Below are 114,082 nucleotides of genomic sequence, written 5' to 3' on the forward strand. Positions count from 1 at the left end.
TAGACATAGTCGGTACCTTCGAGCACGAACCGCTTCACGCCTTCATTCTTCATCAGGTAATCGACGGCCGGGATCGCCTGCTGGTTCGGGGCAGCACCCGTGTAGAAGATATTGCGCGACGATTCTTCACCCTCGTACTGAACCGGGTAGAAGAGCAGCGAATTCAGCTCTTCGAAAACCGGCAGAACCGACTTGCGCGACGACGAGGTCCAGCAACCGAAAACCGCCGCAACCTTGTCCTTTTCGATCAGCTCGCGTGCCTTTTCCGCAAAGAGCGGCCAGTCGGACGCCGGGTCGACGACGACGGCTTCGAGCTTCTTGCCGAGGAGACCGCCCTTCTTGTTCTGCTCGTCGATGAGCATCAGCATGGCGTCTTTCAGCGTCGTTTCGGAAATCGCCATCGTGCCCGAAAGCGAATGCAGAACGCCGACCTTGATCGTGTCGTCGGCGGCAAGCGCTCCGTGGAAGGCGGCCGATGCGGCCATGACGGCACCAAGCGCAGCGCCCGTGATAGTGGATCTGAGATTCATCTGGTTGAACTCCCCTCTTCTTGTTCCGCAACAGGCCGGAAACGGAAATTAACTGTTGCCGAGGGGACTATCGGGTGCTGCAGCGCGAAAACACATACGCAAAATGACGTAGGCGGCAGGGGCAAACGCGCATGTAGGGACGAGGAAGGGCACCCCGCAGACGGGATGCCCGTCGGTTCGATATTATCCGTCGATCGTCATGGTGACGGATGTCGGGCCATATGAAAGGGTCGCCCTGTGGCCGGAGATGGTGAACCTGTCGAAGATGCCGGTGATGGCTTCCGCCTTCAGTATCTCGATCTGCGTTCCAGGCGCCGGGGCGTAGCCCGGGGCAAGTGTGACGTCGAGGTCGCCGGAGAGCGCCGCCTTACCCGCAATGACGAGCGTGCCCGCGCCGTCAGCACCGAGCGTCGGCTTTACCGCGGTATTGGCGAGCTGCTGGTAATCACCGCCAACGGTCAGGGGCTTATCGGCCGCCAGGACGAGAGAACCGCCGTTCACGGACAGTCCGCCGGTGCCGAAGGCCGAGGGTGAGCCTGCCACCAGCACGCCTTCTTCCAGCACCGTGCCGCCGGCAAAGCTGTTGGCGCCGGAAAGCCCGAGGATGCCGTTGCCGCGCTTCACCAGCCTGCCCTTGCCGCCGATGTCGTTACGCCAAGTGTCGATCGCATTGAAGCCGCCCTTTGCGGCATCCATCGTCACGGTCACGTCCTGATCGAAGGCGCCATAGCCGTCTGCGGCGGCAAACAGGTTGAGACGACCGTAGCCTTCAGCATCATCGAGCAGCGGATAGCCCGAGGCGATCTCCGTCGTGCCAAGCACGTCGCGGCGCTGCTCACCATCGAGATAGGGCAGACGCGTTTCGAGAAGCGCTTCGGCGCCCAGCGGTACGCGCGCCGGCTGGTCGGTCGCATGGATCGTCGGCAGGCCGTAGCTCAGGCGCTGCAGCACGTAGGCGCGGTTGGCGTCATGATCGGCGAAACGGTCTGCGGCGAGCGGCGCTGCATGGGCCGCAATTTCGAGCGCGCCGGCATCCGCAACACCTGATTTGGCAATGAGCCATGACTGCGCTTGGGCGTAAGCATCGCTCTTCAGCGCGGCGTTATCGGCTTTGTTCAGATTGTAGACGACCGTGGCCGTGCCGAGCATGCGGCCGCCCATCACGTCGAGCGGGGAATGCATGCCGGCGAGGATGCGGTCCTCGCCCATTTCACTGACGCGCGCGACCATTTCCTGGAAGCGCTGCGGCACGAGATAGGCCATGGCCAGCGCATCCCGCCAGGCTTCGGCGGTATGACCGCTCGGGAAACCGCCGTCTTCGACAGGCTTGCCGCTCTTGGCAGGCTCCAGCGTCGGGACGACCGATACGTCCTTGCTCCAGCGGTAGGGACGGGCATATTTGAAATAGCGTTTGGCGGGTTCGGTCGAGCCGTCGCTGCTCGCGGCGTTGATGAAGTCGATCGCAAGACCCATGTCCGGATTGGTATCGGTCTTGTTTTCCGTGTCCGGCTTGCTGCCGGCGCCGCGATTGTTGCCCTTGTCGTCATATTTGACCGTCGTCGCATCGGCCGCGACTTCGGTGATCGTGGTGGTCTGTTTGGAACCGGCCTTCCAGGCATCGGTCAGCGGACCAAGGCCATCGACGATGCTGGCATTCTTGCCCCGCCGATCGTCGAGATAAGCGGCAACTGCCTGATCGGCCGTCCGTGCTCGCGTCGCTTTGACGACATAGGCAATGTTGGCGTCATGGACGAGCTTGTTGACGACCTGACCGTCGGTCTTGCTCAAGGGAATGCCATCCCAATCCGTCTTGGCGACAGCGGGGCAATTGTCCTTGGCCGGGGCCTCTACGCCAGCATCGACGAACGGCGTGCGCGGCGTCCAGACTTCGAGGAAGCCGGAGAGAAGATGGACGGCGGCATTGGTGTCCGCGGTCGAGAAGCAGGCATCACCACGCTTGTTGGTGTTTCCGGCCTCCACATAAGGCGCTTTTACCGCCGTGGCCTGCTCGGCAGCGGCAAGCGATGGCACGATCGAAAGAAGGCAGAGCGCGGTGCTCAGGCGGCAAAGGCTTGGAACAGACATGGTGATACCCGAATTGGTGGAACGGACGGCGGGAGAGTTAGAGCCCTTATGTGACAGACCGGTTTCAAAAATATTGCCGTTCTGTGAATCCGCCAGCGTTCCGCCTCTTGCCTTTCCCGCTCATCCCGCCAAAAGTGGCTCAAAGACGGTAAGCTGACCGAAACGCCGGAAAGAGGGCATGACAGCGCGCCAACGCATCATTCCGGTGAGACGCGAATATAATCGCTGGGTCGCCAACCAGACGCTCGAAGATTACGCGCTGCGCTTCACCGCAAAGAGCGCCCGCCGCTTCTCCTCCCAGCGCATCTCGCAGACGGCGATCGGCGCCATCTCCTTCTTGGCGCTGGAGGCGATCGGCGGTGCCATCACACTGTCCTACGGCACCACCAATGCCTTCTTCGCCATCATCGTCGCCTCCATCGCGATGCTCGCGATCGGCCTGCCGATCAGCCGCTACGCGATCCGCCATGGCGTCGACATCGACCTGCTGACGCGCGGCGCGAGCTTCGGCTATATCGGCTCGACCATAACCTCGCTGATCTATGCGAGCTTCACCTTCATGCTGTTCGCGATCGAGGCCTCGATCATGTCGGGCGCGTTGGAGCTGACGCTCGGCATTCCACTCTGGATCGGCTACATCATCAGCGCCGTCATGGTGATCCCGCTCGTCACCCACGGCGTGCGGCTGATCAGCAAGTTCCAGCTGATGACCCAGCCCTTCTGGATCATCCTGAACATCCTGCCCTTCATTTTCATCGCCTTTCTGGACTGGGGCAAATTCGATGTCTGGCGCGCCTTCGCCGGCATCCGCCACGCTTCCGGCCCACCCGGCACGGTCGCAGATTTCAACCTCGTCGAGTTTGGCGCAGCCTCCGCCGTCATCCTCGCGCTCATGTCGCAGATTGGCGAACAGGCGGACTTCCTGCGCTTTCTGCCCCCCGATCCGCAGCGCAAATGGCGCCACCGCCTCGCCGTCTTCCTCGCCGGCCCCGGCTGGGTCATCATCGGCGCGCCGAAACTTCTAGCCGGCTCCTTCCTCGTGGTGCTGACCGTCACATCGGGCGTGCCAGCCGATCGTGCCGCCGACCCGGCGCAAATGTATCTAACCGCCTTCGGCTATATGATTCCCTGGCAGAATGCCGCCCTGCTGCTGATGGCCGCCTTCGTCGTGGTCTCGCAGCTAAAGATCAACGTGATGAATGCCTATGCCGGCTCGCTTGCCTGGTCGAACTTCTTCTCGCGTCTGACGCACAGCCATCCCGGCCGCGTCATCTGGCTCGTTTTCAACGTGGCGATTGCGCTGCTCCTGATGGAACTCGGCATCTACCGGCTGCTCGAAGAAACGCTCGGCATCTTCTCGATTATCGCCATGGCCTGGCTCTGTACGATATCGGCCGATCTCTTCATCAACAAGCCGCTCGGCCTTGCCCCTCCGGGCATCGAATTCAAGCGCGCCCATCTCTATGACATCAATCCGGTCGGCCTCGGCGCCATGACCTTGTCTGCAGGCACTGCGCTGATCGCCCATTTCGGCATTTTCGGTTCGGTTGCCGCGTCGCTTGCCCCCTACATCACCCTGGCAATTGCGCTGATCGCCTCGCCTGCCCTTGCCTGGGCAACCAAGGGCAAGTTCTATCTCGCCCGCAAGCCGCGCCATGCCTGGAAGAACCTGACCACCATCACCTGCTCCGTCTGCGAACATCCCTTCGAGCCTGAAGATATGGCCTGGTGCCCGGCCTATGCCGCGCCGATCTGCTCGCTCTGCTGCTCGCTCGACAGCCGCTGCCACGACATGTGCAAGCCCAATGCCCGCTTCAATGCACAGGTCGGCGCCGTCGCAAAGACCCTGTTGCCGGAAACCATCGTCCAGAAGCTGACCACCCGCCTTGGCCGCTACGGTATTGCCGTGGCGCTGGCCCTGACAGCCGTCGGGGCAATCCTTGCCATGATCGCCCATCAGGTGGGTTCCGCCTCGCCGGAGACTGCCGAAGTCGTCAACAGAACCATCCTGATCGTCTTCTTCGTCTTCTCGGTCATCGCCGGCATTGCCTGCTGGTTCTATGTGCTTGCCCATGACAGTCGTGTCGTCGCCGAGGAGGAATCCTCCCGCCAGAACACCCTGCTCCTGAAAGAAATCGCCGCCCACAAGAAGACCGATGCGGCGCTTCAGGCCGCCAAGGAAACCGCTGAGGCCGCCAACCGCGCCAAGAGCCGCTATGTCGTAGGCTTGAGTCACGAACTGCGCACGCCGCTGAATGCCGTTCTCGGTTACGCCCAGATCCTTGAGCGCGACGAGACGATCCCTGCGCCGAGGCAATCTTCCATCAAGGTTATCCGCCGCAGCGCCGAGCATCTCTCCGGCCTGATCGATGGCCTTCTGGACATCTCGAAGATCGAGGCGGGCCGCCTGCAGGTCTATTCGAACGAGATCAATATCCAGGACTTTCTCGACCAGATCGTCGATATGTTCCGACCGCAGGCGCAGGCAAAGGGCCTGTCCTTCATCCATGAGCGTTCGCAGGCGCTGCCGCAATTCGTCCGAACCGACGAAAAGCGGCTGCGACAGATTCTCGTCAACCTGCTCTCCAACGCCATCAAATTCACCGACGAAGGCAGCGTCACCTTCGATGTCGGCTACCGCAGCCAGGTCGCGACGTTCACCGTCTCCGACACCGGACGCGGCATCGCCGAGAAGGATCTGACGCGCATCTACGAGCCCTTCCAGCGCGGTGAAGCGGAGAGTGTGCGCCCCATGCCCGGTCTCGGCCTTGGCCTCACCATCACTCGATTGCTGACCAACACGCTCGGCGGCGAGATCTCCGTTGCGAGTGAAAAGGACAGGGGCTCCACCTTCCGCGTCCGCCTCATGCTGTCGGCCGTTATGCGCCCTGCAGCCCCGCCGCAGGAGAAAAAGATCGTCAGCTATGACGGCCCGCGCCGCACCATCGTCGTTGTCGACGACAACGAGGATCATCGCGAGATGATGCGGGAAATCCTGGTTCCGCTCGATTTCATCGTGCTGACCGCCGCAAGCGGTCCCGACTGCCTGACGCTCGTTGAAGGTATCGAGCCGGACCTTTTCCTCGTCGATATCTCGATGCCCGGCATGAACGGCTGGCAGCTCGTCTCCCGGCTGCGCGAGACCGCACGCACAGCGCCGATCGTGATGCTATCGGCCAATATCGGCGATGCCGCCGCTCATAGCGACAGCGACGACAGCCATAATGATTCGATCGGCAAGCCGGTCGATCTCAAACAACTGCGCGACAAGCTCGCCCTGCATCTCGGCCTGAAATGGCTTTATGCCGACGACCAGACACCGGCGCCGGCAGCAGCCAGCTTGCCGCTCAGGAGCCCCGGTGCTGCGCATGTGCAGGAACTGCTGCGCCTTGGCGAAATAGGCTACATCAGGGGCATAGAAGCCAAGCTCGCAGACCTTGCCAAGGTAGAGGCAAATCAGCCATTCACCGAGGAACTCCGCTCCTATGTCGGCGCTTTCGATCTCGCCGGCTTCCTGGATTTCCTGCACAAGTTCGAAGAAAAGGGTGAAACCGTTGGCTGAGCTTCCGCGCGATATCGTTCTGCTGGTCGACGATTCGCCAGAAGCGCTTGGTTTCCTGACGGATGCGCTGGAGCAGTCTGGCTTTTCCGTCCTGATCGCCACATCGGGCTCGGCCGCTCTCAGTATCGTCGAGCGCATCACGCCCGATCTCATCCTGCTCGATGCAGTCATGCCGGCGATGGATGGTTTCGAGACCTGCCGCAGGCTGAAAGCCAATGCCGCCGTCGCCCAGGTGCCCGTCATATTCATGACCGGCCTGACAGAAACCGAGCATGTGGTACATGCGCTCGAATCCGGTGGCGTCGATTATCTATCGAAACCGATCAATATCGACGAATTGCGCGCCCGCATCCGCGTCCATCTTCGCAACGCCCGCTCCGCCCAGAGCGCCCGCGTGGCGCTTGATGCCGCCGGGCGTCATCTGCTGGCGGTTAAAGGCGACGGCGCGATCCACTGGTCGACGCCGCAGGCGACCCGCCTCGTCAATGCCGCCATGGGCAGCGACGACGGCATGGACGTCGTCTCCCGCGCGATCGGCAACTGGATGAAGGAACGCGCCGCAGCCGCTCGCGACGCCCTCATCTCCATCGCTCATGCTGGGCAGGCCGCCCTGCAACTCGCCTTTCTTGGCGCCATCGGTCCGGATGAATATCTCTTTCGCCTGACTGCCGCCAACCAGCGCAACGATGACACAGTCCTGCGTCAGCACTTTGCCCTGACACAGCGTGAATCCGAAGTGCTGATGTGGATCGCCAAGGGCAAGGCCAACCGCGATATCGGCGAAATTCTCGGCCTCTCCGCCCGCACGGTAAACAAGCACCTGGAACAGATCTATGTGAAGCTCGGCGTCGAGAACAGGGCATCTGCCGCCGTAAAGGCGGCGCATGTACTGCATGAGATGTGAGGGATTAGCACGGTAGCGCCCTCAGACGACCCGGTCCGGCGCCTCGCGGCCTTCGAAAAACGCCGTCACATTCTCCACCACCTTCATTCCCATCGCCGTGCGCGTCTCCTCCGTCGCGCTGCCGAGATGGGGCAGCAGAACGACATTCTCCATCCGTCGCAGCGCTTCCGGCACGTGTGGCTCCGCCTCGTAGACATCGAGCCCGGCGCCGCGGAGCGTGCCACTCTCCAGCGCCGAAATCAGCGCCGCCTCATCGACTACATCGCCGCGCGCCGTGTTGATGAGAAAAGCGCCGGGCTTCATCGTTGCAAGCCGCGCCGCATTCATCAGGTGCCGGTTCTCCGCTCCACCGGGGCAATGCAGCGAGACGAAATCGGCAGCCGCCAGCACGTCCTCGACCGTCGGCAACTGCCGCGCGCCATAGCGCGCGGCTTCCTCGGGATCGACCGGCGAGCGGTTAAAGAACACGATATCCATGCCGAAACCGAAATGGCAGCGCTGCGCAAAGGCCTTGCCAATGCGGCCGAAGCCGATGATGCCGAGTATCTTGCCTGATACCTTGGTGCCGACCATATGCGTCGGGCACCAGCCCTTCCATTCACCGGCGCGCAGCTGCCGTTCGCCCTCGCCGCCGCGCCGGGCAACGGAGAGCAGCAGCAGCATGGCGATGTCGGCGGTGCAGTCGGTCAGTACGCCGGGCGTATTCGTGACCGCAATACCCTTCGCCCTAGCGGCGGCGACATCGATATGATTGTAGCCGACGCCAAAATTGCCGAGGATCTTCGTGACGATCGATGCACCTTCGAAGACAGCCGCTGGCAGCCGGTCGGACACCGTCGGCAGCACTGCATCGTAGATCGAAAGCGCCAGCCTCAGCTCATTTTCGCCGAGCGGAAGATCGGCTCGGTTGAGCGTGACGTCGAAACGTTCGGCCAGAACAGCCTCTACCGCGGCTGGCCAGCGCCGAGTGACGAGAATGCGGGGTTTGGACATGGATAGCTCCGCCCGATGACAATGATGAGGGTTAGATCAGGTGAACAGGAATTGAAACGTCCACATAAGAAAGAAGCCCGGTCGATGACCGGGCTTCGATAATCATGTCCCCGAAAGGGAAGTGAGGCTTACATGCCCTGCGGCACGTAGGTGTACTTGCCGTCCGCGCCCTTCTTCCATTCGTACATGATGTAGCCGGGGATCTTCGGGTCGCCCTTTTCATCGTACGAGATGTCGCCGAGAACCGTCGGGAACGGGCCCTTTTCCTTCATGGCAGCGGCAACGGCTTCTGCGTCTGTTGAACCGGCAGCCTTGGCGGCACCGGCGATCACCTGCATCGCAGCGTAGGAATAGAGCGTGTAGGCTTCCGGGTTGAAACCGGCGGCCTTGAACTTTGCAACGAGGTCCTTGTTGGCCGGGTTCAGCGTCGGATCGGGACCGAAGGTGTTCAGCGTACCGGCGACGGCGTCACCAGCGATCGAGGCCAGTTCGTTGGAAACGATACCGTCACCCGAAACGAGCGTTGCCTTCAGACCCTGGTCAGCGGCCTGGCGGATGATGAGACCAGCTTCGGTGTGCAGACCGCCCCAATAAATGATCGAGACGCCTGCTTCCTTCATCTTGGCGATGAGGGCCGAGAAGTCCTTGTCGCCGACGTTGATGCCTTCATACATGACTTCGGTGAGGCCAGCGGCATTCATAGCCTTCTTGGTTTCGTCGGCAAGGCCCTGACCATACGGGGTCTTGTCGTGAACGACGGCGATCTTGGCGTCCTTGAAGTGATCGGCAAGATACTTGCCGGCGATGGCGCCCTGCTGGTCGTCACGGCCGCAGGTACGGAACGTGTTCCACAGGCCACGCTCAGTGAAAACAGGGTTGGTAGCAGCCGGGGTGATCTCCAGGATGCCGTTTTCGGCGTAAACTTCAGAAGCCGGGATGGAAACGCCCGAGTTGAAGTGGCCGATAACGAACTTCACGCCGTCGGCAACGAACTTGTTGGCAACGGAGATGCCCTGCTTCGGGTCGGAAACGTCATCGCCGAGCTCGATCTTAATCTGCTCGCCGTTGATACCACCAGCAGCATTTATGTCAGCGGCTGCCTGCTCGGCACCCTTCTGCAGCTGTGCGCCGAATGCAGCATTCGGACCTGTCAGCGGACCACCCACGCCGATCAGGATGTCAGCTCGTGCGACGCCGCCGAAAGCGACGATCGCCGTCAGTGCCACCGCTGACAAGAGAGACTTCTTCATATTGTTACTCCCAATTTTTGGGCGGGTTTCATTTGAAGACCCGGCGCACTACCCACCATTGACTGCGCCAGGAAAGCTGTTCCACTCTGAGGCTAATTCATGCCTAGTTTCAACGGGCTGTCAATGTTTCTCCTTCCACGAAAACGCGGAAGTTTTTTCGTACAGCCAGTAATAGTTGTTGACCATTTGATTGGTGCGGCGATAGCGGAACCCGGCTGTCGAGAAGATCAGTAGAGTTACGAAATCGATGATGTAGAAAAAGGCGCTGAGCATTGGGCCGTTGAACAGCGCATGATGCAGAAATTGCATCGCCCAGGCGAGCAGGAAGGTATAGACGACGACCAGCGGATAGGTGTTCCAGCCGTCCGCAACAGCCCTTCCGGCCCGCCACGCCGTCCAGAAACCGATGAGCACCACAAACGCACGGATGACGAGCTTTACGCCGTTGTCGCTTTCGAAGAAAAGGCCCTGCATAGTCAAATTCCCCCTTCTGCCGCGATCAATGCCGCCCGCCTTCGAGATAGGCGGCTCGGACCTCGGGATTGGCAAGCAGTTCCTTGCCACTGCCACTCATCGTCACCTTGCCGTTCACGAGCACATAGCCGCGGTGCGATAGCCTGAGCGCTGCGAATGCGTTCTGCTCCACGAGGAAGACGGTGAGCCCTTCTTTTTCGTTCAGCACTTTGATGGCCTCGAAGATGCCCTTGACGATCAACGGTGCAAGGCCGAGCGAAGGCTCGTCGAGAAGAAGGAGCTTCGGACGCGCCATTAGCGCGCGACCGATCGACAGCATTTGCTGCTCGCCGCCCGAAAGCGTGCCGCCGCGCTGCGACTGGCGCTCTTTCAGACGTGGAAACAACGTGAAGATCTTTTCCACATCCTCATGGAAATATTTGAGGTTGTCGAGGCCGGCGCCCATTTGGAGATTTTCCAGCACGGTCATACGCGGGAAAATGCGACGCCCTTCAGGAGACTGGGCAATACGCAGCCGGGCGATCTCATGGGTCGGCAGCTTGGTGATATCGCGGCCCTCGAAGACGACCGAGCCGGCTCGTGCCTGCGGGCTGCCACAGATCGTCATCATCAGCGTCGACTTGCCGGCACCGTTTGCGCCGATCAGGCTGACGATTTCGCCCTTGTTGACCTCGACATCAATTCCGGCAAGCGCACGGATATTGCCATAATAGGTTTCGACGCCGTGAACCTTCAATAGTGGTTGATCCGCCATCAGTGTGCATTCCCTTCGAGGCTCTCCACGGTGGCGATGACCTCGTCTACTTCTTCGTCCTCGACGCCGAGATAGGCCGCAATGACCTTCGGGTCGTTCTTCACGTGCTCAGGCGTGCCGTCGGAGATCTTCTGGCCGTATTCCAGAACGATGACGTGGTCGGAGATTTCCATGACCACCGACATATCGTGTTCAATAAGCAGGATCGAAGTGCCGGTTTCCGTACGGATACCGCGCAACAGCGCGTTGAGAGCGGCTGACTCACGCGGATTGAGGCCAGCGGCAGGTTCGTCGAGGCAGAGAAGCTCCGGTCCGGTGCACATGGCGCGGGCGATTTCAAGACGACGCTGGGCGCCGTAAGGCAGGTCGCCGGCCGGATCGTCTGCCCGGTCGATGAGGTCGGCCTTCTCCAGCCAGTAACGCGCAAGCTCGATGGCGGCTGCAGCTTCCTTCCTGTAGGGACCAATGCCGAGCAGGCCGAGCACTGTGAAACCCGAAGCCTTCATCAGCTTGTTGTGCTGCGCGACGAGCAGATTCTCCAGAACGGTAAGTCCCGAGAAAAGGCGAATGTTCTGGAAGGTACGAGCGACCCTGGCTTCCTTGGTAATACGAAAGTCCGGCAGACGCTCGAGCAGGTATTGCTTGCCGCTCTTCTGAGTCAGCGTGATCATACCCATCGTCGGCTTGTAGAAGCCGGTAATGCAGTTGAAGACGGTCGTCTTGCCCGCGCCGTTCGGGCCGATCAACGCCGTAATTTCGCCGCGCTTGGCCTCGAAGGAGAAGTCGTTGATAGCCATAAGGCCGCCGAACTTCATCGACAGGTGCTCGACCTTGAGCAAAGTGTCATTCGACATCGTGTTCTCGACAGGGCTCATCAACCATGGCCCTCCTTGGTAAAGCTTCCAGATACCGCCTTGCGTTCCTTAAGGAAGGCGGTTGGTTCACGCGAGCCGACGAAGCCTCGTGGCTTGAACAGCATGACGATGACCATGGCGAGGCCGAAAAGCAGCATGCGATAGAGTTCCGGCGTGAATTCCGGTCCGAAGATGACCTTGAGGAAGCTCATTTCGCGCAGCACTTCCGTGCCCCCGACCATGACGACAGCAGCGATCGCAATACCCGTCAGCGAACCCATACCCCCTAGAACGACTATGGCGAGGATGACGGCCGATTCCAGGAACACGAAGGATTCCGGCGAAACGAAGCCCTGGCGGGCAGCGAAAAAGGAGCCTGCAAAGCCGCCGAACATTGCGCCTGTAGCAAAAGCCGTCAGCTTCGTCGTCACCGTATTGATGCCAAGCGAGCGGCAAGCGATTTCGTCTTCACGAAGCGCTTCCCACGCCCGACCGATCGGCATGCTACGCAACCGGATCGTCACGTAGGCGGTCAGCATGCAGAGCGCCAGAATGACGTAGAACAGGAAAATCTTGTAGTAGGCCGAGGAACTCGCCAGACCGAAGGCCTTTGTGAAATTATTCGCTTTGCCGACATCGAAGCTCCAGATGCCGAAGACCGAAGCCTTGGCGATGCCGGAGATACCGAAGGTGCCTTTGGTCACTTCTGTCCAGTTGATGATAACGAGGCGGATGATTTCGCCAAAGGCAAGCGTGACAATCGCCAGGTAATCGCCTCGCAGGCGCAGTACCGGAAAGCCAAGGATGACGCCCCAAAGTGCAGCGAAGATGCCCGCAAGCGGAAGAAGCACCCAAAAGGACAGGCCGAAATGGGCCGACAGCAGCGCATACGAATAGGCGCCAACCGCATAGAAGGCAACGTAGCCAAGGTCGAGCAGGCCGGCGAGACCGACGACGATGTTCAGACCCCACGCAAGCATCACATAGATCAGGATCTGGATGCCGAAATTGTCGACCCACTTCAGCGCGCCCTGCGGACCGAGGAAATAGGCCGTGGCCAGCGGATAGACCAGAAGGAATATGAGCGCGATTTTCAGGAAATGCGTCCGGAAGAAGCCCTTGTCGGTCGAAATATCGAGTTCGCCGTGACGCGCCTTCGAAAGCTTGCGCTGATCGAGATGTGGCTTGACGAAAACGACCATGACGAAACGGCCGAGAGCGGCGATCAGAACGAAGATTGCAAGCAGCCCCCAGCGCTGAACGACAATCAACTCGTTATTGATGTTCTGCTGCGTGCCGAGACCGACATAGAGAACGAACAGGCCAAGTGAGATAAGGCCGGCGAAAAAGGCTTCCCTAAGCCCCTTCTGGACAAGCCCGGCGTCGGACTTGCCAGCGGAAGTGTCGATGTTTGCCATGATTTATACCTTCTCGACTTCCGGCCGCCCGAGAATACCCGTCGGCTTGAAGATCAGCACGAATGCAAGGATGGCGAAGGTAGCGACATCCTTATAGGCAATCGTGAAATAGGCCGACCAAAGGGATTCTATAAGGCCGATCATCAGTCCGCCAAGAACGGCGCCCGGCAGAGAGCCGATGCCGCCGAGAACGGCTGCGGTGAAGGCCTTGACGCCCGGGACAAAACCGTCCGCGAAGGACGCGACACCGTAATACATAAGGTACATCGTGCCGGCGACGGCTGCGAGTGCAGCACCCATTATGAAGGTAATGGAGATCGTCTGATCAACATTGACTCCGAGGAGAGCCGCCATTTTGCGGTCCTGTTCGGTGGCGCGCTGGGCGCGTCCGAGTGCCGTTCTGTTGACGATGTACCAGAAAGCGGCGAGCAGGACCACCGTGATGACGACGATGATGATCTGCTTCAACGAGATAGACAGGCCGCCGATATTATAAACCGTGCCGACAAGCGGCGGGATCGGCTTGTTGCGCGGGCCCTGCGTGACCTGGATGAAGTTCGACAGCGTGATCGACATGCCGATCGCAGTAATCAGCGGTGCCAGGCGGAAAGAACCGCGCAGCGGGCGGTAGGCGACACGCTCGATCGTCCAATTCCACAAGCTCGTCATCAGCATCGCAATCACAAGCATCGCCAGCAGCAGAACGGCTACCGGAAGACCTGCGAAGATGGATGTGAGAACGAGAAAGACGATAAGAGCAGCGAAACCACCAAGCATGAAAATATCGCCATGGGCGAAGTTGATCATGCCGATAATGCCGTAAACCATCGTATAGCCAATAGCCACAAGGCCATAGATGGATCCGAGAGTCAGCCCGTTGAAGAGCTGCTGGACGAAATACTCCATATGTCATTTCCCCTGGATGCGAACCAAATTTAAGTTGCATCTCTTATTGATTTTATCGCTCCTGCTTTCACAGGAGCCTCTAACTCGCATTGCATAGCGGTTTCGTTGGAAATGTGAAGACAAAAAGGATTTATTACGTCAGAATCTTGGGCAAACAGGCTTAAATGGCGTAATTCAAACCAAAATCCACACAAAAGCGGCATCGGTTGGCAAATTTTTAGCCAGAGCAGCTTCCGGCGCTTCATCTCTCGTCCTCAAATCAGGCCGGCGGCGTTCGCTTTGTGCGTAAATCGTTCCACAAATAGGGAACTTGAAGAAATTCCAAACTAGCAGATGCTATAAATTGCAAATGTCATTTCTGGGTAAATGCTGGTCACGCGCTTTATGCGAACCCGCGAACCCGTGCTATGTTGGGCATTCCAGCAAGGGTGCGGCAACATCCTATTACTCACTATATATAGGGTGGTGTCTCAAGACGAAGTTATGGGCGAATGGCAGGAATATGCTGAAGACATTTGAACGCGCAGCCCTCGAAGCCGGCAAGGCCATTATAGAAGTCTTCTGCAACGGCTGCCCGGTAGAAATGAAGGCCGATGAAAGTCCGGTGACATCCGCCGACCGGGAGGCTGAGCGAATCATACTGACGCATCTGGAGCGCGATTTCCCTAAAATCCCTGTCATCGCCGAAGAATCGGTAGCTGCTGGCAAGGTGCCCGATATTGCCGGAAAGTCATTCTTCCTCGTCGATCCCTTAGATGGAACCCGCGAATTCCTGGATAAGCGCCAGGAGTTCACCGTCAATATCGCCTATGTGGAAAATGGCATCCCGGTCGTTGGCATCGTCTATGCCCCGGCCCTCGGCGTCGCTTTTTCCGGCGAGCGCGGAAATGCAGAGAAGCTGGTGATCGACGACGAATTTGCGATAACTCAGAGAATGCCGATCAACGTGCGCAAACAGCCGGCAGAGGGCATGGCGCTCGCGAGCTTTCGGCATGACAGCCCTGAAACCGGCCTCTTTCTCGCCAGGCATGCGATCTCCAAATGCACCAATATCGGTTCGTCTCTCAAATTCTGCCTGCTGGCAGAAGGCAAGGCCGATGTCTACCCACGCTTCACCCGCACCATGGAATGGGATACCGCGGCCGGCGATGCAGTGTTGCGCGCAGCCGGCGGATCGACTGTCACGATGGACGGCCAACCGCTCATCTACGGTAAAACCGGCGCGGCTGCCGATTTCGACTTCGCAAATCCCCATTTCGTGTCCTGGGGCGGCGAGAAGCCTGCGTTCGAACAGGCTTAGCGATCGCCGAAAATTGGCTGAGCTGAGCAACATCAGGACCAGACTGGCCTCTGGTCGGGAGATCCCCCACTAATCGTTCAGGCTTCACTTTTGATTCGCAGCCGCGCCCGATTCCTTTTCCCGCGCATCCTCTTCGACTGTCGCCGCCGACGTCGTGTGACTTCGGTAACATCGCGCCTACGACAGACACAATTATGGTATTCAAGCCATAATTTCAGATGACCGGTTCCCGCAGCATCCGCCCAGTCTCATTGCGGCACAATAGCCGCCAGATTCGAGCCCGGCCGGACCGGGATTGCTGTGGATCTGCCGGGAATGGAGCGTTTTGGCGCGGTGTAAGCCGTGGCGATCACACCTTCCCGTCTGCCGTCCCAAATCGGCCAAGCACATAAGATTGCTAATAAAAACCCCGGTTGAAAATTAAAACTCCTGATTTTGCATAAACTTAACGCAACTGCGAAGTTTGCTGCGATGCGAAATTTCTCTGGACTCGGTTAAACAAATGTCGCAAATTTAGGATGTAGTAGGGTTAAACGTCGCCTAACACCGTAGCGCCTTAATCTGGCGCTAACCAAGCCAGCGAATGACACCGCCGAAAGCTTCAACGTCCCAAGCTTCGAAATCCAAAGCTTCAAAATACAAAGGGTAGATCCTTGAGCGTCATGGACCTTAACAAGAGTATTTCTGAAGAGAGCTTTCGCGTTGCCCCTGTTCGTCAGGTCAACGCGAGGTTCCCTGTTGCCGCACTCGACAGCATCGCCACCCCGCCCGCCTCCGTGCAGTTCGCGCTGAAGCGGGCCTTCGATATTGTCGCCGCGGTCAGCGCCCTCATCGTGCTGGCGCCGCTTCTTCTCGTCGTCGCCGCCCTGATCAAGATGGACAGTCCCGGTCCGGTGCTCTTCAAGCAGACCCGCTGGGGCAAGAACTGCCGGGCCATCAAGGTCTACAAGTTCCGCTCGATGCGCACGGACATGCAAGATGTCACCGGCGTTGCCCAGACCGTGAAGAACGATCCGCGCGTCACCCGTGTCGGCGCTTTCCTGCGCCGCTCCAACATCGACGAGCTGCCGCAGCTTCTCAACGTGCTGAAGGGCGACATGTCGGTCGTCGGACCGCGCTGCCATGCAATCGGCATGCGTGCCGGCGGCATGCTCTACGAAGAGCTGGTTCCGGAATATCATCACCGCCACGCCATGCGGCCCGGCATCACCGGTCTGGCGCAGATGCGCGGCCTGCGCGGCCCGACCGACCGCCCGGCCAAGGCACGCGCCCGCATCGCCAGCGACCTCCACTATGTCGAGAACTTCTCGCTGCTGATGGATATCCGCATCATCATCGGAACGCTGATTTCCGAACTGAACGGCGGCAAAGGCTTCTGATTGGAAAGAAGACGGTATCGGCTGTTACAGCAGCCGATACCGGAATGCCCGGGCGACCGCCTGCATGCGGTTGACCGAATCCAGCTTGCGCATCGCGCTCTTCAGATATCCCACCACCGTATGCGACGACAGATCGAGAATGATCGCAATCTCGTCGCTGCTCTTGCCCGCAGCCGACCAGCGCAAGCATTCGATCTCCCGCCGGGTGAGGCTTTCCGAGGGCCGGTCTTGCGGCTTCTCGTCGCTCGCCAGCCTGTCCAGAAGCTCCATGCACCCATAAACCAGCGCCATCGCTGCATCCCGGCAAGGCATGCCACCCGATCCCGAAAACGCGAAGATGTATTGTTTCAGGTCAGCGTCGTGAAGCGCGAACGCGAACGTTTGCTTCAGGCCGTGCATCTGAAACATTGCGTTCAGACGGCGGTTTTCCTGATTCGCTGCAGTGCCGCCAAAAGGCCCCTCTTCGCAGAAAACAGGCATGATCGTGCGCTTCATGGCGGCGACCAGCTTGCTACAATAGAAGAGGTCCGCCTCCTCGTAAAAGTTGACGAGACTCTGCGGCCAGTTGCTGATCACTTTGTTTTCGAGAAAGGCCGTCCGGTCCCCGCGCGGGAATACGGAAAACAGGTGGAATTCGAATCCGGCGGCTTTCGTCAGCTCATCCAGGCGGCTTGCACCGTCGACAGTAGAAATGCCCGCAGAACAGGGCCTGAACACTGAAAATGCGGTATCATCGGCGCAGTCGCGGACTGCGCGTTCACGTCTCTTCATTCTCTCGTTCCTTCACGGGCCTGGCTTCGGCTCGGCCTCGCAACCAGCCGCGGATCGGACGCGCCGGACGATCAGGAAAGACGCTATGTGCCTCGCATCCGAAGGATACGAACCATTCAAATGGCGAGCTTTATGATACTGCGAGAAGAACGAAGACGAAGTCTTTGCGCTCATACTTATGTTGCAGCGCTTATAAGATTGTCCGGGGGAAACATCTAACATTTATTCCGCATGGCTCCCATGCAGCCGTATCAAATTGACGTAGCGGCAGGAGTCCGCAAATCAGGCCCTAGCGCAGCGTCTAAAGTTGTTATCAAAGTCTTACGATGCGTTTAGGCAATTTTTAAATGTGGCAAGTTAGAGTGGCGCCCGTGGTCTTGCGTTGTGTAGAGAGTCCAATGACCGAAATGATACGTCCCCGAGTGAAATATGTCATCGGCCCCGATGGCAGCCCCCTGACGATTGCGGATCTTCCGCCGCCGAATACGCGGCGCTGGGTCATCCGCCGGAAGGCAGAGGTTGTCGCGGCTGTTCGCGGTGGCCTGTTGAGCTTGGAAGAAGCTTGTGAGCGTTACACGCTCACTGTCGAAGAATTCCTTTCCTGGCAGTCGTCTATCAACAGCCACGGTCTTGCCGGCCTGCGCACCACGCGCATCCAGCAGTACCGCCACTGATCCCACTCCATTCGAGTTGATTATTTCGGGCCGGACGCATTTCCCTTGAGGGAATGAAGAAGGCCCGAAATCATTGCCGAGGTCGCGCACGGGTCTGCATAAACCTGTTCGCAGGTCCCGGCGATCGATGCCGCAATCACCATCACGGCGGCGGTACGACGGTGCGATAAAACAGGCTGCCGCCGGCAGCCATGGATTAAGCGGCGATTCCGGTCACTTTCAAAACCGCCAATACGATTGCGTAACCAGTGCCGCCCCGCCCACTCACCCATTCCGGAGTGACGACACGATTTCTGGCGGTGACGCCGTCTCATCGAAGAACCAGAACCTCTCGAAGCGAGATGAGCGGCAGCGCGAGGCCAAGCGCCAGAAGGCGCCGCGCGAGCGGGACCAGCGAGAGCCCGTTCAATCCTCTCCGTTTGAACACACTGTCTCCTGCCGCCGCGGTTGGCATGCCGACGCCGCCATGTCACGTTCCCGATCACATATTCGAATTCGTCAGGAGATAGAGATGGATATCAGAATTGAGGAAACCACTTCCGGCGGCCGCTATGTTGCGGCGCTGGAAGGCCATGAAGCGGAAATGACCTATTCCCGCACATCGCCGAAACTCATCATCATCGATCACACAGGGGTACCGGATGCTTTACGCGGCAAGGGCGTCGGCCAGGCGCTCGCCCTTCATGCGATCGAGACGGCTCGCGAGGGCGGCTGGAAGATCATCCCGCTGTGCCCCTTCTTCAAATCACAAGCGCAACGCCATCCGGAATGGAATGACGTGGTAAATTGAGGGCAGCCGTCATAGATGGAAACTCCAAAAGCCATGCATGACGGACACCGCGCCCGTCATGCATGGCTTCTGTGGTTTATACCCAAGGCGCCGGGACCGGCGCCTGCAATGTTCGTCAGGCCCGGACGCGAACTGCGCCGTCGCGCTCTTCGAGCGCCGTTGCCCTGGCATATTCCGCCTGCATTTCCTCGAGCGCCAGTTCCAGCGCCTCCTCCTGGACCTTCAGTTCCTTGATCGAAACCTGAAGATTGTCGGCGCGCTGACGTGCAGCCTTCGCGAAGGTCGGATATGCAAAGTGATTCGGATCGGAAATACCGGACTTCTTTTCCTCGACGACGATCTGGCTCTCCAGATCCTTCGTCATCCGTTCAAATTCGGACATCATCATCTGCAACTGCTGCAACTGACGACGTTTTTCGTTAACCTGAAACTCTTTCAGGCGAACGAGGCTCTCACGCGACTTCATACGCATTACTCCCGTGATGCGAGACCCCGGCTCAACTAGAAACCGCCCTTGCGCGCCGCTTTGACACGGTTTGCCGAAAAATTTCCTGCGATATTAACAAAAACCTACCGCTGGTAACCTTTCGTTTACGGGCATCGTTAATGATAGGCCCGATGATTTAAGGCTCGGTAAATGCCAGGACAGGAACCCGAACCTTTTCATTAGCGAGTCGGATGAATCACTTAGCTTGATTTCTTAATGTCAAAGTTGAGAAGCAGGTTCAGAGATTCTCATTGGAAAACAGAGAAATGGAAAAATTATTTAATAAATTCGATATTCCTTGCCAGAGTGAATTAGAATTTGTTAACCATTTCGTGGCAGCTTCCAAATCACGTAGCTTATTCGGTATCGCGTAGGGGGCCATGCCACCTTTCGGCGGCGGTAAAGGGGATAATTATGCGGGTACTACTCATCGAGGATGACAGCGCTACGGCGCAGAGCATCGAACTGATGCTCAAATCTGAGAGTTTTAATGTGTATACGACAGATCTCGGCGAAGAAGGCGTGGATCTGGGCAAGTTGTATGACTACGATATCATCCTTCTCGATCTGAACCTTCCCGACATGTCCGGATACGAAGTGCTGCGCACTCTCCGCCTGTCGAAGGTCAAGACGCCGATCCTCATCCTCTCGGGCATGGCCGGCATCGAAGACAAGGTTCGTGGCCTCGGCTTCGGCGCCGACGACTACATGACCAAGCCGTTCCACAAGGACGAACTCGTCGCCCGTATCCACGCGATTGTTCGCCGGTCCAAGGGCCATGCCCAGTCGGTCATCATCACGGGCGAGCTCATCGTCAACCTCGACGCCAAGACCGTCGAAGTCGGCGGCCAGCGCGTTCACCTGACGGGCAAAGAATATCAGATGCTGGAGCTTCTCTCGCTCCGCAAGGGCACCACGCTCACCAAGGAAATGTTCCTGAACCACCTCTATGGCGGTATGGACGAGCCGGAGCTGAAGATCATCGACGTCTTCATCTGCAAGCTGCGCAAGAAGCTCGCAAATGCTGCCGGCGGCGCCAACTATATCGAAACCGTCTGGGGACGTGGCTATGTGCTGCGCGAGCCCGACGGCGCCGAATACGCCGAAACCGCCTGATCCGCCGAAATCCCCTTATCCTTAAAATCCCGCCTGCGTGGCGGGATTTTTGTTTTGGCGCCGCCATCTCCAAAATAAAAAGCCGCCCAGGAGGACGGCTCACGTTGACGATTTGCGCGACTGCTCAGGCGGCGATTGCGCGATTTCCGAACACGGCGGTGAGTATCTTGCGATCGAAGGGCTTCAACAGGAAGTCGGTGGCCCCCGCCCGCTTGCCGGCCATCAGTTTCTTCAGGTCGGCCTCGATGACGCAATAATAGATCTTCACCTCTTTGCCGCCGTCCATGGCGCGAATGGCGGCGATGAGATCGAGCGCTCCTTCCATACCTGAATCGACGATCAGATATTCGGGAAGCTCGGCCTGGCAGCGTTGCAGCGCCTCCTCGGCGTTCGAAGCTTCGCTGACCAGAAAATCGAGTTCGGAAAGGATTCGCTTGCCGACCTTGCGAACGATGTCCGAACTGTCGGTGATCATGAATCTCTGCATGGCGCTCCTGACCCCTCGCTGTCTCCGTCGAGGGCCTTCTCTAACCTTCGAGCATAGGTTGATCAGGCTAAAGAATCGTTACCACCGCGATCAGCAATCGGAGAATTACGCGGCAGCGATCTTGGCGGTGAAGACGATCTCTTCGGCGCTAACCGCGTGATCCAGAACCATGCCGCATTCTTCGGCCAGCAGTACGGTATAGTAAGGCTGGATCGAATGCGCATCGATTGCCTCTTCGACGGTGCCGGTGGCGATTTCGACGTATTTCGGCGGCACGCGCATCAGCTTGCCCTTGGCGACGAGCTTGAAGCTCGCATCGAATTCCGGATTTTCCAGGGTGATTTCCAGATTGCCGCCACGCGGAATGGAAGAATATGCGACCAGGAAGAGGTTCAGGAGCAGCTTGACCCTGTTCTTGGCGACGATCGCGCGCGGACCGTTCCAGGTTACCTCGGTCTTCTTTTCGGCCATCGCGAAGTCCTTGGCTGCACGTTCGGCCTCGCCGGTATCGATCGAGGCGCCGACGGAACCGGATGCGCCAAAGGCAAGGCGTGCGAATTTGAGACGGACCGAAGCATTGAGGGCGCTCGTGCGGATAAGATCCATCGCGTCCGAATCTGCTCCGCCCTCGTCGAGAAGCTCCAGGCCGTTGTTGATCGCGCCGACGGGCGAGATCACATCATGACACACACGACTGCAAAGAAGTGCTGCCAGGTCCGGGCCGGACAGGGTGAGATTCGGATTCTTGGACATCATCGTCTCCTGAGGGCGGCAGTGTCATTCCGCCCGGTAGTGTGCCTGATCAAAATTGCGCGAAGTTTGCGACCGTACTCGCCGCCATAATGACACCATATTTGGTAAACCGATTGTTAAGACGATCGGCGCAAAATGCATCAAATGCCAATGCCCCCGACAATGACGAATGGATGACATCATGCGCCTCCAATTTCTGGGAAGATTTATCGGCTTCTGCAGGTTGCTGACCGCTATCATGGTATCGTCGGTAATCGTTACCGGACAGGCCGCAGCCCAGCAGAACAACGGCCAGTACACGATGCAGGAAATCGTCGATGCCGGTCATTCCTTCTTCGGCGAAACCAGTGGCGGCCTTGCCAAAGTCGTTGAAAGCGCCTTCCAGAAATACGGCCTGCCGAACGGCTATATTCTCGGTCAGGAAGGCGGAGGCGCGTTCATTGCCGGCCTCACCTATGGCGAAGGCCAGCTCAATACCAAGAATGCTGGCGAACATCCGCTTTACTGGCAGGGTCCATCTCTCGGCATCGACTATGGTGGCCAGGGCTCCCGCGTCATGATGCTGGTCTACGACCTTCCGTCCATCGACTCCATCTATGCACGTTTCGGCGGCGTCAGCGGCTCGGCCTATGTCATTGCCGGCTTCGGCATGACGCTTCTGAAGAACAACAATGTTCTCGTCGTTCCGATCCGCACCGGTATCGGCGCCCGCCTCGGCATCAATGTCGGCTATCTGAAGGTCACCCCGAACCCGACCTGGAACCCCTTTTGAAAAGCTGAAATCAGCGCTACTATCCCTGGGAATATGGTCTTACCGGTGCCCGCAGCCTTGTCGATGTGCCCCCTGCGTGCTTAATCAACCGGACTGACCCGTATCAACCTTTGAATCGATGGCCGTGCCGTGATCGAATATGCTCTTTTGTTCGGATTGGGCTTCCTGACCGCGGCCTTTCTCGTCTTTCTGGTTTCGCCCGCCGTCCATCGCCGCATCGTCTGGTATACGGAAAACCGCCTCAAGGCGACGATGCCGCTGAGCCCGCAGGAAGTGCGGGCGCAGAAGGACATGGCACGCGCCCTCTACGCCGCCGAAAACGCCCGCACCGCGCAGGACCTGCACCGCGAACGCGAGAAGTCGCTCTCCCTGCAGCTTCGCCACGACGCACTCGCCGTCGATGCCGGCAGGCTTGCCTCTGAACTCAATGAGGCGCGCGCACAGATCGGCGAAATGCAGGTAGAGGCCGCCGAGCAGCGCTCCCATCTGCGCAAGGACGAGAACTATATCAGCCAGTTGAAGACGAGCCTGCATATTGCCGAACAGGCCGGCTCCAACAAGGATAGTGAGCTGGAAACGCTGCGGGCGCGGCTTTCCAAGATCACGGAACAGGCCAACAACCTGAAGATCGACCTTGCCGCGCGTGAGACCGAGGCGGAGAACCTGAAGTTCCGCGCCAATGCCCTGCGCGACGAACGCGATACGATGCGCCAGGACGTCACCGTACTGCAGAAGCGCGCCAAGGACGCCGAACAGAAGCTCAGCCAGCAGCAGCACATGGTCATTCGCCTGGAAGACAGAGCCGCCCGTGAGGCCGCCTCTGCCGCGGACAAGGAAGCCCTGCTCGGCCGCCGTCAGCAGGAAATCGCCAAACTGAAGGATCAGCTGAAGGCTGCAAATGCCGAACTTCGCAAGGCCGCCAAGGTCCTGCGTGATGCCGGCCTCTCGAAAGCTATTGTCGATCTGGGCGCCGACACAACCAACGAAGCAGAAACCTCTGAACTTGATCTCGCTGCTATCACAGAGCAGATGAGCGATAATGCGCGCCGGCGCAGTGCGGCACTTGCCGACCACCTGCAGAAGGCAAGAAACAACACCGGTCGTGATGGCGCCCTTCGCGAGGAAATCACCTCGATCGCCGCCAGCGTCGTGGCGCTCACTGCGCTCAAGGAAGGCTCATCTTCTCCGATCCGGTCCCTTCTGCCTGAAGGCGGGGAGAAGAAAGCACCGAACGACCGCGTGAACCTCGCTGACCGCGCAGCTGCGATCATCGCCGATCCGCAGCGCTGATCCTCGTCAGATCCGTGCCATCGCCGAAGATATGGCAAAGAGCGCAATGCCCGTCGCCGTCGCCACGTTGAGACTGTCCAGCCCATCAGATTGCGGAATGCGCGCACTGCGGAAACGGGAAAGCACCGCCTCCGGCAGCCCCTCGCCCTCAGTGCCGACGACGAGCGCCATGCGATTGGAGGCCGGTATCTGCCGGATATCGGCTTCGCCGCGGGGCGAAAGCGTCCAGATTGCAAAGCCGCGCTCGGCAAGACCAGAGAGAAGAGCGAGCGCATCGCCGCCGCGATGGTAGGGCATGCTCAGGACCGAGCCGACCGAAACGCGCAGTGCCTTGCGGTAGAGCGGGTCGCAGCAGGTCTCATCAAGAAGGATCGCATCCGCCTTGAAGGCAGCGGCGTTGCGGAACATCGACCCGGCATTGTCGTGATTGGAAATGCCGCAGCCGACGAGAACCAGCGCCTCCTCGGGTAGCGCATCGAGAAGCATGGTTTCCGTCGTCTGCACGCGGCGACCGAGTGCAAGCACGCCGCGATGCATGTTGAAGCCGACGATACCATCGAGAACATCGGCGTCGGCCACATAAACGGGTACGTCTTTCGGAAAACGCTTGAGAATCTCCGCCACGCCGTCGAGCCGATTGCGGAGCAGCAAGATTTTCTCGGCTGAAAATCCTCTACCAGCCACATGCGCATCGGCGAGCATGCGCAGCACGACTGTACCCTCGGCGATGAAGCGGCTCTGCCGGCCCGTCAGGTCGCGCTCGCGAATATCACGAAACTCCGCGATCCGCAGATCGTCCGGGGTTTCGATCGTGAGGGGCTGTCCGGCCATACCGGCTCAATTGCCCGTCAGGGTAATGTCAGCCACGATGCGACTTGTTTTGATATCGAAGACCAAGGCCTTGCGCTTGCCATCGACCGCTGTGCCGTAAAACAGGATCTGTCCGCCCGAAAGCGATGTCTGCTCGATCTTGAAGCCGAGCGGCAGCGAGGCCGTCGAACTCACCGGCGCGTCGGAGGGAACACCGGAAGAGCCTGCGGACGTTGCAGTCTGCGAAGGTTCGGTACGCGTCACCTTGTAGACAACAGCGCCGAAGACCGCCATAAGGCTCACGAACATGATGGCGCCCGAGACGATCTGCAGGCGAACCATCTTGCGCCGGACACTTTCCATAGCCGGATCAAGAGGCTTTTCTTCCTGCTCATCGTCGGCTGGCTCGAATTTCGTCATCTATGGCGTCCCGTTCTAAAAATACGTCGGAGAAGAAGCGTCTTGAGCGACCCCTTTAAACAAGCAGATGACAATAGAAAAGTCCTGACCGCCGATGAGACAGCCGAAGGCCGCCTCGACGCCTGGCTGACCGCGCAGGTCGGCGAGGAATTTTCCCGCAGCCGCATCAAAGCGCTGATCAAAGATGGTCAGGTCTTTTTGAAGGGTGCGCCGATTACCGATCCTCAAAAGAAGGTGCGAGCCGGCGACAGCTACGAGATCATCCTGCCTGAACCGGAAGACCCGGCGCCAAAGGGCGAGGACATCCCACTCGATATCCTCTACGAGGATGATGACGTCATCGTCATCTCCAAGCCCGCTGGTCTCGTCGTCCATCCCGGTCCCGGCAACTGGACCGGTACGCTCGTTAACGCGCTGATCTACCATTGCGGCGACACCCTCTCCGGCATCGGCGGCGTGCGCCGCCCCGGCATCGTTCACCGCCTCGACAAGGATACGACCGGTGTCATGGTCGTCGCCAAGAACGATATGGCACATCGCCATCTCTCGCTGCAGTTCGCCGACCACGGCCGCACCATGCCGCTGGAACGCGCCTATCAGGCGATCGTCTGGGGTCGTCCGCGCTCGCTCTCGGGCACGATCGACGCACCGCTCGGCCGCGCCACCGGCGACCGCACCCGCCGTGCCGTCAAGCGCCCCGAAAACGAGAGTGCCGACGAGGCGATCACCCATTACGAAGTGCTCGAGCGCTTCCACGAAAGCCCGGATGCCAGTGCGCTTGCCTCGCTCGTCGAATGCCACCTGGAAACCGGCCGCACGCATCAGATCCGTGTCCATATGGCCCATATCGGCCATCCGCTGCTCGGTGATACCGTGTATGGCGCCGGCTTCAAGACCAAGGCCAATCTTCTGCCCGACGAGGCCGGCAAGATCGTCAAGGCTTTCGACCGACAGGCGCTGCACGCCTTCATGCTGCAGTTCGAGCATCCGCGCACCGGCGAAGTGATGCATTTCGAAGTGCCGCTGCCGGTCGATATGGTGGAGCTTGCCGAGGCGCTGCGAAGCTGAGATCAGGCTTCGCTATTTCTTGGCGCCGGCGCCCAGGACCCGATGAGTGGCATTGTCGAGAGCATGGCTCGTGTCGCGCCCGTCCTGCGCCAGCCCCCTCGCGGTATTTCCGCAGGACGAAAGAGCGGCCGAAATTGAAAGCAGCAGGATGGCGGCAAAGGCTGGTCTGATCATCTGGTCCCCCTCGTGAAAGCGGCTGGGCAAGAGTACCGCCGCCACTGGAAAAATGCGGCAGCCGCCAATAAAATCAATGCCTCTGGTTGGCTCTGGCAAAAGCCGGATAACGCTCTCGTGAACGCCGAAGCGGCCTTGAATCCCTGTTTCGCCATACTTATCTGTAAATAGACTTATTGCGGGCTTGGAGAGAGCCGCATGTCCCGGTTTGCCTTTAACGCGAGGGCGCGTTCCATCGGGAACCGGAATCCATATAAGGAGGGTGCATCATGGCCCGAAATAACTTGCCGTCCATTACCGCCGGCGAAGCCGGTCTCAATCGTTATCTCGACGAAATCCGCAAATTCCCGATGCTGGAGCCGCAGGAAGAGTATATGCTCGCCAAGCGTTACTCCGAGCACGGCGATCGCGACGCCGCACACAGGCTCGTCACCAGCCACCTTCGCCTCGTCGCGAAGATTGCCATGGGCTATCGCGGCTACGGCCTGCCGATCGGTGAAGTCGTTTCCGAAGGTAACGTCGGCCTCATGCAGGCCGTCAAGAAGTTCGATCCGGAACGCGGTTTCCGCCTTGCCACATACGCCATGTGGTGGATCAAGGCCTCGATCCAGGAATATATCCTGCGTTCGTGGTCCCTGGTAAAGATGGGCACGACCGCCAACCAGAAGCGCCTGTTTTTCAACCTGCGCCGCCTGAAGGGCCGTATCCAGGCCATCGACGAAGGCGACCTGAAGCCGGAGCATGTGACCGAGATCGCGACAAAGCTGAACGTCTCCGAGGAAGAGGTGGTTTCGATGAACCGCCGCCTTTCCGGCGACGCATCGCTGAACGCCCCCATCAAGGCCTCCGAAGGCGACAGCGGCCAATGGCAGGATTGGCTCGTGGACGACCACGACAGCCAGGAAGACGTGCTGATCGAGCAGGACGAGCTCGACACCCGTCGCCGTATGCTGTCGAAGGCCATGAGCGTGCTGAACGACCGCGAACGCCGCATCTTCGAGGCACGCCGCCTCGCCGAAGATCCGGTGACGCTGGAAGACCTTTCGGCTGAGTTCGACATCAGCCGCGAGCGTGTCCGCCAGATTGAAGTCCGCGCCTTTGAAAAGGTGCAGGATGCGGTTCGCAAGGAAGCGCTGGAGCGTGCCAAAGCCGTGCGTGTGGTCGAAGCCACAGCATAAGCCGTTGTCCGTATGATATGAAAAAGGCGGGTCCTTGCGGCCCGCCTTTTGTTATGCATGATTTCTCGGGGCTCCGGACTTGACCTCACTGGCTGGTCGAGAGATCTCCGAGCGCCGTCCATTCCTTGATCGCCGTACCGAAGGCATTCCCCCCAGTGGCACCCTTCTGCATGGTCAGCAGCGCCCGGCGGCCGTTGCGATAAGTGATCGGAACATCAATCCAGTCGCGGGTGGCGAGCAGGTCCAGGTTGGCCTTGCGCGCGTCCGGATAGTCGTTGAGCGCGATCATGTGGAAATCGTCGGTAATCTTGGCCGGCACCGCAATCAACGGATCGCCGCGGTCCTGTTCCGTGCGCTTCATCGAAATGCGCTGAACGCTGTCGATGCTGCCGCCTTCGAAATTCGGCGGAACCGAGAAGACGATTTCCACGAGATGGCTTGCCGGCAGCGACGGGTCGGAATTGCGCTTGAAGGTCAGGAGTGCCGAAAGATTGCGCTCTGGCACGGTGACGTTGCCCTGCACCGTAGCTTCCTGGCGGCCGCCCTGCCCGGCTTCATGCTGCACGGTCCAGACAACTGATCCTTCGATTGCCGTTGGCGAGCTTTCACCAATCCGCTCTTCATAGAGGAACATCTTTTCTGTAGCACCGACAGGCGTGTTCTGCGCCGCGGGTGCCGCAACCGGGCCATTCGGCGTCAGGTTTTCCGCAGGCGCGGCATCGGACTGGACGCTCGGCGTGCTGGTATCGGCTGCAGCAACGTTCTGCTCGGCAACCGACTTGCCTTCCGCTGTCGGCGTTCCCGGCACTGCTGCCGGGCCGTTATCGACCTCGGTGCCATCGGCAAGCAGCCGCTGGGTGAACTTGGCATTGGCAGCCGATCCGTCCAGCGAGGCAACTTCCTGGTTGGGTCGCGCCGGCGGCCTGGCGGCACTCTGATCTGTTGGCTGGCTCGCGGCCGGCGTGCTGTTCTGCTGCGCGGGAGACGTCGCAGGATCGTCGCGCACGGCCTGCGACGGTGCGGAGCTGACGAGACCGTCGACCATTTCCATGACAGCTTCGCGGTTCATCCAGCCGGCATAAGCGCCACCGCCAAGAACGCCCAGCGTCACGAGGATCGCCAGAATCGTGCCGATGCCGAAGCGGCGGCGTTTCGGCTCCATGCGAAAGTTCTTGCCCTGCAGCTTGGAAGCGACGATCTGGTCGAGATCCATCGGCGGATTGCTGTCGTCGTCATCGGTGACAGCGTTCGGCCGGTCATAGCCACGCAGCGCACGCGCCTCACGCCAGCCCTCACCGGGAGCTGTCGGTTGGGGTGTCGCAGAACCATTGCCGGCATGTACTTCCGCAAAGATATCGACATCGTCGAAATGCGCGGCAGCTGGTGTCTTCTTGCCCGTGCCGGCCTCGATCGGCGGCAGATCGTCGAAAGCGGCCGCCTCCCAGGAAAAGTTTTCCTTGGCGGCCGGCATGACTACCGGCGAAGCACTGTTTGCGAGCGTCGAAACCTCATCGAAAGCGCGTGCCGAAGCATCGGCGGGAACGGCGGGCGCGGCCTCGGCAAAGGAATGGAGTTCTTCCCGCGCCCATTCAGTCTCGGCTTCCTGCGGTAGAGGAGCTGGCGTCTCGGCAACCGGTTCGGACCACATGCGATCGAAATGCGCCGCCGCATCCATTGCGACCGGCTCTTCGCGCGTATGCTCGATGAAGTCGCTGGTTTGCGGCTGCGATTGCGGTTCGAAATCGGCCATCGGCTCGACCAGCCGATTGGACGCACGGTCAATGCCGCGTGGAATCGGCTGATGGTCCTCTTCGCGCTGAAGCTCTTCCTCCACCTCATGGGCGGATTCGGCTACCGGCTCGGCTGCGACTTCGTCCGGCCGTGGTTCTTCCGGATAATATTCCTCCCCCGGCTCATGAGCGCGCTCGGGCTCGGCATGAACTTCTGCCTGCTCCGGGGCGCGCCATTCTTCTGCAGGCGTTTCTTCCTCATGAGGCGGATGCCATTCAGCATGCTCGGGCACCGCCTCTTCGGCGGGAACGGCCTCTTGAACGACCTCTTCGGCCTCAGCAGGCTGCTCATAGACGGGATGCTCCGCATCCTCTTGTTCGTGACTTTCGTGGTCAGGTGCCTCAGCAACAGGGGCCGTCTCTGCTGCAGGCTCATGCTCCAGCGCAGGCTCCTCGTGGACTTCAGGTTCGGGAGCGACTGCGATCGGCTCCTCGACAGGCACCGCTTCCGAGTGTTCGCCCTCGACTTCGCGGATTGCGGCCTCAAGCTTGTCGAGCTGGCGTTGCAGCATTGCTTCCGGCGGACGCGGCTTCATGTTCTCGAGCTGCCGCTGCACCGCGCCGCGCGCACGCTCGTAGACCTTCACCCGCATCTCGGGCGTATTTTCAGACAGGCCGTCGACTGCCCGCCGAATAACTGCAATAAAATCCGCCATCAGTACTTTCTCAAGAAGTCCGGCATGCTCCCGAACGGTCGCCTTAGGTGACCCGCGACATTAATCCTCAAACGGATCGGTCACAAGTATGGTGTCGTCACGCTCGGGGCTGGTGGAAAGAAGCGCGACAGGCGCGCCGATCAGCTCTTCGACCTGGCGAACATATTTGATCGCCTGCGCCGGCAGATCCGCCCAACTGCGGGCACCGACCGTTGATCCCTTCCAGCCTTCCAGCGTGATGTAGATCGGCTCGACACGAGCCTGAGCCGCCTGGCTTGCCGGAAGATGGTCGATCTGGTCGCCATCGAGCATGTAACCGACGCAGATCTTCAATTCATCAAGGCCATCGAGCACATCGAGCTTGGTGAGCGCGATGCCGCTGATGCCGTTGGTGGCGACCGACTGGCGCACGAGTGCGGCGTCGAACCAGCCGCAACGGCGCTTGCGGCCCGTCACCGTGCCGAACTCATGGCCCTTCTCACCGAGGAACTGACCGATCTCGTCCGTCAACTCGGTCGGGAACGGACCTTCGCCGACTCGCGTCGTATAGGCCTTGGTGATGCCGAGGATATAGCCGAGCGAACCCGGACCCATGCCCGAACCGGCAGCGGCCTGGCCGGCCACCGTGTTGGACGAGGTCACGAAGGGATAGGTGCCATGATCGATATCGAGCAGGCTGCCCTGCGCACCTTCGAAAAGGATGCGGGCCCCCTTGCGGCGCTCTCTGTCGAGGAAAAGCCAGACCGTATCGCGGAAGGGCAGCACGCGGTCCGCGATCGAGGTCAGCTCGTCCATGATCGTCTGGTGGCTGACTTCGGCAACGCCGAGACCGCGGCGGAGTGCGTTGTGGTGTGTCAAAATGCGGTCGACCTTGCCTGGCAGGGCTTCGAGGTCCGCAAGGTCCATGACGCGGATGGCGCGGCGGCCGACCTTGTCTTCATAGGCCGGGCCGATGCCGCGGCGGGTCGTGCCAATCTTGGTGCCGCTGTTGGAAGCTGCATCTTCGCGATAGGCATCGAGCTCGCGGTGCAAAGAAAGGATGAGGGTCGCGTTGTCGGCGATGCGCAGGTTCTCAGGCGTCACCTTCACGCCCTGTGCTTCCAGCCGGCCGATCTCGGCGATCAACGCATGCGGATCGACCACAACACCGTTGCCGATGACCGCCATCTTGCCGGGGCGTACGACGCCGGAAGGCAGCAGCGAGAGCTTGTAGCTCGTGCCGTCGATGACGAGCGTATGGCCTGCATTGTGTCCGCCCTGATAGCGCACAACAATATCGGCGCGCTCCGAAAGCCAATCGACAATCTTGCCCTTGCCTTCGTCGCCCCACTGCGAACCGACCACGACCACGTTCGTCATCAAACTCTTCCTGTTACCGGCGGAGAACCGCACACCTGCTCAAACCCGCGCATCTATAAAGCTTTGTTTTTGGGAAAGCGACCCTGTTGTCACAGCAGATTCGGCTTTTTACGTGACAAATCAGCCGCCGGCAGGCTAAGCCCGATCACAAAAGCCGCCAGAGACGAAAAAGACGGAAAGAGCACCTTGCAAGCAACAGCCTATATCTGCCTCGTCGTTGCAACTCTCTGCTGGGGCGGCAATGCGGTCGCAGGCAAGCTCGCGCTCGGTCATGTCAGCCCGATGATGCTGACCTTCCTGCGCTGGTTCCTGGCCGTCGTACTGATCGCCGCAATCTCGCTGCCGCAGTTGAGGAAGGACTGGCCGGTGGTGCGCAGGAACCTGCCTCTCCTCTTCTTCTATGGCGTCATCGGCTACACGACTTTCAACGCGATGCTCTATTCGGCTGTCCAATACACGACGGCGATCAATGTCGCGATCGAGCAGGCCGGCATTCCCATGCTGATCTTCCTGCTGAATTTCGTCTTTTTCCGCACCGGCGTCTCGCTGGCCCAGATTATCGGCTTCGGCATGACCCTCGTCGGCGTCGCGCTGACGGCTGCCCATGGCGATCTCGCGACGCTCCTGCAGCTCAACTTGAACCGCGGCGATGGCCTAATGCTGATCGCGGTGGCAGCCTATTCCGTCTATACGATCTTTCTGCGCTGGAAGCCCATCGTCGACTGGCGCACGCTGATGGCGATCCCGGCACTCGGCGCGGCCCTGACTGCCTTGCCGCTGCTTTTTTGGGAAGCCTCCCGCGGCGCGGCTCAATGGCCGGATGGCGAAGGCTGGGCGATTGCCTTCTACACGGCAATCTTCGCCTCCCTGCTGGCGCAAATACTCTACATCAGGGGCGTCGAGGAGATTGGCGCCAATCGCGCCGGCCTGTTCATCAACCTCGTCCCGGTTTTCGGCACGCTGCTGTCCGTCGCCCTGCTCGGCGAAACCCTGCAGCTTTTCCACATGATTGCCTTGGTGCTGACCCTCGGCGGCATCGCCATCGCTGAAAAAGGGCGGCCGAAGTCGGCTGCGCCCACCGTGGCGGCTTCGCCTGTCGACTAACCAAGCTCCAGCGTCGTGACGCCATAGACGTTTTTCAGCGGGATTTCCGGCGCCGGACCGCGATACATGCGCGCGGTTTCCATGACTGGCTCGAGCCCTACGCTTTCTGCAAGTGCAATCGCCTCGGCATTGGCGGCGGGGATATCGATATAGATCGACGCGCCGTGTGCCTGCGGAATGAGGCCCGCCAGAAGGGCCGCAGCGCTATCTGCGTCGCTGGCAAAAAGCGGGCCGATCTTGTAGCCCTCATAACAGCGGCGGATCGTCCCGTAACCGCGGATCTTGCCGCTCCTGCGCACGACGAGCGAGCTGCGCCCCTTGCGGGCCGTGCACCAGGCAGCAAGGAAAGCGGCACGGGGCTGCGGAAAGATACTGCTGTCATAGCGCAGCAGACCTTCGAGCCGCGCATCCGGAACCGGCTGCGCGGCGAGTGACGATTGCGGCACCGATGCCGGCACGCCGCCATAGCGGATCGTGCGATAGGCAAGCTCGAAACCGGCTCTGCGATAGGCTGCCTGCTGGGCCGCAACGCCATCGAGGCCGACCGTACGGTCTCCTGCCGAAGCGATGCCGGCATTCCAGATCGCCTTGCCGAAGCCTTGGCCGCGGAACTCCGGATGCACGATATAAAGACCGAGAAAGGCGAAATTGTCGCCATATTTGACGACGGAGATAGAACCGACCGGCACCTCACCGATGGCACCGACAAAAAATCCGGAAGGATCGGCTTCGTGGAATGCGATCGCATCGTCGAGGCCGGGATTCCAGCCTTCCTGGCGTGCCCATTCCAGCGCGAGCTCCAGTTCGCCGGGCCGCATCGAACGAACGGCAAATTCCGAATTCATGCAACCTTCCCAGATTGAAACCCGCTAGTCCATTCCGCCATGCGCCAAGCAATCGTCGAGTCGATTGCCGCAGCGCTCAGACCGGTCATGATGAACTCACGTTCACGGCTTGAACGATGCGTATCGTCGTTTTGAAATGTAATGCAATGCAAAAGAACTTCGATCCCGCCTTACCATGAAACAATGTAATTGCAATCTCAAGAAAATTACTGCGCCCGCAGGATCCTTCCGGCGAGTGCAAATCGAAAGACTGCAGTATCTAGTATTTAAACCCTAGCGCAGAAATTGACCCAACGCTTCGGCAGTACCGATAGTCTGGGCAGCCTGGCTGAGAACGCTGTCGAAAACGAAGCTGACGACGATGGTCAGCTGCCGCGAATAGGCCTTGAGCTGGGGGAGCCTGCTATCCACCTGTAACGGAGCACGCAGAGCAAAGGGCACGTTCGGGCGAACGAAACCGGCGCTCGTTGTCAACGGCTCCTCAGGCAGATGGCCGATAGCCGAGGTGTATATGAGATCGCGGCCGAAGCCGCCCGGGCCGAAGGCAAAGGCCGGCTGGCTCGCAGCCGATATTGTGATTGCGAGTGCGGCGGCGAGAAGAAGTTTGCTCATCTTAAAGTCCCCGTTTCCGTTCGGTCGGCGATTTCCGCCTGGCCGTAGCGACGGTCGCATCTGTCCATGCCCGGCCGCTTTCATGAGGGTCACTCTACATGCCGGTATTTGCGGGCTTTTTAAGTCGATCCGTACAATTTTATTGAAACGCGATTTTTTAGACTGTCTCTGTTCCGATAGAAAACAATCTTTACCATACGCCTTGACGGTATTTTCGCATCCTTACTTTTAAGGTGCCGCAAAACGAAACAGGGACAAAAACAATGCACGAAGTTCCAGTTAAATCCCGGATTATCCAGAACGTCTATTTCAGCCAGGAAGACGGGCGCTTGCGCATCCGCTTCCGCAACGGCGAAGAGCGCCTGTTCGACGGCGTACCGGCCAGCGACGTCAGCACCATGGTGGCGGCGCCCTCTCCGGGCCAGTATTATATCGACCGGATTAGAACACGGTATCGCCGTATCGCGGCCTGACAGACTTCGATCGCTGCATCGGAGCGGCCTTAATCGATTGTGCCTTGCTCCGGTCGAGATCGATTGCCACATCAACGCGAGCCTTATAAATGATGACTTCCATTGTCCGAGGTCTCGCGAACTGACGATGCCGTCGTCCGATCAGAACATGAAACTGGCGCCGCAGCCGCGAAACGGCCGCGCCGTCATGTGGCTGCTGATTGTTCTGTCCGTTTCAATTGTCGGGGCAACGGTGCTGCTGTCGAATGACATGCGGCATCTGAAGTCACTGGCTCACTCCTTCGGTATAGAGCTTTTCCCGCCCGCGGCACCCCCACCTCCTCCGCCACCTAAGATCTTCCGCCGCACCGAACCCGTCAGCATCAAGATCGCGCCGCGCATGTTCGATCCGCCGCAGCCGGCGCTTGCGGGCGCTTTCCTGCGCACCTGGCGGATTTCCGGCCCTGTCATGTGCGAGGCGCTGCGCTCAGCCGGCGTCGAAACCAGCGAATGGGCGGAAACGGCCTTCAATTCCGATACGTTCGAATGTTCCTACGAACATGTCTACAAGAAGGAGAAGGAGCATGTCGTCAGCTCGCTCTTCCTCGTCGTGCGCGGCAATGGCAGAGGCATGATTACAAGCATGCGCGTGAAACTCGTCGGTCCCGCGACCGACAGTAACGGGCAGCTTGATCCGGCCATATTGCGCATCTTCGAAACCATGCTGACGCAACCGGCGTGGCTGGATTTCCATGATGCGCTGACGGCAATCCGCAATCTCAGGAATGTGAAGGAGGAAGGCTTCGGTGCCCTCATCAACTTCACCCAGGAATATTCGCGGTCGGGCGCCTTCAACTTCACGCTCCTGCTTCAGGAGAGCTCCGCCCAACAGCGCCGCACGAAGGATTACTTTTCCCCGAAGACCTGGCTGCCCGCGCCTGATCCCTCCTGGCAAGTGCCGGAACTCATCTTCTGGCGACGCGCCTGATCAATTCGCTGACAACGAGTTGCGGCCGCGTGCCCCCTCATCCAACCTAATCGCATCGACCAGCGAGGCGATTAGGTTGGAGGCGCTTGCGCCATTGCAGGGCGTGCTCCATTTTCATGGCGATGGCCGATAAGCCGATAATATAGTGCGTCAAACTTCAGACGCATTTAACTCAAAATAGGTGCGGCTCAACTCTTTCGATCCTTGACTCGAATCGGCCAGAGATTAGCTTTGAAGCTGCTTTGAACCGCTCGTCGGATCCAGCAGCCACCTCTCTCGCGCGAAACACATCGGGGAGTCCCGGATGGAAACTAGACTGCAGTCCAAACTCATCGAAGCGATCGATTACGAGCGCGAGACTCGACATCTCACGCTCTATCTGACCAACGGCCAACGCCGTCATTACGAGGATGTCCCCGAAGGCATCGTCGTCGGACTGACCGCAGCAGCATCTCCTGGCGACTTCTACATGAGCCAGATCCGGGGCCGCTTCCGCACTACCTGAGAAATACGGCACGCACCCAAGGCGTGCCGTGTCGGTACCGAGCGTATCGTTCGAACCGAAATCGGCCTCACATTCCATTCATCGACAAAACTTCAGCCCCAATCTCAGCCGCCACACTCGGGGATTTGCCGTCGTGGCCGGTCGATGCGAGAAGGCGAGCCGTATCGGCAGCGCTGGATGGATAGCCAAGCGCAAAACCTTGCAGGCTGTCGCAGCCGAGCCACGACAGCGTCACGGCATGGGCTTCGGTTTCCACCCCTTCGGCAATCACCTCCACATCGAGTGCCTTGGCGATCTCGACGATCGACCCGACGACGCGCCGCTGCTCGGCCGATTCCACCACATCGGTGACGAGTTGGCGATCGATCTTGAGGCGTTTCGGTTTCAGCCGTACAAGGCCGATGAGCGAAGCATGGCCGGAGCCGAAATCGTCGATCTCGATATCAATGCCCATCTGCTTGATGAGGTCGATATTGACGAGGAATTTCTCGTCGCAATCGTCGAGGAAGATCGTTTCTACCAGCTCGAAGACGATGGCACCCGGTGGGATAGCCAATCGGCGCAGCTTATCCAGCAAAGCGGGGTCGGTAAGACGCCCAGGCGAAATGTTCACGGCGATGCGCGGCACGTGGCAACCCATCGCCAGCCATGTGACGCGATCTTCAAGCGCGCGCTGCAGGACAGCGGCATCGATCTCCGCCGAAAGCCCGTATTCATCCGCAAGGCGCAGAAAAAAGCTCGGCGCAAGCACGCCCTTCTCCGAGTGGTTCCAACGTGCCAGCGCTTCCAGCCCGGTGATCTCGCGGGTGCGCGCATCGAGCTGCACCTGATAGTGGGGAATGATCTCGCCCCGTTCTAGGGCTTGGGCGAGATCCTCGGCCAGGCGACGCTTGCCGCGCAAGTCTTCCTGAAGCTGTCGGCTGAAGAATTCGATGCGGTTGCGTCCGAGTTTTTTTGCCTGATAGAGAGCCAGATCGGATTCGGCGAGCAGGTTGCGTGCCCTTTTATCGCTGCTCCAGGATACGCCGATCGACGCACCGGATTGCAGCATCTCCTGTCCGAAGCGGATTTTCTTCCGCAGTCGCCGCTGCACATCCTCGACGATCGCCTTCAGCGCATCGAGGCCGGCGAAATTGATGAGCACGATGACGAAATCGTCGCCGCCAACACGGGCGGCCATACCATCCGAGGGAATGGCTGCGGCAATTCTGAGCGATGCGGTGCGCAACACGGCATCGCCAGCTGCGTGACCGTGGCTGTCGTTGATCTGTTTGAACTGGTCGAGATCGAGATGCAGAACGGCAAGCGTCGACACATTCTTGTCCGCCAGCAGCGCTGCCAGCCGCCTGTCGAGCAGGCGCCGGTTCGGCATGCCGGTCAGATAATCATGATTGGCGACATGCTCGATCCGGGCATTGCTTTCTTCAAGCGCCAGCGCCCTGGCCTCGGCCATCATTTTCTGCTTGCCAAGCTCGGCATTGAGCAGCACATCGGATGTCACGTCCCATTCGGCACCGATGAAGGAGGGAGTGCCCTCCTCATCGACATAGAAATGCGCACGTGACCGCAGATAGCGGATCTCGCCGCTTGGCAGAATGATGCGAAACTGAGAATTATAGGCACCGCGGGCGGCAACCGCTTTTTCGAAATCCCGCTCGGCCTGTTCCCTATCGTCAGGATGTATGGCGTTCGACCAGATACGCGTAGACACCTCTCGATCTGTCTGACCGGTGCCGTAAAGACGGTGCATCTGCGCATCCCAGAGAATAGAATCCTTATTGATGCTGTGCTCCCACACACCAATTTGCGAAGCATCAAGCGCCAGCTCCAGTCGCCGAAGAAGATCCTGGAACTCTCTCTCTGATCGCGTTGGTCTATTCTCGGGCAATTCGTTTCAGCCTTCGAAGCCTGCAAGAATTCATAATATAGTCGCAAGCCTCATTAATGAAGCCTTTTCGTAAGTACCGAACTAGTTACTAGGTGAACCGTTCGTTACGACTGCCTTCTTTTCGATCAGTATTGTTTTAATCAATGATTGTGTCGCAGTGGGTTCCTGGCAATCTGCCGGAAGTCGACCGCGCCGTCGATCACCGCACCATCTGACAGCTGCGTCACCGTCTTGCGGTAGATTCGCTGCCACGGCGTCGCATCATCAGGCACCAGCGGGATCCCATCGCCCTTGCGCCGCTCGATTTCGACCTCATCAACCAGCATATCGCAACGCCCCTGATTGAAATCGATGCGAATGATGTCGCCGGTCCTGAGCCATGCTAGCCCCCCGCCTGCCGCACTTTCCGGCGAGGCATTGAGAATCGACGGACTGTCCGAAGTGCCGGACTGGCGCCCGTCGCCGATCGTCGGCAGGCTCTTGATGCCGCGCTTCAGAATATGATCCGGCGGCTGCATGTTGACCACTTCCGCAGAGCCCGGCCAGCCGAGCGGACCTGCGCCGCGGATGGCGAGGATCGTGTTCTCGTCGATGCCGAGCTCCGGATCATTGATGCGCTTGTGGTAATCCTCCGAACCATCGAAAACGACAGCCTTGCCTTCAAAGACGCCCTCTCGACCCGGCTCCTGCAGGTAACGCTTGCGAAAATCCTCGGATACGACACTCATCTTCATAATGGCGAAATCGAAGAGGTTGCCCTTGAGCACGAGGAAGCCCGCACGCTCCTTGAGAGGTTCACCATAGGGTTTGATGACGTCGCGGTCCCTTGACTCACGCCCTCGCAAATTCTCTGCCATGGTCTTGCCGGTGACCGTGCGACAGTCACCGTCGAGCTTGCCCGCCTGCAGCAATTCCCACATGACGGCAGGGGTGCCGCCCGCACGATGGAACTTCTCGCCGAGATAGACACCCGCCGGCTGCACATTCGCCAGCAGTGGAATGTCGAAACCATGCAACTGCCAATCCTCGGGGTATAGCTCGACTCCTGCATGTTTCGCCATGGCGGCAAGATGCGGCTGGGCGTTCGTCGATCCTCCAATCGCAGAATTGGTCTTGATGGCATTGAGGAAGGCGTTCCGCGTCAGGATATCCGACGGCTTCAGATCCTCGAATACGATCTCGACGGCACGCCGGCCGGTACGATAGGCCATCTGACCGCGCTCGCGATAGGCGGCCGGAATATTGCCGCAGCCCGTCAGCGACAGACCGAGCGCCTCGGCCAGCGCATTCATGGTCGAGGCCGTGCCCATCGTGTTGCAATGGCCGACGGAGGGTGCCGAATCGAGCGCCGTCTGCAGAAATTCTTCTTCATCAATCTCACCTGCCGCGAGCTTCCGGCGCGACTGCCAGATCGCCATACCGGAGCCGGCAAGTCTGCCCTCGTGCCAGCCGTCGAGCATCGGCCCGCCGGAGAGAACGATCGCCGGAATATCGACCGTCGAAGCCGCCATGATCGCCGAAGGCGTGGTCTTGTCGCAGCCGGTCGTCAGCACGACGCCGTCGAGCGGATAGCCGTAGAGGATTTCGACAAGGCCGAGATAGGCGAGATTGCGATCGAGTGCTGCCGTCGGGCGCTTGCAGTTCTCGAAGATCGGGTGCGTCGGAAATTCGATCGGGATGCCGCCAGCATCGCGGATGCCGTCACGCACGCGCTTTGCCAACTCGATATGGACGCGATTGCAGGGCGTCAGATCGCTGCCGCTCTGGGCGATGCCGATAATCGGCTTGCCGGAGCGCAATTCCTCAGGCGTTACCCCGTAATTCATGAAGCGCTCCAGGTAGAGCGCCGTCATGTCGATATGATCGGGGTTATCGAACCAGTCCTGCGAACGCAGGCGGCGCTTGGCGGTCTTGCTATCGGTCATTTCTTTCCTCCCGGTCGGGCATTCCAGCTCTCCCGAAATGTTGCCTGCCCTTGATATCTCCCTCGCCCCAGCATGCAACCGTTTTGATGGACGTAACGCATTTTTGTCGCATCCCCAAAACGAAACGGGCGAGGACCAAGGTCCCCGCCCGATTTACCCGACAAAGGAGAAGTTACTCCGCAGCGACCTTCATATGGTCGTCCTCGTCCTGCGGATGATTGTCGTTGTGCTGGATAAGCGGACGGTTGCCCGTCATCCGACGCAGAAGCACATAGAACACCGGCGTCATGAAGATGCCGAAGAAGGTGACGCCGATCATGCCCGAGAAGACCGCGATACCCATCGCCGCACGCATTTCCGAACCGGCACCGGTCGAGGTGACGAGCGGCACGACACCCATGATGAAGGCCATCGAGGTCATTAGGATCGGGCGCAGACGCAGGCGGCTGGCTTCGACTGCAGCTTCACGCGGCGTCCTGCCTTCGAATTCCAGCTCGCGGGCGAATTCCACGATCAGGATCGCGTTCTTCGCCGATAGGCCGACAAGGACGACAAGGCCGATCTGCGTGAAGATGTTGTTGTCTCCACCGGTGAGCCAGACACCGGTCAAGGCGGCCAGAACGCCCATCGGCACGATCATGATGATCGCAAGCGGCAGTGTCAGGCTTTCATACTGGGCAGCGAGTACCAGGAAGACGAGCAGCAGGGCCAGCGGGAAGACGACGACGCTGGAGTTACCGGCAAGGATCTGCTGGTAGGTCAGGTCCGTCCACTCGAAGTCGATGCCCGAGGGCAGGGTTTCATGCAGGATCTTCTCGATCGCCGCCTGAGCCTGGCCGGACGAGAAGCCCGGCGCCGGACCGCCGTTGATATCGGCAGCGAGGAAGCCGTTGTAACGGTTCGCGCGTTCCGGACCCGTGCTCGCATCCACCTTCAGAAGGGCCGCAAGCGGGATCATCTGGCCCGATGCCGAGCGAACTTTCAACTGGCCGATATCTTCCGGCTGGGCGCGGAACTTGGCATCGGCCTGCACACGGACGCTGTATGTGCGGCCGAAGGCGTTGAAGTCGTTCACATAGAGCGAACCGAGATAGATCTGCAGCGTCTGGAAGACGTCGGTGACGGACACTCCAAGCTGCTCGGCCTTAGCGCGGTCGAGATCGGCATAGAGCTGCGGCACGTTGATCTGGAAGCTGGAGAACAAGCCGGCGAGTTCAGGCGCCTGATAGGCCTTGGCAAGCACGGCCTTGGTCGCCTCGTCGAGCGCCTGATTGCCCAGACCCGCACGATCCTCGATCTGCAGCTTGAAACCGCCGGTCGTGCCGAGGCCGTTGACCGGCGGCGGCGGGAACATGGCGATGAAGGCATCCTGGATGGCGCCGAACTTCTGGTTCAGGGCCATGGCAATCGCCCCACCCGAGAGGTCAGGCGTCTTGCGCTCCTCGAAATCCTTCAGCGTCACGAATACGATGCCGGCATTCGAAGAGTTGGTGAAACCGTTGATCGACAGGCCCGGGAAGGCGATCGCGTTGGCAACGCCCGGCTGCTTCAAGGCGATGTCTGTCATGCGCTTGATAACGTCTTCCGTGCGGTCGAGACTTGCGGCATCCGGCAGCTGAGCAAAGCCAATCAGATACTGCTTGTCCTGCGACGGCACGAAGCCGCCCGGAACCGTATTGAAGATGCTGTAGGTCGCACCGACGAGCGCAAGATAGATCACCATGACGATGCTCTTGCGCGATACGAGACCGCCCACACCCTTGCCGTAGGCATTCGAGCCGGCCCCGAAGGCGCGGTTGAAGCCACGGAAGAACCAGCCGAAGATCGCGTCCATGAACCGCGTCAGCCAGTCCTTCGGCGCATGGTGACCCTTCAGGAGAAGAGCAGCCAGAGCCGGAGACAGCGTCAGCGAATTGAAGGCAGAAATGACGGTCGAGATCGCGATCGTCAGCGCGAACTGGCGATAGAACTGACCCGACAGGCCGGAGATGAAGGCGAGCGGCACGAAGACCGCAACAAGCACCAGCGCGATCGCGATAATCGGGCCGGAGACTTCCTTCATGGCCTTGTAAGTCGCCTGACGCGGACTGAGCCCGGCTTCGATGTTGCGTTCGACGTTTTCAACGACCACGATCGCGTCGTCCACAACGATACCGATCGCTAGCACCAAGCCGAAAAGACTGAGTGCATTGATCGAGAACCCGAACATGTACATGACCGCGAATGTCCCGATGATCGATACCGGAACGGCAATCAGCGGAATGATCGAGGCACGCCATGTTTGCAGGAACAGGATGACGACGAGAACGACGAGCGCGATTGCTTCGAGCAGCGTGTCGATGACCTTCTCGATCGAGGAGCGAACAAACTTGGTCGTATCATAGACGATCTCGTATTTCACGCCTGTCGGCATGGCGAGTTGCAGCTCGTCCATGGTGGCACGAACATTGTCGGCGATCTCGATCGCATTCGAACCAGGTGCCTGGAGAACGGCAACAGCCACAGCAGGCTTGCCGTCGAGCAGCGAACGCAGCGTGTAGTCAGCGGCACCAAGTTCGATGCGGGCAACATCGCGCAGGCGGGTGATCTCGCCATTGGCGCCCGTCTTGACGATGATGCTGCCGAATTCCTCGGGCGTGCGCAGACGACCCTGGGCGTTCACGTTAAGCTGAAGATCGACACCCGGCTGGCTCGGCGAAGCGCCGATGATCCCGGCAGCGGCCTGGACGTTCTGCGAGCTGATTGCATTGCTGATGTCGCTTGCGGCAAGATTATGCTCGGCGGCCTTCTGCGGATCGATCCACACACGCATGGAATAATCACCGGCGCCAAAGACCTGCACCTGGCCGACACCTGCGATGCGGGCGAGCCGGTCCTTGATGTTCAGTGTCGCATAGTTGCGCAAATAGGTGATGTCATGGCTGTCTCCGTCGGAGACAAGGTTGACGACCATGATAAAGTCGGGCGAGCTCTTGACCGTCGTGATGCCGAGCGCGCGAACCTCCGCCGGCAGGCGGGGTTCGGCCTGCGACACGCGGTTCTGCACGAGCTGCTGCGCCTTGTCCGGGTCGGTGCCGAGCTTGAAGGTGACGGTGACGTTCAAGGCGCCGTCAGACGTCGCCTGACTCGCCATGTAAAGCATGCCCTCGACGCCATTGATCTGTTCTTCGAGCGGTGTGGCTACCGTTTCGGCGATAACGGACGGGTTTGCGCCGGGGTAGGTGGCATGCACGACGATCGACGGCGGCACAACCTCGGGATATTCGGAGATCGGCAGCGCCCGGAGGCCGATGAGGCCGGCGACCACGATGAGGACCGAAAGAACACCGGCAAAGACCGGACGGTCGATAAAGAATCTGGATATGTTCATTTCAAAGCCCTCTCCGGGGTGAACATGGATGCAAAGTCCCTCGCCGGCGGCTCCAAGGCGCACCGGCAGGTCATGTTATTTGGCGTAAGGGCCGCCTCCCCGAGGGAAGGAGGCTCAACTCTTACTGAGCGGTCGCGACCTTCTCTTCCATCTGAGGTGCTACGACTGCACCCGGACGAATACGCTGAAGGCCGTTGACGACGATCTTGTCGCCGACTTCGAGGCCCCCTTCGACCACGCGCTGGCCATCGAACAGCGAACCGAGCTTGATCTGCCGGTAGTTGACCTTGTTCTCACCGTCGACGACGAAGACGAATTTCTTGTCCTGGTCGGTTCCGACAGCGCGGTCACTGATGACGATCTTGTTCTCGGCCTTCGGCTGGCCCATGCGCACCCGAACGAACTGGCCGGGGATCAGTTTGCCGCCGGGATTGTCGAAGACTGCTCGCACTGCAATGGTGCCGCTGGCAGCATCGACTTCATTGTCGACGAGCTGAAGCTTGCCCTTGATCGGCGTTCCCTCATCGGCAAGCGTGCCAATTTCAACCGGAATCTGCTCGACGGCCGGCAATGCTGCGTCGGTTGCCGGAAGCTCTGAAAGAGCCTTCGTGACCATCTCTTCGCTTGCATTGAAGCTTGCATAGATCGGATCGACGGAGACCAGCGTCGTCAGCTCAGGTGAAGCCGAACCGGCCGCGACAATGTTGCCGACCGTGACCTCGATCTTGCCGATACGCCCGGAAACCGGAGCACGTACCTGGGTGTAATCAAGATCGAGTTGAGCGGACTGCAGCGCCGCCTGCGCAGAGCGCAAGCTCGCCCTGGCTTCGGCCAGTGTGCTCTGGCGCTGGTCGAGATCGCTCTGCGAGATCGTTCGGTTGTCCGAGAGACGGCGGCCCCGATCGAGTTCGGTCTGCGCCAGGCTGACCTTGGCTTCGGCTGAAGCGACCTGACCCTGTGCCTGCGAGACCGCCGCCTGATAGGGAGCAGGATCGATGGCAAACAACAAGTCGCCCTGCTTCACCAAAGCGCCTTCGCGAAAATGCACGGATTGGATCGCACCCCCGACGCGAGGACGGATCTGCACGCGATCGATGGCCTCCAGACGACCGGAGAAGCTCTCCCAGTTCGTCACGTCGCGGCTGGCGACGACAGCGACGGTCACCGGCACGGCCGGAGGCTGTGCAGGCTCTGAGGCGGCCGTAGCGGTTGCGCTCATCGGCAGTTCGAAAAAGATGGCCGTTGCTGAAACGGACGCAGCGAGGCCCAGGCCAGCGCCCACAAGGGCCCAGCGTTTATTTTTGGACGTCATTGGTACTCTCCTTGCGGCCCAAATGGCCGTAAAAATCAGTTCGTCGTCAATGCAATTGTGGCTGAACGCTCACGTCCTGAAGGAAATCCCCGAAGTGGCGGCTGACGTTGTCCTGCCAGCTCGAAGTCCCCTCAGATTTTCCGCCATAAATGGAAGGCCAGCCTGTCCCGGCGGGAAGAACATGCTGGCGCACGCCAACGCCTGCCTTCTTGAGGCGAGCGGCATAACCGATGGTTTCGTCGTGCAGCGGATCATCCTCTGCCGTAAAAATCAGGGCCGGTGCAACGCCCGATATACGCGAGCACAGGCACGGCGCAGCATAGGGATGGCAGCCGCCGCCGCTCAGGTAATGGCTCCAGCCTTCCGTCCAGCGCTGGCGCATGCCGACCTTGTCCGCCTTGCGGATCGAGGACGTCCCCATGAAAGGATCGAGAAGAGGAGAAAGCAGGATCTGGCCGTCGAGCACATCCGGCATCTGGTCACGCGCTTTCAGCGCGACACCGGCGGCGACGTTACCGCCCGCCTCTTCGCCGGCAACGAAGAGCAGCGACTTACGGTCCCCGAGGCCAGCTTTCTTGAGAGCGAGGTAAGAAAAGATCGAGAAGGAAACTTCGAGCGCCTTTGGAAAGACATTGTCCGAAAGGGTGCTGTAGTCGGCGGAAACGACAATCGCACCTGCCTTTGCCAGGCTCTGTGCAATCGGGCGATCGGCCTTAGGGTCGCTGTCGAGAAACGCCCCGCCGTGCAGATAGAGGACGATCGGCGGACCCTTGCCGAAATCGGCGCCCATATAGACGCGCGCGGAAACGGGGCCAGCAGCCACCTTTTCCAGCATCATGTCTTTGATCTCGGGCACCATAGTCTCTATCTCTTCGCTGCTTGCGATAGGCGGACAACAGCCGCCTCTTGCATTTTGAACCAAAAACATATTGTTATTCAAATCGGGGAATAAGAAGCGATATCGCGATAACACTATTCCAAATCCTGAACAATGTTGCAATGCAAACTGCGGAATTGAACCGATGGATCAGCTCTCGGCTATGCGCGTCTTCATCCGCGTGGTGGAGACCGGCAATTTCACCCGCGCCGCCGACATGCTCGCCATGCCCAAGGCTACGGTGACCAATCTCATTCAGGGGCTGGAAGCGCATCTGCGCACCAAGCTCCTCAATCGCACGACACGCCGCGTCATGGTGACGACGGATGGCGCACTTTATTACGAACGCGCCGCGCAGATCATTTCCGAGCTGGAAGAATTGGACGGTAGCCTTTCCAATTCGCAAAGTCTGCCGACGGGAAGACTACGCGTCGAGATGGCGGGTGCCTTTGCCGATTCCATCCTGGTACCGGCGCTCTGCGATTTCTATCAGCGTTATCCCGATATCCGCATCGACCTCGGCGTCGGCGACCGTACCGTCGATTATCTCGCCGAAAACGTCGACTGCGCGCTGCGAGCTGGCACGCCGGCCGATCAGTCGCTTATTGCAAGGCGCGTCTCGGAGATCGAGATGATCACCTGCGCCGCGCCTCTCTATGTGGAAAAATTCGGCCTGCCGCAGCGGCCGGAAGAGCTTGAAACCGAACATTTTTCCGTCAGTTATTTTCGCGCTCAGAACAATCGTACGGTACCCTTCGAATTCCGCAAGGATAACGAGGTTGTCGAGGTCAATCCGCGCTACATTCTCTCGGTCAACGACAGCCGCACCTACATGACCGCAGCGCTCGCAGGTCTCGGCCTTGCCCAAATCCCCGTGTTCATGGCGCGTGAACCACTTGCGAAAGGCGAGTTGGTTCAGACCCTGACGGAATGGACGCGCGAGTCGCTGCCGCTCTACGTCGTCTACCCGCCGAACCGTCACCTCAGCAACAAGGTTCGCGTCTTCGTCGACTGGCTGGTGAAACTGCTGGCGGACGCGAAACTGAACGCCCGCTGACAAAAGATCATTCGCAAAGGAGAGCGGCCCGTGATGGGAGGGATAACCGTCACGGGCCTGATCTGATGTCTGAAACTTGAAGGCCTGTCGCACCGCAGGAAAGGCGCGGCAGGCCCTGGAGTGGAGGTCGGGAGGCTGACGGCGGATACCGTCCGCCTCCGTCCATTTTGATATAGGTGCGCTGCGCCAGATAATAAGGGGGTGCACCCAACAGACCGTTCACAAGTTTGCTACAGACGGTTATTTCCTGACAACGGCTTCAGCAAATCCTCGAGGCCGATGCGGCGGAAGAGTTCGGCGCGAACGCGGTCGGCAACGCCATTGACGATTTCTGCGCCGTCTTCCGATGGATCGATATGGGTGCGGAACGGCCGTTTGCCGAAAGGCATATTCACCACATCGACGATGGCGGTCGCAACAGTAGCGGCATCCGCATCGGCAGGTTCGAGCGAGGCAAGACCTTTCAGCGCCTGTTCCGGCACATCCCTGTACGGACCTTGGCTATATTCGGCGACGCGGGCCGTATCGGCAGGTGAGCCAGCATGAGCGAAGTGGTTCGTACCTCTGGTGAAAGCGCCGGGAACGATGATTGCGGTTTCGATACCCCACCGGGTCAGTTCACCAGCATAGGAGACGGCAAGCGAATCCATAGCAGCCTTGGCAGCGAAATAGGGAGCAAGGTAGGGAGGCGTGCCGCCTCGAGTACTCGAGGAGGAGACCCAGACGACCAAGCCCTTGCCCTGCTTGCGTAGATGCGGCAACACCGCGCGGTTCACACGCTGGGTCGAGAGCACGTTGATATCGAAAAGTTCGGCATATTGCTCCGGCGTGAAGGCCTCAGCCGGGCCGAAGGACATGTGCCCGGCATTGTGGATGATCGTGTCGATATGGCCTTCGGCAGCGATGACCTTAGCGATACCGGCTTCGACCGAGACATCGGAGGCGACATCCAGTTCCACGACCTTCAGATCGACACCGTTTTGTTTGGAGAAGGCTTCGACGGCCTCGACCTGCGGCCGGTTGCGGCCTTGGGTTTCACGCATCGAGGCATAAACCGTGTGGCCGGCCCTGGCGAGCGCGCGGGCGGTAAGAGCGCCGAAACCGCTGGAGGCGCCGGTGATGACGATGACTTGTCTGCTCATGGTCCTATTCCTTCTGCGAGTGGGTGGTTGAAAGAATGCGAGGGAAGAGCGTGGCGGCACGTCATGCCGCCACGAATTCAATGTCAAACCATGCCGCCGTTGGCGCGCAGTACCTGACCATTGATCCAGGCCCCATCCGGGCCGGCAAGGAAGGCAACGACGGCTGCAATGTCTTCGGGCGTGCCGAGACGTTCGAGCGGGTTTGCCTTGGCAAGACGATCGATCAGCTCATCGGACTTGCCGTTAAGGAAGAGGTCGGTGGCTGTCGGGCCTGGCGCGACCGTGTTGACGGTGATCTGGCGGCCGCGCATTTCCTTGGACAGGATAGCGCCCATCGTCTCGACGGCGGCTTTCGTGGCAGCGTAGACGCTGTAGGTTTCCGGCTTCAAGCCGACGACCGAACTCGAGAAGTTGATGACCCGGCCACCGTCACGCAGACGCTTGGCAGCTTCGCGCAGCGTGTTGAACGTGCCCTTGAGATTGATGCTGATCTGGCGGTCGAACGTCGCGTCGTCGACATCGGCAAGGCGCGAAAGCAACATGATGCCGGCGTTGTTGACGAGAACGTCGATACCGCCGAAGGCTGCTTCTGCAGCATCGAACATGCGGCGCACGGCGTCAGCATCGGCGACGTCAGCTTGTGCCGTCAGTGCCTTGCTGCCAGCTTTTTCGATTTTTTGCGCCAGTTCTTCGGCAAGAGCGGCATTGCCGGCATAGTTGATGACGACGGTGAAGCCGTCCTTTGCTAGTCGTTCGGCAATCGAGGCACCGATGCCACGGGAAGCGCCGGTAACGAGAGCGACCTTGTTTTGATTAGCAGACATGTTCTTCTCCTTTGGTTCGGCGCCGCAGCGCCCTTTTGATGAGAAGAAGATGCCCCTTTTCACTTTGCGGATAATCGGCCATTATTCGGCATTACCATCCGGCGAATACGAATAAATAACATGGACAGATTTGATGCCATGCGGGTCTTTTCCCGCGTCGTGGAGCGCCGCAGCTTCACGCTCGCGGCCGAAGATACCGGCCTGCCGCGCTCGACGGTGACCGACGCGGTCAAACAACTGGAAGCCCGCCTCGGTGTGCGCCTGCTTCAGCGCACCACGCGCCATGTCAGCCCGACACTCGACGGCGAGGCATACTACCAGCGTTGTCTGTCGATCCTCGCCGACATCGAAGACGCGGAGGGTGCCTTTGCCGGTGCCAAACCGAAAGGCCTGCTGCGGGTAGACGTACACGGCACGCTCGCCCGCCATTTCGTGCTGCCGAGCCTGCCGTCCTTTCTGGAAGCCTACCCTGATATCGAGTTCTATATGAGTGAGGGCGACCGACTGGTGGATCTGGTGCGCGAGGGCATCGATTGCGTTCTGCGTGTCGGTACTCCGCAGGACAGCGACATGGTCGCCCGGCGCGTCACCATGCTGGAAGAGATCACCCTCGCCTCGCCGTCCTATGTCGCTGCTTTCGGTCAGCCCGAACATCCCGACAGGCTGGATGCGCATCGCATGGTCGGCTTCCGCGCGACCGGCAGCACCGGCCCCCTGCCCCTGGAATTCATCGTCGATGGAAGCATCCACAACATCACCATTCCCGCAACCGTGACCGTCAACGCAGCCGAAAGCTACATCTCCGCCGCACGTATGGGTCTCGGCATGATCCAGATCCCGCGTTACCACGCCGAACAGGATCTTGCCGCCGGCACCCTCGTCCAAGTTCTTGTTGATTTTCCGCTCACGCCGACGCCGGTCTCGCTGCTCTATCCGCGCAACCGCCAGCTCTCGCCGCGCGTGCGCGTCTTCATAGACTGGCTGGTGAAGGTCTTCGCTCGACAAAACTCCGAAAACACGGTTCACTCATATTAGCATTCTCGGAGGAACGGGTATGGCACTCAGCGACATCATGGTTTACCAGACGGATGAGGGCTTCGTCGTCGAGTTCGGCAACGAGGGTGAAGACAGGATTGCAGTCACGCTGCGCAGCGCCCCCGACCTCACGCACGAAAATGCCGTAGCCAGGGCAAGAGCATTGCTTTCTTCCGCACTCGAACCTGTCCACGGCGACAGCGCCCGCAGCAAGGATGCCGCTCTGCTGGAGGAAGAACTGAACGAAGGCCTCGAAGATTCCTTCCCGGCAAGCGATCCGGTTTCCGTCACCGTATCCTCCATTCCAATGCGCGACCCCAATGCCGGCCACTGAATCCGTGCCAAAATGATACTGACGAGATCATAAGCCATACATTGTTCGGGTGACAGATCCTCGATGGGAATGCTATCGCCACTCTCCATGAGCATAGAGACGATCAATGGCGCGATCGGCGCCGGCCCGCTTGCCGGGGAAAGCCTGCGCCATTTCTTCGAACGTGATGCGGTCGAGGTCGCCCGCGACCTACTCGGTTGCCATCTGACGGTTAACGACGCAGGCGGGCGCATTACCGAAACGGAAGCCTATTACCCCGATGACGAGGCCTCCCACAGTTTCCGCGGCCCGACCAAGCGCAACGGCGCCATGTACGGTCGCCCAGGCAATGTCTATATCTACCGCATCTACGGCATGTACTGGTGCCTGAACTTCGTCTGTACACCGGGCTCGGCAGTGCTGATCCGTGCGCTGGAGCCGGAAATCGGCCTGCCGGCCATGATGGAGCGGCGCGGCACCGATGTGCTGACCCAGCTCTGCAGCGGCCCAGGCAAACTCTGCCAGGCACTCGACATCGATATCTCCGTCAACGATCGGACGCTCGACCGGCCACCCTATGCGATCTCGCCTTCCGCTCCTGTGCCCATCGTCTCAGGCAAGCGGATCGGCATTACGAAAAATGCCGAAGCACCATGGCGCTTCGGCATTCAGGGATCGCGATATCTGAGCAAGCCGTTCCGCTAATGGGAACCTTCAACCTCATTCCATGACGGCGCTATGGTCCATGGCGGGCGCAGCCTTCGGCTTGCGCAGCAACAGGACCAGTGGCATGACGGCAAGCGACATCAGCATCAGCAATTTGAAGTCGTCCATATAGGCAATGATTGTCGACTGCAGCGTGATGACGTCGTTAAGCGCCGCGCGGCCGACCGCCGTCAGCGGGTTGAGGCCTTGTGCCGCCGTGGCATTGAAAGCGTGGTTGAACGGCGTCACATAGGCTGCGATTGACTCGTGATTGCTCTGCGTGTTCTCGACGATCAGCGCCGAGACGATCGAGATGCCGACAGAGGACCCGATATTACGCGACAGGTTGTAGAGGCCGGTCCCGTCGCCGCGCATCTGCGCCGGCAGCGTCGCAAAGGCGATTGTCGTCAACGGTACGAACAGGAAGCCGAGGCCGGCACCCTGGATGAAGCCGACCGAAACGATCGTCCACTGCGAAACGTCAGGCGTCCAGCCAGTCATGTCATACATTGCCCAGGCCGTCAGGCCGAGACCGAGCAGCAGCAGCCAGCGCGTATCCACCTTGCCGATCAGCCGGCCGACGATGAACATGCAGAGCATGGTCCCCAGGCCGCGCGGCCCCATGACGATGCCCGCCGTGATGACCGGATAGCCCATCAGCGTCTGCAGATATGGCGTCATCAGCGCCAGCGAGGCGAGATAGGTGATGCCGATCACGAAGATGAAGATCATGCTGACGGTGAAATTCTGGTCGAGGAACAGCCGCGGATTGACGAAGGATTTCTCCGCCGTCAGCGTATGCACCAGGAGCAGATAAAAGGCTGCGGCACAGACAATCGCTTCGATGACGATTTCGCCGGAGGAAAACCAGTCAAGCTGCTCGCCGCGGTCGAGGAAGAGCTGGAGCGCGGCAATGAACAGGCTCATCATCCCGAAGCCGAACCAGTCGAGCTTGGCGAGCGCATCCCTCTTCGTCTCTGAAACGAAGATGACGATGCCGGCAAAGGCGAGCGCACCGATCGGCACGTTGATGTAAAAGACCCAGCGCCAGCTGATATTGTCGGTCAGCCAGCCGCCGATGACAGGACCCAGAACCGGCCCGACCATGACCGAGACGCCGAATAGGGCCATGGCCGAGCCGCGCTCCTCGACGGAATAAATGTCGAGAAGGATGCCCTGGGAAAGCGGAACTAGCGAGGCGCCGAACAGGCCCTGCAGCAGACGGAAAGCAACAATCTGCGGCAGCGATTGCGCCAGACCGCAAAGCACGGAGGCGACGACGAAGCCCACAATCGCCGTCAACAGCACGCGCTTGCGGCCGAACTTGGCAGCAAGAAAGCCCGACGGCGGCGTCATGATCGCGGCCGCGACGATGTAGGAGGTCAAAACCCAATTGATCTGGTCGGCGGACGCCGAAACGCTGCCTTGAATGTAAGGCAGCGCCACGTTGGCGATCGTCGTATCCAGCGCCTGGATAATGACGGCCAGGATTACGCAGGCCGTGATCGCGCCGCGATTGGCAACCGGGATTGCCGGTGATGACGGAGCATTACTCATAGCCGTTACTCGTGGCTCTTGATGTCGCCCAGAAACTTGCTGACGAAGTCAGGCAGGCCCCGCGCACGGCCGGTATCGACATCGACGACCGTGCTCATGCCGACGCGAAGCGGTGGCTTGCCCTGAGAGTTGTCGATGCTGATGCGCATCGGAATGCGCTGTACGACCTTTACCCAGTTGCCGGTGGTGTTCTGCGCCGGCAGCAGTGAGAAGGAAGAACCCGATGCCGGGCTGATGCTCTCGACCTTGCCCTTCCATAGGACGCCCGGATAGGTGTCGACATAGATATCTACCGCTTGGCCGGGCTTCACGTAAGTAAGTTCCGTCTCCTTCGGACTTGCGGCAATCCACAGATGCGAGGTCGAAACCAGCGAAAAGGCCTGCTGCGAAGCTTGGAGGTAGGAGCCGACCTGCAGCGCATTCACATTGGTGACAATGCCGTCGAAGGGCGCCCTGACCACGCTGTGATCAAGCTCGCGCTGGGCATTGTCGACCTGCGACTTGGCCTGCAGATAGAGCGGGTTTTCTTCGACCGGCTGGTCGGCACTCCCGCCGAGCTGGGCAAGCGTCGTTGCTGCTTCCGCCTTGGCGACGGAAACTTTCTGCTGCGCAGCCTCGAGATTGTGCTTGGCTTCGTCATAGGCCGACTGGGTCGCGCTGCCGTTGTTGACAAGATTCTGCTGCCGGTCGAACTGATCCTGGTAATAGGGCAGATCGGCCTCAGCTTGGGTGATCTCGGCAAGCGATTGCTGATAGCTGGCCTTGAGGTTCATGATCTGATTGCGCTGTGCGCCGAGCTGCGCCTTGGCGCCATCGAGCGCGATCCTGAAGGCGTCCGATTGCAGGCTGAAGAGCACCTGTCCGGCCTTGACCTGCTCGTTCTCATGCACGTTTATCTGCGCGACGATACCGGAAACGTCGGTCGTGATACCCACCATATCGGCCTGTATATAGGCATTGTCGGTCGACATGACCTGACCGCCGTTGACGTAATAGTAGCCGCCGACGACGAGCGCGACGGGCAGCAGGGCAAATAGGACGGGTCGGGTGAAGCTGCGCCGGCGGCGGACCTTGTTGCCGCCAGGCGCAGCCACCGCGGCGGCCGCGGGCGCTGAATTGGATGAAGGCGCCTCAGCCACCGTTTCCGGTTGTTGGGGAATTTCTTTTTCTTCGGCAGGATTCTTGGCATTCGCGTCGGACACGACGCGCAGGGAGGATTGATCAGCCATGTTTCGTCTCATTCTCGGCGACCGGGGACCGGCACGCCTGCACCAGGTTCGTCTTCATTACGGATAGGATATGGAAAAGCTGCTCGCGCTGTTCGGGTGCGATGCTTTCCAGCGCTTCGCCGCGTGTCACGTCACCGATCTTTCGCATTTCGGCGAGAATCGGATGAGCAGCTTCGCGCATGTAAAGCAGCCAGATGCGCCGGTCGGTCGGGTGCTGGCGGCGCTCGATCAGGCCGCGCTCGGCGAGCTTGTCGAGGATGCGGACCAGCGTGATCGGCTCGATTTCGAGGATTTCGGCAAGCCCGCTCTGATGGATGCCCTCATTGTTGGCGAGATAGGCAAGCGTCTGCCACTGAGACCGCGTCAACCCAAGGTCCTTTGCGCGCTGCTCGAACCGCTTGCGCAGCAGACGGGCAACGTCGTGCAGAAGAAAACCGAGTGTTGGATTGTTGGTCATATACCTTCGCCGGCTATTAATAAGCACCCTTATGATATCGGTACATATATTGAGCATGGGCAATGCACAAGGATGCAACCGTAAGATTCCGCACCTGCGGCCAAAATGCCGCAGCGCTCACGGCCAAGCAGAGCCTTCGCTTCGGTCTTTGAAAAGTTCAAGCAGCGGGCAAATTCGTCTCCACAATGTGATGAAGTGGCATATCACCGGAAATGCTGGGAGTTTGCCGAACTCCAAATCCGTGCACTCAATTGGCATTTGCAATTTTTGGATTCTCCCGTTTATAGTCTGCCTTCAGAGGGTTACGGAGAAGCAGAATTTCTCCCTCCGGTTGATTTAGAGATGCTGGTTTTGCATCTGTCATCTTCCCGGCAGCCACGCATGAGTAGAATTCGGACTTAGGACGAGGCTCATGCTTTCGTTCCAGCAGACATGAACAGCTTATCTTAGGCATAGGTTCAGGCGGCTGCATTCGGCCGCCCGCAAGGGGGACCGGAATGGCTTATTCGCTTCGACAGACACTGGCGCTCGGCTGCTTTGCGGCCTTCCTGCCGCTCATTGCTGAGGCGCAGCAGGCGCCTGCTCCCCCGCCCGTCACCGTCGCCAAGCCCGTCGTGCGCGATGTGGTCGACAATGATGAGTTCATCGGCCGCTTCGAGCCTGTCGACGAGGTTTCCGTCCGCTCGCGCGTCGGTGGTTACCTGCAGGAAATCGACTTCACCGACGGTGCCCTGGTGAAGAAGGGCGACCGGCTTTTTGTCATCGATCAGAGGCCGTTCGTAACCGCGCTCAATCAGGCCAATGCTGCGCTCGAGGCGTCGAAATCGGCTCTGGTCTTTGCCGATGCTCAGTATAAGCGGGCCCAGTCACTTGCTTCGAGCGGCAGCCAGTCGGCGCAGACGCTGGACGATCGCCGCCGCGAATTCGATTCGGCACAGGCTAATGTCCGCGGCGCGCAGGCTGCAGCTGATCGCGCGGCTCTCGACATGGAATATACCGAGATCGCCGCGCCCCTCAGCGGCCGCATCGACCGGCGCCTGATCTCCGCCGGCAACCTCGTGCAGACAGATCAGACGGTGCTGACGACGATCGTCTCACTCGACCCGATCGATTTCTATTTCGACGTCGACGAGCGCCGCCTGCTGAATTTCGCCGACACGGCACGCAAGCTCGGCAAGGATCTCCAGCAGGGGGGTGGCGGACTGGATGTGACGGTCACGATCTCGGATCCGAATTCCAAGCCCTTCAAGGGAAAACTCGATTTCGCCGAGAACCGGATCGACAATGAGAGTGGCACCATTCGTCTGCGTGCCCGCTTCCCCAACCCCGATCTCGTCCTTCAGCCCGGCCTCTTCGGCCGCATCCAGGTCGAAGCCTCCAACACCTATCAGGCCATTCTCGTCCCTGACGAGGCAATCGGCTCGGACCAGAATGAGCGCGTCGTTTATGTCGTCGGCGCAGACGGCACGGTCTCGACCAAGCCCGTGAGGCCCGGTCCGCGGCTCTACGGCTATCGCGTGATCCGCGAAGGCCTTGACGGCACCGAGACGATCATCGTCAACGGCCTGATACGCGCCCGGCCCGGCGCAAAGGTAACACCTCAGATGACCGAACTGCCGAAGGAGCGGACAGACGCGCCGCCGGAAGCCGCCGGTGCGGAGAGCGGCCAATGAGATTTGCCCATTTCTTCGTCGACCGGCCGATTTTTGCGGCGGTCATCTCGATCGTTCTGCTCGTCGTCGGCAGCATCGCCTATACGCAATTGCCGGTCTCCCAATATCCGGAGATCGCGCCTCCGACTATCGTCGTGCGCACCTCCTATCCAGGCGCCGATCCGCAGACGATCGCCGACACGGTTTCGACCCCGCTCGAACAGCAGATCAACGGCGTCGAAGACATGCTTTATATGTCTTCCTATTCCAGCGCCGACGGCGCCATGTCGCTGACGATCACCTTCAAGCTCGGTACCGATCTCGATAAGGTTCAGGTTCTTGTGCAGAACCGCGTTTCCATCGCCCTGCCCCGTCTTCCCGAGGAAGTCCAGCGGCTTGGCGTGACCACCGACAAGAGCTCGCCTGACCTGATGATGGTGGTGCACCTTTTGTCGCCGTCGCACCGCTATGACCAGCTCTATGTCTCGAACTACGCTCGTAACCGCATACGCGACGTTCTCGTGCGCCTTGACGGCGTCGGCGATGTGCAGCTCTTCGGCGAGCGCCAGTATTCGATGAGAATCTGGCTGGATCCGGAAAAGCTCTCCGCCTACGGAATGACATCTGACGACGTTGTTGCGGCGTTGAGAGACCAGAACGTCCAGGTGTCAGGCGGCAAGATCGGCGCCCCGCCCGTGACCGGCAAGAATGCTTTTGAATATACGGTGCGCACGGACGGACGCTTCTCGGACGTGCGCCAGTTTCGCTACGTCATTGTGAAATCGACAGCTGGCGGCCGGCTTGTAAACTTGCAGGATGTCGCCCGTATCGAGCTCGGTGCACAGGATTACGTCACCAACAGCTATCTCAACAACGACCCCGCAGTTGCTCTCGGCATCTTCGCCCGGCCGGGAACCAATGCACTGGACACGGCCCATCAGATCCAAAGCATCATGAAGGACCTGTCTCAAAATTTCCCGCAGGGTCTGGAGTACCGTATCATCTATGATACGACCGAATTCATCTCGGATTCCATCAATGAGGTCTACAGGACCATTGCCGAAGCCGCGATCCTCGTGGCGATCGTCGTCCTCGTCTTCCTGCAATCCTGGCGAACCGCCCTCATTCCGATCATCGCCATCCCCGTATCGCTGATCGGTACTTTCGCCGTCCTGCTCGCCTTCGGCTTCTCGCTCAACATGCTCACCTTGTTCGGTCTCGTGCTGGCGATCGGTATCGTCGTCGACGACGCGATCGTGGTGGTGGAAAACGTCGAGCGAAACCTGGCGCGCGGCATGACCCCGAAACAGGCCTCGCACGTCACGATGGACGAAGTCGGAACCGCCGTCGTCGCCATCTCGCTGGTGTTGATCGCAGTATTCGTGCCAACGGCGTTCATTCCCGGCATTTCCGGGCAATTTTATAAGCAGTTCGCGGTGACGATCTCGGTCACGACGGCGATTTCCGCATTGAACTCGCTGACCCTTTCGCCTGCGCTCGCAGGCATATTGCTGAAAGCCCATGATCACGAAGCCAAGCGCAAGAATATCTTCTCTCAGCTGGGAAGCGGACTTGCGAACGGCTTCAACGGCGGGTTCGATCGAATGAGTTCGGGCTATTCCTGGATCGTCCGGCATCTGGTCAGCAGCTGGGTTGGATTGATCTCTTCGCTCGTCGTCTTCGCCTGCTTGCTGGGCGCGACCTGGTACATGGGCCAGAAGGTTCCCTCCGGCTTCATCCCGACCATGGACCAGGGCTACGCGATCGTCGTCATCCAGCTTCCGGACGGCGCCTCGCTGGCGCGTACCGATGCCGTCGTCAAACAGGTGGGCGAAATTGCCCGCACGGTGCCCGGTGTGGGCAATGCCGTGCAATTTGCCGGTTTCAGCGGGGCGACCTTCACCAATGCCTCGAATGCTGGCGTCGTCTTCGTCCCGTTCAAATCCTTTGCCGAGCGTGAGGAAGGTGGCGAAACCGCCAACAAGATCATCGGCGAGCTCTATGGCAAGCTGCAGAGCATACAGGAAGCCTTCATCATTGCCATCCCGCCTCCATCGGTGCGCGGCGTCGGCAATTCCGGCGGCTTCAAGATGCAGATTTCGGATCTTGAAAACGCGGACATGACGCGAGTCCTTGGTCTGGCCCGCCAGATGATGGGCGCCGCGGCCACGACTCCGGGTCTGACAGGCGTCTTCACGACATTCTCGGATGCGAGCCCACAATATTTCCTCGCGATCGACCGCGACAAGGCACGTTTCCTGAACGTGCCGATCCCCAACATCTTCAACGCGCTCTCTATTAACCTCGGTGTGGCCTATGTGAATGATTTCAATGCGTTCGGGCGCGTCTACCAGGTTCGCGCCCAGGCCGATCGGCAATACCGCATGGACAGGGACGATATTCTCGCCCTGAAAGTTCGCTCGGCAACCGGCGCACTGGTTCCGCTTGGCACCCTGATGGACATCCAGGATTCCAGCGGTCCGGCACTTGTCCAGCGCTACAACATGTATGTCTCGGTGCCGCTTCAGGGCAATCCGACGCCCGGCACATCGACCGGCGATGCCATCAAGAAGATGGAAGCGCTGGCGGGGCAGATCCTGCCGCCGGGAACGACCTTCGAGTGGACGGAGCTTGCCTATCAGGAAACCCACACCGGCAATACCGCCGTCTACATCTTCGCCCTGTCTGTCATTTTCGTCTTCCTTGCGCTTGCGGCACAATATGAAAGCTGGGTCCTGCCTCTGGCGATCATCCTTATTGTCCCACTCGCAGTGCTCGCCGCGTTGATCGGCGTGTGGCTCAGAGGAATGGACAACAATGTCCTGACCCAGATCGGCCTGATCGTCCTGATCGGCCTTGCGGCGAAGAACGCTATCCTGATCGTCGAGTTTGCAAGACAGGCGGAGGAAGAAGGAAAAAGCGTCGTTGATGCTGCAATCGAGGCAAGTCATCTGCGCCTGCGCCCGATCCTGATGACGGCCTTCGCCTTCATCTTCGGCGTTCTGCCGCTTGCCATCGCCACCGGCCCAGGTGCCGAAATGCGTCAATCGCTCGGCACGGCCGTGTTCTTCGGTATGCTGGGCGTGACGATCTTCGGCCTGTTCCTGACGCCGGTCTTTTACGTCGTGCTGCGCCGCTGGCGTAAAAAGCCGGCAGAAGCGCCGGCTCGCGTCGATGCGGAGGAGAATGCTGCCTAGAGCAATTCCAGCAAAAGTGCATTGCGACCTTGCGTCTGGAACTGCGTGAAACAAAGAGAGTATTTCGTGTTTCGAAGAAAACTGGAAATACCTTAAGGCTCAGGTGGAGAAGAGGTAAACCTGTCCCTGCCAGAAGCGGGCGACGGAGAGCCTGCCGCTCTTGAAGGCGCGGGTATCGAGGTTCAGCCGCATCGGTTGCACATCCGGCTGGTCGCCGGGCGTGTGGCCATGCACAATGAGCTTCGGCAGCGGCAGCGGGCTTTCCAGGAAGCGCTGGCGGATAAAGGCCAGGTCGTCGTCGGCCTGCTCGTCGAGTGGCACCCGGGGGTCGATGCCCGCATGCACGAAGACGACGTTGGGCGTATCGAGCATGATCGGCAAAGAGCGGATGAAATCGATATGCGTATGCGGCAGCGACTGGCGGATGAAGGCGTCGAGCTGCGCACCCGAGCGGAAGACGAGAGGCAGATGATCGGGATCGAGGCCGTAAGATCGCAGAAGCTCAGCAGCACCCATGGTCATCCAGTCGTCATAGGATGCCCAGCCGTCGATATAGTCGAGCATGACGATCTCATGATTGCCGGCAAGGCAGATGCGTTCGAATCCTTCGGGCGCTGGATCCATGAGATGGTTGATGACATGTGCGGATTGCGGACCACGATCGATATAGTCGCCGAGCATGACGATGAGTTTGGTTCCCGGCAGATGCTCGGCGTCGCGTACGATCGCCTCTTCCGCTTTCTGCAGCAGGTCGAGACGCCCATGCACGTCACCGATGGCATAGGTCGGGATGTCGGCTATATCCATGCTCACGCGCGGACGCGGCTGACGTCCAGCCTTCGAACCCTCGCGGCTTCGTGCAAGAGAATCGCTCATCATTATTCCTGATCGGTTCGCCGTCCCTTAACCATAAGTAGAGCATACGGCAAGGCGATCAAGTTGGTAAGAAAATTCGCCCAGCCGGGCTTTTGTGGAAAAAGCGGCCTTACGCAAGCCAATGCAATCACGCACTTTTTTAGCATTAGGAAAGAGTGGCAGATGGGCACCGTATCGCAACTTCGCGACAATATGCGTTCTCCGGCGCACCGCATCGAGACTGAGGAGGAGGCCGTCTCCGCGGCCCGCGAGCTTGCCACCGCCTTTCGCCAGCAGGCAAGCGAACGGGACATCACCCGCCTCATGCCGAACGCCGAACTCGACATGCTCTCGCAATCCGGCCTTACCGCAATCACCGTTCCCCCCGAATATACCGGGATCGATATCTCAAACACCTTGCTCGCTGAGATCGTCGCCATCATCGCCGAAAGCGACGCCTCGATCGGCAACGTGCTGGCATCTCACTTCCGGGTGCTGGAAGGGCTGCGTAGCCAGCCTTCGGAAGAACTGAAGATCGCCCTTTTCAGCCGCGCGCTGGATGGTGACCGTTTCGCTGCTGCCCGTTTTGCCGATCAGGCAAGCCTCGTTGCCGAGGGCTCCGGCTTTCGCCTGACAGGCCGATCGGAACAGGCAGCTGCCATTCTTTTCGCCGACTGGATTGCCGCAGCAGCGATCGATCCCGACCGCCGCAGAGCAATTCTCTATCTTCAGCACGACAGCGATGAACTGCAGGCGGTGGACGATTGGGACGCCTTCGGCCTGCGCACCAACGGCACGGCGACGCTGGTTGCTGGCAAGCTGCATGTGAATGCCGAGACTGTTGCCGCCGCTTTGTCTGGCGATTGCGCCACGGAAAAATCCTTGGGACTTCTGCTGCAGGCGGCCGTCAGCCTCGGCATCGCCCGCGCCGCCTTTGCCGACCTGCTCGTCATGGCGAAGGCCCCCTCTGGCCTCCTGGGCAAAATCGGCGAGCACGCCATCCGCATTGAAACCGCGACCGGCGCGCTTGAACAGGCAGGCCGCAAGCTCGATATCGCGCAGGTCAGCCCCACCGAAACTGCCATGGCGGAAGCCCATTTCTCGGCCTCATCGGTCTGCCTTGCCGCAACCGAAGTGGCGTTGGATACGGCGAATGCCCTCTTCGAACTGGCAGGCAGCGTGACAGGCAGCCTCGTACTCAACCTCGACCGCCACTGGCGCAACGCCCGCATTCACGACATGGCAATCCCGCGTGCGGCGCTGCTCGATGCGGCAGGTGCCCATATTCAAAAAATCAGGGAAAGCTGAAGGAGTCCCAGCAGCAATATGCTGAGCGGGAGCGTGCGTGAAAACAACAGGAGACGGATCAGCTTGCGGCGGAAACCGGAAGCTTTTCCTCGACCGTCTCGATGCCGCCGCCGGCAACGAACTGTTCGAGCGTCATGTTGTCGAGAATGGCGGCGATCGCGTCCCGGACCTCGGTCATCGAGCGCCGCACCTGACAAGTCTCGGGATCGGCGCAGTCGTCGCAGGCCTCATAAGCCGTCCGGCTGGCACACCGGATCGGCGCAAGCGGCCCATCCAGCGTACGGATGACGTGACCGATGCGGATATCCGACGCAGGCCGCGAAAGTGAGTAGCCGCCGCCCGGCCCCTTCTTCGACCGCAGGATGCCGACATTGCGCAGTTCGAGCAGGATCGTATCGAGGAACTTCTTTGGAATATTGTTGCGCGAGGCGATATCGTTGATGAAGGCGGTTTCACCCGGCGCAAGCCGCGCCAGATCGACCAGCGCCTTCAGTCCGTATTTTCCCTTTTTCGTCAACATCTGGGTCGCCCTGCACTTTGCGGCACTATGCTTCCGTAATAACAGGGAAATAAAGTCAGAGCCATGAAGAAACAACAAAATAACCATTTTTAGTAGGTTATTTCGGTCTTCTATGTTGCCGTAAAACCGCGCCGATAAAGTCTTCCGTCGTCTGACAGCCGGCTCCGCACAGACCCAGGCGTAGGACCACTAAATCGCGTTTAGACCGTCTTCAGCATACCGCCATCGACGAAATAGGTAGAGCCGATGCTATAGCTAGACCGGTCGGAGCAGAGGAAGACGAAGAAATTCGCCAACTCCTCCGGCGTGCCGAAACGCTTGGACGAGGCATGTTCGTCCGCCACGCTCTGCAGATAACCCTCCCAGTCGCCGCCGGTTTCGGCCGTCAGTTGCTTGGCGGTCTTGATCCAGTCAGGCGTCAGGATAAGGCCGGCATTGACGCAATTGACGCGGATCTTGTCCTTGACGAGCTCGGTGGAGAGCGTCTTGGAAAACATCATCAGCGCCGCCTTGGTGACGTTGTAGATCGGCTCGTACCACAGCGGCTGCACGGCGCAGATCGAGGCATTGTGAAGGATCACCCCGCCGCCGCGCTTCTTCATCTGCGGCGCAATTCCGCGCGCAAGGCGCACGGCGGCCATCACATGCAGATCAAAATACGCCTGCCACTTCTCGTCGGGCGCCTCCATGACCGTCTCGTTGGAGCCGGTGCCGGCATTGTTGATGAGAATATCGGCTCCGCCACGTTCGGCTGCCGCCGCGATGATCGCCTCCGTGCCTTCGACGGTCGCCACATCGCTTTCAACCGCAGTGGCGCTGACACCATATTTTGTGGCGATGCGCACAGCTTCAGCATTGAGCCGCTCGCGTCCACGCGCAGATAAAATGAGGTTGGCGCCCTCCGCTGCCAGCCCTTCGGCGATGGCAAGTCCGATACCGACCGAACCACCGGTGATGACGGCGGTCTTTCCCTTCAATCCCAGATCCATGAAATCCTCCCGAATGCGGCCTGCAGCTCCGGCCGATCCGCCAACTCTTCCGGCATTGGTTCTGCCCGTCAAGCCGTGGCGGAAAATCATCCGTGCCGTTAGCTGATCCCTCTTGCCGCAGGTCGCGATCTGTCCCATGCCTGCAGGCATAGTGGAGGAGTTTTCATGCGTCTTTATTCAGCTTGCATTGAATGGCTGTCTGCCGAGGAAGGCGCTCATTTCGCCGATCGCATCCGCCGCGCCGATGCCGCCGGCCTCAAGGCCGTCGAGTTCAGGCGTCTGACGACAAACCTCGTCGCCGAGCCGATGATCGCTGTTCTCGATACCGTTAAGAGCATTATTTCCGCCGTTCTCAATCCCGACCCTCGCGACGGCACATGCTACTCCGACATCGCTTCATCGCTCCAACAAATGCCTGAGGATGTTCCGCCCGCTGCTGTCCGCCCCAAGGGAAGCGGGCCATTGCCGGCAACGAATCCGAGAGGCGCCCCTTGGCCACCGGTCCCCCCTTGCCTAGATTGAGTTCGAAAGCAGGAGGAGCGGCATGAGCGACGATCACAAGCATATCGACTGGCGCGAACATGGCGTGAAGGTCATCCCCGGCAATGCGCTTGATCCGAATACGGCGCAGACCCCGGGCATGAACCGAGCAACCGCCATCGACAACGCGCGTGCCGGCGCCGAAAAGATCTGGGCCGGCACGGTAACGATTAACGCCAACGCCAAGACCGGTGCCCATCACCACGGCGATCTCGAAAGCATCATCTACGTGGTGAAAGGCAAGGCCCGTATGCGCTGGGGCGAAAACCTGGAATTCACCGCCGAAGCCGGCCCCGGCGATTTCATCTACGTGCCGCCCTTCGTGCCGCATCAGGAAATCAACGCCAACCGCGACGAGACGCTGGAATGCGTAGTCATGCGCTCAGGCCAGGAACCGGTTGTCGTGAATCTCGATATCGAACCGATCGAGAAACCCGAAGACGTGCCCTGGATCGACCCGATCCATCGGCATTAAGTGTCAGCTTTCAGGCTGCGGCGAGGATCGCCGCCGCGCCCTTCTCCCCCACCATCATCGTCGCGCATTGATATTACCTGCCGTGATGTTCGGAAAGATCGAGGCATCGACGATCCGCAGCCCACTTATCCCATGCACCTTCGGCGACGCATCGACCACCGACGTCGTGGCATCCGGACCCATCGCAGCCGATCCGCAAAGGTGATAGATCGAACCGGAATTGCCGCGGAAATAGCTGAGCAACTCCTCATCCGTCTGGGCCTATGCTGAAGGCGGCATTCCAGGCCGGTCTGGCCAAAGCGCACATATTCAACAGCAATGTCCTAAAAATGTTTTCCCTCCCAAGACTACGCCGTGGCGAAACTATTGTGACAAATAGGTTTATTCGATGCGGCCATCTCAAAATGAGATGGCGGTTTTATTCCACACGCAGGGAAGCTTCAGAGCTGTTCGTTCAGGAAACCCGACCAGCCGTTCGTATGGCCGGACCAAAACGTAAGTATAGTTATGTCGCAGGACGTTTGGATTTAACCTGTAGTCGTAGCTCGGAACCGACCCGACCATCGATGGTTCCAGGCTGGTGGCATCGCCCCTGCCACCCTCGGGCAGGCGCTCCCCTCCGCCGAAGCCCCGCGGATCCTCCCATCCGCCAGAGACCGTCCCGCCGCCCGGGACGGTCTTTCCTTTTCAAGCGTAGAGACAATTCGCCTAAGCTTCCAACACTTTGGTATAGTTTTGCGCCAATAAACACGCCGTTAAGGTGGCGCACACCAGCCGGTATGGGTAGAAGACCGGAACCAATAGCGAGGGGGTATGGGACCATCTATTGTATCGAAACTCGTCAATCGCCGGGGAACGCTCTCGCATGAGATCACGCTTGGCCTGATCGCACTGGTGCTCGGCGCCGCCGTGCTCTATGTCGATGCCTTCACGGAGATCGAAAGCGCCATCGCCGTTCTCTATGTCATCGTGCTCCTGCTGTCGGCAGAAATGCTGACGAGAATGGGCACCACGCTCCTGGCCGTTGTCTGTGCCGCCCTTACCGTCTTTGCCTATTTCTACTCGCATGGTCTCGATGAGGACATTCCAGCCCAGTTGCGACTGGCGGTTTCTCTCGCCGCCATCACCATCACCTGCGCCCTCATTCTCCGGAACGAGGCGGCGCGCGCGGGGCTGATCGAAGCCAACCTGCATCTGCGCGACAGCGAAACACGCTATCGCTACATCTTCGAGCACAGCCGTATCGCCCTATGGGAACGGGATTATTCTGCGGTGCGCGCCTTCCTGATGTCCTTGAAAGCCGAAGGCGTGGCCGATCTCAAAGAATATTACCGCACCAATCCAGGCATTATCGCCACCTGCACAGGCCTCATTCGAACGATCGCCTCCAACGACGCAGCGCTGGAACTGCTCGGCCACGTAGGTGACGGCCCGCCGGCGCTCACGATGCGGCGCTACATCGCTCCCGATGACGATACCTTTCTGGACCTCATGAATGCCATCTTCTGTGGGGAACGGCATTTCGAGGGTAAGGGCAATCTGGTCGCGGAAAACGGTGAGACCAGGCTCGTCATCATGAGCATGAGTTTTCCGGAAGATCCCACTGCCTTCAACCGCGTGGTTGTCGGCATGGTGGATATCACCCAGCGGGAAATGATGCAGAAAGCCATTCGCGAGGCTCAGGATGAACTGGCCCTGGCCTCACGCGCAGCAACCGTCGGCACACTTTCCGCATCGCTCGCCCATGAGCTCAACCAACCGCTCGGCGCCATCGTCGTCAACGCCCAGACGCTGCTCAGATGGTTGAATCGCGAGCCACCGGACCTTGCTGCCGTGCGGCGTTCGGCCGAGCGCATCATCCGCGACAGCCAGCGGGCAAGCGAAATCATCCACAATACCCGCTCGATGCTGACACAGACAGATCGCACGCCCGAACAGGTCGATCTCGAAACGCTGATAGAGGAAACGGGCGCCCTGATGGAGCACGACTTCCAGCGCGACATGGTCGACTTTGACGTGATCCCGGCCGAAGAGCCGCTCACGGTGAAAGCGATCCGCATCGAACTACAACAGGTGCTCATCAACCTTGTAACCAATGCGGTGCAGGCCATGCGCGAAACGGCTATCGACCGGCGCAAGATTCTGATCTCGCTCGCTAGGAAGGATGATATATTCGTCACCCTCTCCGTCAGGGATTTCGGCCCCGGCATCAGCGAGGAGTCCATGGCGAAGCTTTTCACCCCTTTCTTCACGACCAAGCCCTCCGGAATGGGCATGGGGCTCTCCATCTGCCGCAGCACACTGGAAGCCAGAGGCGGCCAATTGATTGCCGGCAATCATCCTGAAGGGGGCGCCATCTTCGAAATGATCATACCTATCGAGGACGACCATGAAAGACACTAGCGCCGCATCGAAGGCAGCCTCGCAGTCCGCATCACCGATCGTCTATGTCGTCGATGACGACGAATCCATCCGCGAGTCGCTTGTCGATCTTTTCCGGTCGGTCCAGATGGACGCCGCCTCCTTCGCGACCACAACCGCCTTTCTCGATACCGCAGACCTGCGCCGGCCGGGCTGCATCCTCCTCGATGTGCGCCTGCCAGGCCTGAGTGGGTTGGATTTCCAGCTTCATCTCGAGCGGATCGGCAGCAGGATGCCGATCGTCTTCATGACCGGTTTCGGCGATATTCCGATGAGCGTGCGCGCGATGAAGGCCGGCGCTGTCGATTTCCTCACCAAGCCTTTCCGTGACCAGGATATCATCGATGCCGTCGGCGTCGCGATCGAAAAGGACATGACCCGCCGACGGGAAATGGCGGCAAGCGATGCCGTCGCCTCACTTGTCGATACGCTGACACCCCGCGAGCGGGAAGTGATGGCCGCCGTCGTCAAGGGTCTGATGAACAAGCAAATCGCCTATGACCTCGGCATCAGCGAGATTACTGTGAAGCTGCATCGTGGCAACGTGATGCGCAAGATGCAGGTCCGTTCGGTGGCCGATCTGGTGCGCAAGGCGGAAATGCTGGAAGGCAGATAGCGAAACCTAGACCCTTGTATGGTACCGCGACACGGTTCCCAGCCATAATATAAGTCAACGGAATGCAAGAATAAGCAAGGCTACCAATCTCGTGTCACATATATCCACAATCGCGGTCGTCGACGATGACCAAGCCATCCGGGAGGCGCTTGACGATCTGATCCAGTCCTGCGGCTACCAGAGCAAGCTTTTTGCCTCTGCGGAAGAGTTTCTCGCCTTTGACGACAGGGCGGCAATCGACTGCATGCTGGTCGATGTCAAGATGCCTGGACTTAGCGGCATCGAACTGCAGGAGATCCTCAACCGCGAACCTGAAAAGCCGCCGATGATCTTCATGACCTCCTATCGTGATGAGAGGACCCGCATGGCCGCCATTGAAGGCGGTGCGCTGGCCTTTCTGGGCAAGCCGGTCGAATTCGATTCCCTCATCAACTATCTGGAATTGGCTCTAAAGCCATAAGGCTTAATCGTGTCGGCTGAGTATTTCTTTCGCCACCCGATCAATTCGAATTATACACTTATGTATAATTCAGGATGGAAGCATTAAATACTACAGTCAACCTCGAAACATCCAGCACACTGGATAGAAAAGCGAGGTGAGCTATGATAAAGCTCAAGCGCCCGATTTTTATCAGCGTCGGGAAGAACATACTGATGGACGTGATCTTCTCCAACATCGTGGCCGGGGCGAATTACAAGTTTCACTGCGCGCTTCTGCGCCTGGGACCGGAGAATCCGATCTACGAATACCAGCCGGTCCGCGTTGCTGCGCCACGCCGCCCGGACGAAATCGGCCGGAACCATTTCTGATCGTCCCCTCTTCTGGCGCTAACCGGGTTCCCTCCCCGCCGGTCAGCGCATTTGCCGATCCATGGCTCTCAGAAAATACGGCAAACGTCCCTCGCAGGCCGCTGACAAGATTTTCGTACCTGCCGTCGATGCCGGACGGGCCGTCGAAGCGCTGCGGCAGCTTTCGACGGCAAGCCGGATCTGAAATCAGGCCGGCGGCGCGTCGAGCGCGTGCAGAATGCCGCGCAGCTCGGCAAGGCCGCGAAGGCGCCCGATTGCGGGATAGCCGGGCGTGACATTCTTCTGCAGGTCGTCGAGCATGCGGTGGCCATGATCCGAGCGGAAGACGATCGACTGGTCGGCGCTGCGGCGGCGGTCTTCGGCAACCAATTCCTTCAGCACGGCAACCATGTTCACGTCACCTTCGAGATGTGCGCTTTCATGGAAGGTACGTCCGTCGCCTTCGCGGGTCGTGGCGCGGAGGTGCGCGAAGTAGATGCGCGAGGCGAAACGCCGCGCAATCGTCGGCAGATCGTTGTCGGCGCGTACGCCGAGGCTGCCGGTGCAATAGCACATGCCGTTTGCGGCCGCCGGCACGGCATCGAACAGCGCTGCATAATCTTCAGCCGTCGATGCGATGCGCGGCAGGCCGAAAAGCGAGCGCGGCGGATCGTCCGGATGCAACGTCAGCTTTACGCCACGCGCTTCCGCGACAGGCACGACGGCTTCGAGGAATTCGACGAGATGCTGGCGAAGCTTCTTCGCATCGATGCCTTCATATGCGATGAGCTTTTCGCGGAATGCCGGAATGGTCAGCGGCTCGGTCGTGGAGCCTGGTAGAGCCGAAGTGATAATGCGAGTAAGCTCGGCGATTTCCGCTTCCGTCATGCTTTCATAGACGACTTTCGCCCGTGCCCTATCCTCGTCGGAATATTCGGCTGCAGCGCTCGGCCGCTGCAGAACGAACAATTCGAAGGCGGCAAAACGCTCATGATCGAAACGCATTGCCGTGGCGCCGGTCGGCGTTACATAGTCGAGATCGGTGCGGGTCCAGTCGACGACGGGCATGAAATTATAGCAAACGATCGGAATGCCACAGGCGGCGACAGCTTCGAGGCTGGCAATCCAGGCCTCGATTTCGGCTTTCGCTTCCCCGCCCTTGCGCTTAACGGCATCAGGGATCGGGATGCTTTCGACGACGCTCCAGGTCAGTTGCGAACGGCCTGCCGGCGTGGTTTCGATCAGCGACTGACGCTCTCGTACTTCCGCCTTGGTCCAGGCGCGGCCGATCGGCACCTGATGCAGCGACGAAACAATGTTCGTTGCACCTGTCTGGCGCACCTCGTCCAGCGTGACAGGTGCCTCCGGCCCGAACCATCTCCAACCTTGCCGCATTTCGTCTGTCTCCTCTCTCGTTTTCTTAGCAGAAGTAGTCCGGAAACTGCGAGCGCAGCTCCGCCACGTCGGGTATGACGGCGCTTAAGTGATGAACCATGGCTTCGCGCGCTGCGGCGATATCGTGCGCCGCGATAGCGTCGCGTATCACCATGTGTTCGCGCACGACATTGTCCATGCGCCCGAGTACCGGCAGCGTCAGGCGCCGCGCCCGGTCGATCTGAACCTTCACGGCCTTGAGAATGGTCCAGATACCGGGATAACCGGCAATCTGCGCGATCGCTTCGTGAAAGGCTTCATCCTCTTCATGAAAGCCCGAGGCATTGCCGAGGGCTGCATGCGTCTTCTGCCGGGCGATGATCGCATCGAGCCGCGCTATATCGCCCTCCGTGCCAATTTTCGCGGCCGTCTCGACCGTCGTTCCCTCGAGCGCCTTGCGCACAACGACTGCTTCCGGGATGGCCGAAACGGGCACGCGCGAAACCACCGTGCCGGACTGCGGATAGATGTCGACGAGCCCACCTTCGGAGAGTCTCAACAACGCCTCACGCACCGGCGTGCGGCTCACACCGAAATCCTCGGCGATCCGCTTTTCCTGCAACGCCGTGCCCGGCGGGATTTTCAGCGACACAATATCGGCATGCAGCCGCTCGTGGATCGCCGCCGCCGTCGTCACGCGGCGGATCTTTCCGCCGGCATCGCGCGGCGCCGGAAAGGCAAGGATTTCAGAGTCGGAGGCCTGCCGCATGCATGATCTCAAGACGTTGACACTTTCGTGCATACTAGTATATCAATTGAATTCTGTTGCCAAGCCATGCCGCGGAGGAGAACGCCGGCATGGCGCTGCACCCGGAGGAACGCTTCGAGCTGCGAGCATTCGGATGCGCCGGAAAACCGGGGCATCGAGGCATGAGACGTGCATCGCGATGCAAACGAGCGGCGCTCGGGGCAAAGGCCGGCACCGCGCAAAGGAGGAGGAGGACGGAATGAAGATCACACGCAGAACCTTCGTCGGCGGAGCTGCCGGCGTCGCCGCGGCCGGAATGCTGCCGCTTCGCGCTTTCGCTCAGGCAAAAGCGCCGGCAAGCCCGGTAACCATCACCATCGTCGATGTCGCCGGCAACTTGGCGCTGACGCAAGGCATGTTCGAGAACTACGCCAAGGCAAAGCCCGAATTCGTCGCCAGCTTTTCCTTCACCAAGGCGCCTGCTCCGGAACTGCCGGCCAAGATCCAGGCCCAGCAGGCTGCCGGCAAGGTCGATATCGATCTCGTGCTGACCGGCACCGACGCGCTTTCGGCCGGTGTCGACCAGGGTCTCTGGGTCGACCTGTCCAGCAAGAAGTCCGCCCTTCCAAATCTTGAAAGCATCCTGCAGCCACAGGCATTCAAGATGCAGGCACTTGCCAAGGACCAGGGTGTCGTCATCACCTATTACCCGTCCGGCCCGCTGATTGAATATATGCCGGACAAGGTAGCGACCCCGCCGAAGTCGGCGCAGGAACTGCTCGACTGGACGAAGCAGAACAAGAACAAGTTCCTCTATGCCCGCCCTGCAAACTCAGGCCCGGGCCGCACGCTGCTGATGGGCCTGCCCTACCTGCTCGGCGACAGCAATCCGCGCGACCCGGTCAACGGCTGGTCCAAGACCTGGGAATATCTGGCCGCGCTCGGCGAAAACATCGAATACTACCCGACCGGCACCGCCGTGGTCTTCAAGGAACTCGGCGAAGGTACGCGCGACATCGTCGCCACGACGACCGGTTGGGACATCAACCCTCGTGCCCTCGGCATCGTTCCTGAGGAAGCCAAGGTCGGCAAGCTCGAAGGCTTCCACTGGGTCACCGATGCGCATTATGCGGCGATCCCAAAGGGCGTCTCCGATGAGAAGGTCGGCGTTCTGCTGGACGTGCTGAACTTCATCTATCAGCCGCAGCAGCAAGCAATCGCCTATGATGCCGGCTACTTCTACCCAGGTCCGGCGGTAAAGGACGTCGCTCTCGAGATGGCGCCTGCAGAAAGCCAGGAAACCATCAAGGAATTCGGCCGGCCGGAATATGCCGACTGGATCGCCGGCAACCCGTTGGAAGTGCCGCTCGAGCCCAAGCAACTCGTCCAGGCCTTCCGCATCTGGGACGAGAAGATCGGCGCCAAGAAGGGTTGATTGTTGGTGATCGAATTGAACCGGCGCCGGGTATCTCGGCGCCGGATTTCTAACGGCCATGATTGCCGATAAATGGAGATTGCATTGACTTTGCCGGTTCAAAACGCAGCAGCAGCGTCATCGCGGAAAAGTGCGCGCCTTGAGCTTGATGGCATCAAGCGGTCCTTCGGCGCTTATAATGCCCTCGATGGGATCGATCTCACCGTTGAACCTGGCGAATTCATTGCACTTCTCGGCCCTTCCGGCTGCGGCAAGTCCACGGCGCTGAACTGCATCGCCGGCCTGCTTGGCCTGTCCGGCGGCGAAATCCGCCTCGGCGGCAATCGCATCGACCAATTGGAGCCGGAAAAGCGCGGCTTCGGCATGGTCTTCCAGAGCTATGCCCTCTTCCCACACATGAGCGTGCGCAAGAATGTCGGCTTCGGCCTTGCGATGCAGGGCATTCGTGGTGCAGAGGCCGACAAGCGCGTCATCGATGCATTGGCGCTCGTGCGCCTCGAAAGCCAGGCAGACAAACTGCCCGGCCAGCTCTCAGGCGGCCAGCAGCAGCGAGTGGCCATTGCCCGCGCCATTGTCATCCGCCCGCCGATTGTCCTGATGGACGAGCCGCTCTCCAACCTCGACGCCAAGCTGCGCCTGGAAATGCGCGCCGAAATCCGCGGCATCCATGACCAGATCGGCTCGACGACCATCTACGTCACCCACGACCAGGACGAAGCTCTGTCGCTTGCCGACCGCATCGTTGTCATGAGCCAGGGCCATATCCAGCAGATCGGCACACCTCAGGATCTCTACCAGCGCCCGGTCAACCTCAACGTCGCTGATTTCATGGGCTTCCGCACCCGCATTCCCGGCCGCGTCGTCTCCGTTTCCGGCGACGAAGCAGAAATCGAAGCCGCTGGCGCGCGGCTGACCGGCACCATGCGCGATACATTGAGGGTCGGCGATGCCGCAATGCTTTCCGTGCGCCCGGAAGATCTGGTTGCCACCGACGGTAGCGGCATTCCCGTCATTGTCGCGAGCACCGAATATCGCGGCCGTGCCTTCTTCGGCATGGCCCGCTCAGCGGAGGGATCGGAGCTATATTTCCGCTCCGATGATGCGCTGCCACGCGGCTCTGCCACCACTCTGCAGCCGGTCGCAGGCCGCTCGCTTGTCTTCAAAGGGGTGCCCGCATGAACGGCGGTCCCTCACTGAAAACCCGGCTTGCCGTTCAAGGCCTTGATGGCACAACATTGCTTGTGTTGCCTGGGCTGATCTTCATGATCGCCCTCTTCATCTACCCCTTCGTCTACGGCGTTGCGGATTCGCTGATGCCGAAGGATGGCGGCGTCTGGTACGAGAACTACACGAAGTTCTTCTCCGATCAGTTCCAATATGGCACCATCGCCAACACGATGTGGCTTGCCTTGCCGGTGACGATCGTCAACCTGGCCTTCGCAATCCCCGTCGCCTTCCGTGTCCGCCTGATGCGCCGCCAGCGGCTGCTGACGACGATCCTCGTGCTGCCGATCACTCTCGGCACGGTCTTCGTCGCCGATGGCCTTTTGACCTATCTCGGCCCGCGCGGCTGGTTCAATCAGACGCTCATCCTCTTCGGAATTCTGGAATCGCCGATCAAGCTCACCAACAACTACTGGGGCGTTTTCGCCTCCCTGCTGATCACCGGCTTCCCCTTCGCCTTCCTGCTGACGCTCTCCTACATTACTGGCATCGACCCGGCGATCGAACAGGCCGCAGCAACCCTCGGCGCCAATCCGCGGCAGCGCTTCATACGCGTGTTCCTGCCGCTCCTGGTACCCGGCCTTGCCGTGACCTTCTGCTTGTCCTTCGTCCAGGCTTTTGCAGTCTTCCCCTCGGCCGTCCTGCTCGGCGCGCCGGCCGGCCCGACGCGCGTCATCTCAATTGCCGCCTATCAGGCCGCCTTCGAGCAATACGACCATTCCTACGGCACGGCGATCGCCCTGATCATGGGCATGGTCGAGCTCATTGTTGTCGTCGCCGTTCTTGGCGCACGTTCCTTCTTCTACCGCGGCCCGGCCGGCGGCACGAAAGGTTGAGCCATGATCCGTGACCAGGGCCTTACCTCGAAGATCTGGCGCATCGCCGTCTGGGCGCTTGCCACCCTTTTCGTCCTCAATCTGCTGGCGGTCATCGCAGCCGTCATCCTCAATTCCTTTGCGACGCGCTGGCTCGGCACCTGGCTGCCGCGCGGCTGGACCGACCGCTGGTATTTCAGCGCCTGGAGTGAGTTTCAGCTCTCCAACGTTCTAATCGTCACTTTCGAGATGGTCTTCGTCGTCGTCATCATTTCAGGCATCCTCGGCGTGATGACCGCCTACGCACTCGCGCGGCGCGACTTTCCCGGTAAGCGCGCCATCATCCTGCTCTTCCTGCTGCCGTTGCTGATCCCGCCGCTCACCTATGGCATTCCGCTGGCGACCGTGCTGTACCAGCTCGGCCTCGGCGGTACCTTCTGGGGCGTGGTGCTGATCAACCTCGTGCCGTCCTTTCCCTTCGTCGTGCTGGTCATGATCCCCTTCATCGAGCAGATCGACCCGCGCATCGAGGCAGCCGCCCGTGTCTTCGGCGCCGGCACCACCAGCCTCTTTATCCGTATCCTGTTGCCGCTGCTGCTCCCCGGCATGCTGGCAGCACTTCTGCTCGTTCTGGTGCGCACGCTTGCCATGTTCGAGCTGACCTTCCTGATCGCAGGACCGCAGACCCAGACGCTCGTCGTTTCACTCTACTATGCTGTCTTTGCTTCAGGGGTGCGCGCCGGCCAGTCGATCGACGCGATGGCAGTGGTCTATATGGTGACGACACTCTTCTGGCTTGTCATTGCGCTGCAATTCGTCAATCCGACACAGATCGTCGCTCGCGCCAAACAGCAATCGGCCCATTGAGGCCCTCCAACCGGGAAGGCCCCTTGCGGATGCTGCTGCCGGAACCCAGCAGCAGCCTCTTTAATCAATAAACTTCCGGAACATGCATTTCCGGCGGAACCGGGACGCGGTGATAATCGTCGTGACGCACGCGCTCGGGCAGCACGATTGCTTCCTTCGGAACGTCCTCATAAGGAACCTGGGTGAGGAGATGTGCGATGCAGTTGAGGCGTGCCCGCTTCTTGTCCACGGCCTGGACGACCCACCACGGAGCTTCAGGAATATGAGTGCGGTCCAGCATCTCTTCCTTGGCCTTGGTATACTCTTCCCAGTGGACACGGCTCTGAAGGTCCATCGGCGACAGCTTCCACTGCTTCAAGGGATCGTGAATGCGCATGTTGAAGCGGAATTCCTGCTCCTCGTCGGTAATCGAGAACCAGTACTTGATGAGAATGATGCCGGAACGAACCAGCATGCGCTCGAATTCCGGCACGGAGCGAAAGAACTCTTCAAGTTCGTCCTTTGTGCAGAAGCCCATGACGCGCTCGACACCTGCACGATTGTACCAGCTGCGGTCGAAGAGCACCATTTCGCCTGCCGACGGCAGGTGCGGCGTATAGCGTTGGAAATACCACTGATTCCGCTCGCGTTCGGTTGGTGCCGGAAGCGCCACGACGCGGCAGACGCGCGGATTGAGACGTTGAGTCACGCGCTTGATCGCACCGCCCTTGCCGGCGGAGTCGCGGCCCTCGAAAAGCACGACGACCTTGAGCTTCTTGTACTGAACCCAGTCCTGAAGGCGGACGAGCTCATGCTGCAGGCGGAAGAGTTCGCGGAAATAGAGCTTGCGGTCGAGCGTCTGTTCCGCGGGGCCGGACATCCCTTCGGCAACAAGCTCGTCGAGTCGGTCCTCCTCCATCTGCATTTCCAGCTCCTCATCGAAGCTGTCGGCAATCTCGTTCTTGATACGGTCGAGCTGAGTGTTTTCGATCATGGCACGCTCCCTTCAATCTGCTCGATAAAGCACGTTCTCGCCATAGCTATATGACAGAGTTGCGACGATCGAAAATTTGCTTTGGCAAAACGCAAAATCGCAGCGTCTGAAGCCGATAGAACGGCTCAAGCCTCGCGCGGCGGCACGCGGGTGATGCGCGCGCCGAGTGCATTCAGGCGTTCTTCGATCCGCTCATAGCCGCGTTCAATCTGCTGAGCATTGTTGATGGCGCTAGTACCCTCAGCGCACATCGCGGCGATCAGCATCGCCATGCCGGCTCGGATATCGGGGCTCTCCACCTGCGCGGCGCGAAGCTTGGAAGGACCGGCGACGATCGCACGATGCGGGTCGCAGAGCACGATGCGGGCGCCCATCGCGATCAGCTTGTCGACGAAGAACATTCGGCTTTCGAACATCTTCTCGAACATCAGCACCACGCCGTCGCATTGCGAGGCGGTGACGATGGCAATCGACATCGTATCAGCGGGGAATGCGGGCCAGGGTTGATCCTCGATCTTTGGAATATGCCCGCCGAAATCCGGCTGGATCTTCATCTCCTGCCCTGCCGGCACCACGACATCATCGCCTTCGATACGGCAGCGGATGCCGAGACGCTCGAAGGTCATCAGTGTCGAACGCAGATGCTCCACGCCCGCTCGGCGGATAACGATCTCGGAACCGGTGACGGCAGCCAGGCCGATCAACGAACCGACCTCGTTGTGGTCAGGCCCGACACGGTGCGACGTGCTGCCAAATGGCTGGCCACCGTGGATGGTCATCGTATTGGTTCCGATACCCTCGATTTTCGCGCCCATCGCGATGAGGAAATGCGCGAGATCCTGAACATGCGGTTCGGATGCGCAGTTGCGCAGGATCGTCTTGCCTTCGGCAGCGACAGCCGCACAGAGCGCGTTTTCAGTCGCCGTGACTGAGGGTTCGTCGAGGAACACGTCCGCACCACGCAAATACTTTGCGCGAAAGCTGTAGGAGCCGTTGACACTGATCTCGGCGCCAAGCTGCTCCAATGCAAGGAAGTGAGTATCGACGCGGCGGCGGCCGATGACATCACCGCCCGGCGGCGGCAAGGTGATTTCACCACAGCGCGCCAGCATCGGGCCGGCAAGCAGGATGGACGCGCGAATACGTGCGCAGAGGCCGGGATCGAGATCGGCCGGCTTCAGGTCGCTTGCTTCGATCTGAAGTTCGTTGCGGCCGAGCCAGCGTGCCTTGGCGCCGACAGATTGGATCAGCTCGACCAGTGCTTCGACATCGCGGATGCGCGGCACATTTGTCAAATGCACGAGTTTATCGGTCAGCAGCGAGGCGGCGATGATCGGCAGGGCAGCGTTCTTGTTGCCGCTCGGTTGGATCTCGCCGGCAAGACGATGGCCGCCTTCAACAATGTATTGAATCCGCTCATGCGGCTGTGCCTGTGCCACTCTGGTCATCCTTGTTCGATTCGATTTCTTGGGAGGATATCTGCGTTGTCATTGTGACATCGAGGTGTCACCCATTGAGGAGTGCGACTGTTTTAAACGTTGCCCTGTCTGAACTGCCAGATGCAAGTCCACAGAATAAAGCCCGTTAGGCGGCGCTGCCGGTCGCAGTTCGCAGAAGAGTCAATCGGCGGGAGAATCGCTGCTGAAGGGGCTGAACGTCGTCCTGAACGGCACTTTCCCTCATAGGCGATTGCCGCGGTCAGGCGGACCGGACTTCAGGCCACCGGCAACATCGTTGCCACCGTATGCGGATAGAAGCTGGACTGGCATTCTGACAGGGAACCCTTCTATGTCGCGGCGTGCCAGCTCCCTCAGAAAACTGCGCGCGGATCAAGCCGCGCAAGACGGCGCAGGAGATAATCGACCTCAGCCCGCGCTGTGGCGCTGAGCGCGCTTCCGGGCTTGCGCTGCGCATCCGAAGTAATGACGCCCCGGCGCATGAGGACATGCTTGCGGACGGCAAGGCCGACACCCAGCTGCTGCTCGTAGCGGATCAGCGGCAGATGGGCATCGAAGAGATCATGCGCCTCGTCGCGTTTTCCCGCGGCAAACAGATTGATCAGTTCGACCAGCATGTCTGGGAAACCGTAGCCGGTCATAGCGCCGTCAGCACCACGCTCCGGCTCGAAATCGAGGAACATTCCGCCATTGCCGCAGAGGATCGAGAAGGGGCGGAGATCGCCCGCCTTTTGCATTGCCCGCAGCTTCGAGATCTTCTCCAATCCCGGCCAGTCCTCATGCTTGAGCATGAGGCAGGAGGGATGATCGGAAATGATCTTGGCAATCACGCCCGAGGACATCACGACTGTCAGCGTCAGTGGATAATCCTGCAGCACCCACGGAACGTCGGCCCCAACAGCGTCGACAGCCTGTGCGAAATACTGGACGATCTGCTCATCGGTGCGAAGCAGCGGTGTCGGAGCGATCATCACGCCGGCAGCCCCCATGTCCATCGCATCACGGGCGAGCGAACGCATGGCTGCAAAGCCGGGTGCGGAGACACCGACAACGACCGGCACTTTTGAACGGCCAACCACCTGGCGGATGATAGCTCGCGATTCCACAGGCTCCAGTTTCGGTGCCTCGCCCATGATGCCGAGGATTGTCATGCCTGTAACGCCGCTGTCCTGATAAAACTCGGTCAGCCGGTCGATCGACGGCGTATCGAGACTACCATCAGGCAGGAATGGCGTGGTTGCGATAGCGTAGACGCCCTTAGCGTCAGTCCCGAAGCTCATTGTGCATCCTTCCACGCCTGATAGCGTGCCTTCGTTTCAGCATTCATGGGATAGAGACCGGGCAGCGGTACGCCCCGGCCGATTTCACCCATGATCCAACTTCCACGCGTTCCTGTTCCGGTGCTTCGGCAAGCACGGTATCCAAGAGAGCGGCCGGGATGAGCACGGCGCCATCCTTGTCGGCAACAACGATGTCGCCGGGGAAAACCGCAACGCCGCCGCAGGCGATCGGCTGCTGCCAGCCGACGAAAGTCAGCCCGGCAACGGAAGGCGGCGCCGCCATGCCGTCGCACCATATAGGCAGCCCGCTTGCGAGCACGCCCTCGAGATCGCGCACCACACCATCGCTGACCAAGGCCGCGACCTTGCGTTTCATCATCCGGGCACAAAGGATATCGCCGAAGATGCCGGCATCCTGCACGCCCATGGCATCGACCACGGCGATACACCCTTCCGGCATATCCTCGATCGCCGCTCGTGTGGAGATCGGCGAAGCCCAGCTTTCGGGCGTCGCCAGATCCTCGCGCGCCGGCACGAAACGCAGCGTGAAGGCCGGGCCGACAACCCGCTCCTGGCCGCCTTTAGCGGCCTGCTATCACGCATCCAGACGTTCCTGAGCCCCTTCTTCAGAAGCACGGTAGTCAGCGTCGCCGTGGAGACGCTTTTCAGGGTTTCGATGATTGACGGATTGAGAGACATGGATCGTACCTTCATATGCTCTGGATGAGGCCACCGTCGATGCGGATGACGGAGCCAGTGATGTAGGATGCACGCTGGCTCGCCAGAAAAGCTACGGTATCGCCATATTCCTGCGGCCGCCCGTAACGCCCGACAGGAATGGAAGCGGTGCTTTCCGCCGTTACCTCTTCCACCGGCCGGTTTTCGCGCTTGGCCTTCTGCTCATCGAGGAAAGTGATCCGACCGGTCGCAATACGGCCCGGCAGAACGATATTGGCCGTGATCCCGTCGCGGCCGATTTCGCGCGCGAGCGTCTTCGACCAGCCGACAAGCGCCAGGCGCAGGCTGTTGGAGATGCCTAGATTGGGAATCGGCGCCACGACGCCTGACGACGTGGAGGTGATGACCCGACCCCAGCCGCGCTTTTTCATGCCGGGTAACACGGCATCCGTCACCGAAATCACCGAGCGAACCATCATGTCGAAATATTTCGACCAGGTTTCCGCCGTCTGGCCGGACGCCGGCGTTGGCGGCGGGCCACCCGTATTGTTGACGAGAATATCGACAGGTCCGAAGGCTTTCGCGATCGCAGCGAGCCTTGCGTCGATGACGGAGAGATCGGCAATATCCCAGCCGATGGAGATCGCTTGCCCTCCCGCGGAAACGATGCCATCCGCCGTCTTTGCAGCCGCAACGTCATCGATATCCGCAGCGGCGACGCGAACGCCCTCCGAAGCCAGCGAGCGGGCAATAGCGCCGCCCAGTCCACCACCCGCGCCGAATACCAATGCGGTCTTTCCGTCCAATTGCATATCCAAGGCAGATACTCCGGTTTCGCACGCATTATGGCGATCACGGAAAGAAGAAAAATCTCGCTTTTTATGCTTTCAGAAGATAGGAATTCTATTCTTATGGAAACGCGTTTTCTCGATACTTTCCTGCTGGTTACCGAGCTTGGGTCGCTGGCTGAAGCCTCCCGGCGCCTCGGCATTACGCCAGCCGCGGTCGCCCAACGCATGCAGGCACTGGAAGATGATGTCGGTGTGCCGCTCTTAACCCGCGTCGGGCGTCGCGTTCGACCCACCGATACGGGCCATGCCATCATCGAAAAGAGCCGCAGGATACTGGCAGAGGTCCGCGATCTGCGCAGCCTCGCCAATGCCGGCCTTCCCTCCGGCGAACTACGCCTCGGAGCGATCACCACGGCATTGACCGGGCTGTTGCCAGCCGCACTGCACGAGGTCTTTGCCAGCATGCCGCTTGTGGAAGTGTTCCTGTTGCCCGGTGCCTCCACCGATCTTTATCAGCGGCTGGTGGACAGGGACATTGACGCGGCGATCATCGTAAAGCCGCCATTTCCGATACCAAAGACATTGGAATGGGAGCTTCTGCGAACCGAACGTCTTGTCCTCATCGCGCCCGGCGATTGCAGTGACGCGGACCCGCACGATCTCCTGATGACCCGCCCCTTCATCCGCTACGACCGGAACAACTGGGGCGGCCGCCTTGCCGATGAGTATCTTCAGAAACAGGGCCTGAAGCCCGCCGAGCGTCTGGAACTCGACTCTCTGGAAGCAATCTCCGTCATGGTCGCCAACGGGCTCGGCGTCTCGCTTGTGCCGGACTGGGCAAGACCCTGGCCGGAAGGCCTCAATGTCGCTGTCCTGGAACTGCCGCTCCCCTTCCCGCCCCGCGAGGTCGGCATTCTCTGGCCGCGCAGTTCGCCGTCGCGCCGGCTGACCGGCATCGTCCTTGATGCGCTGAAACGCTCGCAGGCAGGCCACCGGTCCTGACAGTCATTCCCCGGAAATCAGGCTCTTGCGCTGATAGACATGGATATAATCGACCAGCAGATAGGAGGGGTTCGGCGTTTCATCGATCGGCCAGCCTGAGCCGAGGGCAAGATTGACCAGCGGGTAAAAGGGCATCTGGAATTCCGGCGGCGTATCGAAGCTCCAGATCGGGCTGCGGTCCCGATAGAAGGTCGATTTCTGCGGGCCGATATCGACGCCAAAAGTGTGGTAGTCGCTGCTGAGCGAGCCTTCGGGCACATTCGTCAGATGGCCATCCGTCGTGTGCTGGTTGCTCGGGCGCCAGACATGGTAGCCCATGCTGAACTCGCCGGGCGCACGACCGTAATATTCGATCACGTCGATTTCCGAGGTGAATTTGGACCGGTCGAGGCCGATCAGCCAGAAAGCTGGCCAGACGCCCTTGCCGGGCGGCAGCTTCATGCGCGCTTCAAAATAACCGAACTTCTGCGAAAAGCCCTCGCCTTTCGGATTGGTGGAGGCGAGCAGACCGGAGCGCCACTTGCCATCCGCATCCTTGCGAGCCTCGATCCGCAAGATGCCATCATTGACCGTAAAAGGGAAACCGTCCATTGGGTCGGTAAACTGGGCGTCGCCGAAATCGCCATTCCACGGTGTATGCGCGATCCAGCGCGATCCCTTTTCACCCCAGGCCGAAACGTCAAGTGTGTTGAAGTCTTCGGCAAAGGTCAGCTGGAAATCATCGAGATTGAGTGGCTCTTCGGCCTCACTGGGCCGGGGGCCTGGCGGGCCGAAAAGACCGATGACGATCAGAAGCGCAAATCTTCCGGCAAATTTAGCGTGACGCATTGTGCTCCCTCCAGGAGATTTTTCGAACCCGTTGCGGGGTTTGCGAGCCGATCATGAAACGACGGCTCCGTTTCGCCAGGGCGTGATCTTCCTCATGACGATGGCTTCCACTCCGTCGGGCCGTCCTACGGCCTGCCACAAGAGCAGCGAGAAAGCCCAGAAGATCGCAAGCGCGGCACCGCTGCAGAAACCCACGCCAGCGACGAGCTCGATGCCGAGCGGCGTGGCAATGAGAACGGGCTGCACCCAGAGCAGGAAACCGATCATCGGCAGGCAGGCCGCAAGCGGCCGGACGAACGCGTAAAGCTGCGCCCCGATTGAGGCACCGATCAGCCGCTGCGTGATGACGAGGCAGACGACATAGGCAACGACTGCGGAGATAACGCGCGCTGCCAGCGCACCGTCAAGCCCGAACATCACCACGCCTAGCACCGTAACCGGCGCCCTCACTGCGAATTCAGCAGACATTCTGAGCGCTACATATCGGGTCTTGTCGAGAACCATGACAAGCGGCGGCATGATGGTCGTCGGCAGCCCGATCAGACTGACGGTGCAGAGCCACTGCAGGATCGGCGCCGCAAATGCCCACTTCTCGCCGACGACGATTCGCAGGATCGGATCGGCCAGGAGAATGATCACGAGCAGGACGGGCGCCGCCACGACCATGATCGCATTTGTGGCCTTCAGATAAGCAGTAATCTGCTTGCCCCGGTCACTGACATTGGAAAAGGCCGCCATCAGCGGACGCATGAGTGGGCCGACGAACGTCTGATAGGGAATGCCAGCAAGATTGTCCGCGACGCTGAAGGCACCATAAGTGGAAAGGCTCGTAAAGCGCGGCAGCAGCAGCCGATCCATCTGCCAGTTGAGCGAGTTGAGAACCTGCGAAACCGTGTTCCAGCCGATCATGTCCTGGAAATGCTTCCATTCAGAAAGGCTGAGCCTTGGCCGCATCGGCGCGAAGATATAGGAAACTATGGTCGCCGTCGTCGGCCCGGCAACGGCGCCAATCGCCAGCCCCCAGTAGCTGTCGGTCGCAAGCGCGATACCGACGCCGAAGATCAGGGTCGATCCCTTGGCGATGATGTCGAGGGCAAATTCGCGCCGGAAGTCGAAGCGCTGCATGAAAAGCACCAAGCGCGGGCTAATCACGCTGCGCATCGCAGGCGCGATCGAAATCACGGCAATCAGCGAAAAGAGCCGCGGATCATTGTAGATGAGAGCCATCGGCCAGGCGACGACGATCATCATCAGGCTGATCGCCGTTCCTCTAATGAGGCTCAATGTAAAGGCCGTAGCAAACATCCGCTCGGATGGCGAAGGAATACGCACCAACGCCTGGGTGAGCGGCAGATCGAGGATCGCCTCGACGATGACGAGGACGGACGTGGCAATGGCGACGATCCCGAAATCGGCCGGGCTCAAAAGTCTTGCAAGAATGAGCAGGCTCACGAAATCGAGCAGCCGCGCCAGGAATTTTCCGCCGATTGTCCAGATGCTTGCTGTCGCCGTTCTATGCGATACGCTTGACACGATCTATTCCTTGGCCATGAGCAACGAACCTCTTCTGGGAAGCGCCGGGTGCTGCCGCTCCGGGGTTTTTGTGCGCGTCAGCTTACTTTCCTCCTGATAGGGCTTGCGCCCTGAAGGCCGTGCTTGGCGAGTTGCTCATCGATGAGCGAGCCGAGGCGGTCGCGGAACACTGCTGCGGAGAATTTCAGAGCGTGGTTATGAATCGACACCGGATCGAGCGTTTCCTCGACCGCTTCGAAGGCTGCCATCGTTTCCATCAGAGCTTCCGCACTCTGCTCGGCAAAGCGGAAACCGACATGGGGTGCGCAGACAGTCTCGCGTGCACCGCCCGCATCGAAAGCCAGAACTGGCCGGCCGGCTGCCATTGCTTCCACCGGCAGAATTCCGAAGTCTTCAATGCCGGGAAACAGCAGAGCGCGGCAGCGCGACAGATGATCACGCAGAGCTGGGAACGGCTGATGGCCGAGGAACTCCACCGTCGGTCCGGCGATGGACCTGAGATAGTCCTCCTGCTCGCCCTCGCCGATCACGACCAGATTGCGGCCCATTTCCGTGCAGGCCTTCACGGCAATATCCGGCCGCTTATAAGCGGTGAGTTGGCCTGCATAGAGATAGAATTCGCCCTTACCTTGCCCGATGGCGAAATCGTCGGTCGCGACCGGGGGATAGATGACGATGGCATCGCGGTCATAGAAGCGGCGGATACGGCCCGCCACATAGCTGGAATTCGCTACGAACATATCGACGCGCGAGGCGGTCGTTACATCCCAGGCACGCAGCATCGGAGCCGTGAGCGACATCATTGCCTTGCCGATCCAGGAAACACCGCGCCGATAGACGTGAAACTGATCCCAGATGTAGCGCATCGGCGAATGGCAGTAGCAAATGTGAAGGGCATCCGCCCGCGTGATGATGCCCTTGGCAGGTCCGGATTCGCTTGAAATGACAAGATCATAGTCCTGAAGGTCGAAGTGCTCGAGCGCAAACGGCATGAGCGGCAGCATCTTCGTATAGTGACGCGTCGAACGCGGGATCTTCTGTAGAAAGGACGTTTGAATCTTGCGGCTGTTCAGGAAATCGCTGGTACGATCGGGATTGTGCACCAGCGTGAAGATATCTGCCTGCGGGAACATACGGCAGAGTTCTTCCACCACCTTTTCGCCTCCGCGCATCGATACCAGCCAGTAGTGGACGATTGCGACGCGAAGCGGCTTCGCATCGGCCCTATTGCCGGCTTCGACGGCCCGGCTTCTTGCCACGACGGGCGCGTCGCTTCGGAATGCCATTGCATCGGGGAGAGAGCTTGCTGCTTTAACAGTCATCTGAACGCTCCTTGTACAATTGCCCCGCCCTTCGGCTCAGGCACCACATGTGTCGGAATCAGACTGCGGTATTGTGCGAGAAGGGCATCACGCCATTCTTCGTGTGTCGTTGCCAGATTGGGCGACAGCTGGAAGGCACGTTCGCTCATCAAACGGACATCCTCGTCAGGCATCTGGCGGAAGGCCGTCAGCGTTGCGGCAAAGACTTCCTCGTCCATCGTGTTGCACGAGATCGCCATTCCGGCCCTCTCCATTTCCTCGGCAAGGAAGGCGCCCTTGCTCATGATGACGGGAAGGCCGCTGCGCGCCGCCTCGATCGCCACAAGGCCGAACGGCTCTGGATAGCGGGACGGCATGACAAGAGCCCTTGCAGTGCGGAGGATCCGGCCGATCTCGGCATGCGACTGCCAACCCATGGCTCGGACATGATCGCCAGCCGCGACGACCTTCGGCATCAGCGGCCCATCGCCGATGACGCAAAGCCTTGCTCCGGCTCTGCGCACAGCGGCAAGCGCGTCTTCGATACCCTTTTCCTCATCCAGCCGCCCGATGAAGACGAACTCGTCATTATCCTCGGCTGCGACACGCTCAGCCGTCAGCGGCGCGATCGGGTTGCGGATGGTGATCAGCCGTTCCGGTCGATAGCCGGAGCTTACAAGGAACTCAGCCATCTTTTCATGGAGCAGGATGATCCTGCCGAAGGCGGGGCGGCTTCTGAGCGCGCGGAAGAGATTGGCGCCACGGGCCGTCCGCCACAGTTTCTGCGCGTAGCTGCGCTTGTCGCAGGAAGTGGCAACACAGCTCGCCCCGAGCGGACGTCGCCGGCAGATATCTTGCGCTCGATAATCGAAAAACGCCCCATTGGGACAGCCGGTGAAAAAGTCGTGGGCGTGAACGACGCATCGATCGGCAACAGGTGTAAGCGCATCAAAGACGGCCGGTGACAGGATCTGATGCCAGCCGTGGACATGATAGGCGGTCCTCGGCGTATCGTTGGCACGCAACCAGGCGGAAATCATGCTAGCGGCTGCAGGATTGTGAATGCCGGTCGCGAAGGCCTTCACCCGGTTGGAACTCAAAAGGTCGCGGCTATTGAGCTTAACGATCGAGACATCGAGAGAAACAAGCTCTTCACTGGCGCCATCGTCTCCGCAGATGTAAGTGACGGCAATGCCGAGTCCGCGGAAGAGCTTCGCCGACAGTACCGCAAGCGCGGTCGCCCCGCCCCTCGCCGTCGAATAGTCATCGATTATGACCACACGGTCGAGTACCGGTCGCGCAGCGATGCCGTCCCTCCAAATTTTGGCGTAGCGTCCGGAAGCCGGCCACCGCAACGTCGAAACGGCGGACCCATTTTCATCGGGACGCAGTTGGCCGGTGTCGTTCATAGAAGCTCTCCAACGACAAACACAATGGACGCTCTTGACGGCTGGAACCCTATGCCGCCCATAAGGGGTGAAGTGATCACAGGCCGGCCGCCCAAGGCGGCCGGATCGTGACGAAGCGCATTATTTCGCCGACGCTGCACCGTCGGCATAGGCTTCCAGCGCCTTACGGTTGAGAATACGGATCCTGCCCTGGGCTCCGTCGATCACCTTGCATTCACGCAGTCGCCGCAAGCACTGGTTGACTTTTTCACGGGAAGCCGGAAGCGTCGCTGCCAGATCGTTTTGGGAAATGACCAGCACATCGCGGTTGGCTGGCGTGTCCTTTCCGTAGACTGATGAGAGTCGCAGAAGCATTGCCGCCAGCCGCGACTGCAGGCTCGATCCGGCGTTCGAAATGATGCGCCGCTCCAGTTCGGAGACGCGCGCAAGCGTTCTCGAAAAGACCTTTTCCTGAAACTGCGGATCGGTTGCGTACCTTTCCCGCAACAGCCGGCCTTCGAAGAAGTATAGCTCGCAATCAGAACTGGCTCTATACTCCAGGTTCAGCATTTGCCTGCGCAATACTTCGAGTTCGCCGATCAACCCTCCTCTCGGAATGATCTCGACAATGAACTCCCTGCCGTCTGGCAGCATTGTACTGGCACTGACTAGCCCGCGCTGCACCCGGGCGAACATGTCTACGAAGACTCCAGCGCCTGCAATAAGTTCACCGCGGCGGAAGTTGCGTATAGTCGCGCGGCAGAACGGGAAGTCGTCATCACTTGAGATGCGGTTGTTCAAAGATGTATCCGGAACAACGCTAATAGCCGCATTGCCCATAGCGACCCTATAGTCTCTCGTTTGTGTAGCTCCGTCCATGCGCATAACTCCCCAACAAAACAAATTGGCCGTAGCTGATGCTGCACTGCATCATTTATATTGTCCTAACTTGAGAGTCAAATAACAATCGAAGATGACAGGAGCATCTCAAATAATAGTGACAATACCACCAGTTATATAGATTATATTTTTTCTAGTATCCGTCGAATTCAGGAGAGGTATTAAGCCAAAGTGCCTATTTTTGGGGCGATCAAATTCAGAATTGTTCAAAAAATGGCTGCAACGCCCGGCTTCATCTATGCAAGCCGTTGCGCTCAGACCCCGCGTAAGTTGAATTATCGAATAGAATTAGGATGTAGAAATCCCCTGCCGCCAAATTCGGACAGAATTTCGAAGCATCACAGTATTAGCATAAAGAATTTGTTAATCATTATGACCGCGGTCACAGACAAGCACATTGCGCTGCACCAAACTTCGTAAGGTTCTAACCGAAAACTTTTGGAGTCGGTCGATGACTTGGGAAGTACAGAGTATCAAAGTTCGTGAATCCTGGCCGAAGGTTGACCAGTTCGGAATGAACAACGATCGTCACGCAGTATTGCGCCCTCACGTAGTCGGCAGGGCATCTAAGCGGGCGGTCGATATTGTGATTGCAACGACTGCTCTGATTCTGCTGTCGCCTCTAATGCTGATCACCGCACTCATCGTAAAGTTGAGCGATCAAGGGCCGGTCTTCTATTCACATACGCGTATTGGATATGGGGGCGTCGCCTTCGGCTGCCTCAAGTTCCGCACCATGAAGACCGATGCAGCCGCCCAGCTTGCCGACTTGCTGCGCACCAATCCGTCAGCGCGGGCCGAATGGGAAGCAACGCGGAAGCTGAAGAACGATCCGCGCATCACCACTGTCGGCGAGATATTGAGGAGGTCCAGTATCGATGAGCTCCCGCAGCTCATCAATATCCTGCGGGGAGAAATGAGCGTTGTAGGTCCGCGGCCGGTGACAGCTGAGGAGCTTGCTCGCTACGGCGAGCATGTCACGAGTTACATGGCCGCCAGACCGGGTCTGACTGGACAGTGGCAAATCAGCGGGCGCAACGATGTCAGCTACGAGCATCGCGTCGCGCTCGATGTCCAATATGTCCGCGACTGGTCGCTCACGCGCGATTTCATCATCGTCGCGAAGACCGTTCCAGCGCTGTTCTCGCAGCGCGGCTGCTACTAGTCCCAAAACGACGTATGACCCGAGCGGGCCATACGCACCTGCAGGATATCAACGAAGAGACACTCTCGCCCCTTGGATCAGGACACTATGAACTCAAATCACGTCTTCAGCAGCGTCACCCCGATATCTTTGCCGGCCGCTGCCAGCGATAGTTCGTCGCTGACGCTGCGGGATATGTCCTTTTTCGTCAGGATGCGTTGGCCATGGATGGTATTTACCACCTTAGTCTTTCTGATACTCGCCGCCGCCTATCTCTTCGTTGCTAAGCCGACTTATGTGGCCAGTACCCAGCTTATGGTTTTTCCGCAAGCGAACGGCTCGGAGGCTCAAAGGGCCTTCGCCGAAGACGCCTTCATCGATGCGCAGCTTGAAATAGCAAAGTCTAGCGATGTTCTCGGCGGCGTGGCCAGCGCGCTGAACCTCGCCAACGATCCGGCCTTCTCCGATCAGACCCTTTCCCTGCAGGACAAGGTGAAAGATTGGCTGACCAGCAACCCAGCCAGCAGCGCCCAGCCCGAGACGGCACAGGGTGACGCGATCTCAGGGAACGCCCAGCCCGCAACGGCGGGCCAGGAAGTACGTCGGACCGATCGGGTCATCGCGCGGCTGCGCAATATTGTGGCGATGCGCCGCATCGGCCAGTCGACGATCCTCGAAATATCCGCATCTGCATCCAACCCGCAGCGCGCGGTCGAGATCGCCGACGCGGTTGCCCAGCAATACATCCACAAGAATGTCCAGATGAAGGCCGTTGCGGCCCAGCAGTATAGTGAATGGCTGGAACAGTTCGTCAATGAGCAGCAGCGCGGGCTTGCCGACGCAGCAAACGCGCTTGCCACCTTCAAGGCAAATCCGCGCGACCAGTTCAAGCTTGCCGAATTGCAGAGCGCGACTGACGCCCGCCGCACCCTCTTCGAAAATACCCTGACTCAATACACGGAGGCCAAGCAGCGCATTTCCTATCCCGTCTCCGACGCCACTATCGTCTCGCGGGCCACTTCGCCGGTCTCCAAGGCGCAGCCGAACAATTCGCTGATCCTCGCCTTCGCGCTGGTTGTCGGCGCCGGTTCCGGCCTCGGCCTCGCCATGATTCGCCATGTCAGCGATCGGCGCATCATGCGCACCCAGCAGCTCTCGCAGGCGGCTGGCCTGTCTTTCGTCACACCTCTCGGACGCGCAAAGAGGGCTGGCCGCGCCGCGGCGCTGTCTACTGCCAACGATAGCGGCACCGTTGCCTACCCGATAATCCCCGGGATGGCCGAACTAGGTGCGACTGTCACCGGCTTTCGCCGCAGACGGCGTGTGGTGATCGGCCTCGTGGCCGTCGACCCGGGCGGCGGCGCATCCACCATCGCTTGCGAGCTTGCCGTGCTCTCGGCGATGTCAGGCTCGCGTACCCTGTTGATCGACGCTGCAGCGACCAAACCTTCTTTGAGCAAATCCATCGCGCCGAACAGTTCGGCCGGCCTAATCGACGTGCTCGACAATATCGAGGCGATGCGCACCGCTACCCTGTCACTGACGCCGACACTGAAATTCCTGCCTCTGGGCAAGGTCCGCGCTGTGACGCCCGCCATCCGCCTGAGTTCACGCCGCACTCAACTCAGCTTCAATGATCTGAAGAAGGAATTCGACGCCATATTCGTCGATATCTCCGCCTTCACCTCGTCGCCGGACGCCAATGCGATCGCGCCGGAGCTGGACGGCGTTCTCCTCGTAACCTCCTACGGCCGCACTTCGATTGACGAAACCGTTCGCGTGATTGACAGCATGCGCAATGTCGGCGCCGAAATCCTTGGCGCGATCGTCAACAACACACCATCGAGTGTTCGGACATGACCGCTCCGACCCCCCAGGCACCGAAGCTGAAGATCGCCCTCGGCATTGCCTCGGCGGGCCGGCCGGCGACGCTTTTGGAGACGGTGACTTATATCGATAGCCTTCAGCCTCATCCGGATCGCATCATCGTCTGCGTCCCCAACTTGGATGACGCTGCCGGGCTCTCCAACCGAGAGGGTGTGGAATTGATGGTCGGCCCCCGCGGGCTGACCTGCCAGCGCAACCGGATCATTGAAGCCGCAGGCGCGGACGCGGACGTGCTGATCTTCCTCGACGACGACTTCATTCCTGCGCCCGGCTTCATTCCGCGCATGGCAGCGGTCTTTGCCGACAATCCGGATGTGGTCATCGCGACCGGCGACGTCCTCGCCGACGGCATTCTCGGCAAGGGGATGACCCAATCTGAAGCCATACACGTCATCGAGACCGCAGGCGAAAGAGGCGAACAGGTCACCGAAGTCTATAATGCCTATGGATGTAACATGGCGGTTCGGTTGGCGCCAATTGCCGGCCACGGGCTCGCCTTCGACGAGGAGCTGCCGCTCTACGGCTGGCTCGAAGATGTCGATTTCAGCCGGGCAATGGCTCGTTACGGACGGTCGGTGCGTATTTCGGGCGCCTGCGGCGTCCATCTCGGCGTCAAGACCGGACGCCAGCCCGGCAAGCGGCTGGGCTATTCGCAAGTCGCAAATCCCGTGCATCTGATGCGCAAGGGCACCATGTCCTTGACCCGTGCGCTGGCGCAGATCGGCCGCAATATTCTGGCGAACGCCCGCGGTACCCTGCTGAATGATCCCGCGGTCGACCGTCGTGGTCGGCTGAACGGCAATTTCCTGGCTTTGTCCGATCTTCTGGTGGGACGTGCATCTCCCATGCGCATTCTCGAGCTCAGCCAGTCCTCAAATCGCGAGATGTCCTCCACATCCATCGCGGCAAAACGGAGGTAACAGACGCCATGAGGCTCATGTCTTTCCCTGATCGCCTTACGCTCGTTGGCCTTGCCGCCGTCTTCACCTGCGCAATGGGATGGAGCGCAGCTCGTGCCGACAGCTACACGCTCGTTCCCGAGGACAAGATAAAGCTGCGGATCGTGGAATGGCGTTCGACTGATTCCAAATATGCCAGCTGGGAAGCTCTCGACGGAACCTACAGCGTCGATGACGCAGGCAATCTCTCAATTCCGATCGCCGGTCAGATCAAGGCCTCCGGTCAGACGACCGAGCAGTTGTCGAACGACATTTCGGACGCACTGGCCGAAAAGGCCGACCTTCCCGGAAGGCCCTTCATCGCCGTCGAAATTGACGAACACGCCCCGATCTTCATCAACGGCAGCATCGAGCGGCCCGGACGCTATCCCTTCGAGGCCAATATGACCGTCATCAAAGCCGTCAGCATCGCAGGCGGCTATATGCGGGCGCGCGACGACAACAGCTACTACGAGCGGAACCGCGTTCAGGCGGCCGGTGACTACCGCACAGCCCTCCTCAATCGCCGCGATCTCCTGATGCGTGCAGCACGCCTGCGCGCCGAGATCGCCGGCCAGTCCGATTTCGACATTCCCTCGGAGATCGCCGGCGCGCCCGATATCGACAAGCTCAAGGCAGAGGAACTGAACCTGATGCGCCTGCGCGCTGTCGAATCCAACAGCCAGATTGAGGCTGCAGACGATCTGAACCGCCTCTACACGCAGGAAATCCAATCGCTCGAAGCCAAGATCATCTCACAGAAGCGGCAGATCGATCTTGCCCAGCAGGAACTGAACAACGTCAACAGCCTCGTCAGCAAGGGCCTCACCAGCAACACCCGCCAATATTCGGTCGACCGCGGCCTGGCCGAAGCCCAGAGCGAACTGCTGGACCTCGAGATCGCGCTGACCAAGTCGCGTCAGGGGCTGAACGAGAGCGAGCGTGAAAAGGCAACCATCATCAACAAGCGCAACGCTGAAAACCAGCAGGAATTGAACACGATCAACCTCGCCATCAACAAGGCGGGGATCGATATGCAGGTGGCGCAGCTTCTCGGCGATCAGGCCGGCTACAGCGCCGAACTCGCCCGCATGGGTGCAGAGTCGGCGCTGCTCGGCGCGACGAAGAAGAACTTCAAGATCGTTCGCCGCAACGAGGACGGTAGTTACAGCAATATCGTAGCGGATGAGAACACGGCCCTGTTGCCGCACGACATCATCGAAATCAGCGTCGAGGCAGCTGCTTCATCGACCGCGTCTCAGGCCCAGCGGCCTCAGCAGCCGGCCAGCCTCGCTCCTAATGTAGCCCGGAGCGAGGCGCCCGGTCCGAACTGGGTATCGCAGACGGGATCGAACTAGGGGACACTGGAGGAATATGCCAGCTAGCGTCGGGGTTGAGTTCATGTCTGCAGTCGCTGTATCATCGTGCCGCAGCGCTGGTCTGCTTGGCGTCATGACAGAAATCTTCGATGCGGGTCGGAGGTTGCGGCATGACAATTGAACCGATTGGCTTCATCGTCCTCCTGCTCGGCCTGGCCCTCGTCTACTATGGATCCCGCTTTGCGATCACGGCGCTTTGCATCTCCACACTGCTCGGTGCAGCCGCAGCCTTCCAGCTTCCTGCGCTCGGCGGCAGCAGCATCCAGCCGAGCCACCTCCTGCTGCTCTTCGTCACGATCGGTGTGCTGCTGCGTCCGCGTCAGAAACAGGCGGCGTTGGTAAGCTTAGCCTATCCCGGTCCCGGATTCTGGTTTGCTGCCTATGTCCTGTTCTCAGCGGTATCGGCCTTCTTCCTACCGCGCATTTTCGCCGGCGCGACCCTGGTTTATTCATCCGCACGCAGCAGTTCCGGCGTGATGTCGATTATGGCATCGCCACTGGCGCCCGGTTCCTCCAATCTCACGCAATCCGTCTACCTGCTCGGCGACCTCGTCTGCTTCGCCGTCGTCTGCGGTCTTGCCCGCCTTGGACAGGGACGCTTCATCGCCCGCCAGCTTATCGTCACGGCGCTCGTCTGCCTGGGTTTCGCCCTTCTCGATATTGCGACCTTCACGATAGGCCAGCCCAACCTGCTCGATTTCATCCGCAACGCCAACTATACAATGCACACAGCCGAGGTCATCGGTGGCTTCAAGCGCATCGTCGGATCCTTCCCGGAGGCAAGTGCTTATGGTGCGGCGGCTCTGGTGTTTTTCAGCTTCACCTTCATCCTCTGGCTTGAACGCTTCCCGAGCCGCTTCACCGGCTTTGCAACGGTATCGATCGGCCTGACCCTAATCCTCTGCACTTCGACGACTGCCTATGTCGCCGGCCTCTTTATAATTGGTGTTGCGATCCTGTTTAGCCTCAAGCGACTCTTAAGCGGCCAGGCCACACGTCCCTATGCGACCTTCCTTCTGATCACTCTACTCATGGTGCCCTGTGTGATCATGGCTGTAGCCCTGATCCCGAGCGCCTGGAATGCCGTCGGCGATTTGGCGAACATCACCCTGGCCAACAAGCTCGAATCGCAATCCGGCGAGGAGCGCACCGCTTGGAACACATTGGCACTGGTCTCTTTCGTGGAGACGGCCACTTTCGGGGCAGGCCTCGGCACCGTGCGCGCATCGAGTTTCGCCGCCGCACTTCTGTCGAACGTCGGCCTCACCGGGACGGTTCTGTTCGTGCTCTTCCTCTGCAGCCTCGTGAAGGCTGCGGCTCGTAGCAAACTAGTGAACCGTGAAAATCGAGCAATTGGGATGGCCGCCGTTTTCGCCTCCATTGCGCAGATCGCCTCGGCGACGATTTCCGGAAGCAGCACCGACCTCGGCCTGCTTTTCAGCATCACGGCGGGGCTTGCAAGCGGTTGCCTGGCCGCGCCCTACCCGCTGCCGAACCGTATGGCCCGTCTGCAGAGGACACCGGCATCTCTGATGAGCACGCCGGTATTTTCGTCGCGATGATGTGCCGGGCGGAAAAAATGTCGACGATGTCAGCTTTGCCGCTGCTTGCTCGGCACGGGCGCTGGGTCGACCATTGCGCTCTCCCTGGATGGCTTGCGGTTGCGGCGCCAAAGCCCGGCCACGAAGACACCCGTCACATAGCAGACCTGCATCAGCACGAGGATACCGAGACCGTAAAGTGCGGCTTCAAGCAGCGACGTGTTTTGATGAGCTACGATTGCGAAACCGAGGGCGACGGCGATCGCGAAAATAGCGAAGGCCCAGGCGCGAATGACCGCACCGGCTGCGAGCGAAATCAGTATCACAATGATCGTGCCGTTCAGCATTGCGATGCCTTATTCCTTTCTATCGTCCCAGATGCGCCCCATGCCGATCTTCACATCACAGGGCTAAATCCACAACACCCAGCTTCCGGTAGCGGAGCGATAGCAATAGCTAATTTTCTCACAATCCGCCGCGAACAAAATGCCGACGCGGCACGGTTGGCTCCCGATCGAATGGGATATACCCGCTTGCAACACGTGCAGGACAGCATCTCGACAAAGACACTTGCCGACGAAGAATTACGAGAAGGATTGTACCATGAGTAATCAGTGCGTGGCCTACGTTACGGATGTCGAATATTCCTTTCCGACTATTCTCTCGGCGCTGCAGGCCCGAAAATTTGCAAGTTCCGAGACGGATGTCTGTGTTCTTATGTCGGAACATTTGGACAATTTCGAGGAGTTGAGGAGCCTGCTGGCATTGAGCGGTGTCAAGCTGATGGATGCGACAGAAGCACTGCACCAATCCCTCGGCAAGCTCGACGGTTCGCATTTCATGGGCCGTATCAGTGTCAGCACCATGGCCAAGCTGGTACTCGCCCAGATCCTGCCCGACAATTATACCCAGATCATCTACCTGGATGGCGACACGCAGATCGTCAGCAGCCTTGCCGATCTCGAAAATGCCTTCGCGCCCCCTGGAAAGTTCTTCGCGGCCCGCGACTACACGTCCATTCACGGCCTGCTGCAAAACGGCAAGGACAGCAGTTACTTCAATGCCGGCGTTCTGAAATTCCATCGCGATGGCTGGATCGGGCCAGAAGCGCTGCAGCTCTTTGCCACGAATCCGGAGGCATGCGACGGCAAGCATGATCAGGGCGCGCTGAACTATGTTTGCGGTTCCTCGCTCATCCTGGTGTCGAACCGCTGGAACTTTCCCAAGCAGTTCCTGCATCTGGTGGAAATGTCCTCGCTCGCTATCGTCCACTACATGGCGCATCCCAAGCCCTGGCACGGCACGTTCTTCCCGTGGAGCGATACCGAAAGCCAGGTCTATATCGATCTGCGCAAGACACATCCGGCCTACAACGCGCTCTACCGAGGCATCAGCTTCGACCGCAAGGTGGTCTATAAATACCGTTCGATGCGCGAGCGCGTGCGACATGCCCTTCAGAATGAGATGCCCAATCCGCGTGTCCAGACCCTGCTCGCCGGCGACTATGTCGTCTGACGAAAATCGGCCCGGCCCTGCAGGCAGAACCGGTCTTTAAGCCGGCGCGAGTGTTCAGGAGCAGAAATGAGTGTTTTGACCAACAGTATTTCGCACTATGCCAAGGCCCGGCTGCGCCGCTCGCTGAAGGCCGGACAGGTCGGCTATGGCGGGCTGCGCGACAGCCTCAAGCAGGCGCGCCATGTGCTGATCTGCGTGATCCGTGACGAGGGACACCGGATGGAGTTCTTCCTGCAATATTATCGCAATCTCGGTGTCGAGCATTTCATCTGCATTGACAACGGTTCGAGCGACGGCACGGCCGAGCTCCTGTCCGGCATGCAGGATGTCTCGCTGCTTTCGGCCACCGGCTCCTACAAGGCAGCGCGCTTCGGCAATGACTGGATCAATGCGGTCATGAACCGTCATTGCCAGGAAAAATGGGTTCTCTATGTCGATGCGGATGAGTTTCTCGTCTATCCGCATTGCGACACGCATTCGATCGGCCAGTTGACCGCCTATATGGAATCGGTTGACGCTCGTTCGCTGCGCTCGGTCATGATCGACATGTACAGCCGCAATCCCGTCAGCGAAAACATCTGCGAGCCCGGCTGCGATCCGCTCAGCGCATGTAACCTCTTCGACCGCTCAGGCTATGAATCGCATTTCGACAAGAGCAGCCGCACCATTTGGATCAAGGGCGGCGTGCGCGGCCGTGTCTATTTCCGTGGCCGCATTTGGGATGGCCCGGCGCTCAATAAGATCCCGCTGATCTACGTATCCGGTGAGCGCCTCTATCTCAAATCCTCGCATCAGGTCTGGCCTCTCGCTCTCAATCTCGGCGAAACGCGTGGCGCCGTCAGCGTCACCAGCGCCCTTCTGCACTTCAAATTCCTGTCGAGCTTTCTTCACAAGGTCGCCGATCCCGTCAACCGTTTAGAGCATACAGCCGAGTACACGATGTACTCTTCCCCCGAAGATGCGCGCAACTTCGTCTCCACGAGCACCGGCACCTATCGAAACTGGAAAGATCTCTCCGACAGCGGTCTCATACAGGGCGAAGGCTGGCAACTCTGGCACAGCGCATCCGACATTGAGGTGCAGCAGAAGAGCTCGGCAGCATCGAAGAACAGGTCCTCCCTGGTCCAGACAGGCGCCGTCATCTCAGGCGAAGCGACGCATGGCGCTCTAACCCTTTGAATCTGCGCATCGGCCTTTCGAAAATCGCTTCCGATCTTCGCGATGCGGCAGTCGCCTTCAAGGTTTGCCTGTGCTGGCTCCGGCCTGCATTCCGCTACCCATCGCAGGCGGCCCGCCTCTCTCCTCCTGGGAAGCTTCACTCCGAATAGGTCGATGATACGATTGCCCTGCCAGTTGCCCATGACACGATACTCTATGCATTGCGCTTGATCGTAAAGCGAATGGCGGCCTTGCGGCCGCCACGACACTATTTCTGCTTTGCTGCTTTTTCTGCAAGCTGCCTACGATATTCAGGCACGGGCAGGCCGCCGACACCCCAGCTTTCCATCTCGACTTCATCGATGACGACAAAGGTGCTGTCATGCGGCTTGCCCATGATGTCGAAGAGCAGATCGCTGACACCCTTGATCAAGGCGGCCTTCTGCTCAGGCGTGGTGCTCGTTGCGCCCGGGGTCGTGCCTTCGCGCGTTACTTTGATATTCACATAAGGCATTGTCGTTCTCCTTGATGACGGTCCATTCCCCTTTTCATGATCACCAGCGACCGGCGTGCTGACCGCCATCGACATGCAGCGCCTCGCCGGTGACGAAGCCGGCACGCTCGAGATAGAGCACGGCGTCTACGACTTCGCTCACCTCACCCAAGCGGCCGACCGGATGCAGACCCTTAAGGAAATCGTGCGTTTCCGGCGCATGCATCGGCGTCCTGATGATACCGGGCGCCACCGCATTTACGCGGATACCGCTCTTGGCATATTCGATGGCAAGCCCGCGGGTGACGGCATCGAGACCGCCCTTGGTCAGCGTCGCAAGGCCCGTAGGGACATCGGCGATGGGCTGATCCACAAGGGCCGTGGTGATCTGAACGATGTGACCATGGCCCTGCTTTAGCATCTGGGCAATGGCAAATTGCGTGACGTGGAAGAAGCCGGCAACGTTGACGTTGACGACGTTGTCGAAGTCTTCGACCGTGTAATCGGTAAACGGCTTGCCGATAAAGATACCGGCATTGTTGATCAGCGTATCGACACGACCGAAACGCTCGACGGCCGTCTTGACGAGCTGTTCGGCCACACGACGCTCGCCGATGCTGCCGGGTACTGCGATAATACCTGCATCTGATGACGGCTGAATGTTGCGGGAGTTGGCAACGACGACATAGCCTTCCTTGCGATAGGCCTCGACGATGCCTGCACCGATACCCTGCGAGGCACCGGTGATGATTGCGACTTTCTGTTCATTGCTCATGGTATGTCTCCTTGGAAGATGGCGCTTTGCCATGTTTGATAGGTGATCAGGCCGTCAGATCGACGGCGAGCGGTTTGCCTCTTTCGAAGAGCTTCAGGCGATCCTCGAGGTTGAAGACGGAGAATGCGTGCGCGAGCTGGTCCTGCGTTTCGCGGAAGTGCACCCAGCCCTCGTTGTGCGCGGATACGAGCAGCGCGTTCGGGAAGGCATGCGCCGCCTCCAGAGCGTCTTCGCTGCCCATCGTCATGTGGAAACGGCCACGGGGCTCGGCAGCACCTGTAAACAGCAGCACCACTTTGGGAGAAAATAGCCTGGCGACCTCTGCCGTGCCGTCGTACCAGACCGTGTCACCGGTCACGTAGAGAAGATCGCCCGGCTTTTCGCGGCCAAGCGCGAAGCCGACGACATCGCCTGATATCGGCTCAATGCCGACGGGGCCGTGGCGGGCGGGTGTTGCTGTTACCAGCAGCTTCTCGCCACCAGCGCCTTCCAGCGTGACGGTCTCGAAAGGAGCAAGGCCCAGCGCATTGCCGCCCAACCGCTCGGCGCCAGCTTTTGTTGTGTATGTGGTGCGGACTGTCGGCAGCATTGCCCGGCCGGCACTGTCGAGATTGTCGAGGTGCTGATCGTGACTGAGTAAGACAGCATCCAGCCGGCCGATCTCTTCGACCGACAGGGCAGGTCCGGAAGTCTTTTCGAAGCGAACGGGCTTTTCCCTGTAGAGGCCCGGCGGGTCGAAGGTAGGATCGGTGAGAAGCCGGAGCGTGCCATATTCGATCAACACGGTTGGCCCGCCGATCAGCGTAAGATTGAGATGGGAAGAGGTCATATCGGCAACCTTTCTGTTTCGAGGTCGCCTCCTATCTAGCCCCGTTCCCTTCTGCGAAAAATTCGCTATTCTTTGCCAATGGCTGATAAAAAACGCACAGAGCCCGATTGGCAGGACATCAGGGTTTTTCTCGCACTCGGACGCCACGGCAGCCTTTCGGCCGCGGCCCGCACATTGCGCGTCAACCACGCAACGATTGCCCGCCGCCTTCATTCGCTCGAGGAAACGCTCGGCGAAAAACTGGTCGAGCGCCGCCCCGATGGCTATGTGCTCACACCCGCCGGAACCCGCGCACTCACCGCAGCAAGCGACATGGAAGCCTCCGTCCAGACACTTGGACGGGGTTGGAAGGACGACACGCCGAAAGGCCTGGTGCGCATCAACGCTTCGCCCGCACTCTCACAGGGCTTCCTCATCCCCCGTCTGGCGGAAATCACCAAACAATATCCGGGCCTCGATATCGACCTTGCGACTGACCTGCGCACCATAAGCCTTGAACGCCACGAGGCCGACATCGCCATACGCTTAGGAAAACCGCAGGACGGCGATCTGATGGCCAAGCAGCTCGCGACGATCGGATACGGATTTTACGGAACGCAGGAGGTTTGCCGGCAAGTCGAAAACGGCGCGGAACCCGTCTTCGTCGGATTTGACGAGGTGAACGGCTACGTGCCGGAGGCGATCTGGCTGGCCCGCCAGTTCCCATATGCTCGTGTGTGTTTCCGCGCCAACAATCAGGTTTCCCAGGCGATGGCTGCCAAGTCAGGCGCAGGTCTGGCACTCCTGCCGCATTACATCGGTCGTCTGGAAAGAAGCCTCTATCCCTGCCCACTCGAACGAGCGCCGCCGCCGCGGGAAGCCTGGCTTCTCACCCGACGGCAGCAACGCAAGGATCTGCCGATCCGGACCGTCGCCGAATACATCACCAAAATATTCGCGACGGAAAGTGCCTTGTTCGAAGACTGAAATCCCCAATTTCCGTTCCAAAACCGGGGTTCATTCAGAAAGACAGGTCGAGCACGCGTCCTTCGAACAGACGATCCCTCGAACCCTCCAGGTGAGCGCGCATCAGGTCGCTGGCATTCTCCGCCCTGCCCTCGGCGATCGCCTTGTAGATTTCGTTGTGCTCCTGATACACCTGCTCCAAGCCCGGCCGTGGACCAAGCAGCGAAAGCCCATGCAGATGCATGCCGACGGCGATATGCGCTTTCAGCGCATCCATGGAGGCGGTGTAATAGTGATTGTTGGCCGCCTCGGTGACGGCACGGTGGAAGAGGAAGTCGGCGTCCACCCGGTGCAGTTGATGGCTCGTCGCCTCGCGCAGATCCGCAAGGGCTGCAGCGATCTTCTGGATCGCCGCATCGTCGCGGCGCTTGGCGGCAAAATAGGCGGCAGCCGGCTCGATCGTCAGGCGGAATTCGTAACAGCGCTGAATATCGGCAATCGTCTTCACCGGCGAATAGGCAAGCTGCGCCGTCGGCGAGCCATGCGCACTGACGAAGGTACCGGCCCCCTGCCTTGCATAGACGATCCCCTGCTCGCGCAGGCGCGCCAGCGCGTCGCGCACGATGGGGCGCGAAACGCCGAGCATCGAGGCAAGTTCGTGTTCGCCCGGAAGGCGTGAATCCGGCGGATAGTTGCCGGCGCGGATACGCTCCATCAGTTGATCGAAGACACGGTCGACCAGCTTCACGGCTCTGCCAGGCCGGGCTGCCGACGCCGCTTCCGGCTTCACCGATCCGCCACTCGCTTCGTCCACTCTCATTCTCCCTGCTGGCATTCTTTACGCCGCCTGATTCCGAACGATCAGTCTTAGCAAACTATCGGAATTGCCGAAGCCCCCCGACTTGACGCCACACCGGAATTGCCGCCCGTTGACGCCGATTACGTCGAGCCACGGAACGCCGGCCTCGATTTCACCCTTCGGCAACAAGACCGAAGCGCCCAGTTCCCGGAATACAGCAAGCGCGGTATCGCCGCCGCCGACCATGATCAGGTCCGGATTCGTATCAGCTATGACTGATTTCACGCCCTTGGCAAAGCGAGCGGCAACGAGTGCAGCATCATCCGTCATTTCGCCCGTGCAACGCATCAGCACCGGCAGTGCCAGCCCCTCACCGCTTTCGACCGCGCCCATCGGCGCATCAACGACAACCCGCAGCGCACCGGAAGCTTCCAGACAATCCATCTGCCCGGCAGTGATCGGATCACGCGAGCCGAAGGCAAAGAGTGTTTTTCGCGTCTTATGAAATTCCGGCACTAGCCGTGCAGTTCCGCCGAGCCGGCGCGCGAGCGCCGAACCCAGACCACGGGCACCGACGGCAAGGGTGGAAAGCCAGTCGTTCTCCGCGACGACAATATCGAGATCGGCATCGTCTTCGGCATCGGCAACCGTCACGTCGCGACCAGATCCGGTAAAAAGGTCGGCTATCGGCAAGGGATGCTCCACACCACGCCCGACCACGCAGCCTCTATATGTGATCCGCTCCTGATCGGGAATGGCCGGCGCCATGAGGATAGTCTTGAGGCCCAGTACATCGGCCAGCGCAATGCTTTCGGCCGCGACATTGCCCTTCAGCCGCGAGTCGATTTTCTTCATGAAGATGGCCGACCCGGCGGCGCGCAGGATCTCGGCAACAGCTCGCACGCGCGCGGCCGCTTCTTCCTCCGGCAGGCTGCGCGAGTCGGTGTTGACCACCACGACTTCGGCACCGGTTTCCAGCGCCTTGCCGGCCGCTTCGACATCGATCGCCACAGCGACTGACAGCCCGGTCTCCACGAAGGGTGTACCCGTATCGAGCGAACCAGTCAGATCGTCGGCAATGATGGCGACTTTAAGCGTCATGAAGTCTGCCCCGGATTGACGGCATGGCAGGCAACCAGATGGCCGGGCTTCGCTTCCTTCCATTCCGGAATGACCTTGCTGCAAACCTCCATGGCGATCGGGCAGCGCGTATGGAAACGGCAGCCTGTCGGCGGGTTCAGCGGACTCGGCACATCGCCCTGCAGGATCTGGCGCTTGCGGGTGCGCTCGAGCTCCGGATCGGTTTCCGGCACGGCCGACAGCAGCGCCTTCGTATAGGGATGCAGCGGATTGTCGAAGAGTTCTTCACGCGTCGCAAGCTCGGCCAGACGGCCGAGATACATGACGCCGACGCGCGTGCTGATGTGGCGCACGACGGCCAGGTCATGGGCGATGAAGAGATAGGTCAGGCCGTATTTTTCCTGCAGGTCGAGCAGCAGGTTGATGATCTGCGCCTGGATCGACACGTCGAGTGCCGAGATCGCCTCGTCGCAGACGATGAATTTCGGCTGGCAGGCAAGCGCACGCGCAATGACGACGCGCTGGCGCTGGCCGCCCGAGAGCTCGTGCGGATAGCGCTGGGCAAAACGCGTCGGCAGGCCGACATCGGTGAGCAGTGCCGCGACCTTATCCTTGAGCTCCGCCTTGGGGGCAAGCTTGTGGAAGAGGATCGGCTCGCCGATCGCTTCGCCCACGGTCATGCGCGGGTTCAGCGTCGAATAGGGATCCTGAAAGACGATCTGCAGGTCGCGGCGGAAGGGCCGCATCTGCTTTTCATCGAGCGTCGCAAGATCCTGGCCCTTGTAGACCACCTTGCCGCTCGTGGCCTTGTAGAGATTGAGAATGGTGAAACCGGTCGTCGACTTGCCGCAGCCGGATTCGCCGACGAGGCTCAGCGTCTCGCCTTCCATGATCTCGAGATTGACATTGTCGAGCGCATAGACGGTCGCCGAGCGTTCTCCGAAAGCACCGAGCTTGACGTGGAAATGCTTGACGAGGTTTTCGACCTTCAGGAGCGGTTGAGCACCCATCACGCAGCCTCCTGCATTTTCTGAACGACGAAACAGGCGGCGCGATGCGCGCTGTTGCCGGCAATCGGCTCCAGCCGCGGCACACGCTCGTGACAGACGGCTTCGGCCAGCGGGCAGCGTGGCGCAAAGGGACAGCCTTTCGGACGGCGGCCTGGCTCCGGCGGCGTACCGCCGATCGACGACAGGCGGCTTGCCGGCGCATCCGAAAGCTTCGGGATCGAGGACAGCAGGCCGCGCGTATAGGGATGGCTGGGACGAGCATAGAGCTCGTCCACCGGCGCATCTTCCACGACCGTGCCGGCATAGAGCACGGCGACGCGATCGACGAGGCCGGCGATCAGCGCGAGGTCATGGGTGATCCAGACGACGGACATGCCGAGCTTGGCGCGCAGATCCTTCACCAGATCGACGATCTGCGCCTGGATCGTCACGTCGAGCGCGGTCGTCGGCTCATCGGCGATCAGAAGCTTCGGATTGCAGGCAAGGCCGATGGCGATCATCACACGCTGGCGCATGCCACCGGAAAGCTCATGCGGATACGCCATCAGCCGCTCTTCGGGACCTGGAATGCCGACGAGGCGCAGAAGTTCGACGGCGCGAGCCTGTGCCTCTTTCTTCGACATCTTGCGATGATAGATCAGCGGCTCGCAGATCTGGTCGCCGATGCGCATGACCGGATTGAGCGAGGTCATCGGATCCTGGAAGACGAAGCCGACATCGCCACCGCGTACCTTGCGCAGGTCGCCGTTCGACATCTTCTGCAGGTCGCGCCCGTCAAATGTCGCCGAACCCTTCGTCACCTTGATCTTGTTCGGCAGGAGCCGCATCAGGCTCAGCATCGTCAGGCTCTTACCGCAGCCGGATTCACCGACGACGCCGAGCGTCTCGCCTTTATTGACGTAGAGGTCGATGCCATCGACGACGACGGCAGGGCCGCGGCGCGTATCGATCTCGATGGTGAGATCCTTCACGTCCAGCAGGCGTTCATTGCTTGTTGCGTTCATCACTTGCTGCCCCGCGGATTGAGTGCGTCGTTGAGGCCGTCGCCGAGGAAGCTGAAGGCAACTGAGGCAAGACCGAGCACGGCCGCCGGAGCGGCAAGGAGATGCGGATAATGCTGCCAGACGCGCAGGCCGTCCGAGATCATATTGCCCCAGCTGGGGGTCGGCGGATTGACGCCGACGCCGAGGAAGCTGAAGGCACTTTCCAGCACCATCGCGGTGCCGAGGCCGGCGCTGACGGAAACGATCAGCGGCCCGAGCGCATTCGGCACGATATAACGCAGGATGACGATCCAGTTGGAAAGGCCGAGCGCCTGTGCCGCCATGACGTATGGGCGGTTGCGGATCGACAGAACCTGCGCGCGGACGAGGCGCGCATAAGGTGGCCAAGAGATGAGTGCCATCGAACCGAAGACCAGAATGAAATCCACCCAGACAGTCTGGCGATAGAAGGGATTGAGGGTCGCCAGATACTGCGCCTCCATCCACCTGGTGATCGGCGTCTTCAGCGATGCATTGATGACCACGACGAGAAGCAGGTTCGGCACCGACATCGTCACATCCGTCAGCCACATGATGGCGCGGTCGAACGGATTGCCGAAGAACCCAGCGATGGCGCCAAGCAGGAGCCCGATCAGCACCGCGATGAACGTGACGATGACGGCAACGAGAAAGGCCGTGCGCGTGCCGAAGACGATACGGCTGAAGACGTCGCGGCCAAGATCGTCAGTGCCGAAGAAATGCGCCAGTGACGGCGGCGCGTTGCGCGAAGCTAGATCCTGGCTGAGATAGTCATAAGGCGTCAGCGCAGGGCCGAAGATTGCCGTGAAGGCGAGAATTACGATCACCATCAGGCCGAAGATCGCAAGCTTATTGCGCTTCAGGCGATGCCAGGCATCGCGCCACAAGTTGACTGGCGGCTCCTCGGTCGTGTCGATCGTCGAAAGAGGAATAGCGGACATGATCAGCGGCTCCTTCTGGAATCATTGGCGCGCGGATCGAGCAGCGGGTAGAGCACGTCGACCAGCAGGTTCGACACCATGACCAGGAAGGATCCGATCAGAGTGATCGCGAGAATGACGGGATAATCGGAATTGGTGAGCGCCTGCACGGTCAACCGGCCGAGGCCCGGCAGACCGAAGACGAGCTCGACGAAGATGGCGCCGTTGACAATGGTGATCATGATGAGGCCGAGCTGCGTGACCACAGGTGTCAGCACCGGGCGCAGGATATGCTTCAGTGCCACCACGATTTCCGGCACGCCCTTGGCGCGCGCCGTGCGGACGAAATCTTCGGACAGCACTTCGATGACGGCCGCGCGAGTCTGGCGAACGATCAGCGCGATCGGCTGGAAGGAGAGCACGATGAGCGGCAGAATGATGCGCACGTCGAAGACGCCGCCCCAGCCATAGGGAACCTTGATCATCGGCATCAGGACGATCAGCGCCACCATCAGGAGCGGGCCTGCGACATAAGCGGGGACTGCCCAAAGGAAAAGCGCCGTGCCGAGGATCGTGTAGTCGACGCGGTTGTTTTGGTTCATAGCGGCGATCATCCCGAGCGGGATCGCGACGACCGTCGTCAGGATGATGGAACAGAGCGCAAGCTGGAAAGAGACGGGAGCAGCAGCCGAAACCATCGCCCAGACAGAGCGGCCGGATGTCAGCGAATTGCCGAACTGCCCGTGCAGGAGGTTCCAGATGTAAAGACCGAACTGCTCGATGAAGGGCTTGTTGAGACCTGCACTTTCGCGGATCGCCTCGATACGCTGCGGGTTGTAAGCGACGTCACCGGGCGCGCGAAGGAAGATCAGCTTGATCGGATCGCCGGCACCATAGAAGGCCATCGCGTAGACAGCCATCATCACGACTAGGACGGACGGAATCCAGATGGCAAACCGCGTAAGCACATAGCGTAACAAGGCCACCTCCCATTCTTGCCCGGCGCGTTCCCGCGGAAGGCCGCAGCCGCCGGTTCTTCTTAAAACGTAGCGCGAAGACCTTTCGGCCTTCGCGCCGCTGCTTTTGCCGCATCATGCGGCCCTGCTATCGGCTTCAGCCGATGGAAACATCCCAAGGAGCCACGACCTGCCAGTCGAGGTTCTTTTCCATGGCCTTGACCTCTTTGGTTGCCCAGCGCGACATCGCCTGAGAGTACCATGGAAGAAAGGCCCAGTCGTCGCGGAAGACCTTCTGGGCTTCCTGCGCCAGCTTCACGCGATCCGGGTCGTCGGCAGCCTTGGTTGCCGCTTCGGCAAGCAGGCTGTCCACCTTGTCGTTCTTGTATCCGCCGAGCTTGTTTTGAGCGTTCGAAGACGAAGATGCGATGGAGCCGGCAAGATAAGAGACGGCATCGGGAACGCGTGTGCCGACGTCATCACGGAAGATCTGGACCGCGTTCTGGTCAGGACCGGCATAGGAGTCCTGCTGTGGCTTCATATCGACAGCGGTGATGCCGAGGTTCTGACGCCACTGCTCGGCGATGAATTGGGCGGCAGCCTGGATGGCCGGGCCCGAAATGCCGACGAACAGCAGCTTGGGAAGACGCTCCGGACCGCCATAGCTTGATTCAGCGAGCAGCTTCTTGGCCGCTGCCGGATCATACGGATAGGGTTCGAAGCCGGAATTATCCGCACCCGGAACCGAGTTCAGGATCTGGTCGGCCTTCTTATGCGGGCCATCCGGATAGGACGCCTTGAACAGGCCGTCGCGATCGACCGCCATGATCAGCGCCTGGCGAACCTTGGGGTCATCCATTGGTGCGCGCGACGTGTTGAACCAGAAATGCTGGCTGGTTGGAATGAGCGGACCGGCAGAAAATTCCGGGCCGAGATCCTGGATGATCGTCGAGGTGACGAGCTCGGTATGAGCATTGTATTCGCCGGACTTGATCAGCGAGGTCGCGGTGACATTGTCTTCGATCGAGCTGATCTCGATGCGGGCAAGCTTCGGCTTCGGTCCGAAGAATTTCTCGTTCGGCTCGAAGGTCAGCGTCCCGGCATCGATATCAAGGGCCGTCAGCTTGAAAGGACCGGAGTAGACGGCGCTACTGTCAGGCTTGTACCAATCGGCCACTTCCTCGCCATCGCTGCCGCGCGACTGGGCGGCCTTGGTGATTGGGACAATGTGGTTGGCAAGGCGCATGAAGAAGATCGCATCGGCTTGCGTCAGTGTGCAGACAACCGTCGATTCATCAGGCGTTGTTACGCCGGTCAGCTCGTTGGCGGAGCCGGCAGAGATTTCCTTGTAGCCCTGCACCTTGCTCAGCACCTGGTCGACGCGCTGGTTCTTGGTATTGGGCATGGAAGCAACTTCCCAGGAGCCCTTGATATCGGCCGCGGTGATCTTGCTGCCATCGGAGAAGACTGCCTTCGGGTCGATCTTGAACGTCCAGACCTTCTTGTCTGGCGAGTCCCAGCTCGTGAAGACGTAGGGCTGGATCTTACCCTCGGCGTCGAAATACATCGGCGATGCCCACCAGAAGGAATTCCAGCGGAAGGTTCTGCCGCCACCGCGCAGCGGCGACCAGTCCTGATCGAAGGCGGGATTGATGGCCTTCAGGACCTGTCCGTCCTGCGCCATGACGATGCGCGCGCTCGCACCGAAGAGCGAGAAGCCGACACCGGCCGCAAGCCCGAGCTTCAGCGCCTCACGACGGGAAATCTGCGAAAAGTTCTCAATTGTCATTTGCTCCTCCCTGGCAAATAGCGCGCCTTTCGAAAGACCTCCCCGAAGCTGCGCGATATGACGTTGACATTTGCGCGATAATGTAAATCTGTCAATGAAAAAGAGCGAGCGAAAGGTAAAAATCGAGAATACCAATTATTTAATAATAAAAATCAATATCTTGAAAATAGGCATGTGAAGTTTTCAAATTTGTAAGATTGACAACTGCGCCGCGTTGGGATGAATACGACTGCGCAGGAACGTGCCGGGAAGGCCCGGTCTGACGAGGAGGATACCTTGAGCAATCACAAGATTACAGGCGTCTTTAGCGCCGCCACTACCCCTCTCAACACCGATGGCAGTCCGGATCTCGGCCTCTTTACCGAACATTGCCAGCGGTTGGTCGAAGAAGGCTGCCACGGTGTGGCACTGCTTGGAACGACGGGCGAAGCCAACTCCTTCTCTTCCGACGAACGCCGCATGATCCTCGAAGCGGCACTGAAGGCTGGCATTCCAGCCGACAAGCTGCTGCCGGGCACCGGCGTCGTCGCCATTCCCGAGACGGTCGAACTGACGAAGCATGCGCTTTCGCTCGGCATTACCAAGGTGGTCATGCTGCCGCCCTTCTACTACAAGGGCGTCTCGGACGAGGGCCTCTTCACGGCCTATGCGCAGATCCTGGAAAAGATCGGCGATACCAGGCTGCAGGTGATCCTTTATCACATCCCGCAGGTCTCAGGCGTTCCGCTCTCCGTTCCGCTAATCAGCCGCCTGGTCGAAGCCTTCCCGGAAACGGTCGTCGGCATTAAGGAATCTGCAGGCGATTTCAACAACATGCAGGCGATCATCTCAGCCTGCCCTGGTTTCTCGGTACTCTGTGGTGCCGACCCGCTGTTGCTGCCGCTCCTGAAGGCCGGCGGCGCCGGCTGCATTACCGCGACCTCGAACCTCGTCGCAAATTCGCTGCGTACGGTTTACGACCATGTTCACGACGAGGCCAGGAGCGCGGAGGTCGAGACTGCGCAGGCGCGCATCAACGCCTTCCGCACCCTGTCGAACTCCTATGTCCAGATCCCGACGATCAAGGCCATGGTCGGCCTGAAGACCGGCAACGCCGGTTGGCGACGCACGCGCCCGCCGCTGGTCCCGCTCAATGATGCCGAATACGCGGCACTCGCTGAAGGCTACGCCAAGCTGCCGTAAAGGAGGAATGCGATGCAAACGACAGGTTTGAAGCCCGAGGAAGTGCCGGCGTTGATGGATGGTATGCTCAGGGCAAATGACGCCCAGATTGGCCGCTTTGATGCCTATCTGCCCTCACCCTGCATCCAGAACCATGCCGCCAATCTCGCTTTTCTGGCCGATGGCACGCTGACCTGTGTCTGGTTTGGCGGCACGATGGAAGGCATGGGCGACATCTCGATTTACATGTCGCGACTGGCGCCCGGCGCGGATCGCTGGTCCGAACCGGAGAAAATGTCTGATGATCCGGCAAAATCCGAGCAGAATCCCCTGATTTTTAATGCGCCAGACGGTCGGGTCTGGCTGCTTTACACCTCACAGACATCTGGCGACCAGGACGGCGCGGTTGTCAAATGCCGGATCTCTGAAGATGGCGGCAAGAATTTTGCTCCGGCCACCATTCTCTGCGACCTTCCCGGCACCTTCGTGCGCCAGCAGATTGTCGTTAATGGCAAAGGCGACTGGCTACTTCCCATCTTCCGCTGCATCAGCCTGCCCGGTCAGCGCTGGAGCGGCGATGCCGACACCGCAGGCGTTCTGATCTCCCGCGATGCCGGAAAGAGTTGGCAGATGAAGGAGATAGAAGGCAGTCTGGGCGCCGTGCACATGAATATCGTACTGCTCGAGGGCGACAGGATGATCGCCTTCTTCCGCGATCGTTATTCGGAGAATATTCGCGCCTCGCTGTCATTAGACCAAGGCGAGACCTGGAGCGCGCCGGAGCCGACCAATCTGCCCAACAATAATTCCTCGATCCAGGCCGTAGGGCTGACGGACCGGAGAATCGCGATAGTTTACAACCACAGCAATGCTGCGTCCTCCGACGCGCGACGCCACTCGCTCTATGACGAAATCGAAAGCGACAAGGAGCCTGTCGCGGAGATTTCGAGAATGTCGGCCAGAAAGGCCATCTGGGGTGTTCCGCGCGCGCCGCTCAGCCTTGCAATCTCTGCCGATGCAGGTGGCTATTTCGAACGCAAGTTCGATCTCGATACCGGCGACGGTTACTGCCTGAGCAACAATTCGAGGGACATGCTCAATCGCGAGTTTTCCTACCCCTCCATCACGCAGGGGGCGGATGGCGCGCTTCATGTGGCCTACACCTACTACCGACGCGCCATCAAATATGTACGCATTCCATTAGAATCAATTACTTAGAAGCCATCGTAGCAGCCGATAACGTATGGCCAGGCCGAATGTTTGAAACAATTCGGCCTGCTTATGCGTGAGGCGATTTTTACAAATGCACGACAACGGTTGACAAGCTGAGTTATTTGGATAGGACACCGGTCGGAATACCAGATATTATCAGATATATCAGTACTTTACGCAAATTTATAAGTTCGCGATGCCCACTGTTCTCGCCAAAAACTCATCAATGGACGATAAAAATCCGCATTCATTATTGCCAAAAACTGTGCTACAGGATAACAAATTTACATCATAGACGGGTAAGCCCGTCGCGCAGCGGGAGGGCCGCCTATGGTCAGTTTGGATTCACCTATTACCGTTGTCAGGCCACACCTGATCGAGTTCGGTGTCGGAACTGCGGGGAAGTTGGGCGCCTGGGCGGCCGGCAAGGGTTATTCCCGAACGCTGGTTATCTCGGATGCTTTCAATGCCGCACGCATCGATGTGTTGCAGCTGAAGGGTGAAGTTTCGGTCTTCTCCGATGTAACGCCCGAACCGGATATTGCCAATCTCGACAAAGTGCTGGCCTCGGCAGAAGCTACACAGGCTGAGCTTATCGTCGGCTTCGGCGGTGGTAGTGCCATGGATCTTGCCAAGCTCGCTGCCGTGCTTGCCGGCTCGCAGCAGACGCTTCGCGAGGTTGTCGGCCCGAACAAAGTGCAAAGGGCGCGCAAGGCAGCGCTAGCTCAAGTGCCGACCACATCGGGCACGGGCAGCGAGGCCGGCATCCGCGCGCTCGTCACCGATCCCGAGACCAAAGCTAAACTCGCAGTCGAGAGCCTTCACATGCTCGCCGATATCGCCGTCATCGACCCGTCACTAACCTTCTCCGTTCCTGCCCGAACCACTGCAGCAACCGGCGTCGATGCCATGGCGCATTGCGTCGAGGCCTTCACCAATCGCAAGGCGCATCCAATGATCGACATGTATGCGATCGAGGGAACGCGGCTTGTCGGCAAGTATCTTGCAAGAGCCGTCCGCGACGGTTCGGATGCTGAAGCCCGTGCCGGGCTTTCGCTGGCCTCGCTCTACGGCGGCTTCTGCCTTGGTCCGGTCAATACCGCCGGCGGCCATGCCCTGGCCTATCCGCTCGGCACACGCTGGCATATCGCCCATGGCGCAGCCAATGCGCTGATCTTCCCGCATGTTCTCGCCTTCAACACGCCGGCCGTGCCGGAAAAGACAAAGGCAATCATGGAAGCGCTTGGTTACGACACATCCGATACCGTCAAATCGGTCTTCGATGCGGCCTATGCCTTCTGCGCCGAACTCGGCATCGAAATGACGCTCTCCGGCCTCGGTGTGCCGGAGAACGATCTCGACGCCATGGCCGACGATGCTTTCGCGATCCGCAGGCTGCTCGATAACAATCCGCGCGACTTGACGCGCACTGACATACGCTCGATCTACGAAGCAGCCTATTGAGGCAGGGCTTTCAAGAGGAATTTGGCTGATGGACAGAAATGCAAAAGTCGCAGTGACCCTCGGCGACCCCGCCGGCGTAGGCCCTGAAGTGATTGTCAAGGCACTGGCTGCACTGCCGGCCGCCGAACGGCGCGATTTCGTCATCGTTGGCAATGCCGAAGCATTGGAACGCGCTACGCGCGCCACTGACGTCAGCCTCAATTTCGGCCCCTCCGCCTCCGAAGACGGAAACACCATCGCCGTCGATGAGGTGCCGCTTGGCGCCCCCCTCCCCGAGATTGGCAAGGTCAGCCCTGTCGCGGGCGATGCGTCCGTTCGCTACATCGCCCGCGCCGTTGGTCTCGCCATGTCAAAGGAGGCCGACGTCATCGTCACTGCGCCGATCAATAAGGAGGCGATGAACCTCGCCGGCCACCATTTCGACGGCCATACCGGCCTGCTGGCGCACCTGACCGGTTCCAAGAGCTCCTTCATGCTGCTTGCCTCCGAGCGACTGAATACCATTCACGTCTCCACCCACGTCTCGCTGAAGGGTGCGATCGAGCGGGCGAAGACCGAACGCGTGCTGGCAACGATCGAAGCCGGCCACAATCACTTCATGCGCCTCGGCAGGAAGGCTCGCATCGCCGTTGCCGGTCTCAACCCGCACTGCGGCGAAAACGGCCTTTTCGGAACCGAAGACACGGAATTTCTTGCACCGGCGGTCGAACTTGCACAGGCCAAGGGTATCGACGTGGTCGGCCCGATTTCCGCCGACACGGTCTTTGCGCGCGCTTATAACGGCGCTTTCGATCTGGTGCTAGCGCAATATCACGACCAGGGTCACATCCCGATCAAGCTCGTCGCTTTTGAGACCGCCGTAAACGTCTCACTCGGCCTGCCGATCGACCGCGTCTCGGTCGACCACGGCACCGCCTTCGACATCGCCGGAACCGGCCGCGCCAATCACGTCAACATGCTGTCAGCCATCGCCTATGCGCGGCTGATGGCGAGATCGCCACGTCGGGCCGCAGCGCCCGCTTGAGCAACGGAAGCCCAATTCAGTCCCTGGCCGGCAAGAGCCGCTTGAGGGCGGGCTTTTCCGTCAATGGCCAGGCACGATTTCGGCTTACGCACGGGACTGCAGCCGTTGTCCTCGACAGGCCAGGATACAGATTTCTATCGCGACCACCGTGCTATGATTTGGTCTGTATTTGCCAGCACCTTGCGGACGGCGTTACGCGCCATGTTCGGTCGTTGCAATCGGACGCTTTTTTCAATATTTTCGTGAAGTTTCATGACATATTGCAAGTCGTCTTCCTCTCGCGTGACATAGGCGAAAAGGTGGTTCAGCGCCGATTCGATCAATACGCCGAGCGGCACCAGCAGATCATTTCCCGAGGCCCGCAGGATCGCGATGTGAAATCGCGCATCGGCTTCTGTCCGCTGCTGGAGTGATGTCGCCTGATCCATATCTCGCAGGGCCTGACTGATCGCCTCCATTTGCGCCTCGCTTCGGCGCTCCGCAGCAAGGGCAGTCGCTTCCGGCTCGATCATGTGCCTGAGTTCTTGCACCGCCCGTAAAAACGATTCACGATCGGGAGATGCCACATACCAGCCCAATACATCCCGATCCAGCAGGTTCCAGCGCTCCTTAGGTTCGACCCAACTGCCGATTTTCGGGCGGGAAGAAAGCAGGCCCTTTGCCATCAACATCTTGATCGCTTCACGCACCGCCGATCGGCTGACGTCAAAGACTTGTGACCATTTTGCTTCGTTTGGCAGGATCGTACCGGGCGGATAGTCACCGCGCACGATCCTGAGACCAATCTCGCCTGCCAAAGACAGATGAACACTCGCTCCGGTCATGCGGGCGGCATTTGGGCGCCTTGTGGTGGCTGAGCGGTCAGCCGTCGCCACCTCGACCAGTGTCGTCGGCTTTCCCGATTTCTTGTCAGGCATTTATTTCTACTGCCTCAGCATTCTTTCGACTGTCTGCACGGACTATCAAAAACAATCGTAATAACGAGGAAGTCGCCTGCGATTGGATCCGGCACAAAGCGCGGAATTCAGGGCGCGTCAAGCCCTGCAGATCTTTCGATCCGTTACGTGAAGACAGTCGGCGCACTCTGACCTGGTGCGCCGAGCCGTAAGCCTACTTTTGAATGCAGGTATCGACCGTGTCCTTCGTGCACTCATCGAGCCCGGTGAAGACCGGATCTTCAACTGCTTTTCCCGCAATGAGATCCATCATCACCGAAGGTGCCTTGTAACCCATCTCGAACGGCCGTTGGCCGACGAGCGCAGTCACCAGACCTTCCCTCGCGATAGCAACCTCGTCGCCGATCGTATCGGCGGCACCGATGACGAAATCGTTGCTGGCAATCTTGTCTGCCATCGGCTTGAACAGGTCACGATAGGGTTGCGGCGCGCCGAATAATGGCCAGCCACCCATAATGCCGAACGCGTCGAGCTTGGGATTGGCCGCAAGGATATCCGTCATTGCCTGGACGCCCTTGGCACCATCATCATTGGTAAAGACCGGGCAGCCGGCGACTTCTGTCCAACCACCCTCGCCTTTCAGCGCGGTAAGGCCTTTCTGGCCAGTGAGCGTGTCACGCATACCCTGCGCGCGACGCAGAATATTATCTGCTCCCGGATTGCCTTCGATCGTGCAGATGCTGCCGCCTTTCGGCTTGGCCTTCTTGATGTATTCGCCGATGCGTGCGCCCATCAGATAGTTGTCGGTGCCGAGATAGGTCTTACGCAAGGCCGCGTCCTCGGCAGCAAGATCGGCATCAAGCGTCATCACCGGAACACTCGGATTGGCAGTCTTCAGGGTCTGGGCGATGAGCTTGGCATTTGATGGCGAAATCGCGATCGCGGCAGTGTCCGGCTTGCCCAGCATATCCTGAACGATCTGCGCTTCGCCGGCTTCATCGGATGTCGATGCCGGACCGGTGTAGAAGCACTCGTATTCCGCTGTCGGGTTCTCCTTGTTCCACTTCTGGCAACCTTGATTGATCGCTTCGAAGAACGGATTGTCGAGGCCCTTGACGACGATGACGAGTTGCTTCTTGGCCAGGGCCTGCCCGGCGGTCAATGCTAAAACTGCGGCTGTCAGTAATAATGCCTTCCTCATAGTTTCCTCCCTTGAAACAGACGGGCACTGCGTGCCCGCCACACGAAATCAACCCGGATACCACACGATACGAGGTTCCTCCTTCGAACGCTCGTATTGCCACGCCGAGTCGATAAGCATTTCGAGATCGTAGTTTGGCCGCCAATTGAGCAGGTATTTCGCCTTGCTGTTGTCCATCCAGTTGGAATGGAAGCGGCTTGGTATCTCGACCGAGGCGAGATTTCGCGTACGCGACAGGTAGGCGGCGACTTCACCATAGTCGACAGGTCGATCCATGCAGATATTGAAGAGTTGCCTCTCCGCCCGCGGGTTGTCGATCGCTGCCAATATTGCCGATACGAGGTCGTCGACATGCACGAAATTGCGTTTCAGCGGGCGGCCGTCAGCATCGAGCAGCAGCGGCACCGTGTCCATGGCCGCATAGCGCCGCGCCGCTTCTTCCGGAACGAGCGTCTTCCAGTCTGGGCCACCAAAGACGTCATCCCCAAAGGACAGCGAATACTTGAAATCGTCCTTTTCCATGATCCAGGGCGCGCGCAGGCAACAGCCGTTAAGGCCGTACTGAATGCCAAACTGCTCCAGCATGACCTCTTCGAGGACCTTGGAGAGCGCGTAGCTTCCGGGATAGGCGCAATGGGGGGCGCTCTCGGTGATCGGACCGGAATGGCGATAGTGGAAATGCCCAATGCCCGCGTCGCCGCCGATCAGGATGAACTGACGTGCCGTGACGCTTCCGCGGAACTCCTCGAGCAGCCAGAAGAGACCTTTGACCGTAACATCCATGACGTGTTCAGGGGTTTCCTTGCAAGTGGCAAGATGCACGACATGGGTAACGTCGTTGAGTGCTGCCGCCACGACATCGCGATCGGCGATCGAGCCGCGGATGACTTCGACACGATCGGTTGCCTCGCACAAACGATTGTGACAAAGCGCGCGAACACGGGCTTTGGAAAATCTCGGATCGTCAAGCAGCCCAGCAATGAAGCGCTGCCCGACCTTGCCCGTGGCACCGGTAACAAGGATCAGCATGCTCTCTCTCCCAGTAATAGCTAATATTCGCGCGCCACTTCCGTCAATTGATATTTGTCTGACAAAACAGATTTTTGTTACAATAGGTCCAGCATCTCGGACAATGAGTTGACGCTGTCGCGGGGTTTTGCGTAAATGCTCATATTCGCTTTTCCTGGGAGGATATTGGAAAGGCGAGTTCGCCTGAGCCTCGCGTCGAAACAGGCCGGCTCGGAGCGAACGGACAGCGACAAGTTTTGGGAGGCCAGAAGGCTGGTGGCGGTTCTCGAACTCACCAATATTTCCAAACATTTCGGTGCCATCCAGGCCGTCAACGACGTTTCGTTTTCGCTCGAAGCGGGGCAAGTCGTCGGCCTCATGGGCGATAACGGCGCGGGCAAGTCCACGCTGGTCAAGATGATCGCCGGCAACTTTCGACCGAGCCACGGAACCATGCGTCTCGATGGTACCGAGATCGTCATGCATCGGCCGAAGGAAGCGCGACTACATGGCATCGAAATCGTTCATCAGGATCTGGCGCTCTGCAATAATCTTACGGCAGCCGCAAATGTGTTCCTCGGACGAGAATTGCGACGCGGCATATGGCCCATTCGCATTCTCGACTACAAAGCCATGTACAAGCGCGCCGGCGAGATTTTCCGCGAGCTCAAATCGGAGACGCGGCCACGCGATCTCGTCAAGCAGATGTCAGGTGGCCAGCGGCAAGCGGTCGCGATTGGCCGTACGATGCTGTCGGAAGCGAAAATCGTGCTGATGGA

At 59.7% G+C, this 114,082-nt stretch carries 104 protein-coding genes and 4 pseudogenes (2 of these 108 only partly in view); 47 read left to right on the top strand and 61 right to left on the bottom strand.

What is annotated here, in order from left to right:
• Positions 1 to 530 carry the 5' end (the start) of an urea ABC transporter substrate-binding protein gene (gene urtA / locus FHT78_RS05935; RefSeq protein ID WP_183741539.1) on the bottom strand. It extends 763 nt beyond the left edge of the window, so only the first 530 of its 1,293 coding nucleotides appear in the window; it begins with the start codon at positions 528 to 530; its stop codon lies beyond the left edge, outside the window.
• A gap of 183 nt (positions 531 to 713) precedes the next feature.
• Positions 714 to 2,615, bottom strand: a complete 1,902-nt coding sequence (locus FHT78_RS05940; RefSeq protein WP_183741541.1) for a phosphatase PAP2 family protein — start codon at positions 2,613 to 2,615, stop codon at positions 714 to 716.
• 178 nt (positions 2,616 to 2,793) lie between these two features.
• Here FHT78_RS05940 and FHT78_RS05945 point away from each other — a divergent pair, with 178 nt between their 5' ends.
• Together FHT78_RS05945 and FHT78_RS05950 are read left to right on the top strand one after the other, a co-directional pair.
• Positions 2,794 to 6,177 carry an ATP-binding protein gene (locus FHT78_RS05945; protein ID WP_183741543.1) on the top strand — a complete coding sequence of 1,128 codons (3,384 nt, stop codon included), beginning with the start codon at positions 2,794 to 2,796 and terminating at the stop codon, positions 6,175 to 6,177.
• Positions 6,170 to 7,081 carry a response regulator transcription factor gene (locus FHT78_RS05950; RefSeq protein ID WP_183741545.1) on the top strand — a complete coding sequence of 304 codons (912 nt, stop codon included), beginning with the start codon at positions 6,170 to 6,172 and terminating at the stop codon, positions 7,079 to 7,081. The genes FHT78_RS05945 and FHT78_RS05950 overlap by 8 nt, the downstream gene beginning before the upstream one ends.
• 21 nt (positions 7,082 to 7,102) lie before the next feature.
• Here the strand turns inward: FHT78_RS05950 and FHT78_RS05955 are convergent, their stop codons facing one another.
• The 7 genes from FHT78_RS05955 to FHT78_RS05985 form a co-directional block, all read right to left on the bottom strand.
• The gene (locus FHT78_RS05955; RefSeq protein WP_183741547.1) at positions 7,103 to 8,074 is read right to left on the bottom strand and encodes a D-glycerate dehydrogenase; all 972 of its coding nucleotides are present in this window, start codon (positions 8,072 to 8,074) and stop codon (positions 7,103 to 7,105) included.
• A 128-nt stretch (positions 8,075 to 8,202) separates the two neighbouring features.
• Positions 8,203 to 9,324, bottom strand: a complete 1,122-nt coding sequence (locus tag FHT78_RS05960; protein WP_183741549.1) for a branched-chain amino acid ABC transporter substrate-binding protein — start codon at positions 9,322 to 9,324, stop codon at positions 8,203 to 8,205.
• Positions 9,325 to 9,444: 120 nt separating this feature from the next.
• Entirely contained in the window at positions 9,445 to 9,798 is a 354-nt protein-coding gene (locus tag FHT78_RS05965; RefSeq protein WP_183741551.1) for a DUF6867 family protein, read from the bottom strand.
• A gap of 25 nt (positions 9,799 to 9,823) precedes the next feature.
• Complete coding sequence (locus FHT78_RS05970; RefSeq protein WP_183741553.1) at positions 9,824 to 10,552, bottom strand: ABC transporter ATP-binding protein; 729 nt, start codon at positions 10,550 to 10,552, stop codon at positions 9,824 to 9,826.
• Complete coding sequence (locus FHT78_RS05975; protein WP_183741555.1) at positions 10,552 to 11,427, bottom strand: ABC transporter ATP-binding protein; 876 nt, start codon at positions 11,425 to 11,427, stop codon at positions 10,552 to 10,554. Before FHT78_RS05975 ends, FHT78_RS05970 begins: the two co-directional genes overlap by 1 nt.
• A complete protein-coding gene (gene livM / locus FHT78_RS05980; protein ID WP_183741557.1) occupies positions 11,427 to 12,824 on the bottom strand; it encodes a high-affinity branched-chain amino acid ABC transporter permease LivM in 1,398 nt (465 codons plus the stop codon). Before livM ends, FHT78_RS05975 begins: the two co-directional genes overlap by 1 nt.
• A 3-nt stretch (positions 12,825 to 12,827) precedes the next feature.
• Positions 12,828 to 13,730 (bottom strand): branched-chain amino acid ABC transporter permease LivH, encoded by a 903-nt coding sequence (locus FHT78_RS05985; protein ID WP_183741559.1) that lies wholly within the window; start codon positions 13,728 to 13,730, stop codon positions 12,828 to 12,830.
• 502 nt (positions 13,731 to 14,232) lie between these two features.
• On the opposite strand from FHT78_RS05985, the gene cysQ reads away from it, so the two are divergent.
• Both cysQ and FHT78_RS05995 read left to right on the top strand, forming a co-directional pair.
• Entirely contained in the window at positions 14,233 to 15,030 is a 798-nt protein-coding gene (gene cysQ, locus FHT78_RS05990) for a 3'(2'),5'-bisphosphate nucleotidase CysQ (RefSeq protein WP_183741561.1), read from the top strand.
• A 653-nt stretch (positions 15,031 to 15,683) separates the two neighbouring features.
• Positions 15,684 to 16,409, top strand: a complete 726-nt coding sequence (locus FHT78_RS05995) for a sugar transferase (protein WP_183741563.1) — start codon at positions 15,684 to 15,686, stop codon at positions 16,407 to 16,409.
• A 24-nt stretch (positions 16,410 to 16,433) separates the two neighbouring features.
• Here the strand turns inward: FHT78_RS05995 and FHT78_RS06000 are convergent, their stop codons facing one another.
• The gene (locus tag FHT78_RS06000; protein ID WP_183741565.1) at positions 16,434 to 17,180 is read right to left on the bottom strand and encodes a LuxR C-terminal-related transcriptional regulator; all 747 of its coding nucleotides are present in this window, start codon (positions 17,178 to 17,180) and stop codon (positions 16,434 to 16,436) included.
• 398 nt (positions 17,181 to 17,578) lie between these two features.
• Here FHT78_RS06000 and FHT78_RS06005 point away from each other — a divergent pair, with 398 nt between their 5' ends.
• A complete protein-coding gene (locus FHT78_RS06005; protein ID WP_007533628.1) occupies positions 17,579 to 17,854 on the top strand; it encodes a DUF1153 domain-containing protein in 276 nt (91 codons plus the stop codon).
• Positions 17,855 to 18,365: 511 nt separating this feature from the next.
• Positions 18,366 to 18,644, top strand: a complete 279-nt coding sequence (locus tag FHT78_RS06015) for a GNAT family N-acetyltransferase (RefSeq protein ID WP_183741566.1) — start codon at positions 18,366 to 18,368, stop codon at positions 18,642 to 18,644.
• Positions 18,645 to 18,759: 115 nt separating this feature from the next.
• On the opposite strand, the gene FHT78_RS06020 is transcribed toward FHT78_RS06015, so the two are convergent.
• Positions 18,760 to 19,110: a hypothetical protein gene (locus FHT78_RS06020; RefSeq protein WP_007815190.1), complete on the bottom strand. Its 351-nt coding sequence runs from the start codon at positions 19,108 to 19,110 to the stop codon at positions 18,760 to 18,762.
• 435 nt (positions 19,111 to 19,545) lie between these two features.
• Between FHT78_RS06020 and ctrA the strand changes: the two genes are divergently transcribed.
• Complete coding sequence (ctrA, locus tag FHT78_RS06025; protein ID WP_007815188.1) at positions 19,546 to 20,247, top strand: cell cycle two-component system response regulator CtrA; 702 nt, start codon at positions 19,546 to 19,548, stop codon at positions 20,245 to 20,247.
• 124 nt (positions 20,248 to 20,371) lie between these two features.
• On the opposite strand, the gene FHT78_RS06030 is transcribed toward ctrA, so the two are convergent.
• Both FHT78_RS06030 and FHT78_RS06035 read right to left on the bottom strand, forming a co-directional pair.
• The gene (locus tag FHT78_RS06030) at positions 20,372 to 20,734 is read right to left on the bottom strand and encodes a response regulator (protein ID WP_112562834.1); all 363 of its coding nucleotides are present in this window, start codon (positions 20,732 to 20,734) and stop codon (positions 20,372 to 20,374) included.
• A gap of 105 nt (positions 20,735 to 20,839) precedes the next feature.
• Positions 20,840 to 21,487 (bottom strand): histidine phosphotransferase family protein, encoded by a 648-nt coding sequence (locus tag FHT78_RS06035; RefSeq protein WP_183741568.1) that lies wholly within the window; start codon positions 21,485 to 21,487, stop codon positions 20,840 to 20,842.
• A gap of 181 nt (positions 21,488 to 21,668) precedes the next feature.
• Here FHT78_RS06035 and FHT78_RS06040 point away from each other — a divergent pair, with 181 nt between their 5' ends.
• Both FHT78_RS06040 and FHT78_RS06045 read left to right on the top strand, forming a co-directional pair.
• On the top strand, positions 21,669 to 22,259 hold the full coding sequence (locus FHT78_RS06040) for an EipA family protein (protein WP_183741570.1): 591 nt from the start codon (positions 21,669 to 21,671) through the stop codon (positions 22,257 to 22,259).
• Between the two features lie 129 nt (positions 22,260 to 22,388).
• The gene (locus tag FHT78_RS06045; protein WP_183741572.1) at positions 22,389 to 23,549 is read left to right on the top strand and encodes a hypothetical protein; all 1,161 of its coding nucleotides are present in this window, start codon (positions 22,389 to 22,391) and stop codon (positions 23,547 to 23,549) included.
• A 6-nt stretch (positions 23,550 to 23,555) separates the two neighbouring features.
• Here FHT78_RS06045 and FHT78_RS06050 read toward each other — a convergent pair whose 3' ends face one another.
• Both FHT78_RS06050 and FHT78_RS06055 read right to left on the bottom strand, forming a co-directional pair.
• A complete protein-coding gene (locus tag FHT78_RS06050; protein ID WP_183741574.1) occupies positions 23,556 to 24,380 on the bottom strand; it encodes an RNA methyltransferase in 825 nt (274 codons plus the stop codon).
• 6 nt (positions 24,381 to 24,386) lie between these two features.
• Entirely contained in the window at positions 24,387 to 24,779 is a 393-nt protein-coding gene (locus tag FHT78_RS06055) for a hypothetical protein (RefSeq protein ID WP_183741576.1), read from the bottom strand.
• A 42-nt stretch (positions 24,780 to 24,821) separates the two neighbouring features.
• On the opposite strand from FHT78_RS06055, the gene FHT78_RS06060 reads away from it, so the two are divergent.
• On the top strand, positions 24,822 to 25,847 hold the full coding sequence (locus tag FHT78_RS06060) for an RluA family pseudouridine synthase (RefSeq protein ID WP_183741578.1): 1,026 nt from the start codon (positions 24,822 to 24,824) through the stop codon (positions 25,845 to 25,847).
• A gap of 12 nt (positions 25,848 to 25,859) precedes the next feature.
• Here FHT78_RS06060 and FHT78_RS06065 read toward each other — a convergent pair whose 3' ends face one another.
• Positions 25,860 to 26,021, bottom strand: coding sequence for an entericidin (locus FHT78_RS06065; RefSeq protein ID WP_183741580.1), 162 nt, complete (start codon positions 26,019 to 26,021; stop codon positions 25,860 to 25,862).
• Between the two features lie 269 nt (positions 26,022 to 26,290).
• Here FHT78_RS06065 and rpoH point away from each other — a divergent pair, with 269 nt between their 5' ends.
• The gene (rpoH, locus tag FHT78_RS06070) at positions 26,291 to 27,199 is read left to right on the top strand and encodes an RNA polymerase sigma factor RpoH (protein ID WP_183741582.1); all 909 of its coding nucleotides are present in this window, start codon (positions 26,291 to 26,293) and stop codon (positions 27,197 to 27,199) included.
• A gap of 85 nt (positions 27,200 to 27,284) precedes the next feature.
• Here the strand turns inward: rpoH and FHT78_RS06075 are convergent, their stop codons facing one another.
• Positions 27,285 to 29,645: a hypothetical protein gene (locus tag FHT78_RS06075; protein WP_183741584.1), complete on the bottom strand. Its 2,361-nt coding sequence runs from the start codon at positions 29,643 to 29,645 to the stop codon at positions 27,285 to 27,287.
• 60 nt (positions 29,646 to 29,705) lie between these two features.
• Positions 29,706 to 31,004: an adenylosuccinate synthase gene (locus FHT78_RS06080; RefSeq protein WP_183741586.1), complete on the bottom strand. Its 1,299-nt coding sequence runs from the start codon at positions 31,002 to 31,004 to the stop codon at positions 29,706 to 29,708.
• 186 nt (positions 31,005 to 31,190) lie between these two features.
• On the opposite strand from FHT78_RS06080, the gene FHT78_RS06085 reads away from it, so the two are divergent.
• Complete coding sequence (locus tag FHT78_RS06085) at positions 31,191 to 32,108, top strand: DMT family transporter (protein WP_183741588.1); 918 nt, start codon at positions 31,191 to 31,193, stop codon at positions 32,106 to 32,108.
• On the opposite strand, the gene FHT78_RS06090 is transcribed toward FHT78_RS06085, so the two are convergent.
• A complete protein-coding gene (locus FHT78_RS06090; RefSeq protein WP_183741590.1) occupies positions 32,105 to 32,953 on the bottom strand; it encodes a GNAT family N-acetyltransferase in 849 nt (282 codons plus the stop codon). The genes FHT78_RS06085 and FHT78_RS06090 overlap by 4 nt on opposite strands.
• Before the next feature lie 273 nt (positions 32,954 to 33,226).
• The gene (locus tag FHT78_RS06095) at positions 33,227 to 33,565 is read right to left on the bottom strand and encodes a hypothetical protein (RefSeq protein ID WP_183741591.1); all 339 of its coding nucleotides are present in this window, start codon (positions 33,563 to 33,565) and stop codon (positions 33,227 to 33,229) included.
• Positions 33,566 to 33,828: 263 nt separating this feature from the next.
• Here FHT78_RS06095 and FHT78_RS06100 point away from each other — a divergent pair, with 263 nt between their 5' ends.
• The 3 genes from FHT78_RS06100 to FHT78_RS06110 all read left to right on the top strand — a co-directional run bounded on the left by FHT78_RS06100 (position 33,829) and on the right by FHT78_RS06110 (position 35,510).
• Positions 33,829 to 34,038, top strand: a complete 210-nt coding sequence (locus tag FHT78_RS06100; RefSeq protein ID WP_183741593.1) for a KTSC domain-containing protein — start codon at positions 33,829 to 33,831, stop codon at positions 34,036 to 34,038.
• Positions 34,039 to 34,165: 127 nt separating this feature from the next.
• Positions 34,166 to 35,005, top strand: coding sequence for a DUF6030 family protein (locus FHT78_RS06105; protein WP_183741595.1), 840 nt, complete (start codon positions 34,166 to 34,168; stop codon positions 35,003 to 35,005).
• A 304-nt stretch (positions 35,006 to 35,309) separates the two neighbouring features.
• Positions 35,310 to 35,510, top strand: coding sequence for a KTSC domain-containing protein (locus FHT78_RS06110; protein WP_112562863.1), 201 nt, complete (start codon positions 35,310 to 35,312; stop codon positions 35,508 to 35,510).
• 67 nt (positions 35,511 to 35,577) lie between these two features.
• Here FHT78_RS06110 and FHT78_RS06115 read toward each other — a convergent pair.
• The 5 genes and pseudogenes from FHT78_RS06115 to FHT78_RS06135 all read right to left on the bottom strand — a co-directional run bounded on the left by FHT78_RS06115 (position 35,578) and on the right by FHT78_RS06135 (position 44,864).
• Positions 35,578 to 37,424: pseudogene (locus FHT78_RS06115) on the bottom strand (EAL domain-containing protein).
• Positions 37,425 to 37,538: 114 nt separating this feature from the next.
• Positions 37,539 to 39,323, bottom strand: coding sequence for an IlvD/Edd family dehydratase (locus FHT78_RS06120; RefSeq protein ID WP_183741597.1), 1,785 nt, complete (start codon positions 39,321 to 39,323; stop codon positions 37,539 to 37,541).
• Between the two features lie 172 nt (positions 39,324 to 39,495).
• Complete coding sequence (locus FHT78_RS06125) at positions 39,496 to 42,693, bottom strand: multidrug efflux RND transporter permease subunit (protein WP_183741599.1); 3,198 nt, start codon at positions 42,691 to 42,693, stop codon at positions 39,496 to 39,498.
• 121 nt (positions 42,694 to 42,814) lie between these two features.
• The gene (locus FHT78_RS06130; protein ID WP_183741601.1) at positions 42,815 to 44,005 is read right to left on the bottom strand and encodes an efflux RND transporter periplasmic adaptor subunit; all 1,191 of its coding nucleotides are present in this window, start codon (positions 44,003 to 44,005) and stop codon (positions 42,815 to 42,817) included.
• 46 nt (positions 44,006 to 44,051) lie between these two features.
• A complete protein-coding gene (locus FHT78_RS06135) occupies positions 44,052 to 44,864 on the bottom strand; it encodes an alpha/beta hydrolase fold domain-containing protein (protein WP_183741603.1) in 813 nt (270 codons plus the stop codon).
• Between the two features lie 163 nt (positions 44,865 to 45,027).
• Here FHT78_RS06135 and FHT78_RS06140 point away from each other — a divergent pair, with 163 nt between their 5' ends.
• Entirely contained in the window at positions 45,028 to 45,939 is a 912-nt protein-coding gene (locus tag FHT78_RS06140; RefSeq protein ID WP_183741605.1) for a LysR family transcriptional regulator, read from the top strand.
• A gap of 230 nt (positions 45,940 to 46,169) precedes the next feature.
• Here FHT78_RS06140 and FHT78_RS06145 read toward each other — a convergent pair whose 3' ends face one another.
• Entirely contained in the window at positions 46,170 to 47,081 is a 912-nt protein-coding gene (locus tag FHT78_RS06145; protein ID WP_183741607.1) for an SDR family oxidoreductase, read from the bottom strand.
• Between the two features lie 83 nt (positions 47,082 to 47,164).
• Complete coding sequence (locus FHT78_RS06150; RefSeq protein ID WP_183741609.1) at positions 47,165 to 47,905, bottom strand: SDR family oxidoreductase; 741 nt, start codon at positions 47,903 to 47,905, stop codon at positions 47,165 to 47,167.
• 120 nt (positions 47,906 to 48,025) lie between these two features.
• On the opposite strand from FHT78_RS06150, the gene FHT78_RS06155 reads away from it, so the two are divergent.
• From FHT78_RS06155 to FHT78_RS06165, 3 genes are all read left to right on the top strand, one after another.
• Complete coding sequence (locus tag FHT78_RS06155) at positions 48,026 to 48,940, top strand: LysR family transcriptional regulator (protein WP_183741610.1); 915 nt, start codon at positions 48,026 to 48,028, stop codon at positions 48,938 to 48,940.
• A gap of 19 nt (positions 48,941 to 48,959) precedes the next feature.
• Entirely contained in the window at positions 48,960 to 49,274 is a 315-nt protein-coding gene (locus tag FHT78_RS06160) for a hypothetical protein (RefSeq protein ID WP_183741612.1), read from the top strand.
• 69 nt (positions 49,275 to 49,343) lie between these two features.
• The gene (locus tag FHT78_RS06165; protein ID WP_183741869.1) at positions 49,344 to 49,958 is read left to right on the top strand and encodes a DNA-3-methyladenine glycosylase; all 615 of its coding nucleotides are present in this window, start codon (positions 49,344 to 49,346) and stop codon (positions 49,956 to 49,958) included.
• A gap of 15 nt (positions 49,959 to 49,973) precedes the next feature.
• On the opposite strand, the gene FHT78_RS06170 is transcribed toward FHT78_RS06165, so the two are convergent.
• Genes FHT78_RS06170 through FHT78_RS06180 form a run of 3 tightly spaced genes read right to left on the bottom strand, consistent with a single transcriptional unit; the run spans position 49,974 to position 53,201 of the window.
• Positions 49,974 to 51,515, bottom strand: a complete 1,542-nt coding sequence (locus tag FHT78_RS06170; RefSeq protein WP_183741614.1) for a DHA2 family efflux MFS transporter permease subunit — start codon at positions 51,513 to 51,515, stop codon at positions 49,974 to 49,976.
• Positions 51,516 to 51,520: 5 nt separating this feature from the next.
• On the bottom strand, positions 51,521 to 52,744 hold the full coding sequence (locus FHT78_RS06175; RefSeq protein ID WP_183741616.1) for an HlyD family secretion protein: 1,224 nt from the start codon (positions 52,742 to 52,744) through the stop codon (positions 51,521 to 51,523).
• On the bottom strand, positions 52,737 to 53,201 hold the full coding sequence (locus FHT78_RS06180) for a MarR family transcriptional regulator (protein ID WP_183741618.1): 465 nt from the start codon (positions 53,199 to 53,201) through the stop codon (positions 52,737 to 52,739). The genes FHT78_RS06175 and FHT78_RS06180 overlap by 8 nt, the downstream gene beginning before the upstream one ends.
• Before the next feature lie 497 nt (positions 53,202 to 53,698).
• Between FHT78_RS06180 and FHT78_RS06185 the strand changes: the two genes are divergently transcribed.
• Positions 53,699 to 54,874 carry an efflux RND transporter periplasmic adaptor subunit gene (locus FHT78_RS06185; protein ID WP_183741620.1) on the top strand — a complete coding sequence of 392 codons (1,176 nt, stop codon included), beginning with the start codon at positions 53,699 to 53,701 and terminating at the stop codon, positions 54,872 to 54,874.
• Positions 54,871 to 58,050, top strand: coding sequence for a multidrug efflux RND transporter permease subunit (locus tag FHT78_RS06190; protein WP_183741622.1), 3,180 nt, complete (start codon positions 54,871 to 54,873; stop codon positions 58,048 to 58,050). The genes FHT78_RS06185 and FHT78_RS06190 overlap by 4 nt, the downstream gene beginning before the upstream one ends.
• Positions 58,051 to 58,149: 99 nt before the next feature.
• On the opposite strand, the gene FHT78_RS06195 is transcribed toward FHT78_RS06190, so the two are convergent.
• Positions 58,150 to 58,926 carry a metallophosphoesterase gene (locus FHT78_RS06195; RefSeq protein ID WP_183741624.1) on the bottom strand — a complete coding sequence of 259 codons (777 nt, stop codon included), beginning with the start codon at positions 58,924 to 58,926 and terminating at the stop codon, positions 58,150 to 58,152.
• 162 nt (positions 58,927 to 59,088) lie between these two features.
• Between FHT78_RS06195 and FHT78_RS06200 the strand changes: the two genes are divergently transcribed.
• The gene (locus FHT78_RS06200) at positions 59,089 to 60,213 is read left to right on the top strand and encodes an acyl-CoA dehydrogenase family protein (RefSeq protein WP_183741626.1); all 1,125 of its coding nucleotides are present in this window, start codon (positions 59,089 to 59,091) and stop codon (positions 60,211 to 60,213) included.
• A gap of 58 nt (positions 60,214 to 60,271) precedes the next feature.
• Here FHT78_RS06200 and FHT78_RS06205 read toward each other — a convergent pair whose 3' ends face one another.
• A complete protein-coding gene (locus FHT78_RS06205) occupies positions 60,272 to 60,733 on the bottom strand; it encodes an Rrf2 family transcriptional regulator (protein WP_183741628.1) in 462 nt (153 codons plus the stop codon).
• A gap of 200 nt (positions 60,734 to 60,933) precedes the next feature.
• A complete protein-coding gene (locus tag FHT78_RS06210) occupies positions 60,934 to 61,722 on the bottom strand; it encodes an SDR family oxidoreductase (RefSeq protein WP_183741630.1) in 789 nt (262 codons plus the stop codon).
• 165 nt (positions 61,723 to 61,887) lie between these two features.
• Here FHT78_RS06210 and FHT78_RS06215 point away from each other — a divergent pair.
• Positions 61,888 to 62,049, top strand: a pseudogene (locus FHT78_RS06215) (hydroxypyruvate isomerase); the annotation flags it as partial.
• Between the two features lie 217 nt (positions 62,050 to 62,266).
• Positions 62,267 to 62,737 (top strand): cupin domain-containing protein, encoded by a 471-nt coding sequence (locus FHT78_RS06220; RefSeq protein ID WP_183741632.1) that lies wholly within the window; start codon positions 62,267 to 62,269, stop codon positions 62,735 to 62,737.
• Between the two features lie 54 nt (positions 62,738 to 62,791).
• Here FHT78_RS06220 and FHT78_RS06225 read toward each other — a convergent pair whose 3' ends face one another.
• Positions 62,792 to 62,980: a GMC oxidoreductase gene (locus FHT78_RS06225; protein ID WP_246715101.1), complete on the bottom strand. Its 189-nt coding sequence runs from the start codon at positions 62,978 to 62,980 to the stop codon at positions 62,792 to 62,794.
• Between the two features lie 570 nt (positions 62,981 to 63,550).
• Here FHT78_RS06225 and FHT78_RS06230 point away from each other — a divergent pair.
• The 5 genes from FHT78_RS06230 (at position 63,551) to FHT78_RS29610 (ending at position 66,768) form a co-directional block, all read left to right on the top strand.
• Positions 63,551 to 65,140 (top strand): ATP-binding protein, encoded by a 1,590-nt coding sequence (locus FHT78_RS06230; RefSeq protein WP_183741634.1) that lies wholly within the window; start codon positions 63,551 to 63,553, stop codon positions 65,138 to 65,140.
• Complete coding sequence (locus FHT78_RS06235) at positions 65,127 to 65,774, top strand: response regulator transcription factor (protein ID WP_183741636.1); 648 nt, start codon at positions 65,127 to 65,129, stop codon at positions 65,772 to 65,774. Before FHT78_RS06230 ends, FHT78_RS06235 begins: the two co-directional genes overlap by 14 nt.
• Before the next feature lie 91 nt (positions 65,775 to 65,865).
• The gene (locus FHT78_RS06240; RefSeq protein WP_183741638.1) at positions 65,866 to 66,234 is read left to right on the top strand and encodes a response regulator; all 369 of its coding nucleotides are present in this window, start codon (positions 65,866 to 65,868) and stop codon (positions 66,232 to 66,234) included.
• 194 nt (positions 66,235 to 66,428) lie between these two features.
• Complete coding sequence (locus FHT78_RS06245; protein WP_246715103.1) at positions 66,429 to 66,584, top strand: hypothetical protein; 156 nt, start codon at positions 66,429 to 66,431, stop codon at positions 66,582 to 66,584.
• Between the two features lie 61 nt (positions 66,585 to 66,645).
• Positions 66,646 to 66,768 (top strand): hypothetical protein, encoded by a 123-nt coding sequence (locus tag FHT78_RS29610; protein WP_281412830.1) that lies wholly within the window; start codon positions 66,646 to 66,648, stop codon positions 66,766 to 66,768.
• Between the two features lie 2 nt (positions 66,769 to 66,770).
• On the opposite strand, the gene uxuA is transcribed toward FHT78_RS29610, so the two are convergent.
• The gene (uxuA, locus tag FHT78_RS06255) at positions 66,771 to 67,958 is read right to left on the bottom strand and encodes a mannonate dehydratase (RefSeq protein ID WP_183741642.1); all 1,188 of its coding nucleotides are present in this window, start codon (positions 67,956 to 67,958) and stop codon (positions 66,771 to 66,773) included.
• Between the two features lie 25 nt (positions 67,959 to 67,983).
• Entirely contained in the window at positions 67,984 to 68,706 is a 723-nt protein-coding gene (locus FHT78_RS06260; protein ID WP_183741644.1) for a GntR family transcriptional regulator, read from the bottom strand.
• A 238-nt stretch (positions 68,707 to 68,944) separates the two neighbouring features.
• Here FHT78_RS06260 and FHT78_RS06265 point away from each other — a divergent pair, with 238 nt between their 5' ends.
• From FHT78_RS06265 to FHT78_RS06280, 4 genes are all read left to right on the top strand, one after another.
• On the top strand, positions 68,945 to 70,120 hold the full coding sequence (locus FHT78_RS06265; RefSeq protein WP_183741646.1) for an extracellular solute-binding protein: 1,176 nt from the start codon (positions 68,945 to 68,947) through the stop codon (positions 70,118 to 70,120).
• 72 nt (positions 70,121 to 70,192) lie between these two features.
• Positions 70,193 to 71,299, top strand: coding sequence for an ABC transporter ATP-binding protein (locus tag FHT78_RS06270; RefSeq protein WP_183741648.1), 1,107 nt, complete (start codon positions 70,193 to 70,195; stop codon positions 71,297 to 71,299).
• On the top strand, positions 71,296 to 72,180 hold the full coding sequence (locus tag FHT78_RS06275; protein WP_183741650.1) for an ABC transporter permease subunit: 885 nt from the start codon (positions 71,296 to 71,298) through the stop codon (positions 72,178 to 72,180). Before FHT78_RS06270 ends, FHT78_RS06275 begins: the two co-directional genes overlap by 4 nt.
• A gap of 3 nt (positions 72,181 to 72,183) precedes the next feature.
• Positions 72,184 to 73,026 (top strand): ABC transporter permease subunit, encoded by an 843-nt coding sequence (locus tag FHT78_RS06280; RefSeq protein ID WP_183741652.1) that lies wholly within the window; start codon positions 72,184 to 72,186, stop codon positions 73,024 to 73,026.
• Between the two features lie 64 nt (positions 73,027 to 73,090).
• Here the strand turns inward: FHT78_RS06280 and ppk2 are convergent, their stop codons facing one another.
• From ppk2 to FHT78_RS06305, 5 genes and pseudogenes are all read right to left on the bottom strand, one after another.
• Positions 73,091 to 73,999 (bottom strand): polyphosphate kinase 2, encoded by a 909-nt coding sequence (gene ppk2, locus FHT78_RS06285; protein ID WP_183741654.1) that lies wholly within the window; start codon positions 73,997 to 73,999, stop codon positions 73,091 to 73,093.
• 125 nt (positions 74,000 to 74,124) lie between these two features.
• The gene (murA, locus tag FHT78_RS06290; protein WP_348644710.1) at positions 74,125 to 75,438 is read right to left on the bottom strand and encodes a UDP-N-acetylglucosamine 1-carboxyvinyltransferase; all 1,314 of its coding nucleotides are present in this window, start codon (positions 75,436 to 75,438) and stop codon (positions 74,125 to 74,127) included.
• Between the two features lie 371 nt (positions 75,439 to 75,809).
• Positions 75,810 to 76,736 (bottom strand): dihydrodipicolinate synthase family protein, encoded by a 927-nt coding sequence (locus FHT78_RS06295; RefSeq protein WP_183741657.1) that lies wholly within the window; start codon positions 76,734 to 76,736, stop codon positions 75,810 to 75,812.
• Positions 76,733 to 77,435 (bottom strand): annotated as a pseudogene (locus tag FHT78_RS06300) (ribonuclease activity regulator RraA). Before FHT78_RS06300 ends, FHT78_RS06295 begins: the two are co-directional and overlap by 4 nt.
• A gap of 11 nt (positions 77,436 to 77,446) precedes the next feature.
• Positions 77,447 to 78,226: an SDR family oxidoreductase gene (locus FHT78_RS06305; protein ID WP_183741870.1), complete on the bottom strand. Its 780-nt coding sequence runs from the start codon at positions 78,224 to 78,226 to the stop codon at positions 77,447 to 77,449.
• A gap of 99 nt (positions 78,227 to 78,325) precedes the next feature.
• Between FHT78_RS06305 and FHT78_RS06310 the strand changes: the two genes are divergently transcribed.
• Positions 78,326 to 79,207: a LysR family transcriptional regulator gene (locus FHT78_RS06310; protein WP_183741659.1), complete on the top strand. Its 882-nt coding sequence runs from the start codon at positions 78,326 to 78,328 to the stop codon at positions 79,205 to 79,207.
• A 3-nt stretch (positions 79,208 to 79,210) separates the two neighbouring features.
• Here the strand turns inward: FHT78_RS06310 and FHT78_RS06315 are convergent, their stop codons facing one another.
• The 5 genes from FHT78_RS06315 to FHT78_RS06335 all read right to left on the bottom strand — a co-directional run bounded on the left by FHT78_RS06315 (position 79,211) and on the right by FHT78_RS06335 (position 85,142).
• Positions 79,211 to 80,035 carry a glycoside hydrolase family 16 protein gene (locus FHT78_RS06315; protein ID WP_183741661.1) on the bottom strand — a complete coding sequence of 275 codons (825 nt, stop codon included), beginning with the start codon at positions 80,033 to 80,035 and terminating at the stop codon, positions 79,211 to 79,213.
• A gap of 51 nt (positions 80,036 to 80,086) precedes the next feature.
• The gene (locus FHT78_RS06320; RefSeq protein WP_183741663.1) at positions 80,087 to 81,568 is read right to left on the bottom strand and encodes a lipopolysaccharide biosynthesis protein; all 1,482 of its coding nucleotides are present in this window, start codon (positions 81,566 to 81,568) and stop codon (positions 80,087 to 80,089) included.
• A gap of 77 nt (positions 81,569 to 81,645) precedes the next feature.
• On the bottom strand, positions 81,646 to 82,890 hold the full coding sequence (locus tag FHT78_RS06325) for a glycosyltransferase (protein WP_183741665.1): 1,245 nt from the start codon (positions 82,888 to 82,890) through the stop codon (positions 81,646 to 81,648).
• Positions 82,887 to 84,278: a glycosyltransferase gene (locus FHT78_RS06330; protein ID WP_183741667.1), complete on the bottom strand. Its 1,392-nt coding sequence runs from the start codon at positions 84,276 to 84,278 to the stop codon at positions 82,887 to 82,889. Before FHT78_RS06330 ends, FHT78_RS06325 begins: the two co-directional genes overlap by 4 nt.
• A 120-nt stretch (positions 84,279 to 84,398) precedes the next feature.
• Positions 84,399 to 85,142 (bottom strand): Crp/Fnr family transcriptional regulator, encoded by a 744-nt coding sequence (locus FHT78_RS06335; protein ID WP_183741669.1) that lies wholly within the window; start codon positions 85,140 to 85,142, stop codon positions 84,399 to 84,401.
• Positions 85,143 to 85,608: 466 nt separating this feature from the next.
• On the opposite strand from FHT78_RS06335, the gene FHT78_RS06340 reads away from it, so the two are divergent.
• Positions 85,609 to 86,322: a sugar transferase gene (locus tag FHT78_RS06340; RefSeq protein ID WP_281412831.1), complete on the top strand. Its 714-nt coding sequence runs from the start codon at positions 85,609 to 85,611 to the stop codon at positions 86,320 to 86,322.
• Between the two features lie 98 nt (positions 86,323 to 86,420).
• Here FHT78_RS06340 and FHT78_RS29755 read toward each other — a convergent pair whose 3' ends face one another.
• A complete protein-coding gene (locus FHT78_RS29755; RefSeq protein ID WP_348644712.1) occupies positions 86,421 to 86,543 on the bottom strand; it encodes a hypothetical protein in 123 nt (40 codons plus the stop codon).
• Here FHT78_RS29755 and FHT78_RS06345 point away from each other — a divergent pair.
• The 4 genes from FHT78_RS06345 to FHT78_RS06360 all read left to right on the top strand — a co-directional run bounded on the left by FHT78_RS06345 (position 86,530) and on the right by FHT78_RS06360 (position 92,067).
• On the top strand, positions 86,530 to 88,161 hold the full coding sequence (locus tag FHT78_RS06345; RefSeq protein WP_348644713.1) for a Wzz/FepE/Etk N-terminal domain-containing protein: 1,632 nt from the start codon (positions 86,530 to 86,532) through the stop codon (positions 88,159 to 88,161). The two genes, FHT78_RS29755 and FHT78_RS06345, sit on opposite strands and share 14 nt — an antisense overlap.
• On the top strand, positions 88,158 to 89,108 hold the full coding sequence (locus FHT78_RS06350) for a glycosyltransferase (RefSeq protein ID WP_183741672.1): 951 nt from the start codon (positions 88,158 to 88,160) through the stop codon (positions 89,106 to 89,108). Before FHT78_RS06345 ends, FHT78_RS06350 begins: the two co-directional genes overlap by 4 nt.
• Positions 89,109 to 89,125: 17 nt before the next feature.
• Positions 89,126 to 90,484: a polysaccharide biosynthesis/export family protein gene (locus FHT78_RS06355; protein ID WP_246715163.1), complete on the top strand. Its 1,359-nt coding sequence runs from the start codon at positions 89,126 to 89,128 to the stop codon at positions 90,482 to 90,484.
• Between the two features lie 131 nt (positions 90,485 to 90,615).
• A complete protein-coding gene (locus FHT78_RS06360) occupies positions 90,616 to 92,067 on the top strand; it encodes a hypothetical protein (RefSeq protein ID WP_183741676.1) in 1,452 nt (483 codons plus the stop codon).
• A gap of 29 nt (positions 92,068 to 92,096) precedes the next feature.
• Here FHT78_RS06360 and FHT78_RS06365 read toward each other — a convergent pair whose 3' ends face one another.
• A complete protein-coding gene (locus FHT78_RS06365; RefSeq protein WP_183741677.1) occupies positions 92,097 to 92,393 on the bottom strand; it encodes a hypothetical protein in 297 nt (98 codons plus the stop codon).
• A 256-nt stretch (positions 92,394 to 92,649) separates the two neighbouring features.
• Here FHT78_RS06365 and FHT78_RS06370 point away from each other — a divergent pair, with 256 nt between their 5' ends.
• Complete coding sequence (locus FHT78_RS06370) at positions 92,650 to 93,561, top strand: glycosyltransferase (protein ID WP_183741679.1); 912 nt, start codon at positions 92,650 to 92,652, stop codon at positions 93,559 to 93,561.
• A 66-nt stretch (positions 93,562 to 93,627) separates the two neighbouring features.
• Positions 93,628 to 94,641, top strand: a pseudogene (locus tag FHT78_RS06375) (glycosyltransferase family 2 protein); the annotation flags it as partial.
• Positions 94,642 to 94,987: 346 nt separating this feature from the next.
• On the opposite strand, the gene FHT78_RS06380 reads toward FHT78_RS06375, so the two are convergent.
• Genes FHT78_RS06380 through FHT78_RS06390 form a run of 3 tightly spaced genes read right to left on the bottom strand, consistent with a single transcriptional unit; the run spans position 94,988 to position 96,816 of the window.
• Positions 94,988 to 95,233 (bottom strand): 4-oxalocrotonate tautomerase family protein, encoded by a 246-nt coding sequence (locus FHT78_RS06380; protein WP_183741681.1) that lies wholly within the window; start codon positions 95,231 to 95,233, stop codon positions 94,988 to 94,990.
• Positions 95,234 to 95,273: 40 nt separating this feature from the next.
• Positions 95,274 to 95,987 (bottom strand): SDR family oxidoreductase, encoded by a 714-nt coding sequence (locus FHT78_RS06385; RefSeq protein WP_183741683.1) that lies wholly within the window; start codon positions 95,985 to 95,987, stop codon positions 95,274 to 95,276.
• A 46-nt stretch (positions 95,988 to 96,033) separates the two neighbouring features.
• The gene (locus FHT78_RS06390) at positions 96,034 to 96,816 is read right to left on the bottom strand and encodes an MBL fold metallo-hydrolase (protein WP_183741685.1); all 783 of its coding nucleotides are present in this window, start codon (positions 96,814 to 96,816) and stop codon (positions 96,034 to 96,036) included.
• Between the two features lie 78 nt (positions 96,817 to 96,894).
• On the opposite strand from FHT78_RS06390, the gene FHT78_RS06395 reads away from it, so the two are divergent.
• Complete coding sequence (locus tag FHT78_RS06395; protein WP_183741687.1) at positions 96,895 to 97,782, top strand: LysR family transcriptional regulator; 888 nt, start codon at positions 96,895 to 96,897, stop codon at positions 97,780 to 97,782.
• Between the two features lie 34 nt (positions 97,783 to 97,816).
• Here FHT78_RS06395 and FHT78_RS06400 read toward each other — a convergent pair whose 3' ends face one another.
• From FHT78_RS06400 to FHT78_RS06430, 7 genes are all read right to left on the bottom strand, one after another.
• On the bottom strand, positions 97,817 to 98,581 hold the full coding sequence (locus FHT78_RS06400; RefSeq protein WP_183741689.1) for a FadR/GntR family transcriptional regulator: 765 nt from the start codon (positions 98,579 to 98,581) through the stop codon (positions 97,817 to 97,819).
• Between the two features lie 18 nt (positions 98,582 to 98,599).
• The gene (locus FHT78_RS06405; protein WP_183741690.1) at positions 98,600 to 99,661 is read right to left on the bottom strand and encodes a four-carbon acid sugar kinase family protein; all 1,062 of its coding nucleotides are present in this window, start codon (positions 99,659 to 99,661) and stop codon (positions 98,600 to 98,602) included.
• The gene (locus FHT78_RS06410) at positions 99,658 to 100,650 is read right to left on the bottom strand and encodes an oligopeptide/dipeptide ABC transporter ATP-binding protein (RefSeq protein ID WP_183741691.1); all 993 of its coding nucleotides are present in this window, start codon (positions 100,648 to 100,650) and stop codon (positions 99,658 to 99,660) included. The genes FHT78_RS06405 and FHT78_RS06410 overlap by 4 nt, the downstream gene beginning before the upstream one ends.
• On the bottom strand, positions 100,650 to 101,654 hold the full coding sequence (locus tag FHT78_RS06415) for an ABC transporter ATP-binding protein (RefSeq protein ID WP_183741692.1): 1,005 nt from the start codon (positions 101,652 to 101,654) through the stop codon (positions 100,650 to 100,652). The genes FHT78_RS06410 and FHT78_RS06415 overlap by 1 nt, the downstream gene beginning before the upstream one ends.
• Positions 101,654 to 102,613: an ABC transporter permease gene (locus tag FHT78_RS06420; RefSeq protein ID WP_183741693.1), complete on the bottom strand. Its 960-nt coding sequence runs from the start codon at positions 102,611 to 102,613 to the stop codon at positions 101,654 to 101,656. The genes FHT78_RS06415 and FHT78_RS06420 overlap by 1 nt, the downstream gene beginning before the upstream one ends.
• A 2-nt stretch (positions 102,614 to 102,615) precedes the next feature.
• Complete coding sequence (locus FHT78_RS06425) at positions 102,616 to 103,572, bottom strand: ABC transporter permease (RefSeq protein WP_183741694.1); 957 nt, start codon at positions 103,570 to 103,572, stop codon at positions 102,616 to 102,618.
• A gap of 133 nt (positions 103,573 to 103,705) precedes the next feature.
• On the bottom strand, positions 103,706 to 105,337 hold the full coding sequence (locus tag FHT78_RS06430; RefSeq protein WP_183741695.1) for an ABC transporter substrate-binding protein: 1,632 nt from the start codon (positions 105,335 to 105,337) through the stop codon (positions 103,706 to 103,708).
• A gap of 276 nt (positions 105,338 to 105,613) precedes the next feature.
• Between FHT78_RS06430 and FHT78_RS06435 the strand changes: the two genes are divergently transcribed.
• The 4 genes from FHT78_RS06435 to pdxA all read left to right on the top strand — a co-directional run bounded on the left by FHT78_RS06435 (position 105,614) and on the right by pdxA (position 110,198).
• The gene (locus FHT78_RS06435) at positions 105,614 to 106,519 is read left to right on the top strand and encodes a dihydrodipicolinate synthase family protein (protein ID WP_183741698.1); all 906 of its coding nucleotides are present in this window, start codon (positions 105,614 to 105,616) and stop codon (positions 106,517 to 106,519) included.
• A 12-nt stretch (positions 106,520 to 106,531) separates the two neighbouring features.
• On the top strand, positions 106,532 to 107,716 hold the full coding sequence (locus tag FHT78_RS06440; protein ID WP_183741700.1) for an exo-alpha-sialidase: 1,185 nt from the start codon (positions 106,532 to 106,534) through the stop codon (positions 107,714 to 107,716).
• Between the two features lie 324 nt (positions 107,717 to 108,040).
• On the top strand, positions 108,041 to 109,174 hold the full coding sequence (locus FHT78_RS06445; RefSeq protein ID WP_183741701.1) for an iron-containing alcohol dehydrogenase: 1,134 nt from the start codon (positions 108,041 to 108,043) through the stop codon (positions 109,172 to 109,174).
• Positions 109,175 to 109,202: 28 nt separating this feature from the next.
• Positions 109,203 to 110,198 (top strand): 4-hydroxythreonine-4-phosphate dehydrogenase PdxA, encoded by a 996-nt coding sequence (gene pdxA / locus FHT78_RS06450; RefSeq protein ID WP_183741703.1) that lies wholly within the window; start codon positions 109,203 to 109,205, stop codon positions 110,196 to 110,198.
• 134 nt (positions 110,199 to 110,332) lie between these two features.
• On the opposite strand, the gene FHT78_RS06455 is transcribed toward pdxA, so the two are convergent.
• The 3 genes from FHT78_RS06455 to FHT78_RS06465 form a co-directional block, all read right to left on the bottom strand.
• A complete protein-coding gene (locus FHT78_RS06455; RefSeq protein WP_183741705.1) occupies positions 110,333 to 111,115 on the bottom strand; it encodes a FadR/GntR family transcriptional regulator in 783 nt (260 codons plus the stop codon).
• Between the two features lie 193 nt (positions 111,116 to 111,308).
• Entirely contained in the window at positions 111,309 to 112,295 is a 987-nt protein-coding gene (locus FHT78_RS06460; RefSeq protein ID WP_183741707.1) for a substrate-binding domain-containing protein, read from the bottom strand.
• Between the two features lie 48 nt (positions 112,296 to 112,343).
• Positions 112,344 to 113,324 carry an NAD(P)-dependent oxidoreductase gene (locus tag FHT78_RS06465; protein ID WP_183741709.1) on the bottom strand — a complete coding sequence of 327 codons (981 nt, stop codon included), beginning with the start codon at positions 113,322 to 113,324 and terminating at the stop codon, positions 112,344 to 112,346.
• A 255-nt stretch (positions 113,325 to 113,579) separates the two neighbouring features.
• Between FHT78_RS06465 and FHT78_RS06470 the strand changes: the two genes are divergently transcribed.
• Positions 113,580 to 114,082 carry the 5' portion of an ATP-binding cassette domain-containing protein gene (locus FHT78_RS06470; RefSeq protein ID WP_183741711.1) on the top strand. 238 nt of this gene lie beyond the right edge of the window, so 503 of the gene's 741 nt are visible here — the first part of the coding sequence; its start codon is at positions 113,580 to 113,582; its stop codon lies off the right edge, out of view.

Origin of the sequence: Rhizobium sp. BK196 (assembly GCF_014193255.1) — a bacterium.
Taxonomy (GTDB): Bacteria; Pseudomonadota; Alphaproteobacteria; order Rhizobiales; family Rhizobiaceae; genus Rhizobium.

Bases quoted from the DNA above. Each gene is read 5' to 3' on its own strand.
- FHT78_RS06410 (WP_183741691.1), bottom strand. From the start codon at position 100,650: ATGGGTGCTCAACCGCTCCTGAAGGTCGAAAACCTCGTCAAGCATTTC.
- FHT78_RS06360 (WP_183741676.1), top strand. From the start codon at position 90,616: ATGACAATTGAACCGATTGGCTTCATCGTCCTCCTGCTCGGCCTGGCC.
- FHT78_RS06180 (WP_183741618.1), bottom strand. From the start codon at position 53,201: ATGACCAACAATCCAACACTCGGTTTTCTTCTGCACGACGTTGCCCGT.
- FHT78_RS06185 (WP_183741620.1), top strand. From the start codon at position 53,699: ATGGCTTATTCGCTTCGACAGACACTGGCGCTCGGCTGCTTTGCGGCC.
- FHT78_RS06050 (WP_183741574.1), bottom strand. From the start codon at position 24,380: ATGGCCGGACAGCCCCTCACGATCGAAACCCCGGACGATCTGCGGATC.
- FHT78_RS06395 (WP_183741687.1), top strand. From the start codon at position 96,895: ATGGCTGATAAAAAACGCACAGAGCCCGATTGGCAGGACATCAGGGTT.
- FHT78_RS06140 (WP_183741605.1), top strand. From the start codon at position 45,028: ATGGATCAGCTCTCGGCTATGCGCGTCTTCATCCGCGTGGTGGAGACC.
- FHT78_RS06245 (WP_246715103.1), top strand. From the start codon at position 66,429: ATGGACGTGATCTTCTCCAACATCGTGGCCGGGGCGAATTACAAGTTT.
- FHT78_RS29610 (WP_281412830.1), top strand. From the start codon at position 66,646: ATGGCTCTCAGAAAATACGGCAAACGTCCCTCGCAGGCCGCTGACAAG.
- FHT78_RS06330 (WP_183741667.1), bottom strand. From the start codon at position 84,278: ATGAACGACACCGGCCAACTGCGTCCCGATGAAAATGGGTCCGCCGTT.
- FHT78_RS06295 (WP_183741657.1), bottom strand. From the start codon at position 76,736: ATGAGCTTCGGGACTGACGCTAAGGGCGTCTACGCTATCGCAACCACG.
- FHT78_RS06145 (WP_183741607.1), bottom strand. From the start codon at position 47,081: ATGAGCAGACAAGTCATCGTCATCACCGGCGCCTCCAGCGGTTTCGGC.
- rpoH (WP_183741582.1), top strand. From the start codon at position 26,291: ATGGCCCGAAATAACTTGCCGTCCATTACCGCCGGCGAAGCCGGTCTC.
- FHT78_RS06035 (WP_183741568.1), bottom strand. From the start codon at position 21,487: ATGTCCAAGAATCCGAATCTCACCCTGTCCGGCCCGGACCTGGCAGCA.
- FHT78_RS06210 (WP_183741630.1), bottom strand. From the start codon at position 61,722: ATGGATCTGGGATTGAAGGGAAAGACCGCCGTCATCACCGGTGGTTCG.
- FHT78_RS06190 (WP_183741622.1), top strand. From the start codon at position 54,871: ATGAGATTTGCCCATTTCTTCGTCGACCGGCCGATTTTTGCGGCGGTC.
- FHT78_RS06055 (WP_183741576.1), bottom strand. From the start codon at position 24,779: ATGACGAAATTCGAGCCAGCCGACGATGAGCAGGAAGAAAAGCCTCTT.
- uxuA (WP_183741642.1), bottom strand. From the start codon at position 67,958: ATGCGGCAAGGTTGGAGATGGTTCGGGCCGGAGGCACCTGTCACGCTG.
- FHT78_RS06325 (WP_183741665.1), bottom strand. From the start codon at position 82,890: ATGACTGTTAAAGCAGCAAGCTCTCTCCCCGATGCAATGGCATTCCGA.
- FHT78_RS05955 (WP_183741547.1), bottom strand. From the start codon at position 8,074: ATGTCCAAACCCCGCATTCTCGTCACTCGGCGCTGGCCAGCCGCGGTA.
- FHT78_RS06465 (WP_183741709.1), bottom strand. From the start codon at position 113,324: ATGCTGATCCTTGTTACCGGTGCCACGGGCAAGGTCGGGCAGCGCTTC.
- FHT78_RS06030 (WP_112562834.1), bottom strand. From the start codon at position 20,734: ATGCAGAGATTCATGATCACCGACAGTTCGGACATCGTTCGCAAGGTC.
- FHT78_RS06130 (WP_183741601.1), bottom strand. From the start codon at position 44,005: ATGACGTCCAAAAATAAACGCTGGGCCCTTGTGGGCGCTGGCCTGGGC.
- FHT78_RS06430 (WP_183741695.1), bottom strand. From the start codon at position 105,337: ATGACAATTGAGAACTTTTCGCAGATTTCCCGTCGTGAGGCGCTGAAG.
- FHT78_RS06335 (WP_183741669.1), bottom strand. From the start codon at position 85,142: ATGCGCATGGACGGAGCTACACAAACGAGAGACTATAGGGTCGCTATG.
- FHT78_RS06420 (WP_183741693.1), bottom strand. From the start codon at position 102,613: ATGTCCGCTATTCCTCTTTCGACGATCGACACGACCGAGGAGCCGCCA.
- FHT78_RS06075 (WP_183741584.1), bottom strand. From the start codon at position 29,645: ATGGCGGATTTTATTGCAGTTATTCGGCGGGCAGTCGACGGCCTGTCT.
- FHT78_RS06155 (WP_183741610.1), top strand. From the start codon at position 48,026: ATGGACAGATTTGATGCCATGCGGGTCTTTTCCCGCGTCGTGGAGCGC.
- FHT78_RS06120 (WP_183741597.1), bottom strand. From the start codon at position 39,323: ATGACCGATAGCAAGACCGCCAAGCGCCGCCTGCGTTCGCAGGACTGG.
- FHT78_RS06095 (WP_183741591.1), bottom strand. From the start codon at position 33,565: ATGAGCAAACTTCTTCTCGCCGCCGCACTCGCAATCACAATATCGGCT.
- FHT78_RS06020 (WP_007815190.1), bottom strand. From the start codon at position 19,110: ATGAAGTCGCGTGAGAGCCTCGTTCGCCTGAAAGAGTTTCAGGTTAAC.
- FHT78_RS06235 (WP_183741636.1), top strand. From the start codon at position 65,127: ATGAAAGACACTAGCGCCGCATCGAAGGCAGCCTCGCAGTCCGCATCA.
- FHT78_RS05940 (WP_183741541.1), bottom strand. From the start codon at position 2,615: ATGTCTGTTCCAAGCCTTTGCCGCCTGAGCACCGCGCTCTGCCTTCTT.
- FHT78_RS06090 (WP_183741590.1), bottom strand. From the start codon at position 32,953: ATGAATTCGGAATTTGCCGTTCGTTCGATGCGGCCCGGCGAACTGGAG.
- FHT78_RS06065 (WP_183741580.1), bottom strand. From the start codon at position 26,021: ATGATCAGACCAGCCTTTGCCGCCATCCTGCTGCTTTCAATTTCGGCC.
- FHT78_RS06000 (WP_183741565.1), bottom strand. From the start codon at position 17,180: ATGAAGAGACGTGAACGCGCAGTCCGCGACTGCGCCGATGATACCGCA.
- FHT78_RS06390 (WP_183741685.1), bottom strand. From the start codon at position 96,816: ATGACCTCTTCCCATCTCAATCTTACGCTGATCGGCGGGCCAACCGTG.
- FHT78_RS06370 (WP_183741679.1), top strand. From the start codon at position 92,650: ATGAGTAATCAGTGCGTGGCCTACGTTACGGATGTCGAATATTCCTTT.
- FHT78_RS06040 (WP_183741570.1), top strand. From the start codon at position 21,669: ATGCGCCTCCAATTTCTGGGAAGATTTATCGGCTTCTGCAGGTTGCTG.
- FHT78_RS06270 (WP_183741648.1), top strand. From the start codon at position 70,193: ATGGAGATTGCATTGACTTTGCCGGTTCAAAACGCAGCAGCAGCGTCA.
- FHT78_RS06340 (WP_281412831.1), top strand. From the start codon at position 85,609: ATGACTTGGGAAGTACAGAGTATCAAAGTTCGTGAATCCTGGCCGAAG.
- FHT78_RS06195 (WP_183741624.1), bottom strand. From the start codon at position 58,926: ATGAGCGATTCTCTTGCACGAAGCCGCGAGGGTTCGAAGGCTGGACGT.
- livM (WP_183741557.1), bottom strand. From the start codon at position 12,824: ATGGCAAACATCGACACTTCCGCTGGCAAGTCCGACGCCGGGCTTGTC.
- FHT78_RS06310 (WP_183741659.1), top strand. From the start codon at position 78,326: ATGGAAACGCGTTTTCTCGATACTTTCCTGCTGGTTACCGAGCTTGGG.
- FHT78_RS05965 (WP_183741551.1), bottom strand. From the start codon at position 9,798: ATGCAGGGCCTTTTCTTCGAAAGCGACAACGGCGTAAAGCTCGTCATC.
- FHT78_RS05970 (WP_183741553.1), bottom strand. From the start codon at position 10,552: ATGGCGGATCAACCACTATTGAAGGTTCACGGCGTCGAAACCTATTAT.
- ctrA (WP_007815188.1), top strand. From the start codon at position 19,546: ATGCGGGTACTACTCATCGAGGATGACAGCGCTACGGCGCAGAGCATC.
- FHT78_RS06460 (WP_183741707.1), bottom strand. From the start codon at position 112,295: ATGAGGAAGGCATTATTACTGACAGCCGCAGTTTTAGCATTGACCGCC.
- FHT78_RS06380 (WP_183741681.1), bottom strand. From the start codon at position 95,233: ATGCCTTATGTGAATATCAAAGTAACGCGCGAAGGCACGACCCCGGGC.
- FHT78_RS06445 (WP_183741701.1), top strand. From the start codon at position 108,041: ATGGTCAGTTTGGATTCACCTATTACCGTTGTCAGGCCACACCTGATC.
- FHT78_RS06205 (WP_183741628.1), bottom strand. From the start codon at position 60,733: ATGTTGACGAAAAAGGGAAAATACGGACTGAAGGCGCTGGTCGATCTG.
- FHT78_RS06265 (WP_183741646.1), top strand. From the start codon at position 68,945: ATGAAGATCACACGCAGAACCTTCGTCGGCGGAGCTGCCGGCGTCGCC.
- FHT78_RS05945 (WP_183741543.1), top strand. From the start codon at position 2,794: ATGACAGCGCGCCAACGCATCATTCCGGTGAGACGCGAATATAATCGC.
- FHT78_RS05975 (WP_183741555.1), bottom strand. From the start codon at position 11,427: ATGAGCCCTGTCGAGAACACGATGTCGAATGACACTTTGCTCAAGGTC.
- FHT78_RS06220 (WP_183741632.1), top strand. From the start codon at position 62,267: ATGAGCGACGATCACAAGCATATCGACTGGCGCGAACATGGCGTGAAG.
- FHT78_RS06150 (WP_183741609.1), bottom strand. From the start codon at position 47,905: ATGTCTGCTAATCAAAACAAGGTCGCTCTCGTTACCGGCGCTTCCCGT.
- FHT78_RS06455 (WP_183741705.1), bottom strand. From the start codon at position 111,115: ATGCCTGACAAGAAATCGGGAAAGCCGACGACACTGGTCGAGGTGGCG.
- FHT78_RS06165 (WP_183741869.1), top strand. From the start codon at position 49,344: ATGCTATCGCCACTCTCCATGAGCATAGAGACGATCAATGGCGCGATC.
- FHT78_RS06105 (WP_183741595.1), top strand. From the start codon at position 34,166: ATGCCGTCGTCCGATCAGAACATGAAACTGGCGCCGCAGCCGCGAAAC.
- FHT78_RS06305 (WP_183741870.1), bottom strand. From the start codon at position 78,226: ATGCAATTGGACGGAAAGACCGCATTGGTATTCGGCGCGGGTGGTGGA.
- FHT78_RS06230 (WP_183741634.1), top strand. From the start codon at position 63,551: ATGGGACCATCTATTGTATCGAAACTCGTCAATCGCCGGGGAACGCTC.
- FHT78_RS06315 (WP_183741661.1), bottom strand. From the start codon at position 80,035: ATGCGTCACGCTAAATTTGCCGGAAGATTTGCGCTTCTGATCGTCATC.
- FHT78_RS06280 (WP_183741652.1), top strand. From the start codon at position 72,184: ATGATCCGTGACCAGGGCCTTACCTCGAAGATCTGGCGCATCGCCGTC.
- FHT78_RS06135 (WP_183741603.1), bottom strand. From the start codon at position 44,864: ATGGTGCCCGAGATCAAAGACATGATGCTGGAAAAGGTGGCTGCTGGC.
- FHT78_RS06355 (WP_246715163.1), top strand. From the start codon at position 89,126: ATGTCTTTCCCTGATCGCCTTACGCTCGTTGGCCTTGCCGCCGTCTTC.
- FHT78_RS06350 (WP_183741672.1), top strand. From the start codon at position 88,158: ATGACCGCTCCGACCCCCCAGGCACCGAAGCTGAAGATCGCCCTCGGC.
- FHT78_RS06005 (WP_007533628.1), top strand. From the start codon at position 17,579: ATGACCGAAATGATACGTCCCCGAGTGAAATATGTCATCGGCCCCGAT.
- FHT78_RS06260 (WP_183741644.1), bottom strand. From the start codon at position 68,706: ATGCGGCAGGCCTCCGACTCTGAAATCCTTGCCTTTCCGGCGCCGCGC.
- FHT78_RS06200 (WP_183741626.1), top strand. From the start codon at position 59,089: ATGGGCACCGTATCGCAACTTCGCGACAATATGCGTTCTCCGGCGCAC.
- FHT78_RS06405 (WP_183741690.1), bottom strand. From the start codon at position 99,661: ATGACGCTTAAAGTCGCCATCATTGCCGACGATCTGACTGGTTCGCTC.
- FHT78_RS06080 (WP_183741586.1), bottom strand. From the start codon at position 31,004: ATGACGAACGTGGTCGTGGTCGGTTCGCAGTGGGGCGACGAAGGCAAG.
- FHT78_RS06170 (WP_183741614.1), bottom strand. From the start codon at position 51,515: ATGAGTAATGCTCCGTCATCACCGGCAATCCCGGTTGCCAATCGCGGC.
- FHT78_RS05960 (WP_183741549.1), bottom strand. From the start codon at position 9,324: ATGAAGAAGTCTCTCTTGTCAGCGGTGGCACTGACGGCGATCGTCGCT.
- FHT78_RS06125 (WP_183741599.1), bottom strand. From the start codon at position 42,693: ATGAACATATCCAGATTCTTTATCGACCGTCCGGTCTTTGCCGGTGTT.
- FHT78_RS06365 (WP_183741677.1), bottom strand. From the start codon at position 92,393: ATGCTGAACGGCACGATCATTGTGATACTGATTTCGCTCGCAGCCGGT.
- pdxA (WP_183741703.1), top strand. From the start codon at position 109,203: ATGGACAGAAATGCAAAAGTCGCAGTGACCCTCGGCGACCCCGCCGGC.
- ppk2 (WP_183741654.1), bottom strand. From the start codon at position 73,999: ATGATCGAAAACACTCAGCTCGACCGTATCAAGAACGAGATTGCCGAC.
- FHT78_RS06160 (WP_183741612.1), top strand. From the start codon at position 48,960: ATGGCACTCAGCGACATCATGGTTTACCAGACGGATGAGGGCTTCGTC.
- cysQ (WP_183741561.1), top strand. From the start codon at position 14,233: ATGCTGAAGACATTTGAACGCGCAGCCCTCGAAGCCGGCAAGGCCATT.
- FHT78_RS06110 (WP_112562863.1), top strand. From the start codon at position 35,310: ATGGAAACTAGACTGCAGTCCAAACTCATCGAAGCGATCGATTACGAG.
- FHT78_RS06100 (WP_183741593.1), top strand. From the start codon at position 33,829: ATGCACGAAGTTCCAGTTAAATCCCGGATTATCCAGAACGTCTATTTC.
- FHT78_RS06400 (WP_183741689.1), bottom strand. From the start codon at position 98,581: ATGAGAGTGGACGAAGCGAGTGGCGGATCGGTGAAGCCGGAAGCGGCG.
- FHT78_RS06415 (WP_183741692.1), bottom strand. From the start codon at position 101,654: ATGAACGCAACAAGCAATGAACGCCTGCTGGACGTGAAGGATCTCACC.
- FHT78_RS06385 (WP_183741683.1), bottom strand. From the start codon at position 95,987: ATGAGCAATGAACAGAAAGTCGCAATCATCACCGGTGCCTCGCAGGGT.
- FHT78_RS06275 (WP_183741650.1), top strand. From the start codon at position 71,296: ATGAACGGCGGTCCCTCACTGAAAACCCGGCTTGCCGTTCAAGGCCTT.
- FHT78_RS06015 (WP_183741566.1), top strand. From the start codon at position 18,366: ATGGATATCAGAATTGAGGAAACCACTTCCGGCGGCCGCTATGTTGCG.
- FHT78_RS05985 (WP_183741559.1), bottom strand. From the start codon at position 13,730: ATGGAGTATTTCGTCCAGCAGCTCTTCAACGGGCTGACTCTCGGATCC.
- FHT78_RS06175 (WP_183741616.1), bottom strand. From the start codon at position 52,744: ATGGCTGATCAATCCTCCCTGCGCGTCGTGTCCGACGCGAATGCCAAG.
- FHT78_RS06440 (WP_183741700.1), top strand. From the start codon at position 106,532: ATGCAAACGACAGGTTTGAAGCCCGAGGAAGTGCCGGCGTTGATGGAT.
- FHT78_RS06345 (WP_348644713.1), top strand. From the start codon at position 86,530: ATGGTATTTACCACCTTAGTCTTTCTGATACTCGCCGCCGCCTATCTC.